Below are 82792 nucleotides of genomic sequence, written 5' to 3' on the forward strand. Positions count from 1 at the left end.
CTCTCATATTATGAATATGAGCTTTTGAAATAGCTCTAATTTAAAAGTATTAAGCGAATTGACTTCGCAAATGTTTTGCCTTAATCAATGATTAAGGACCCTGCACATTTGTGTTTGTCGAAACTTTGTTCAGTTTTCAAAGGTCTACCATGATCGCTGAAGCTTTAGTAGCAGCAGCATTTAATATATTATCAAGAATCAAAATCAATGTCAAGCACTTTTTTAATTTCTTGATGTTAATCACTTGCGATGACCGCACCGCCGTGACAACGATTATTAATATACAGACATAAGGGCGGGAAGTCAACTCCAGTTTTGGCTATGTCTTTCTCATTCTATAGCAAATGGCGAACTTAAATCACTGTTACCAGTATATAGTTCGTATCTATGGTGAGAACAAGCGAAAACAAACCACCACAGTTGACTCAGCTGTGGTGGTTCCGGACAAATATTTTATTTCACTTTTTTTGATTTTCTTTTTGAGTAATCATTTTCTGCAGATCATCACCGCTAAATTCGTACTTCTTGCCACAAAAACGACAAACAGCTTCGGCATGATGATCTTCATCATAAATAGTCTTTAACTGTTCGAGAGGAAGTCCCGCTAAAGCCTTAGCAAAACGTCCCCGGCTACAATCACAACGGTAGTTAACCGGCATCGTCTGTAAGAAATCGAGTTGCCCCTTACCAAAAATCTTGGTCAAAATCTCTTCTGGCGTCAAATGATCGCGCAGCATCTTCGACACAAGCGGTAAATCCTTAATCGACTTTTCCAGGTGTGCAATCGCATCATCCTTGGTTCCCGGCATCACTTGAATCAAAAAGCCTCCTGCAGCGGTTACTTCGTCATTAGTATCAACAAAAACGGATAAACCAACTGCCGATGGAATCTGTTCTGACTGTGCAAGGTAGTAAGTAAAGTCGTCACCCAACTCACCAGAAACTAACTGTACTTCCCCACTATAAGGCGCCTTGTCATCTGGGCTCATTTTCGTAACCGTTAAGGTGCCATGCTTGCCCACGGCCCCACTGACGTCAAGCTTGCCCTGAGAATTTGCTGGGAGGTTGACATGGGGCTCCTGCAAATACCCCTTCACATCCCCGTTAGCAGTTCCGTCACACACAATTGCCCCACAGGGACCATCACCCTGAATTTTTACCGTCATCGCCTGTGATTTATCAAGACCTGACGTTGACAAAAGCAAGGTCCCAATCAAAGAACGCCCAAAAGCTGCTGAAGCTGTACTCCATGTATCTTGAACGTGGTGCGCATGATTTACCAACTGCGTCGCATTAACCGCATAAGCCCGAAATTGGCCGTCTTTGGTCATGCTCTTTACTAAATAGTCTGTTGAATCCATTTCAGTTTGCCTCCTTAAAAAAAGCAGCGAGGCGCTAATGCCACACTGCTTTCCATCTCGTTAATCTTGATCATCGTGATCCTTTTGGTCGGACTGACCATCATCCGAAGTCGATTGACCATGGCGGTTTTCTTCTTCATTAGCGGTCTCATCGTGTCGAGCATTTTCCTTACGCTCCAGTTCACGCTTCGACTCTTCAAAGGTCGCCGCACGGTGTTCATCCTCCGCCGCAGCTTCATCTTCTGATGGCATCTTCCCGTCATTGTACAAGGAAAGAATTTGCTTTTCATCCAACGTCTCGTACTTCAGCAAAGCTTCAGCAATCAGCTTATGCTGATCACGGTGGGCTTGGATAATCTTGTAGGCCCGCATATGGCCTTCGTTCAAGATCCGCTTAACCTCCTCGTCGACAATAGCCTGGGTATGTTCAGAATACGGTTGTTGACCATAGGATTGTCCTGGGGTCATTCCACCGCTCGTTACCAACTCAACAGGACCGATCTTGTCGCTCATTCCGTACTGGGTAACCATTGCCCGCGCAATCTGAGTTGCCTGTTCAAAGTCGTTGGAAGCACCCGAAGACTGCGAGCCGAAAATGATTTCTTCGGCTGCACGACCACCCATTAAACCGGCAATCTGTTCTTCGGCGTTCTTCTTACTCATCAGCATCTGATCTTCACGCGGCAGCATGATAGCGTAACCACCCGCACGGCCACGCGGTACGATCGTCACCTTGTGAACCACCCGAGCATCATTTAAGACCAAACCAACAATTGTGTGTCCAGCTTCGTGGTAGGCCACGGTTTCCCGCTCCTGCGCGCTGACAACACGGTCATGCTTGGCCGGACCGGCAATAACGCGGTCTTCTGCTTCATCCAAGTCAGCCGCATCAATCTGGTCCTTGTTACGCCGTGCCGCGAGCAAGGCGGCTTCGTTCAAAAGGTTTGCCAAATCAGCCCCGACAAAGCCTGGGGTTTGTTTGGCAATTTCCTTCAAGTCGACATTTCCGGCCAGCGGCTTATTCTTGGCGTGAACCCGCAAGATAGCTTCACGTCCCTTAACATCGGGCCGGCCCACTAGAATCTTCCGGTCAAAACGGCCAGGACGCAGCAATGCTGGGTCAAGGACGTCTGAACGGTTAGTGGCAGCCATCACGATGACTCCTTCGTCACCGTTGAAGCCATCCATTTCAACCAGTAACTGGTTCAAGGTTTGTTCACGTTCATCATGGCCACCGCCAACGCCAGAACCACGACGCCGACCAACCGCGTCAATTTCATCAATGAAGATGATTGACGGTGCCGTCTTCTTCGCCTGCTCGAAGAGGTCACGAACCCGGCTGGCACCAACCCCGACAAACATTTCAACGAAGTCTGAACCAGAAATCGAGTAGAACGGCACGCCGGCTTCACCAGCAACAGCCTTGGCCAGCAAGGTCTTCCCAGTACCCGGAGGCCCCTCTAACAGAACACCAGATGGAATCCGGGCACCCAAACGGGAGAATTTCTTCGGATTCTTCAAAAATTCAACAACTTCAACCAGCTCTTGTTTCTCTTCTTCTTCACCCGCAACGTCGGAGAAGCGAACCTTGTTCTGCTTGGCGTTCGACGGCTTGACATGTGACTTGCCAAAGTTCATCACACCACCGCCGCGGCCGCCTTGACCGGCCTGGCCCATCATCATGTAGAAGAAGAAAATCATAATGACAAGCGGAATGACCGTCAAAATCAGGTTCATCCAGACACTATTGGACTCTTCGGCGCGCGTTGAAATCTTCACGTTATCGCGATTAGCATAACGTTGCAGCTGACCAACAGTCACATCACTCTGCAAAACAGAACTCTGGAACTGGGTCGTACTGCTCCCGCGGTTGCCGGCAAAGGAAATCCCCAAACTGGAACTATTGTTCATCGTCTGGGCCTTCCGATAAGTCCCTGTAATCTTATAAACTCCGCCGTTTGGTTGAACTTGGAAACTCTTAACTTTATTGTCTTTTAATTCGGTGATGAACTCGCTTTGGGAAACGGTCTTGGTCTGACCGGAATTATTATTGCCCCCGAAGAAGAAGTAGGCAATCCCCATGATGCACAAGAAAATCACTGAATAGAAAAGGACGTTATGAGTAAATCCGTTATTTCTGCGATTGTTGTTCATAACAACCTCCTATCAGCAAACGTCGTTCAATCAGTTGAACGCACATAATCATAGCATACCTGACCAACGTTGACCAATAATTTAACCAGCTATTCGGCGTAAACAGATGGCTTTAAAACCCCTACATATGGCAGGTTGCGGTAAAAGCCCTTGTAGTCGAGACCGTAGCCGACCAAAAATTCATTGGGAACGTTGAAGCCGACGTAATCAGCCTTGACGTCAACAACCCGTCCTTCCGGCTTATCGAGCATCGAACAAACCTTGATACTCTTGGCATCGCGGTCCTTTAACAAATCAATAAGGAATTTGAGTGTCCGCCCGGTGTCCACGATATCTTCGACCACTAAAACGTTTCGTCCCTTGATGTCATGCTTGAGGTCGTGGAGCAGCTTGACGTGGCCACTCGACTGGGTTCCACCGCCGTAGCTGGAAACATCAATAAAATCAAGCTGGGCGTAAATGTCCATCTTATCGAAAAGATCGACGGTAAAAAGGACGGCGCCCGTCAAGACCGAAACGATAAGTGGTTTCTTGTCACGGTACTCATCACTCAACTGTTGGGCCAGTTCGCTTTCCCGCTTCTGAATTGCCGCCGCGCTGTAAATGACGCGTTCAATGTCGTTATTCATTCTGTCTTTGATCCTCCCGTTGTGTTCGACCGTCTCACAAGGTAATAGTCATGACCAGCTTGGGGATGCTGCGGATAGTCATACCAAGCCGTTTTGCGCCCAATCACCCACAACACCCGATCATGGCGGTCCACCAAGACCTGCTGACTATGGCGGACATTTGCCGGTACGTGTTGATCGATTAAGATGCGGCTCACCCGCTGATGGTGGCCATTGCGCAGACGCAGACGGTCACCCCGCTGCCATTGACGGATGGACAGTGGCAACTGATCCGGACGCAGCCACATCTTCGCGACCAACTGACCATTAAGATCGGCAGGCCGGCATGACTGAACGGCAATCTGACCTTCCCTTGTGGAAAACCATTGGCCTAATTTTAACACAGCCCCCTCCCTTTGTTGGGCTCTTTTTTGCTCTTTTGCTGGTCTCGTCACGATGAGGTATGAATAGGTCTTCACCAGAAGATGATTCTGTGGCAGCGACATCTGTGCCTGCGGTTTTTGGGGGTTATCAATTAGTGCCAGCAGTTCCTGCAGCAAAGCTTTTTTCAGGTTGATCAGTCCCAACTGCTTCAGCCAGGCCACCAGCACGAGCTGTTGCGCATTAGAGCTCAGCCGTTGGTAAGCCGGGAGAATCAGCTTGCCGTCCTGCACACACTTTTTCATAAGTCGGTTGAGCTCCTCGTCACGAAAGCGCAGCAACGTCACTAATTGATTGTGAAATTCACTTAAGTGGTCAACAACCCGCGGATTTTCCCGTTTGAGGGCCGGCAGGATACGGTGGCGGTAACGATTACGCTGAATCGTTAAATCAGCGTTGGTCGCGTCTTCATACCAGCGAACATGGTTTTCGCGGGCGTACTGACGCAACTCTTTCTTCGTAAAGTCCAAGCAGGGGCGCAGCAAGTAACCACCAGCAAAAGACCGCCGTTTTTGCAAGCCGGCAATGGTGTCAATCTCACCACCCCGCGTCAGTTTCATTAAGATTGTTTCGGCCTGGTCATCCTGATGGTGTGCCGTCAGCAAGACACCAGCCCCGTATTGTTTCATCAATCGAGCAAAATAACGATAACGAAACCGCCGGCCGGCTTCTTCAATCCCGTGGTCAGGGTGTCGGTCACGATCCCAGTGAGCCACTGCCAAAGTCAAGCCGTGCTGTCGGCAATAACAACGCAAAAACTTCTCTTCCTCAATGCTTTGCGAGCGTAATTCGTGATTAACGTGGGCCACGACGATCCGCGGATGCGGAGATGGCAACTGCTGCATCATCGTTAGCAAAGTCATCGAATCCACGCCAGCCGAAACGGCAACGATAGCGACTGGCGTCGTAGCAAAAAAGCGGTCCCCCTGAAGGTCCCGCTTAAATCTATCTAGAATTGTTAACATTAACGACGCCGGCCACCACGACCGCCACGCTTGCCATCCGTCTGCCGCTTCAAAGTCGACAGCCGGGTCTCACTTTCCTTCATGTAATCGGCAAGCATGTCGTTAAAATCTTCATTTTGATGGTGGCGTTGCCGACCACCGAAGCCCCCGCGTGGTCCATGGTTATCATGGAAACGACCATGTGAATGATGGTCATGATCATGATGGAAATCATCACGCCGTTCGTGGTGAAAACCGTGCTCACGTCCGTGCCCATCGTGGTGCCGTTCTTCTTTTGGTAAAGCGGCCTTCATCGACAGGGCGATCTTACCGTCATCGCCGATGCGCATCACCTTTACCGTCACTGTATCCCCCACTGATAAAACATCGTGGATGTCCTTCACAAAACTGTCTGAAATCTGGCTAATGTGAACAAGGCCGGTTTGGTTATCATCTAAATCGACAAATGCCCCAAAATTAGTAATACCAGAAACCTTGCCACTAACTTTCTCGCCAACTTCTACTGCCATGAACTTCTAGGGTCCTCCTAATCATTTTGTTAATCCAAATGAGTTTATATTGAGTATAACATAACAATCAGTCGAAATGATAAGAAAAAGCGGCAGGGGAGCTTTCCCGCGCCGCTTTGTCTCAATTCCAATTAATTGCCCAGGTTGTACAGCGTCTCACCCTTTTTAGCGTAATTGTATTTGGAACGCAAAACTTGCTGTAAATAATCTGGATTATGCAGGGCTTTTACCTGCGACTTCAATTGGCGATTGGTGGTCCGTTTACGCTTCAGAACTTGCTGGGTCTGACTAATTTGACCATTGACCTCAGCTAAAGAATGTCGGGTGCTGATAATCTGTACCCCAAAAATCAGCGCCAAGACTAAGGTTGCCGCCACGATAATTCGCCGCCGCCGGGCATGAACCCGAGCAGCATAGCGAGCATTGACCGCTTGCTGGGCCTGCTTTTGTTGCGAATAAGGTGTATTGATTTGTGAAACGTGTCCCGAACGTGCCATCAGCCGCTCCCCCACTTCTAAAAAATTGCACTATTAGCAGTATAACAACCCGTCTGATCCTTTGTCTAGACCTGCTGAACAGGTATTACATAAATGTAATTTTTAGAAGGGATTGGAATAATCGTGCTCGTATTGCTCATCGACAATCGAGTACATATCTTCAGCCTCCGCCTTTTTTGTCGTTTCAACCACTTTGTTGATTTTCACCTTCTCGGTTTTGTTGCCAAACTTAATCGTCAGAACATCCCCCGCAGCCACACTGCTGCTGGATTTAGCTTGTTTATCATTGATCAAGATCCGCCCCTGATCAGCGATCGATTTAGCAACTGTCCGCCGCTTGATGATCCGGGAAACTTTCAAAAACTTATCTAAACGCATTTTTTAACCTCGCTTTTTTATCTTCCTTATCAACCAATGTCCACCGGGGATGACTTCCCACTCTGCGGACACCAGTATTTGCAATTTGACTAAGCCGATCACGGCCACCAAGGCCCCGACCGGGATGGCAATAGCTAAAACGACTATCATCATCTCCCGGCGACGGCCAAGCCAGCTTTCCAAGAACCGGGCTAAGACATTGACGACAAAACCCATTAGCAGTGCCAACCCCAACAAACGCCCCGAAAAATGATGGCAGTTCCAGTGACGCAACTTTCCTGGCAAAGAAAAATGGATGAGCACGGCAGTCACCAGCAAAGAACTAACCGTTCCCAAGCTAGCGCCCGTGATGCCTATTTGTGCGACCAGCGGATAATTAATGACCGCCTTGACCACCAGGCCCGCCGTGAGCGCCAGCAGCATCGCTCGAAAACGATTACTGCTCTGCAATGCACTGCAATCTAGGGCAATGATCGTCACCAGGGGAATGCTTAGCATCATCACCGCTAGCGCCCCGCTCCCGCGCCGTGATACAAACAACAATTCATTGATCTGCGGCATCAGGAAAACCAGGCCAGCGGTGGCAAAACTGGCAAGGACCAACGCCGCGTGAACAAGGACGCGATAGGTCGTAGCAAATCCTTTCATATCACCTTGCCGCCAGTGTTCGGCCAGGGCCGGGAGGAGCGTCGCTGAAAAAGACGTCGCCACGACGAGGCCGAGTTGGACTAAGGGTTGACCCCGATCAAAAATCCCCTTCTGTACATTGGCAAGGGCAGCCGGCATTCCAGCCGCCAATAATCCACGCTTAACCGTAAAAGAATCGACAAGCTGCAGGACCACCATAATCGAAGACAACCAACACAAGAGCAAGCCTTCCCGGACGATCCGCCGGGCCAACACCGACCAGCGAAGGCGCTTTTGCCCATCAAGCGGCACCGACTCAGGCCGCCAAATTTGCTGCCAGGTCGGGAGCAGAATCAAGAGAGCCACCAAAGCCGCAACCGGCGCACTGGCCATCGCCAGCATCCCCGTCCGGTACACACTCCAATGCTTTTGCACTGCCAGGACTGCCACTGTGATGATCATCGTTACCCTGACGATTTGCTCGCCAACCTGCGAATAGGCGGTCGGTTCCATCTTCAACTGTCCCTGGGCAAAGCCCCGGCCCACTGCCAACCACGGCATCAGCAGAAAGGCCGGGGCCAATCCACGAATAACACTAGCGAGGTGTCGGTCACCCATCCCCCTTGCAATCCATGGCGCGCCCCCAAATAGCAAGAGGGCAATGCCCAGTCCAAAAGCTAGCAGAAGCCACCAGCAACGCCGGGCCACAGCCCGTTGCTGATCAAGGTCATCTTGTTCGGCTACCAGACGAGAAATGAACACCGGCAAGCCGCTGAGGGCCAGGGTTACTTCCAGGCCATAAAAGGGATATACCTGTTGATAGGTATAGAAACCGACATCACCGACCAAGTTCTGAAATGGCACCCGGTAAACCGCACTGAGGATCTTGGTGATCAGGCCCGCTAAGGACAAAATCAGCGTTCCCGCTAAGACTTTAGGCAGGGCTTGTTGTTTTTTCATCGTTAGTACCTTGGGCTTTCTCGGCTAGACTGTCCACCAGTTGCTGGAGTTGGTCAAGCCAGTCCTTTTGTTTCATCTTGGGTTGGATCACCAGGCGAACCGTCAACTGGTCATCCTTACCCTGACTCAGGGTTGCCTTAAACTGGGTCTTGGCAACCGCTTGGATCGCGTCGCGCCCGTTAATTCGACTCGAAGCGTCCTTAGCAAAAAGGAGATAGATTTGGTCGCGCTGCCGGTTAATCCGTGTGATCAAGGCACTGTCAGCCGCATTTTTAATCTGTGAAATCTGCAGCAAGTTAGCAACTGCCGGTCCGTAATCACCAAAGCGATCCATCAGATCATCTTCAATATCCATCACCTCATCGTCACTTTGGGCCTTGCGAATTTGCTTATAGAGTTCGATCTTCTGCCGGGGATCGTTGACGTAGTCGTCCGGCAGGTAGGCTTCGACACCCAGCTCGATCTCGGCATTGGTGGTCTTTGCCACTTTTTGTCCCCACTTCTTGGCAACGGCCTCCGCGAGCATGTCGGAATAGAGATCGTAGCCAACTGTGTCAATGAAACCATGCTGTTGCTTCCCCAACAAGTTCCCGGCACCACGGATAGAAAGGTCCCGCATCGCGATCTTGAAACCACTGCCCAGTTCGGTAAAGTCCCGAATCGCTGCTAGTCGCTTCTCACCCTGTTCAGTCAGCACCTTGTTGCGTTGGTACATGAAGTAGGCGTAGGCCACCCGGTTAGACCGGCCGATTCGCCCCCGAATCTGGTAGAGCTGAGCTAGGCCCATCCGGTCCGCGTTTTCGACGAAGAGCGTATTAACGTTGGGAATATCAACTCCGGTTTCGATAATCGACGTGGTAACGAGAACGTCATAGCCGCCACGAATAAACTCGTAGAGCACCCCTTCCAGCTCCTGTTCGTTCATCTGACCGTGAATGTAGCCAATCCGGGCTTCGGGCACTAACTTTTTGAGATCGCTCACCGTCTTCTCAATGTCCTGCACGCGGTTGTGAAGATAGTAAACCTGACCACCGCGTTGCATTTCCCGCATGATGCCGTCACGGATTGCCCCCGCATTTTCTTCCATCACGTAGGTTTGAATCGGATAACGGCCGGTTGGCGGTGTTTCCAAAACAGACAAATCCCGTACCCCCAGCATCGACATATTAAGGGTCCGCGGAATCGGCGTCGCGGTAAGCGTTAGGACATCCACGTTCGCTTTGATCTGTTTCAGTCGCTCCTTATGTTTCACACCAAAACGTTGCTCCTCGTCAACAATCAGGAGCCCGAGGTCGTGAAAGTGAATATCCTTAGACAATAACCGGTGCGTCCCGACGACAATATCGATCGACCCGTCGGCCAAGCCCTTTTCGGTCTGTTGCATCTCTGAATTGGTCTTAAAGCGTGACATCAAAGCAATCTTGACCGGGAAGTCCGCAAAACGGGCACTCATGGTATCAAAGTGCTGCTGGGCCAAAATTGTCGTCGGCACCAAAAAGGCGACCTGCTTGCCTCCGGTAACCGCCTTAAAGGCTGCCCGCAATGCCACTTCCGTTTTGCCAAAGCCAACATCACCGACTAGCAAACGATCCATCGGCTGCGGCTTTTCCATGTCGGATTTAACTTCTTTAATGCTCCGCAACTGATCCCGTGTTTCTGAATACGGAAATTCGTTGTCAAACTTGTTCTGCAAGTAATCATCCTTGGGAAAGGCAAAACCTTTTGCTGTCTGCCGCTTGGCATATAAGTCCACTAACTCGCCGGCGATGTTCTCCAGTTTGGCGGACACCCGCCGCTTGGTTTTCGCCCATTCGTTGCCGCCCAGTTTGTTCAGCTGCGGGCGCCGGCCCTCGCTAGCAACGTACTTTTGCACCAGGTGTAACTGGGTCACCGGCACGTAAACCTGGGCGTTATTGCGGTAGTTAATAACGATGTAATCCTGGTGGACTCTGTCTACCTCCATCGTCTTGATCCCCGAAAAGAGGCCGATGCCATGGTTAACGTGCACGACATAGTCACCTGGCTTGAGGTCGGTATAGGACTTGATTCGTTCAGCATTAGCCAATTTTTGTTGGCGGGGATGCCGTTTTTGAACTTGCTTGAACATCTCGCCTTCTGTGATGACCACCAATTTGGCCGCCGGCATTTCAAAACCGTTGGCGAGATTAGCTGCTACGAGTTGGGTGACCCCATCCCGCAAATGATCGAGCGAAGTCTCAACTACCGGAATCTTAAAGTCAGTCAGGGTCTGGGCAATTTTGTTACGCCGTTCCTGACTGTTGGCCATCAGAACCACGGTCTGGCCCTGCTCGCGCCACTGTTTCAATTCTGTCTGCAGTAGTTTCATCTGGCCGAAGAAACGCTGCATAGTCCGGCTTGTCAGATCGACCAACTGGTCAAAACGCTGCTGACTCATTCCCTTTCTAAAGAGGGCCATGAACATTTGCGCCTGGGGGGCCTGGGACAATAGCGCGTTGACGTCGTTGCCAAGGCTCTTGCTTGAACTCAGCTGGTGATCCTCGACTTTAGCCGTCAGCCAGTCATGCTCATCACTATCGATGCGCTTCAGGGCTTCTCCGATCCGCTGCCAATTATTGATATAGAGCTGTCCTTGCGGGTTAAGGTAGTCAATCAGGGAATGATGGTGGGGATACAACAGATTTCCATAAGCCAATAACTCATTCGGCAGCTCATGCTTATCCACAGCGGCTATGAGATCAGCAAAATGTGACTTGAGATTGGCTGCCTGTTCTTCGTCCTTGGCAGCCAACTGGGGCAGGGTCTGTTCTTCCTCTTTTTTCAGCGCAGCAACGAGCGGCTGGACTTCCTTTTCCCCGAGCAGAAGATCAGTAGCCGGCAGGATCGTTACTTCGTCAACGTTATTGATGCTACGTTGACTGCTGACATCGAAATATTTCAGAGAGTCGACCTCCGTATCAAAAAGGTCGATCCGTACGGGATTATCGGTGTTCAGCGCGTAAATGTCGATAATTGAGCCCCGGATCGCAAAGTCCCCAGGACGCAAAACCATTTTCTGGCGCAGGTAACCCATCAGGGCCAGTTGCTTGCGCAATTGTTCTGGGTCAACTTCCCCACCTCGTTTAATGGTCATTGCGGCCCGGCCAAAAATCTCTGGAGCGACGAGGTTCCGTCGTAAGCCCGCTGCCGTGGCAACCACAATTGCCGGCCGGTCATGCAGCAAGGCATTTAAGGCCTGCACCCGCTGCAAACGGTAATTTGGCGAACTAGTGGCAATTTCCGTTGCCAGGTTTTCTTCCACCGGAAAGGGGTAGACAGCGTCTTCGGACAAGAGATTGGCCAAATCATGACTTAGCTCCTCCATGTGAAACATGCTATCGACAATCAATAACTGGCTGTGGTACAAATGCTGGTGCAGCGCCGTCAGCAGCAAGGTCTGGGCAGTGCCTTCACTGCCAGTGACCAAAAGGTGCTGCCCTTTTTTCAAGCCGCTTAGAATCTGTTGAAATTGTTCACTTCGTTCCAGAAAAGAAGTTAACTGCACCTCAATGCCCCCTTTAGTTATACTTATTCATCAGTTCCGCAAAGTTATCGCCGGCAATCCAATCCTCCAGCGCGTGTTCCGCAGTTTCAATGGCTACTTCCTGCTTTGGCTGTTCTTCTGGGGTGAAACGCCCCAGGACATGGCTAACAACCGTCCCCTGCTTAGGATGGTCGATGCCGAGCTTAATGCGGTTGAAGTCCTTTGTCCCCAAATAGTGGATGATACTCTTGAGTCCGTTATGACCGCCAGAAGCACCGTGCGTTTTCAGGCGGACCTTGCCCACTGGCATATCCAGGTCATCATTAACGATCACTAGGTCGTCGAGATCAACATGATAGTAATCGACCAGTGGCTTGACAGCCCGGCCCGAATCGTTCATAAAGGTCGTCGGTTTGACCAACATCACCTTCTGCCCGTCAACTAGGCCACTCACGGTCACGGCTTCTACCTTGGCATGGGTAAAGGCGCCCAGATGGTAATCACGGGCCAATTGTTCTACGACCATAAACCCCGTATTATGACGGGTACCGTCATAGCGCGTTCCCACATTACCGAGACCAACAATCATCTTCATTCTTCATTTCCCCCTTCTTCAGAAGACGCAAAAAGGCTGCACAGGTCTTCACCCCGTCCAGCAAACCGCATTAATTATACCTTAGATGCCCGCCAAACCCAACTTATTGGCCTTGACAAGCAGCTTAATAAATTTTCTAATCTAATTCTAACAATCTCCATTAAAAGTATGCTATCATTGTTGAGGTCAAAATTAGTAATGATAGTTATTGGGGATTAAAGAATGATTTTTAAAACTTTAATTAAGACAAAAGATGAACTGACAACTCTGCCGGAAAGCACCAGCCTGACGGAGGCGCTGGACGTCCTCGAACGAACCGGTTACCGTTGCATCCCGGTTCTCGACCCATCAGGTCAGATCTTCCGCGGCAACATCTACAAACTCCATATCTACCGTCATAAATCGCGCAACGGTAATATGAATCTGCCTGTCACCACGCTGCTGAAAAATGCCACCAAGTTTATTTCGATCAACGACGCCTTCTTCAAGGTCTTTTTTGCCATTAAGGACCTGCCCTACATTACCGTGTTGGATAACGACAACCACTTCTACGGTATCCTGACACACAACCGCTTGCTCAAGATGCTGGCGGAGGGCTGGAACGTCAAAAACGGCAGCTACGTTTTGAGCGTCACCGCGGAACACGATGAACGGGGCAATCTCGTCGCGGCCGCCAAAGAGATCACCCACTACTCATCAATTGCCAACGTTATTTCCCTCGATATTCCAGAACCGGGGCGCTCGTCCAAGGTAATGATGTTTACCCTGCCCGCCGGGGTCAACCAGGACCTCATTGCCCGCATCAAGAAGCGGCTAGCTAAAAAGAGTTTTAAGGTTCAAGAAGTCGAAGATCTGCACCCAACGAGTTTCAATTAACGAAAAAGAGGTCGGCGAAAACTGGATTTTCGCCGACCTCTTTTCGTTTACCAAAGTCATATCTTCATGGAACACTGGATTACTCTTTAATACCGAAATCCCTGGCCCTTCGTAATGTACTGGCGGTGCAAGCGCCGACTCATCCGTGTCATGACCTCATAGTTAATCGTCCCGGAGTAGTCCGCGATATCATTCGTGGTGATGGTCTGATCACCTGACCAGCCAAGAAAGACAGCCAGTGTACCCTCTGGCAACTTTTCCGGCAAACGAACCATCATCTCATCCATGCAGATGCGGCCCACAATCTCGCAGCGTTGGCCGTTAATCAAAACGTAAAAACCCTGCATGGCCCGCGAATAACCATCCGCGTATCCGATCGGCAGGGTGCCAATCCACTCATCCTGCTTAGCGGTGTAGGTCTTGCCATAACCGATCGACTGGCCGGCACGCAACTGCTTAACAAAGGTCAACCGCGCCGCCAAACTCATCACCGGCCGCAAAGCTAGTGTCGGTTGTAGTTCCCGTCCTGACGGGTTGCCACCGTACATTGACATCCCCATGCGAACGGTATTGCCGACAATCTCGTCGTGGTGCCACATTCCAACAGCCGAATTAGCAACGTGGCAATATTTCGGTTTGTCAGGCACCACCGCCATGAATTCTTGCCAGCGGGCAAATTGCTGATGGAAATAATCCTGATCAGCGCTGTCCGCCGTTGCAAAGTGGGTAAAGATGCCTTCAAAATCAAATTCGGGCGCCTCCACTAGTTTGACAGCTTCAGCGAATTCCTGGACGTCCGTAAAACCGATCCGTCCCATCCCCGTATCCAGCGCCAGATGGACCCGCAACGGCTGCTTAATGTGATATTTCTGTGCTAGCTCCTGGTATTCCTTCAACCACTGAACAGAGCCGACTGCCAGCGACACCCCATTTTCGGCGGCTCGCCGCGCAAATTTTACCGGAGTAATCCCCAGGACCAGGGCCAGGTCGTTAATCCCCTGGTTCCGTAAATCAAGAGCTTCATCTAAAATTGCGACGCAAAAACCGTCCACACCTGCGCGCAGAGCTGCATGGGCTACTTGATCCAGGCCGCAGCCATATGCATTGGCTTTTACGACCGCCAAAATATGACTATTTGCCGGCAACTGCGCTTTTTGAGCCCGAATGTTATGTTGTAGGGCCCCTAAATCGATCCGCAGGTGCGCATCACGTAAACTACCAACTGTCATTTTGTCTTCTCCTCTAGTATAACTTCAGTCATCACAATTTGATCCGTATGGCTGACGGAAACATGAACGCGTCCTGAAAATGGCGACTTAGTCACGAGCGGACGTCCGTTATCTTGGTCAATGATCTCGACGTCCTGAAAACCGACGGCAGCGCTGATTCCAGTTCCCATCGCCTTGCCAAAGGATTCCTTGAGTGACCAGCGACCACCGAGGTATTCAATTGCTCGGCGCTGGTGCAGCTCATGATACTGGCGCAACTCGCCCGGCGTTAAAACCCGCTCGGCAAATTGAGGGTGCTTAGCGACTGCTTCCCGAATCCGGGCCAGTTCCGTGACGTCAATTCCAATTCCAGCAATCAAGTTTCCATCCCCTTTTTCGAACCTTAAGCATAACCTCAAAAAAGCTGCCTGGCAAGGGCAGCTTTTTTTATTATTAAGCATGGTGATTATGGTGAATGCTGAAAGCATGACGCTTGGTATGACGATGCTCATTCTTGTCGTTATGATGATGACGCTTATTATGAAAGTCACGCTTGCCACGACCCCGGTAATCCCGTGGTGAATGGTGACGATAGCCGCTGTTACGGTGGTGATTACCATACCGCCGTCGCTTTGGCAATGGCTTCTCCGGCGTAATCTTAACCGGGACGGAACTCGCGTCGTCTTTGGTAATGGTGTTCAGCAGAGCGGCAACTAACTCAGTCGCGTCGTGTTTTTGTAAGAGCTTCTCGGCCGCTTCCTCATAGCGAGCGTTGTTATCGTCTTCCAACAACTCATTGATGTCATTGAAGGCGCTGGCCACTTGTCCCCGAAAGGCCTCTTCAGCTGTCGGCGGTTTCAGGGGCAGCATCCGCACGTGCGTCAGTTTTTCAATTTCGTGAAGATAGTCCATCTCATTCGGGGTTACGAAAGTCAAGGAAACCCCGTGGTGGCCGGCACGGCCCGTCCGCCCGATCCGGTGAACGTAGCTGTCAGGATCGGAAGGAATGTCATAGTTGTAGACGTGGGTCACCCCAGAGATGTCCAGGCCCCGCGCCGCAACGTCCGTAGCCACTAAAATATCCAGCTGGCCGTCTTTAAAGCGGCGCATAATCTTCGAACGGCGCTCCTGACTAAGATCGCCGTGGATGCCGGCCGCGTTGTATCCCCGGGCAATCAACCCTTTCGACAACTCATCAACCCGCCGTTTGGTGCGTCCAAAAACGATCGTTAATTCAGGATCTTGGACGTCAATCAGCCGGGTCATCATGTCGAACTTTTCGCTCTCCTTGGACCGTACGTAGTACTGGTCGACTAACTCAGTCGTCAACTCCTTCGCCTTGATCCGAACCGTGTGGGGATCCTTCATAAATTGAACCCCGATCTTGCGAATCGAATCAGGCATCGTTGCGCTGAAGAGCAAGGTTTGTCGATCATCCGGCGTCTTATTGATAATCGCTTCGATATCGTCGAGGAACCCCATGTCGAGCATGTCATCTGCTTCGTCTAAGACCAGTGTCTTCAGCTGGTCAATCTTCAGTGTGTGGCGCCGCAGATGATCACGCAACCGTCCTGGCGTCCCCACAATAATCTGGGGATCCTTCTTCAAGCTCCGGATTTGCCGTTTGATATCCGCCCCGCCGTAGAGCACTTGCACTTTGACGTGCTTATCGCGGCCTAGCCGGTATAACTCTTCCTGAGTTTGGATGGCCAACTCCCGCGTTGGGGAAATTACCAGCGCCTGAACAGCTGGATTTTGCTTATCAACATGTTCAATAATGGGCAAACCAAAAGCAGCGGTTTTCCCAGTTCCCGTCTGCGCTTGACCAATGACGTCTTCCCCGACTAAAACCATGGGAATCGTCTGTTCTTGAATCGGGGTGGCTTCTTCGTAACCACTGCGTTGAACCGCTTTTAACAGGCTTTTGGATAAGCCTAATTCACTAAACTTCAAAAAATCCTCCTTGGCGGCAGAAGACCGCCAGTATCTTTATTCTTCATTTTTGTCTTGTTGGGCCAGCTGGGCCAGGACTTTTTCCAAATGAATGCCATGACTGGCCTTGAGCAGGACGACATCATCTTGATTCAAGTCGGCCCCCAAATCAGTACTGAGCTGCGGCAATTGATCGGCCTGGTAGTAGTGCAGATCTTCATCAGGATAGCCATTCTTCAGCAGCTGATCACGCAGGGCCGCCATCTCGCTGCCTACTAGGTAAAGCTCGGCAAAGTTATCATGAGCCAAATAGTCGGCCAGACCCGCATGGAGCCGTGGTGAAGCCTTGCCCAGTTCAAGCATGTCACCCAGGACGGCAATCCGCCGCCCCTTGACAGGCCAAGATTGCATCGTCTGCAGAACGTCGCGCACCGCTGTTGGGTTGGAGTTGTAGACGTCGCTTAAAATGCGTTCGCCAGCCCGTCCCTGGACCCACTCAGCCCGATTTTCCGTCAACTGTGGATGTGCCAGGCCCGCCGCTAAGTGCTGGGGAGTGATGTGAAGGCGGCGACCCACTAGCATCGCCGCTAAGGCGTTGTCAACGTTGTATTCGCCGATAAGGGGTACCGTGAACTTCATGTCCGGCCACTGATTGACCGTGAATTCAAGATGGTCGTCACTCGTTTCAACATTAGTGGCGTAAAGGTCGTTAGCCAGTTGACGGCCAAAAGTTAGCCGATCCTGATCAATCTGCTCAACCCGCTGACGTAACAACGGTTCATCCCCGTTGTAAATAAGGGTTCCGTCTTCCTTTAGGCCGTGCGTGATTTCCATCTTCGCGTCAGCAATTTTGTCACGGGTGCCGAAGAACTCGATGTGGGCTTCACCGATCATCGTGATGACTGCCACGTCCGGGTTGACCAGTTTGCTCAACTTATCTAATTGGCCAAAGCGATCCATCCCCATCTCTACAACGACCGCCTCAGTGTTGGCATTCATGTTGAGAAGGGTGACCGGTACTCCGATTTCATTATTAAAATTAGCGTGCGTTTTGGTAACGTTGTACTGCGTGCTCAAGACGGAAGCCGTTAAATCCTTAGTGGTCGTCTTGCCATTGCTACCAGTAATGGCAACAACTAAAGGGTTAATCTTATGCAAATAGTATCGGCTCAGCTGCTGAAGAGCCGCCAAGGGATCATCAACAACTAAGACGGCTTTGTCAGACGGGACTGGATGGTGATCACTAGCCCACAAGGTTGCCACCGCTCCGTTGGCAAAAGCGCTATCAACATACTGGTGGCCGTCATGTGCCGCTTGTAGCGGAACAAAGAGGGCCCCGGCTCCCAGTTGGCGTGAGTCAAAAGCCACACTGGTGACCGTTTGATCAGCCCACGGGGTCACATCATTTTGCACGGAAATTGCCTTCGCAATTTCCCCAATCTTCATTTTCATGCTTTCCTCTTCTTAACCTTTTTTTAAGTTTTAACTTCCCTATTATATCACCACTATTACATTTCTTCGATCCGCTTAATCCGATCTTCTAGTGGCGGGTGAGTATCGAAAAGGTGAGCAAACCAGCGCTTGTGCTTCGCATTCTTTTCCGGATCCGTGATGTAGAGTGCCGAGCTGTTCGGGTCGGCCTGTTTCATCGGTTGGACGTTCTCCAGTTTCCGCAAAGCCGCGATCATCCCCTGGGGATTGCGCGTCAATTCCACGGAACCAGCGTCCGCCAGGTATTCCCGGTTGCGTGACAGAACCATCTGGGCGATGGAAGCGGCCAGTGGCGCCAGGATAACTAACAGGATCGAACCGAAGATCGCCAGAACACCAATTTCGGAGTCCTCATCATCGTCGCGACTGCGGCCACCGCCCAGCCACCAAAAGTTGCCGGCAAAGTTGACCAGCGCCGTAATGGCCGCCGAGAGGGCCAGGGCAATCGTCTGTAGGCGAATGTCATAATTCCGGACGTGACTCATCTCGTGACCCATGACCGCTTCCAACTCCTCCCGGTTCATCAGTTGGAGCAAGCCTGTCGTGGCCGCTACCGCCGCGTGTTGGGGGTCGTTGCCAGTCGCAAAGGCGTTCGGGCTCGGGTCATCGATGATGAAGACCCGCGGCATCGGCACGGAAGCCACCATCGCCATGTCTTCGACGACGTGCCACAGCTGGGGTGCTTCCGTAGCCGAATGAATCTCGCGAGCATGGTTCATATTCATCACGACCTCAGTCGACCGCCCAACCATTACCGAGATGTAAATCAACGCGATCACTGCTGCAATAAAAATCCCGAAAACGGCTGAACCATTAAACCAATAGCCCAGAGCCGCCCCGACCAACGCCACCAGGAGAAAGAAGGCCGCCATCACTAAGCTGGTCTTTCGTTTATTTCTCGCAATTTGTTGATATAGCATTTTACTTCACATCACTAAAGGAAACCTTTGGCGCCTGCTTGGCTGCTTCTGGTGCCTTCAAGAAGTCGATCTTCGTAAAGTGGCCCAGGCCCGCGATCAAGTTAGCCGGGAAGGTTTGGATCTTAGCGTTGTAGTTAGCAGCCGTGCTGTTGTATAACTGACGCGAATAAGAAATCTTATTTTCGGTGTTACTCAGTTCTTCCATCAGCTGGCTATACTCAGTGCTGGCCTTCAGGTCTGGATAATTCTCAGAAACCGCAATCAACGACTGGAGCGCCCCCGTCAATTGGTTGGCAACCGCCATCTTTTGCTGGTGGTCATCTGCCGGAACATGACTCAGTTCTGCCCGGAGCGACGTCACCTTGGACAAGGTATCGGCTTCGTGTTTGCTGTAACCCTTAACCGTCTCAACAAGGTTCGGGATCAAGTCGTTGCGCCGTTGCAACTGGACGTCAATCTGACTCCATGATTCTTGAACGTGAGTCCGCTGGTTGACGAGGTTGTTGTAAATCAGAATTCCCCACGCAATCAGCAAGACAATGACTACTAAAATAATAATCGTCGTCGTATTCAATTCGTTCACTCCTTTAATTTAGTACTCACAATTTTACCAGCTTTACCCGGCAAAAGATACTAATGTGATAGTAAACAATAAACGTTGATGGGCCAGAACTGACGCCCCCCTAAGCGCGGAAGTCACCAGCGTATAACTTCCCCGATCAAAGCAAACTCGTGTACAATAAGCTTATTAAGTCCAGAGGAGGATTTTTTATGAATATTCTATTTGTCTGCCTTGGTAATATCTGTCGCTCCGCGATGGCCGAAACCATGTTTAAGCAGATGGTGCAAGACGCTGGCCTGAGCGACCAGATTAGCGTCGATTCCGCTGGTACCAGCGATGAGGAGCATGGGCACCCAATGCACCCCGGTGCGCGGCGCGAGCTCAAAAAGCACGGCATGGACGGACGGGGTCATCACGCCCGGCAAATTAACCGCGAGGATTTCGCAACGGCAGATTTGATCGTTGGCATGGACGACATGAACATGCAAGACCTTAAGATGATGGCTCCTGCAGATTCCCACGCTAAGATTTACGCCATCTTTGACCTGCTGCCCGACCTGAAGGGCCAGGCAATTCCTGACCCGTGGTACACCCACCGTTTTGGCGACACTTACGAAAGCCTAGCGACGGCCCTCCCATCGTGGCTGGATAAGTGCAAAGAAGATTTAAATAATAAATAAATCACCTGTGTCCGATTTGTCTCCTACGGCAGACCGGGCTTTTAATTTTTAAGTGAAAATCAACACCAGCTAAGCAATCACAACTTTCAGCAACCAATAAGATAATTATCCACGTGCTTTTCTCAAAATGAGTTAATTATTAGAAAGCGATGATAGAATCATAATAATTTCTAACTAAGAGAGAAAGGGACGTGATCAAATATGGATATTGCAACTCTTACTAACGTCAAATCCGGCAAAATCCGTGATCTGATTCGAAATGGTCAAATAACAAGCCCGACCGCCGGAATGGCAACCGGATACGCACAAGCTAACCTGGTCATCCTGCCTCGCCGTTGGGCCTGTGACTTCATTTTGTGGGCACGGTTCAATTCTGCCGCCTGCCCTCTCTTAGAAGTGATCGCCGGCAAACCGTTTACCAAACAAATGGCGGCCGGTGCTAATATTTGCACGGACATCCCCAAATATCGCTTATACCGTTATGGCAAATACGTTGAAGAGGTCAGCGATGTCCAAAAGTACTGGACAAACGACTCCGTGGCTTTTTTGATTGGGTGTTCTTTTTCATTTGAAGAAGCTTTGATCAAAGCCGGTATCGAAGTTCGCCACATCACTGAGCATTGCAACGTTCCGATGTTTAAGACCAACCTGATGACCCACCCGGTTGGTCGCTTTCGGGGGCCAATGGTGGTTTCGATGCGGCCGATGACCCCAGCAAAAGCTCAGTTAGCCAAAAAAATTACGGCCGCCATGCCGAATGTCCATGGTGCACCCATTCAAATTGGCAATCCGCAGGCGATCGGCATTAACGACCTGATGCACCCCGATTATGGCGACGCAGTAACCATTAAAGCGGGGGAAATCCCGGTCTTCTGGCCTTGTGGTGTTACCCCACAAGCCGCAATTGGAAATGCCCAGTTACCACTCGTCATCACTCACGCTCCCGGTCATATGTTCATTACTGACATCAAGAACTCAGATCTCAATGCCTACCTCAACATTCACCGGCCAGCATTGCCAAAACTGGCATTCAGTTGACATCCTATTGGAAAAGCCCCCGAACTTAGCTGCGACAGCTAGGCTCTGGGGCCTGTTCGATCCACATATAAATAAATGGGACTGAAGATCTTACTCCAGCCCCGTTTTCATTTAACGTCCGTTCGTGTATTTACTGCTGAAGGCTTTCTGCGCCTTCTGCGGTGCCGAATTAAACGGCTCCGACTTCACAAACCGCCCGCGAATCAGCAATCGCCGGGCCCCCGTTGCGTCACAAGTGATCATCGTGATAATCGGCTGCTTAGTGTCATTGACCACGTTGACCTGGGTCGCCGCAATAAAGGTCCGTTTATAAATCTTGTACTCGTAAACCCGCTTCAAGTCCGTCAAATAAACCATCTGCCCAACCTTGGCATGGTAATACAGAGGAGAGAACAAAATTTTGCTCCCATGAGCCATGTTGTGACCGGCCAGCGCGTAGTTTCCCTGGCCCATCTTCATGCCAGGGCGCATCGTTCCGGCCGCCAGGGCCAAGGTTGTGTTATCAACCCCTTTGGCAATCGGAATCGTCATGTTAATGTCTGGTACTGAAACCTCACCGATCACGTGAATTTGCTGCCGATTTGCCCGGGCCTGGGCCGCCGACTGAAGGTTAAGGTCTTTGACGTCGCTGAAATTATAGGTTGCTTTTTTCTTGTTATTTTGCGCAATCGACTGCTTGCTTACCTTGGGTTGGTAGCTCGCCACCAGATGTTCTTTAATCGGCTGGTTAAAGATCAGGACAAGCCCCACCACCAGTAAAATTGCCATCAGGATCCAGCGGAGCCATGGTCGTCTTTTTTTCATCATTCTTCTCCTCAAATTGTTAATCAGCTATCAGTATACTCGCACCAAAAGAAAAAAGCGATGCCGAAGCACCGCTTGATTAGCCTTACTTGAGGCCGTATTTCTTGTTGAATTTGTCCACCGCACCATCGGCCTTGTTGAACTTTTGTTTGCCGGTGTAGAACGGGTGTGAGTCTGAGGTAACTTCAACCCGGATCAGCGGGTATTCGTTACCATCTTCCCACTTCGTCGTTTCCTTTGAAGTGGCGGTTGAACCGGAAATGAACTTGTAACCAGTAGCTGAATCTTCAAACACTACCAGGTGGTAATCTGGATGAATTCCTTGCTTCATAATTATTTCTCCTTTGCCATGAATCATTGCCTGAAACATAGTTCTTCTTCGTTTTGTCAACTTTTGCATAATAGCATAATTCCTGCCATCATGCAAGCACCTTAGTGCAGATCAACCTTCGCATCCTCATCGAGAATGGAAACGTCAGCATTTAACCGGTTGAGTTTCCACACGATCCGGTCGTAGCCTCGCAGGATGTTGCTGGCGTGATGAATCACCGTCGTGCCGTGAGCCATCAAAGCCGCAATCATCAGGGCAGCCCCCGCCCGAATTTCACCGGCCTCGACATCGGCCCCGTGAAGGTCCGGCGAATGGTCAATCGTGATAAGGCCATTATTGGCGCTGATCCGCACCCCCATCTTTTGCAACTGAGGGATGTGGCCGACCCGCTTAGGATAAATGGTATCTTGCACGGTACTGTGGCCCTCCGCCTTGGCCATCAGCGGTGTCAAGGGTTGCTGCAAGTCAGTCGCAAAGCCTGGATAAGGACTAGTCTTGACCTTTACCCCGTGCAACTGGTCCGACTTCGGTACGTAAATCTTATCACTGTCAATCTGAAGCTTGACCCCCATCTCAATCATCTTGCTGGTGTAAGCCTCAAGGTGTTCAGGAATCACGTTATTGAGCATCACCCCATCGCCCATGGCTGCTGCCAGCGAGAGGTAAGTCCCGGTTTCAATTCGGTCCGCAATCACAGTATGGGTATTCATCGACTGAAGAGTGTCGACCCCAGTAATCCGGATCTGCGTCGTCCCGGTTCCCCGAATTTCAGCTCCCATGTTGTTCAAAAAGGTCGCGAGGTCGATAATTTCTGGCTCCCGCGCGGCATTTTCGATAATCGTCGTTCCCTTTGCCCGAACGGCGGCCAAAATTGCGTTAATCGTCGCACCGACGGAAACTACATCTAAAAAGATATGGCTGCCGTGCAAGCCGTCAGGCGCTTCCAGGTGCACGGTTCCGTTATTTTCCGAAACCGTCGCGCCAAGACACTTAAAGGCTTTTAAATGCTGGTCAATTGGCCGTGGTCCGATGTTGTCCCCACCGGGAAAAGTCAGTGTTGCCCGGTGAAAACGTCCCAGTAAGGCCCCCATAAAGTAGTACGAAGCCCGCAAACTTTTAATCGCCTTACTTGGCAATTCCGCTTCCACGATCTGGGTCGGGTCAATATCCAAAACCCCGTGACTAAAAGATGATTTCACATTCATCGACTGTAGAATAATCATCAGGTTGTGGACGTCCAATATGTCAGGAACGGTGTCAAAACGAACCGGAGTATCTGCCAGGATTGCCGCCGGAATTAGCGCCACTGTCGAATTTTTAGCGCCCCCAATAGTTACTTCACCGCTTAAACGGTTTCCCCCTTTAATGATCATCTTTTTCATCGCTCAACGTCCTCGTTTCAAAATAATCTTTCACGTTACTGCGAAAAACAGTCAATAATTATGATAATTAACTTCAAAGCTAATTACAACCGTCTTCAGTAAATCGTTTCGCAAACTTTGATTACTTGCCCTGAGCCGCTGCTTTGACAAAGGCAGCAAACAGACCTTCGGGACGGTTAGGACGAGAAAGGAACTCTGGGTGGTACTGCGATGCGACGAAGAATTTCTTGTCAGGTAGTTCAACAACTTCGACAAGACGGTTGTCCGGCGAAGTCCCAGAGAAGACCATTCCGTGGTCCGCCATTTCTTCGCGGAACTTGTTGTTGAATTCGTAACGGTGACGATGCCGTTCACTGATTTGCTTCTGGTTGCCGTAAGCAGCAGCGGCAACCGTGCCCGGCTTCAGCTTGCACGGGTAAGCCCCCAGACGTTGGGTTCCACCCATGTCTTCAACATCTTCCTGATCCGCCATCAGGTCGATCACGTTGTGCTTAGTGTTCGGATTAAATTCGGTCGAATTGGCATCCTTGTAGCCGAGAACATCACGGGCAAATTCGATGCAAGCAGTCTGCATTCCCAGACAAATGCCGAGGTACGGCACGTCGTTTTCGCGGGCGTACTTGATTGCCGTAATCATCCCTTCAACCCCCCGGGAACCAAAGCCGCCAGGAACCAGAATTCCATCATACTGGCCCAGCTTTTCAGCGACGTTGTCTTCGTTAATCGTTTCGGAGTTGAAGTGGTCAATCTTCACATTGGCGTTGACCGGGTAGCCGGCGTGACGCAGGGCTTCGTTAACTGAAATGTAGGCGTCCTGCAGGTTGGTGTACTTGCCGACCATCGCAATTTTAACCGTCTTCGTCAGGTCATTTTCGATATGGTGAACCATTTCGGTCCATTCCCGCATGTCAGCTTCCGGCGCGTCGATCCCGAAGTGGTCGCAAACCAGTTGGTCAAGTCCCTGCTTCTGCAGGTTCAACGGAATTTCGTACAGGGTGTGAACGTCGAGTGATTCGATAACTGCCTTCGGGTCAACGTCACAGAAGAGGGCAATCTTACGCCGCATCTCTTCGGTGATCGGCTGTTCAGTCCGCACAACCAGGATGTTTGGCTGAATCCCCAGGCCACGCAATTCGCGAACACTGTGCTGCGTCGGCTTCGTCTTCATTTCACCCGCTGCCCGCAGGTAGGGAACCAGCGTTGCGTGGATGTAGAGTACGTTGTCAGCACCGGCTTCCTTCTTCATCTGCCGAATGGCTTCCATGAACGGCTGGGATTCGATGTCACCGACCGTCCCGCCGATTTCGGTAATCACCACTTCGGCGTCGGTACTTTCGCCGGCGCGCATAATCTTGTCCTTGATCGCGTTGGTGATGTGCGGAATCACCTGAACCGTGTGCCCCAGGTAGTCGCCACGGCGTTCCTTGCGCAGTACTTCAGAATAGATCTTCCCGGTAGTGACGTTACTGTACTTGTTCAGGTCATTATCGATAAACCGTTCATAGTGGCCAAGGTCCAAGTCCGTTTCGGTACCGTCATTAGTAACGAAAACTTCACCGTGTTGGTAAGGACTCATCGTACCGGGATCGACATTAATGTACGGGTCAAATTTTTGAATGGCCACCTTCAAGCCGCGGTTCTTCAGCAACCGGCCCAATGATGCGGCAACAATGCCCTTGCCGAGGGAAGAAACAACCCCACCGGTAACAAAAATATACTTGGTCATGTGCACTCTCCTTTGATACAAAAACGGTCTACAATCAACAAAAAACCCCATTTCTATCGAGAAACGGGGAACATTTTAACAAGGTCTAGGCCTGAGAAAACTCAGGCGCCCTTGGAAAATAGTACAAGCCGGAGGAGAATTAGTCAACCCCCTTCAGTACTTATCAATTTTTTTATTCTTCGTCACCATCACCAAGACTGTCATCGTCGGCATCATTATGCAACTCAGTCAGCTGGTCTTCCAGGTTGTCGTCACCCAGGTCGCTATCGTCGTCTGGATTGTCTTCGTCATAATCGTCGTCCGAATCAGAATCAGTGTCAGCGTCGTCCAGGTCGTCATCCTCAGGGTCGTCGTTGTCATAATCGATCACGTCGTCATCATCATCGGTCCCGGCCAGGAAGGCGTTAACCTTGCGCCGCTTCTTCTTTGGCCGTTCTTCGTCGTCCTCGTCGTTATCGCCGACAGTGGCTTCGTCAATTGATTCGTATGGGTACCATGAACGAAGGCCCCAGGTGTTGTCACCAAGGGAAATGAAGCTGCCGTCGATATTCAAGTCAGTGTAGAATTGTGACAAACGCTCACGAATTTCTTCGTCACTCTTGCCCAGGTATTGTTGAATTTCGTTTGTCAAGTCGACAAAAGCCATCGCCTTACCGTGCTCGTTGAGAATAGCATGAGCCACCTCGACCATTGACAGCTCTGACTTATCCTGGCCATCAAATACCTTCAAATCCAAACTGGTGCACATCCCTTCGAAAAAGTCTAAACTTTATAATACAATATCAAACATTGAATTGCAATCTCAACTGGTATTCACCAACCATCATCCCCTGCGAATGCAGCTGGTAGTGGATCTTAACTTGCCCAGAATGGTCCGCCCAATCGACTTCTTTTTGCAGTTCCTTCGTGACTACACGGAGGTCAATATCACCGTACTGGGTGTGATAGCGGCTCGCCGTCGCCTGCGTTTGGTCAAACAAAAAATCAGTCTCCGGCACGCCCTGGCGGCTGAGACGGACGGTATCGGTTAGCAACTTAAATTGAACCGGTGTGGCCACACCATGCTGGTGTTCTGTGTAGCGCAGATAATGCTGATGATCGTTAAAGGCAACCAGCTGACCGGCTTCGTCAAAGTGAAAACTTTGGGACTGACCATCCTGATTAATGGTCGTCGTCAAATGAACTTGAACTGGTGTAATTTCTTTCATAAGTTAATCCTCCGAACCCACATTATAGCGGCTCGCCAGCGAAAATGCAGTAACTTTGTCCCGAGCCGTCAGAATCATTATAATCCTTGCTATAATATAAGAAATTAGTCAGCAAAGTGAGGTTTACTATGAGTTTTTCAGATGAACGTCTCCAGCGTGAAAAGGTCTTTCGCGACCCAATCCACGGTACCATTACGGTTGACAACCAGATTATTCTCGACCTGATCGACACTCCTGAGTTTCAGCGCCTGCGTCGGGTCAAACAGCTCGGCACCACCTCACTTGTCTTTCATGGAGCCGAACACTCACGCTTCGGTCACTGTCTCGGCGTCTACGAAATTGCTAGGCGGATGTGCAACCACTTCCAGCGCAACTATCCGTCTCAGCAGCCGGGCGACGGCCGCTGGGACGATCGAGAACGGCCGATTGCCCTCTGCGCGGCCCTCTTGCATGACCTCGGCCATGGTCCTTTTTCGCACACCTTCGAGCACATTTTCAAGACAAATCATGAGGCAATCACCCGGCAGCTGATTACCAGTCCCCAAACCAACGTCAACCGTATTCTGCGCCGTTGCGGAGCCGACTTTCCGCAAAAGGTTGCCAGCGTGATCGACCACACCTATCCCAACCAGCAAGTCGTTCAGATGATTTCGAGCCAGGTGGACGCCGACCGGATGGACTATCTGCAACGTGACGCCTACTATACCGGAACCAATTACGGCAAGTTCGACCTGGACCGTGTCCTCCGGGTGATGCAACCGACAAAAGACGGAATCTCATTCTCCATGTCAGGAATGCACGCCGTCGAAGACTATATTATCTCCCGGCTGCAGATGTATCTGCAAGTCTACTTCCATCCCGTTACTCGCTCACTGGAGGTAATCCTTGACCATCTCTTGATGCGGGCTAAATACCTCTACCAGCACCCCCGAATGGCAGAACCTGAATTTACGCCCCGCTTACTGATGCCCTTTTTCAGCGGCCACTTCAGTCTCAACGACTACCTGGCACTCGACGACGGCAGCCTGACGACCTACTTCACCCACTGGAAAGGGGCCCACGATGATATCTTGCGTGATTTAGCCCACCGTTTCCTGGACCGGCGGCCCTTCAAGTCGGTAGAATACGATGCCCAGACCGCGAAACTACTGCCACGTTTGCGAGATCTCACCACCCGGGCGGGTTTTGACAGCAACTACTTCACTGCCGTCAACTCCAGTTACAAGCTCCCTTACGACACCTACCATCCCCAAGCCTCCGAGCCGCAAACCCAGATCGAGCTCCGCCAGCCCGATGGTTCGCAGGTTGAGCTCTCCCAAGTCAGTACCCTGGTTGCCAGTGTTTCCGGCAAAGAGGCTGGTGACCAGCGTTTCTTCTTCCCGCGCGAGATGTTGAGTCAGGAGGGTGATGAGCTCTTCCAACCACTCTATGATGAATTCCAATCTTATCTCAAAAATAATCACTTAGTCGACCCCCGAAAGGAAAAACATCATGACAATTAAAATGATCGCAATCGATATCGACGGCACCTTAAATAACGACAATCACCACATCACCCCGGCTGTCAAAAAAGCTATCCAGACTGCGGTCCAACAAGGGATTAAGATTGTCCTCTGTACTGGCCGCCCCATGCCTGGGGTCTGGCCCTACCTCCAGGACCTAAACCTGCAAGGCCGCGATGACCAATACGTAATCAGTTTTAACGGCGGTCTCGCTCAAACCACCAACGGCCAAATTGAAGCCCACTACACGATTGACTTTGATGACTACCTGGATTGGGAATTATTTGCCCGCCAAGCAAACGTCCACGCCCATATGGAAACTGCCGAGGATATTTACACAGCCAACCAGGACATCAGCCGCTATAGCATCGTTGAGACTTACCTCGCCAATATGCGGCTCCATTACCGTTCAATGGACCAGATCAATGCCATGCGGAATCATATTACCATCTGCAAGCTGATGATGCTGGGAGATAAAGAAGAATTGGACCGGGTCTATCAGCAGATTCCCGCCCGCATCCAGGAGAAGTTCCATATCCTCCGCAGTGAAGATTTCTACATCGAGTACATCAATAAGGCTGCCAGCAAGGGAAACGCACTCCGCAATCTAGGACAAAGGCTCGGGATCCAGCAAAATGAGATCATGGCCCTGGGCAACGGCGGTAACGATCTGTCGATGATCAAATACGCTGGCCTCGGCGTCGCGATGGGTAATTCAATTCCCCAGGTACTGGACCTGGCCGACGTCGTAACCGCGGACAATAATCACGACGGGGTTGCCGCCGCGATCAACAAATACGTTCTGAAATAGTGTCCGTTGCCAAAACAAAAGGGACTGGAGAAAATTCCAGCCCCTTTTTTGTATTATTAGGTGATCGTCGCAATAAGAAGCGCGCTTTGATCCCTTTTTTAGTCAATTTTGGTTACTGCGCCCGTCTTGCTGTTGTAGGAGTAAATTCCTACCATGTTAGCCACGGTGTTGTCGGCATTGTTGCGCCGCACTTCAAAGCGGAAGTTCTCGCCATTATCGGATTGGGTGATGATTTGGTAATCACTGCCGGTAAAGCCCATCTTAGTGGCAAAGTCCACGACCGACTGATCAACTGGCGTCTGGTCAGTTTGCGAACTGCTGGAACTAGCACTCGTAGCGCTCGATGAATTGGCCTGGGCCGCGGTTGAATTCTGCTTCTTAGTCGACACCTGGCCACCATTCGCCGCGCCGGCTGCCCGAGCCGATAGGTTATCCATTGCAGAGTTCAGGCGCTGATTGTTTGACTGGCGCTGACTGAGCGTTGACACGGTCTTTTGATAATCTTGCTTGTCGTAAGATTTCTGGGCCTGGACATATTTTTGCAAGTCCACCTTCAAAGCCTTGACTTGACTGGACGGGTTGTGCACGTCGTCGAGCCGGTCAATAGCCGTCTGGAAACGCCCCTCCTTAATCAGCTTTTGGGCTTCGCGGTAAGCTTTGGCTGACGGACTTTCGGCGGTTGCCTTACTACTGGTTGATGATGTAGAGCTGACCGCTGCTTGCTTGCCACAAGCCACGAGGGTCAGACTCGCGACGATTGCTAATCCCCCCGTCAACAAACGCCGGCTTAATTTCTTAGTCATTATTCTCACTCCCCTTGCTTAACTCACCCTTATTTTAGCATGGCGCTACCTTGCGAAGACATTTTTTAACTCCATCTTAATAAAGAAGTGACCAGTTGAACAGCAAACGCTCTGACACTAGTCACTTCTTTAAAATTATTAATTTTCGTCAGCCATCTGGGTGAAACGATTCTTAAAAAGCGGACTCACTGGCCGATTTTCGTTAATCCGCTTGATAGCTGAACCTAATAGTGGACCAACTGAAACTTGCTTGATCTTAGGCAGTTGCTTTTCTTTTGGCAACTGGATCGAGTCAGTTACAACGACTTCTTTCAACGGCGACTTAGCGAGCCGTTCGATGGCTGGTCCCGAGAAGACGGCGTGGGTAGCGGCCGCATAAACTTCACTGGCGCCTTGGTCAATCAATGCCTGGGCCCCTAACGTGATGGTTCCAGCCGTATCGATCATGTCGTCGAGCATGATACATTTCTTGCCCTTCACATCACCGATGATGTTCATAATCTGGGCAACATTAGCCTTTGGCCGCCGCTTATCGATAATCGCAATCGGAGCTTTCAAGAACTCGGCTAAGCGCCGGGCTCGCGTCACCCCACCGTGGTCTGGTGAAATGACCACCGCGTCCTTGGCAACACCCTGGTCAATAAAGTAATCAGCCAGTAACGGGGCCCCCATCAGGTGATCAACGGGGATATCAAAGAAACCTTGAATCTGAGCAGCGTGCAGGTCAAGGGCCAATACCCGGTCCGCGCCAGCGTTCTGGATCATATTTGCCACTAACTTGGCCGTAATTGGTTCCCGCGAGCGGGTCTTGCGGTCTTGACGGGCGTAGCCGTAGTATGGCATCACAACATTGATCGAATGAGCCGAAGCACGACGCAAAGCATCGATCATAATCAGCAATTCCATCAAGTTGTCATTGACCGGTGCTGAGGTCGATTGGATGACATAAACATTGTCACCACGAATACTCTCTTCGATGTTGATTTGAATTTCACCATCGCTAAAACGGTCAACCGAAACCTTACCAAGCTGAACCCCGACGGCATCGGCAATCTTTTGTGCCAAAGGACGATTGGAATTCAGAGCAAAAATCTTGAGACGGTCATCAAAATATCGTTGTTTCATCGGGTCCTCCAAAAAAATCATAAAGCCTACAGCTCTAATGATAGGGACAAATCAGGTAAAAAGTAACGCCTACCAAGGAAGTTTTTTGGCATAGTTAGGCTTATTGGTCTGCCGTTGACGCGCAATCGCCATATCAAAGCGTTCCGTCGAATCCGTAATCGTCGAACCGGCGGCAATAAACGAATCCGCCGCAATATTAACTGGAGCAACCAAATTGGAGTTGCTGCCAATGAAAGCGTGATCACCAACGTTGGTATGGTGCTTCTTAGAGCCATCGTAATTGACAAAGACAACCCCGCAACCAACGTTAATATTTTTGCCCAAGGTAGCGTTGCCGATATAGGTCAGATGCCCCACCTTGGTGCCGTCGCCGATGTAAGCTTTCTTTACTTCACAGAAGTTCCCAATGTGGACATTCTTGCCAATTTCGGCATTCGGCCGCAAGTGGCTGTTTGGACCAATGTCGCTACCGGTGTGCATCTCGGCTGATTCCAGGGTCGAAGAGGTGATCTTAACCCCATCATGGATCGTCGAACTAATGATCCGGGAACCAGAGCTGATGAAACAGTCACTGCCGATAGTCGTCCGACCCTTGATCACAACACCGCCTTCGATGACGGTATCGCGGCCGATCTTGACTCCCGCGTCGATATAAGTCGTGGCAGGGTCGATCATCGAGACACCTTGTGCCATCAACTGCTTATTGATCCGGGCCTGCATGATCTTGTTGGCCCGGGCCAGAGCAACCCGATCGTTAACCCCCATCGTTTCGTTGAAGTCATTGTCGCGGTAAGCCGTAACAACTTCGCCCTGCTGTTTCATGATGGCGATGACGTCGGTCAGGTAGTATTCGCCCTGAGCGTTGTCGTTATTGATCTTCTTCAGGGCTTGGAAGAGCTTGCGGTTATCAAAGCAGTACACCCCGGTATTGATTTCCTTGATTGCCTGCTCTTCTTTGCTAGCATCCTTTTGTTCGACAATCCGTTCGACAATTCCTACGTCATTGCGGATGATCCGCCCATAGCCCGTCGGGTCAGGAGCCACAGAGGTCAAAATCGTCGCTGCCGCGTGCCGTTGCTCGTGGTACTCAAAGAGGTGGTTGAAAGTTTCAGCAGTAAAAAGCGGGGTGTCCCCACTGACAACCAGCGTTTCGCCATCCGAACTGCCCAGCAGATCCTCAGTCTGCATTACCGCATGACCAGTCCCCAATTGCTGCTGTTGCAAGGCAAAACTCGTCCGCGATCCCAGCGTCTCTTTGACCGTGTCAGCACCGAAACCGACAACCGTCACAATATTATCAATGTGGGCCTTTCCTAACTGGTTGACAACGTGTTCCACCATCGTCCGTCCACAGACTTGGTGCAAGACCTTGTAGAGTTTCGACTTCATTCGCGTGCCTTTGCCGGCCGCTAACACAATTGCGTTTCTTTTAGCCATTTTTATGCTTCCTTCTCTTAATCATCAAAAACCGTTGTCATGTAACTACCTGGTTTTGCCACCAGTTTACTCCCGTTTTCCGCGGCCGTGTTAACTTTAATCAGCGATGTGCAATTTTCGACCAACCGCTGGCCGTCAAACTGCCCTTCAGCAAAAACGGTCATCCCGGCCAGGTGGGCTCCGAATTCCTTAATCAATGAGCACATCCCGTTGAGGGTGCCGCCACCCTTCATAAAGTCATCAACGACCACAACATGGGCACCAGCTGACAGCGTCCGCCGCGACAGCTCCATCTTTTTGATTCGCTGTGACGAACCAGAAACATAGTTGACGCTGACCGTCGAACCTTCCGTGATGTGGGAACTATTACGAACAATCACGAAGGGCCGATTGAGATACATGGCCACACTTTGGGCAATCGGAATCCCCTTGGTTTCGACCGTCATCACAACGTCCACGTCTGTATCAACATATTGAGTGGCAATCAATTGACCGACTGATCGCAGAATATCCGGCCGTCCCAGCAAATCAGAGAGGTAAACGTAACCACCCGGTAGCAAACGACTATCATCCGCAACCGCGTCCACCAACTGAGCAATCAGTTGTTCCGCATTTTCCTTTGAATACATCGGGGTGTAACGGGCCCCGCCGGAAGCACCCGGCAAAGTCTCCAAGCGGCCAATCCCATGATCGGCAAAGGTCTTGCGAATAATGCTTAAATCTTCACTAATCGACGACTTGGCAGAATCAAAACGTTCCCCGAAAAATTTCAGGGAAACGAGCTGCCGGGGATGTTCCATTAAGTAGTGGGTCATATCGACCAAACGATTACTACGTCGAACTTTCATCTTTCTACCTCTTTTTTCGTGTATCTGAACAATCACCGCCTAATAATAACACAAACGTTCGGATTTTACTAGAAAAATTGGTCCTTACCCAACCTTTTATTGCTTATCCCGCCAACGGTAGCCGAGTGCGCTAGCATAGATCAAAACCTCGATAGCGGCGATGAAAAAACTCACCGGCCAGTTAGTAAGGTAACCTAAATAGAGTCCCAGCCAAGTTCCCAATAGGGCAAAAAGAACTGCTAACAGCATCATCTTGGCCACCCCGTGGGTAAAATACTTGGCACTGGCTGCCGGCAAAGTCAGCAAAATAAAGATCAGCAGCGAACCGACGATCTGAGCGGCCACGCTGACCGACAACGCGATCAATAGCAGAAAGGCAATCGAAATCCCCAGACCGCTCACTCCATTTACCTGCGCCCCCACCGCGTCAAAGGAATCGAACTTCAGCCAACGATAAATCAGAGCGACGACTCCTAACACCAACAGTGAAAGAAGGGTTAACTGGTGCACTTCCCCACGGCTAATCCCGACGACACTGCCGAATAAAATGCTCGTCGCCGAGCTAGCGCTTTGGTTACTCAGCGAAAGGAAAAGAATCCCCAGGCCGATAAAAAGAGCCGAAACTGCACTGATGACTGACTCCCGTCGCGATTCATCACTGCTGAATTGCCCCACCAGAACCGAACTCAGCATCGTATACAAAAGCATCCCCAGCAATGGCGACCAGCCGACAAAAGTCGCGAAGGCGGCGCCCGCAAACCCAATTTCCGAAAGGGTGTGGGTCAAAAAAGACATGTTGCGAGCGACGACGAAAACACCGATCACCCCGCTGACAATCGCAATCATCGTACTGGCCACAAAGGCGTGGCGCATAAAACTCAAGGCAAACATCAGTCATCCTCCTCTAACTCACTGGGAAAGTCATTGATCGGCCCCTGGCTAAAACGGCCACCCGGTTCAAGATGCAAATAACGATTGCCATAACGCTTCGCCAATTCCCAGTCGTGGGTCACAAAGAGAACACTCAAGTTCTGTTGCTGAAACTTGGCGACCAGATCCAGCAGTTCGAATTTAATATCGTTGTCCAGGCTGGCCGTGGACTCATCCATAATCAACAACTGTGGCTGGTTCAAGAGGGCCTGCGCCAGGTAAGCGCGCTGTTTTTCACCGCCCGAGGCCAGTCCCAGCGGCCGGTCGGCGATGGCTGTCAGTGAGGTTGCCGCCAAAATCTGGCGCAGCTGTTGCCGCTCGGCTCGGTTCAACCAGGGGCGGATCGTTCGTGGCAAGTTGAGGGCCACAAAATCAGCGATGGATAAGGGGTATTCCGCGTCCAGGTTGCGGAATTGCGGCACGTAACCGATCCGTAATCCCGCTTGCCGATGCACTTCACCTGCGGCCGGCTTTTTAATCCCCAACAGGGCCTTGACGAGGGTAGTTTTCCCAACCCCATTTTCACCGATCAGAACCAAAAAGTCGCCCTCATTAATGGCAAAGCTCAGATCGCTCACAATAGTCCGCCGTCCGTAGCGCAATGTTAAATTGTTGACGTCAATGATTGAGATTGCTATTCTCCTCCGTTTGAATTTTAATCAGCTGACGGTACTGCCGCCGCATCCATTCGACATAATTTTCCTTATTCGGTTGGGCTTCGCTGACCCGTAAAATCGGCACCTTTTCCCTGCGGGCCAGTTTCGTCAAATTATTAATCATCCGGTCGCTTGTCTGTGAATTTTCCACCAAAAAGGCAATTTTGTGCTGGCGCAGATCGTCCTGGAGCCGTTTAATATCGGCTGGCGAGGGATCATTGCCATCTTCGACCGCTTTGGCAAAGTGACGGTCGTTGATCTGGTAACCCAAATTTTCAAGGGCATAGTCAAAGACCGGCTCCGTAACGTCAACTTGCTGCTGAGCCGAATGGGCGGCGTTGGCCTTGGCCCGGGCAATCTCCTTGTTGAGTTTCTCTTGCGATCGCCGGTAAACCACCGCTCGCGCCCGGTAGTAATCGGCATGTCGAGGGTCGAGTCGGGCGTAACGTTTTGCCAAGATGGTTGCCAGGTCAGGCATCGTCTTCGGACGATACCACACGTGCTCATTACTCCCCGCTTTTTTGCCGGCAACTTGACGAGCAACGTTAATGACCGTCTGGTGTTCGTCATTTCCGGCTACGAGCTGGCTCAGCCACTGGTCGTAGCCAAGTCCATTTTCAATGACGACATTGGCTCGAGCAACCTGCTCTGCTTGCGAGGTGGATGGTTGAAAGTCATGGGGATCAACAGCCGTCCCGTTGATAATCGACGTCACCTGGCCGTACTTGCCGGCCACCGCCCGTGCCGCTTCTCCGTAAAAATTCAGACTCGTTACGACCCGAATCGGTCGTGACCGCTGCTGGCGCGGTTGCCAACCGGTCAGTATCAGCACCAAGATGACTGCAAGAGCCGCTGTCAAACTGGCAACGCCGATAATAAAGTTGCGATTTTTCAAATTAAACTCCTCATTGAAAAAGCGCGAACGGCCCTTTACGGTAACCTCTTCGCACTCTATCAGTCTTATAGCAACATAATTCGGTAAACCTCCCGGCAAAAGCCCCGAAGACCATTTTCCAGGCGCTTAGCACGGGATTCATTGTGACATAGGGCAAACATCGTCGGCCCGGTCCCACTCATCTGAGCGGCATCCGCCCCCAGTTTGATCATCTGGCTCTTAATCCGCTTGATCTGCGGAAACTCAGCCGCTGTCAGCGGTTCCAAGACATTGCCCATGTATTGAAAGCTCGCCGGCCAGTCGCCCTGCCGAATAGCGGCCACCAAAGCATCGGTCTGCAAGTGTTCCAGCTTCTCGTAGTTGATCTGTCGCAAAATTCGTGGCGTCGACACACTGATTTTCTGCTTGGCAATCACTGCCCAATAATGGGGAAAAGCCGGCAATACCTCAACCTGCTCCCCGTGGCCAGTGACCCGAGCTGTCGTCCCGTAAACGCAGTAGGGAACGTCCGAATCGATCGACAGCGACAACTGGGCCAGTTCGCTTTGCCGCAAGCCGAGACGCCAAACCTTGTTAAGAGCGCGCAAAACAGCCGCCGCATCACTCGAGCCTCCGCCCAAACCGGCGGCGACGGGAATATGTTTGCGAATCCGGATCGTCACGCCCTCAGTAATATGAAAGCGGGATTTCAAGATGTGGGCCGCCTGAAAAGCCAGGTTGCGCTGATCATTGGGCAGATAGCAACTATCCGTATAGACCTTAATAGTCTGGGGGCGAGCATGGGTTTCGACCGTCACGTAGTCGGCCAGGTCGACCGACGCCATGACCATGTCCCATTTGGGCAGACCGTCTAAATAACGCATCGGCGTGTCCAAAGCCAGGTTGATCTTTGCCGGCGCTTTTTCGTGAATAATCATTAATCAGCCCCCCTCTCGTATTTTTTTATTAATTATACTAAGAGGACGCTCCTGCTTTCAACTGACCATCAAAATGTCATAGTCAAGACAACAATGGCCTCTAATATTCGTCAAAAGCCGAACACTAGAGGCCTCTTATTACTCACCGGGCGTGATTGCCCGCCAGAAATGCTTTCTCACGCCTATATTTAATAACTATCAGAGCCAACCCGCCTCAGCCAGCGCGTTGGTTAGGGCGCTAAACTGGGCAATGGTTAGCTGTTCCGGCCGCACCTGTGGATCAATACCCAAGTCGTTGAGCACCGGCAGAAAGTCACTCTTCTTTCCCAACAGGGCCCGCAAGTTATTGCGCAGACTCTTGCGCCGGTGGGCAAAACAGCCCCGCACCACCCGGAAAAATAAGCGATCCGATACCGGTTGGGGCTGTATTTCCCCCGATCGCGGTGTCAGAAGCACAATCGCTGAATCAACGTTGGGCTGGGGCACGAAGGCGTGCCGTGAGACCCCGAAGGCAAGCCGGGCTTGCATCCGGTATTGAACCGCGACGGTCAAGGTCCCATATGCTTTCGTACCAGGAACGGCCGTCAACCTGTCGGCAACTTCGCGCTGCATCATCACACAAATCACGTCCCAGTGCACTGGTGTCGACAAGAGATGAATGAGGATCGGACTGGTGATGTAATATGGGAGGTTGGCAACGACCTTGATGGGCTTGTTAGGATCCTTGAACTCGCTTTTGATCAGTGCTGGCAGGTCAGCTTTCATAACGTCCTGCTCCTTGATCGTCACGTTATGGTAAGCCGCCAAAAGATTCTGGAGAACTGGAATCAGCGTGCTGTCAATTTCCAAAGCGAGAACCTGCCCCGCTCGTTTGGCCAGCTGCTCTGTCAATGCACCAAGGCCGGGGCCAATTTCAATCACGTTATCGTCCTTCGTAATTTCTGCGGCATCAACAATGTGCTGGAGGACGTGAAGATCAGTCAAAAAATTCTGGCCGTAGCCCTTTTTAGCATGGAGGCCATACTTCTTCATGATTGCCCGCGTTCGACTGAGCTTACCGATCGATTCCGCCATCCTGATCCTCCTCATTAATGCTGTTCAGTGCCTGTGAAAAGTCCTGCCGGCTGATCTGAAACAGGTTCAACCGGTGCAGGAGCTGCTTGCCATTGCCGTAGCCGATTCCTAATTTCTGGCCCAATAATTCGCGACGCCGCCGTGCCGTTGGGGCGTTGACGAGATCAGCCTGGGCAAGATCACGATACGTAAATAACGGTGCTTTATCTGCCGGAGCTTCCGTATAGACGTTCGCTAGGGCCTGGCGAATCACTGCCGGGCTGGCGTGCTCAACCCCCAGGCTACCATGTGCGAGGGTCGGCACCCCTTGATCGCGCCGGATAAAGGCGTGTTTGGCACCTGGCACCGCTTGACTGATCATCTTGCGCAGGCGTTCCCCGTTAAAATCAGGATCGGTGAAAATGATTACCCCCCGCCGCGCTTGCAGCTTCTGCAGACGCTTCAGATCGGCAGCTGATAGGGCTGACCCCCGCGTTTCGTAGGTGTCAGCCTGGACAGCTTTTTCAATTTGTTTGGTGTCATCCTTACCTTCGACAACGATAACTTCTTTAATCTTCTTCATACTGCTCCCTCACCGGAAACAATTCCCGGGCATTGCGAAACGACGTAGCGGCCACTTCTTCTGACGAACATCCCTTGAGTTTGGCCACGCCCTCAACTACGTAGCGGCTATAAGCGGGCTCGTTACGCTGACCCCGGTAAGGCTCGGGGGTCAGATAGGGCGCATCCGTTTCAACGAGCAAACGGTCCAGGGGCGTTTCTTTGACCGCCGCTTGAACATCAGCAGCGTTATGGAAAGTCGCCACCCCGCTATAAGAGACCTGCATCCCCAGTTCGAGAAAACGATGCAGCCAAACAGTATCCCCGTTAAAACTGTGCATCACCCCGCCGAAATCTTCGACATGAGCTTGTTTTAACAAGCTGTATGTGTCAGCCAGGGCGTCCCGACAGTGAACCGAAATCGGCAGGTGCATCCTTCTGGCAATCGCTAGCTGATCGGCAAAAACCCGCTGCTGAACGTCACGGGGCGAACTATCCCAGTGGTAATCCAGGCCGATTTCTCCCAGGCTAACCACCTCGGGACGCTTGAGATCCTTGATCAACTGTTCGCGCTGCTGGGGACCAAAATTGCGGGAATCTTCGGGATGCCAACCGATAATGGCATGAAGCTGCGGATAGTCATGTGCCAGTCGCAGCGCCCGCTCGTTCAATTTCTCGTTTGATCCGACCATATTCATCTCGACGACGCCCAAGTGCTGCGCCCGGTTCAACCAAGCCGGCACATCATCATAAAAGTCGTCATCATTTAAGTGGGTGTGGGAATCATAAATCTTCATGACCGGCCGAACCGGGCTGATCGCCGCTTGATAATCAAAACCCTTACTCAACGTGGGACCCCGGAACAAGATTGTCGGGAACAGTTACCACTTGGATCTTTCCGTCGTGCTCAGCCGAGAGAAGCATCCCCTGGCTAACTTCACCACGCATCTTCCGCGGCTTCAAGTTGGCTACGATCAGGACCTTTTTGCCAACCAGCACGGACGGATCTGGATACCACTTAGCAATGCCAGACAGAATTTGCCGGCCAGTTGCCGACCCATCGTCCATGTGGAACTTCAGCAACTTGTCCGCGTTCTCGACATGGCTGGCTTCCGTAATGGTGGCAACCACCAGTTCAACCTTATCAAAAGCCTCGATCCGGATCTGCTTCTTATCGCCATTGGCTTCCGCCGCCTTATCGCGAGCGGCCTGCTTGGCTTCTTCCATCGCTTTGCGCCCTTTAACCTTGGTGTTCTTGCTCATCTTGCTCTTCAGGAAAGCCACTTCTTCCTTCGTATCGCGCCGTGGGAATAGTGGCGTTCCCTTCTTCACAACTGTCGCCGTAGCTGGGAAGTCATCGAACTGCAGGTCAGCGATTGACAGTGGTTCTGTGCTTAATCCCAGTTGACCCATGACACCGCCGTAGGTGTGAGTCATGATTGGTTGCAAGAGAGCAGCGATCACACGCAGGCTTTTGGCAAGGTTGGTTAAGACGTCGCTGAGTTCATCCTTCTTGCTTTCATCCTTGGCGAGTTTCCATGGTTCCGTCTCGTCGATGTACTTGTTGGCCCGGGAAACCAGTTCCCAAACAGCTGCCAAGGCGTCGGCGAAGCGTGTCTTGTCCATGTAGACGCGGTAATTTTGAATCGAATTGGTAGCCGTCTGCTTCAGATCGTCGTCGTAAGCGGTCTGGGCCTCCGGCTGACCAGCCAGTTTGCCGCCTTGGTACTTGTTAATCATGGCAACGGTCCGGTTCAGCAGGTTGCCGAGGTCATTGGCCAGGTCAAAGTTGACCTTGTCGACAAAGTCTTCGGGACTGAAGATCCCGTCATTGCCAAAAGGCATCGACTTGAGCAGGTAGTAACGGGTCGCGTCCAGACCATAGCGATCCACCAGGGTTTCGGGATAGATGACGTTGCCCTTGGACTTAGACATCTTACCGTCCTTCATCGTCAACCAGCCGTGACCGATAACGTGCTTCGGCAGCGGCAGGCCAAGAGCGTGAAGGATGATTGGCCAGTAGATGGTGTGGAAACGCACAATTTCCTTGCCGACCATTTGAATGTCAGCTGGCCAGTACTTCTTGAACAGGGAATCATCATCGCTGCCGTAACCCAACGCCGTGATATAGTTCGACAAAGCATCGATCCACACGTAGACCACGTGCTTCGGATCAGTCGGCACCTTAACTCCCCAGTTGAAAGAGGTCCGGGAAACGGAGAGGTCTTCCAGGCCGGGCTTCAGGAAGTTATTGATCATTTCATTCATTCGTGAACGCGGTTCGATGAAGTCAGGGTGTTCCTTGTAGTAGTTCATCAACCAGTCAGCATACTTGCTCATCTTGAAGAAATAGGATTCTTCTTTGACCAGCTTAACTTCATGGCCGGACGGGGCCTTCCCGCCGATGACGTTACCGTCCTTGTCGCGATACACTTCGGCCAGTTGACTGTCGGTAAAGTACTCTTCGTCGTCCACCGAGTACCAGCCGGTGTACTCCCCCTTATAGATGTCGCCCTGCTTCAGCAGTTTGTCAAAAATCTTTTGAACGGCCTTTTCGTGATAATCATCAGTCGTCCGGATGAACTTGTCATTGGAAATGTCCAATACCTTCCACAATTGCTTGATTTGGGCCGCCATCTTGTCAACGTATTCCTTGGGCTGCATCCCCAATTGTTCTGCTTTTTGTTCGATCTTCAGACCGTGTTCGTCGGTTCCCGTCAGGAAGAAAACATCAAACCCGCTCAGCCGCTTATAGCGTGCCATCGCGTCACAAGCAACGGTCGTGTAGGAATTCCCAATATGTAATTTACCAGATGGATAGTAAATTGGTGTCGTAATATAAAAAGTTGGTTTTTTTTCAGCCATTCGAGGCCCTTCTTTCATTAAAAACTCATAAATTATAATCTAGTATAACAAATCCCACCACTAATACATTCTTTTTTTGGCTGGACAGTTCACATTCTCAAAACAGACTGAGCTGCTTGGGTGGCCGTTTGTTCAAGCCCTCAAAATGCAAGCCCATGATCTTCTGCAACTGAAGGGCATTGGGTGCCGCATCACGCGCCGAATTATTGTTAAAGATAACTGTGATCTCTTCGGGCTGGGGCGTCAGATTTTGAATCAGCTTGGCCAAGCCCGTCAGCTCCTGCTTGGAGTAACGGTAAAGGGTCCGCCGCTGCCGCCACTCCTTGCCCGGATGGTTCCAGCCTGTTACATTGCGCCCGTGCAAGCGGATCATCGCAAGTGCTGGGCTGGTCGTCCGCAGGTAAAAGGGAATGCTGGTAGCCGTCGTATGCGGCTCGTCCGCCGCCACCAAGGTAAAGCCCATGTCACGACAAAACGCGGCGGTCGGCCCGGCCACCCCGTGAGCCAGCCAACTGGCGTGGCGAAATTCAACCGCGATCGGCAGCGAGCCCATTAGTCTGCGGACTGTCTGCAGGTAGTCAATATTGGCCGGCACTGCCGTGAAGTATGGCGGAAATTGGAAGAGAATGGTCTTCAGCTGTCCCGCTGCCGTCAGTGGCGCAATTGCTTCCCGGTACTGAGCAAAGACGTCCGCCAGCGGGGGTTGCTGATCGGCAAAGCCGTTGAGGTGCTTGGTCATCGCCCGGTTGGCCTTCATGATGAATTGGAAGTTTGCCGGCACCTCCGCCAGCCACTTGATCACAGTCGTCTGCCGGGGAATCGCGTAAAAAGAAGTGTCAACTTCCACCGTCGGCAAATATTGGGCATACTCGCTGAGTTTCACCGGCCGGTGTGCTCCATCGATCAAGGCCGGGTGCTCCGACCAGGTGGTCAACCCGAGACTTACTTTCATCACGTTCATCCCCTTCTTTGTTGTTTTCCATTTTACACCAGAAGCACAAAAACTCAGCACTGGTGCCATCAAGCACCATGCTGAGTTTTCGCCTTACTTATCATATTTTTGCAGATTAAATTTTTGGATCGCATTGATCAGCTTATTGGCGTAATCCGGATCCGTCGCATAGCCGTCCTGTTGCAGGTCCCGGGCAGCTTCTTTGTAATTCTTCGCCTTGGTAACGTTTTGGTAACGATGCGGATTGTCCGTCGTCCCAGCCAAAAGCAAGCGGGTGTGAGCATCGATCGAGTCCGCCCAACTGTCATAGGTAGCAAAGTAGACCTTCACGTGTTTTTTCTTACCGTTGAGGTATTCCGTCGTCATCAGTCTGACCCGGTGTTTCTTGTCCATGGCCTTCACCCCGAACAAGTTGTGATACTTCTGAGCCAGGGAGCTGCGTCCCCATTCGGATTCCAATCCCGCCTGGGCGATGATAATGCTGGCCGGAATCCCGGTCCTTTTTTGTTCCCGCTGAGCGGCTGGAGCAATTGTCTTAATGAAACGGGTCGCGGAGATCTGAGCGTTTTGCTGTTGGCGTTGCTGCTGCCGCTGCACGGCAACGTGGTGGGCATAGAAACCACCTGCGGCGACTACCAGCACTATGACAATGATCACGCCGGCGATTAGCCAGCCATGTCGCTTCTTTTTCATCTCGTTCTCCCCTCCCTTCGATCCAGTTGCTGATTCATTCTAGCAGTCATTTATGAATTTTTCTTAACTAAATGGTGACGATTATTGTCATCGACCCCTATGACGGGTCGTTTGGCACCTGTAACTGGTCGAAGAACTTAACCGCATCATCCTGAATCATCGTGAATTTAACCGGCAAATTCAGTTTTTGCTGGTTGATCGCTAGGATCTTAGCTTGCGGATTGGCATATTCCAGTAGACCGGCAAAAGGATAGACAACCATCGAAGTTCCGACAATCACAACCAGGTCTGCGGCCTGCATCGCCGCCAGTGACCGACTGATGCTGTCCTGCTTGATCCCCTCATCGTAGAGAACAATGTCCGGCCGCAAGGCGCCGCCACAACCTTGGTGAATCCGGTCCTTGAGGTAGTCGTGCCAGTCGACGTCTCGGCCGCATTTCTCGCAGTAAACATGGTAGAGATTGCCGTGAAAGTCGACCAAGTACTTGGTGTTGGCCCGCTCATAGAGGTTATCAATATTTTGAGTGATCACTGTTGCCCGGTCCTGGCGCGTCAAAGCCGCCTGTTTTTCATGGATGACGTTCGGTTTAGCGTCCGGAAAATAGAGGTTTTGCTTACAATACTGGTAAAAACCGTCGGGATCACTCTCAAAGTAGCGGTGACTCAAGTAGTACTCAGCGTTCTTGTTCTTCGTGTAGAGGCCGTTGGCAGACCGAAAGTCAGGAATCCCCGACGCTGTCGAAACGCCGGCCCCGGTCAGAAAAACAATCCGCTGGGCCTGGTCAAATAAACTTTGAATTGCTGCATCCATGCGATCACTCCCTAACGATAAATGGCACGTTCAAGTTTTTCAGCAACGTTTCTACTGATTCGTGGTAAAACTTCAGCATATCGTTGGATGAGTAATCACCCTTTGGTGCTGAAATGACAAAGGAATTCTGGTGGTCGCCCTTGGCTAAACCAACGTAGGCCTTCCGTCCGGTTTCCCGCGAATCCATCCCCGAGTGGTAAATATCATAGAGCTGGTCCACGTGCAAGCGTAGTTGCCGCTTGGAGAGAACCGGAGAAAGGGTCGTAAATTCGTTGTTGTTCAGCTTTGGCAGACCCCAATCCTGCATCTGCTCATCAAACAAACGGAACAATTTGACAACCATCCGCCGCATACCAAACGGTGAATCAACTGGCTTCTCCGTAATCTTTGCGTACAGTTTCTTCGCCGCTGTCAAGGCGAGTGGGTAGTGCTGTTTGAGTTGGTCTTCGTATTTTGGCAAGTGGTCGCCGTAAAAGACCAGGGCATCCAGGACCGTCAGAAGCCGAAGGGTCCGCTCATCATCAGCCTTCTCGCCTTCATCAGTCAGGGTGTGGAGAATTCCCTTCAAGTATTCCTGCTCAATTCGTTCGTTGATCAGGTTGTGCTTCCGCTGCTCGCTGACCACGACCCGGTGGGCCACCACGTTGTAGAGGTCCGTCGCCATAATCATCATCTGCTCGTCGAGCTCCTTCGTCCCCAGCGACAGTTCAAAGAAGATTTCGGGAAAGCCACGGAGAACCATCAAGAGGTGCAGCAGTTCGTGACTGGCCGTGTAGTTAGGTTCCGTCAAATCGGTCACCGTGATGAATAACCCACCTGGCAGGTTCATCTGTTCAGTCTGGTCATGACGAACGTAGCCGGATTTCTTGCCGTGGAATTGGACGAAAACGTTGGTCGGGTAGAGCCGGTTGACCTCGTCCAATAATTCCTGAGTGTCATCGTTTAGTTTGATTGGTTCTTCATCGCTCATTTGATCAATCCTTTCGTAATTTCAATAAAATATCTTTGGCCAGGGCCTTATCGGCGTGCTTAGCCTTGGCTAACTGGCGCGCTACTAATGGTGCTTCTTGTGCCGTCGCCCCGACGCTCAGTGCCAGGGAACGATACTGGAGTTTCATGTGCCCAGCCTGAATGCCATTGGTAGCAAGAGCTCGCAAGGCCGCCAGGTTCTGGGCCAAGCCGACGCTAGCCGCCACCTGGGCGAGCTGACGGGCCGTTTGAATGCCGCTGATCTGATAATTGAGGCGGGTTTGGGGATTGAGACCGATCGAACCACCGACGACCCCCGTCGGGAGCGGCAATGCCAGGTGGCCGATCAGTTCCGCATCTTGAATTTGCCAAGTGCTCAGCCCGCGGTATTGGCCATCACGGGCCGCATAGGCATGAGCCCCGCTTTCGATCGCCCGCCAGTCGTTACCGGCCGCGATCATCACCGCGTCAATGCCGTTCATAATCCCCTTGTTGTGAGTGGCCGCCCGGTAAGGATCGACCTGGGCCAATGCACTCAAGTCGGCAATCCCGCTAGCAGCTTCTTTACCACTAAAACCGTGACCGCCCAGATCAGCCAGGGCCACATGTGCCGTCACTTCCTGCACACTTTCCGTGGCAAGATTCGACAAAATCGCTGCCGTGACGTGCCACCCTTGCTGACGTACCAAGTCCGCAACGGCTTCCGCCATTGTATTGACGCAATTAGCCCCCATCGCTTCCTGGACGTCGATTTCGAGATCCAGACTCACAAAAGGCGGCTCTTGGCGAAGACGCAGGCCAACTGCACCTCCACCCCGCTTCTGCATCGACGGATGAGCCGCGTTCGCAGTAGCCAAAATGGTATCATGATGCGTCTTAACCCACTGCTGCAAGTCGGCAAAATCAGTAACGTCCTTGATAATAACTTGACCGATCATTAGTCGAGGGGCAGTGACCGCGTCAAAGCCGCCAGAACGGGCCACGCGCTGGGCACCATTGCTGGCCGCGGCGATCACCGAGGGCTCTTCAACCACCATCGGAACCGTATAGTGCCGGCCATTAACCAGCAAACCAACCGTGACCCCTTCCGGCAGCCGATAGTCGGTCAGATAATTTTCCACCAGCTGATTACCCAGCGGCGTCGCGTGTTCCTTCATTAATTGTTGCTGTGCAGGGCTTAGTCGCCGCTGCTCGCTGACAATGGCCTGACGGTCTGCAACCGATCGCCGGTAAAAACCGTGCTGCCAATTATTGTTCATGATGCTGCCTCATTTGGATGTATTCGGTGATGATTCCTTCCCGGACACCACTTTCCGAAAAAATCACCCGACCATCACGATTGCGCATCAGCAAGACTACCAACGGTAACATCCCGCCGATAATAATATCCGCCCGATCGGTCTCCAGGCCAAGCATGTTCTTGCGTTGCCGCAGGTTACGACTCAACAGCTCCCGGTAAGTAGCAAAGACCACCCGTGAGGTCAGCTTGTAACCATGGATAGAACGGTGGTGTAGCTGGCGGTGGGCCTGACTCATGCGTGCCAAAGTGCGGTTGGCACCGCCCAACAGGACGATCGGCACCCGGGTAGCATAGTGCAACCACGGAATCTTGTTGAAGCGCTGGCTAACCGAGGCTTCGGCCCGAAAGAGGTCGTGGGCCCGCACGTAGCCGCCGAGCTGGAATTGTTCGGATAAGTTAACGGCCCCGATCGGCACCGAAATCAGGTGGCTGGCCCGCCGGTGTTCAACGAGGATTAATTCACAACTAGCGCCGCCAACATCAAGAATCAAGCAGTGGTTAAGTTTGAGGGTCCGGATGACCCCCAAATAATCATAGTATGCTTCTTTTTTACCTGATAGAACGCGTAGTTCAATACCTGTCTCCTTTTTGACCCGGTTCAGGAATTCTTGACGGTTATGCGCTTGACGGACTGCTGCCGTCGTAATTGCCCGGACTTCGACTCCCGGATACTGCTCATAAATTTTTTTAAAGCGGTGAAGAGCGCTAATGACCCGGTCCATTGCTGCCGGTTGTAAGATTTTTTCGCGCCCCATCCCTTCTGACAGCCGTGCGTTTTCTTTGACGCGTTTGATCTCCCGGAAACGTCCGTCCGGTGATATTTCGTTGACTGCCATCCGTGCTGAATTCGATCCCAAGTCAACAATTGCGAGGTTTTTCATCACTAATGCCTCCGCTATATATGTTGATTTAAAAAAACTCACATTAATCTTACCATTTTTGCCACCGTTGCACACTGGATTAGACCACCATTCAAATATTTTTTTGAAAATGCCAGACGTTAAGCCGCCGAACAAGATTCTCCCTGCCTTCTGTGATACAATAGGTCAGCAATTTAGGGAGGGAAAAGACTTGGCAAACGATAAAGCAGAACTAATTCGCGAGCAGAAACGTGTCGATATTGTTTTAAAGACGATCAAGAAGCGAATCGAAAAGACCGAGCAGATGCTGGCTGATGCCCATCAGGAAACCCGGGCTGTCGAGAAGAACTACGGTGAAAACGCCTCAATCAACCGCTACGAAGTCGACGACATTGCCGAATCACGGGCAATGATTGAACAGCAACGCCGGCTGGTCAACCAGGCGGTCGAAAATGAAACAATTCTCAAACGGCAGCTAAAGACCCTTAAGCAGCTACAGGCTTCGCCATACTTCGGCCGGATCGATATCCAAGATCCCGGTGAAGATGAAGCAGAATCTCTTTACATCGGCACTGCCTCCTTGATGAACGAGGACGAAACCGACTTTTTGATCTATGACTGGCGGGCTCCTATCTCGGCCGTTTATTACAACGGCACCCTCGGCCCGTGCTCTTACCAAACCCCTTCTGGTCAGCGCCAAACCACCCTCGTCAAGAAACGCCAATTCACCATCCAGCACGGCAAAATTACCCATATGTTCGACACCAATGAACTGGTCGGCGACGAAATGCTCCAACAGGCCCTGAGTGAACACGATGATCGGCAGATGCACAACATCGTCGCAACCATCCAGCACGAGCAAAACGACATCATTCGCGATACCAAGAGTGACCTCCTGCTCGTTCAAGGGGTTGCGGGTTCGGGAAAAACATCAGCTATCCTGCAGCGGATCGCCTACCTCCTCTATCACTCACGTGAATCACTCAACGCCGATCAAATCGTTCTCTTCAGCCCCAACCTGCTCTTTTCGCGCTACATTGCGGATGTTCTACCGAGCCTGGGCGAACGCAACATGCGGCAAGTAACCCTCGCCGGCTTCTTGAGCAAACGGTTCGAAGGCTTGACGGTTGAATCACTCTTCGACCGTTATGAAAAACGCCGCACCAGCCACGCCGAGCACCCGGTTGCCGACTGGCTGGAACAACCGGCAATGATGAAGGCCGTCCGTGATTACCTGCAAGAACTGCACGCTGGCCAGCACCAACTCTGCTTCACTGCACTCAATTTCAACGGCAGTGAATTCTTCTCGGCCCAGCACATCAAAGACATCTTTGCTCAACAGCCAACGGCGATGAGCATTGTCAATCGCCTAGTTCGCACCAAGAACGTCTTAATCCGGGAACTTCAGCACCGGGTAACCGTCGAAGCCCGCAGCAAATGGATCGCTGCTGAAATGGATGATCTGACCACTCTCCAACTCCACCGCTTGTATGGCAAGCACAGCCCCCAAGATTTCGAGGACGAAAAAGCCGCCCAGCGCTACCTCGCCCGTCGCTATACCAAAAATCGTTTGCGGCCGGTTGCCGAGGCCATTTACAATAACTATTTTCTCGATATGTATGAACAGTATCACAACCTGCTCAGCCACATCACCGTCCCCGCCAAGATCAGTCAACGCGAATGGACATCGATGATCCTCCAGTACAGCCAACAACTTGAATACCACCAGCTCGCTCTGATGCACGCTGCTCCCCTGCTCTACCTTCGGGACCTGATTACCGGAGGCGGCCAAAACCGGGCCCTCCAGTACGTCTTCATCGACGAGATGCAGGACTACTCACCAGCAATGCTGATCTATTTACACCATGCTTTCCCGATGGCTCGCTTTACGATTCTCGGTGACAGTGAACAGGCCCTCTTCAATCCCCTGGAACTGCCGGAAACTCTGCTCCAAAATCTTGGCAACGCACTGGGAGCCGAACACTCCAATCTAATCGTTTTGCGGCGGGCCTACCGCTCCACAACAGAGATCACCGACTTTGCCAAAGCCCTGCTTCCGGACGGGCAGCGCGTGATTTCCTTTACCCGCCACGGCACCAAACCACGACTGCTGACTAGTGACGGTGACCAGCAGAGCCGTGCGCTCTTGGCAAACGAGGTTCGGCGCCTGGCTAACGGCCAACAAACCGTCGCCGTCCTGACCATTGATGACAAACAAGCCCACACCATCACCCGTCTGCTTCACCAAGCTGGCATTGATGCCAAGAGACTCTCCACTCAGGACAGCGAACTGCCATCTGAAGTCGCCGTTCTCCCCATCTACCTCGCCAAGGGGCTGGAATTCGATGCGGTGCTGATTCCGGATGTCTCCGCAACCGCGATGCCAGACCAGAGCTTCACCGGGATTCTTTACACGATGGCTAGTCGGGCCATGCACGAACTGACGATGATCAGCAACGGCCCCGTAACACCGTTGATTAACGATGCCGTCTGTCAACATCTCAAGATTGAAGCCCAGATTAGCCCGCGGGACTGAGGACGAGCCGCGACAGTGCCCCCTATTCTTACGATTTTTTAATTAATTTCTAATAATATATTGTCAAACAATGGCGGGCCGCGTATGATGTTGGTAGAAGGTGAAATTAATGAACACGAATGATAATCAATTGAATTTATTTTATTGGTGGCTGACGACAATGATCCGTTAGTCGCCTTTCGTGTGGTTGCCGGATAGTCCATCCGGGAGCATTTCACCACCAAAATTGCAATCCACCCGGGTGCTGACGATTAACTCAGTGACCCGTTTTTTTGTTAGCCCTTATTTGAGAAAGGAAGTCCTTTTTATGCCAAAAGCTAAGCCTTCAGTTGCTGCCCGCTTCAACCAAAATATTAAAACTGTCCAACCGACCGGCATTCGTGAATTTGATGCCCAGTGCAGCGCCATCCCCGACATCATCAAATTAACGATTGGTGAACCCGACTTCAACGTCCCGGATGCCATGAAACAAGCGGCCATCGACGCGATCAACAACAATGATTCTCATTACGCTCCTGCCGTCGGTTCCGAAAAGATGCGGCTGGCCGCTAGTCATTTCCTGAAGGACCGTTACGGCTTGGACTACGATCCGGACAGTGAAATTGCCATCACAATCGGCGCTTCCGAAGGTATTTTTACCGCACTCGGCGGTTACACCAACCCCGGCGATGTCGTCTTGATCCCAACACCAACTTTCCCAATGTACATGGCTATCACCCAGTTCTTCGGCGGCCAGGCGGTGGAACTGGACACCAGTGCTGACGACTTTATTCTGACACCGGCCAAATTGCAGGCTGCCCTGGACCAGTATGGTGACCGCGTCAAGGCTCTGGTCCTCAACTACCCATCCAACCCGACCGGGGTCAGCTATTCTGCTGAACAAATCAAAGCCCTGGCTGATGTCTTGAAGGGAACCGACGTCCTTGTCATTGCCGACGAAATCTACTCTGAACTGGTTTATGACGGCAAGCACACCTCCATCGCCAAATACATCCCTGAACAAACAATCGTCTTGAACGGGGTTTCCAAGTCCAGTGCCATGACCGGTTACCGAATCGGTGTGCTGGCTGGTCCAGCCCAACTGGTCAAGCCGGTCTTCCTTGCCCACAGTCTCGACGTCACCGCAGCTGCCGACCCGTCGATGGCTGCTGCGGCTGCCGGAATGGACACTCCGGCCGGACGCGAGGCCACTGCCAAGATGCGCGATGAATACAAGCGCCGCCGCGATTTCCTCGCCCCGGCCCTCCAGAAATTGGGCTTCGGCCTCACCAAGCCGGTCGGTGCCTTCTACATTTTCGCCAAAATCCCGGCAAACCAAAACCAAGACGACGTCGCTTTTGCAACTGCCCTGGCAAAGGAAGCACACGTAGCCACGACGCCAGGTTCCTTCTTCGGTGCCGGCGGCAAGGGCTACCTGCGGATTAGCTACGCCGCTAGCATGGCGAACATCAAAGAAAGCGTTCAGCGGATCACAGCCTTTTTGCAAAAATAAGGAGAAATCATCATGACAAGCATTTTAATGACCAGTGTTCGTGATGATGAACAAGCCGCGATTCAAGACTACGCTGCCAAGCATCACATCACGATCCAGACAACCCCCAAATTAATTAACGATGCTCTCGATCTCGTTCCCGGCAACGACGGGGTCATCATTCAACAACGGGGCGCCGTCAGTGAGGACGTTTACGGTGTCTTAGAAGCCAACGGGATCAAACAGTTGACGACGCGAACCGCAGGGGTCGACACCATTGACCTTCATCTTGCTCACCAGCACAGCCTCGTGGTGACCAACGTTCCCGCTTATTCTCCACGGAGCGTGGCTGAATTTGCTCTGATGCAGATCTTCCGAATGCTGCGCCATACTTACGCTTTTGACCACCAAGTAGCCGCCAATGACTTCAGCTGGCACGGCTTGCAATCCAAAGAAATTCACTCGGCAACGATTGGCATCATCGGTGTGGGCCGCATCGGTGGCACCCTCGCCAAGCTCCTGCACGCTCTCAACGCAACCGTCCTGGGGTATGATACAAAACCGCGGACTGATCTCGACGGGATTGTCCGTTTCGTATCAAAAAAGGAGCTCCTGCAGCAGTCTGACGTCGTAACGCTCCACGTCAACCTCAACCCGACCGCCGAAGGGCTGATCGCTGCTGAAGACTTCAAACTGATGAAGCCGACAGCCGCACTGGTTAACGCCAGCCGGGGGCCTGTTGTTGTGACTAAGGACCTCGTCACCGCCCTTCAAACCCATCAGATTCAGGCAGCCGCTCTCGATACGGTTGAGGGCGAAGCCGCGATCTTTGCCCAGGATCACTCCCAAACCGGCATCGCCAAGCAGCTGCCGCTAGTCGATGAGCTCAATAAGATGGACAATGTCATCCTGACACCCCACATTGCTTTCTACACCAACGTAGCCGTCCAAAACATGGTCGACATCGCCCTCGACGATGTTTTAAGTATCATCAACGGACAAGCGCCACAAAACGAAGTTCGGTAAACAAACCTCCGCCAAAAAGGAACGGGTCCGGCAGTTCATCACTGTCGGGCCCGTTTTGGCGATTCACAGGAAATTTCTTTCCATTTTTTCTGCAAACTCAAAGCCATCTAGCGGGCTTGAACCGCCGACCTCATCCTTACCATGGATGTGCTCTACCTAACTGAGCTAAGATGGCAAGTATATTTTATTACTAGTCATCCCCAGAAGTCTACTATCTTTTGGTAATAAAAAAACCGGCCCCCGACTTACCGCAATAAGCCAAGAACCGGTTTTCTAGCCAATAGTAACAAGCTACTCGTTCGCAGTTGTTACATTATCATTTTATCTGATTTAAAATAACTTGCAAGATATTTTACATCAATTTTTATCCAACAAGAAAAGGGCTACGACTGGGAAAATCGCAACCCTTCAGAATGGTGCTATTGCATACCCACCCACTGGGGGACGGATGGGCATGCATTCGCCATCTTTAATTCGAACTCCCCTAGCGTGCCTAACGGCATCTCAATTAACAATATTATAACACAGCTACTATCATTTAAAAAGAGATAAACCAGACTATTTAAGCACTGAGCCATCACCAAACCAAGCTCAACACTTACCGATCCTCCCTTCGAACGGCTGACAACCAGAAGTTGCGAACATCGAGCGATTATCATCCAATAAAAAAGGGCCCGTCCAGAATTACTACACGGGTCCTAGGGAAAAAGTTAACAGGCAATTTTGCTATTGGGGGGACAAAACTCTAACTGCTAACTTTGATCATAACAGCTCATAAGAAGCTGCTACTAATCATTCCTACAATTTTTATCTTAGCACACATTAAGCTAAAGATAAATGTTTTTTCGCGATTTGTTTCTGATTTCTTAAAAGTTATTTTGTAATATTAAAGTATCTAATAAAGCATCTTTCGCTTACTTAGAGCAAAAAAAGGACGGGCAAAATTGATTTTGTCCGTTCTTTTTAGTTAGATAAATCCATTCAATCAAGCATCTCTAAACAGCGATTTATTAATCAAATGATTATTGAATCCTTAGTTGTGCCGCCGTTTGCTGGTTCCCAGCATCATTGCCAGTCCAGTCATTGCCAAGCCTGCAAGGCCCAACACAGCTGCCTGATCATTGCCTGTCTGCGGCAGTTTTTGTGTCTGGCTGTTAGATTGAGCTGTGCCCTGTACTGGCGCTACCGTAGTCTTCGTCATTGCTGTCTGCGTTGACGTTGCGCTCGGAACATTATCTTGTTGCAGCTGTGTTTGTTTGCCCTGGTCGCTTGGTTTGTTTGGTGTCGTTGGTGTTGTCTTGCCGCCATTATCGCTCGGTTGATTTGGCTGCGTCTTGCCGCCGTTATCACTCGGCTTGTTCGGTTCAACCGCATCAGCCACGTAGTAGACATCGACCGTCGAACTGGCCGTATCAGCCGTGACGTTGTTTTCTGCTGCCACTTCAGTAACGGTCTGCCCGTTCAGGGTTGCATGATAGCCGTTCAGTACTGGGATTGTGTAGGCAGCAAAACCATCGTTGCCGTCAGTCGTCCAGTTACCATAAGTCGTCTGCCCATTGGTCGTCGTATTAGTCCGGTTAAAGTGAACCGTCTGAATCGTCGGTACAACTCCGCCATCTGGTTCATGGAGATTAATCGTCCGGGTGACGGCACGGGTTTCCGTCGTTTCTGTCGTGTCGCTTGGCTTATTAGCATCAGCCGTGTAGTAAACATCAACCGTCACATTGTTGCTGTTGTGGTTGACCGTCAGGAAAGGAACTTCAGTAACGGTTTGGCCATCGATGGTGGCATGGTAACCACTGATTGTTGGAATCTCGTAAGCCGTCAGCGTCTGGTTGCCCGATGGGGTCCAGTTGTCGTAGACAGTACTGTCAATTCGGGAAACAGTATGACTGAATGCCGCATTCTGGCTTTGCCGCGTGGTCGTCCCGTCTGGGTTGTGGAAAACGATTGTCCGGGTGACGTTCTTTGTTTCAGAAGAAATCACATCAAATTTAGGAACCACGTGAACCACAGAGTCCACTGAAACTGTTTCGCCATCAGCTAGTTTCAGGTTCAGGGTAATTGGGTAGTCGCCTTCAGTGTTCACGTCAACCCTGCCTGTGTAGCTCAAGTCACTCTCTTTGGCAGCTACTTCACGAGCCCCGTTCAATTGCTTAACCAGGGCAACGTTATCCAAGAAGTTCCACTTTTGACCAATGCCAGTGCCACTAGTCCGGTTGCCGATCTTGGTAACCCGGCCGCCGTATTCAACTGTTACTTCCTGGCCGGCCAAAAGACGGTGAACTTCAAGGTACATGGCCGGTGAAATCTTGATGCCAGCTTGTTGACCCTGGTGGAAGATCTGCAGATTAGAATTTACAGCTACCTTGCCGCCAAAATTATTGTAGGAGTAAAAATCCATAACCCCACTATTATCGGCTTTCAGGTTAAAGCTGTAGCCGTACTTGGACATCACCTTTTGCATTGCTGGCAGATCAATGTAGTACACTGACCCGGTCCACATCTCAGGATCGCTGGTATGGTCAGTCGTCTTTGCCAGGGCGTGCATCTGGTTGTTGTCCATCCGGGCCGGGTGGTAGTTGAGATAGCTAACGTTATTATTGCTGATCTTCATCGTGTCGGCATCGCTGCTGTTCTTAAGCATTTGGTAAATCGAAATCGGCAAGGTGGAGTAAGTGCCATTGGCGTTCCGGTAAGTGAGCAGGAAGTATTCGCCAAGGTGATCATTTAGGTTATAGGCTGGTGCGCCCACCCGCAACTGCAAGTCAGTGGAGTGGACAAAGTGTGCGCTGACCAGGAATAGGCTCTCCCCGACGTGGAAACGGTTGGCCCAGTAGTTATTCGTCCCGTAGACAATGCTGCCGTTCAGCTTACTCTCATCGATCTTCAGCGGAATGACAACGTTCATACTCTAGCCCGCCGCCAGATCAGCATCAACTTTGACATAGATCACCTTTGACCAGTCAAAATCATTCGGCAGTTGGTTAATGTTCTTGTAGACCCCATTGCCCAGCGAATAGGAAATCATAACGTTAGTGCCGCCATTAACCGTCAGACCCTTGCGAGGATCAAAGCGGGAACTATCGAGGGTGATGTCCTTATAAACTTCTGACATCGATTCGTGGTTCCGTTCCAGTGGCAGGAAGTAAACAGCATCCACATGCTTCGTTTCATTAGAATTGTTGACGATTACACCATGGGCATCCATCGTGCTACTTTTCGCCGGGTTGACAATCGCCTGTTCAGTTTGTCCAGAATTGTTGGTGCCGCTAAAAGGCGTCCGAACTGATGAATCAGGAGTCGAAACATAAGCGCCATGGGCAATTCCTTCATCGGTAACTGTCGGGGTTGTCGACTGGTTATCGTAGGCCGGATTGCTGATAATTGCCGGTGCAGCTTGGCTCGCTTGAGCTTGTTTCGAAGTCCCAGCGTTGTTGCCGGTCGTGGCTGGTTTAATCGTTTGATTATTATTTGTGCTTTGTGTCGTGGCTGTATTGGCAGCATTATTATTGCTAGTAGTATTCTCACTAGTATTAGTTGCTACTACTGGTTTAGCGGCCACCGGAATCGTGGTCGAATTGCTATCAGCGTGAGCTGTATTATCAGCATTGGCAAGACCAATCATGGTCAGACCAATCATCACGGACGCAGCCCCAACACCCAGCTTGCGCAATTTTTGATTAGATAATTGTTTGCTGTTCTGCATCATGATTAATTACTCTTCCATAAATTCTATGATATCTACTTTTTGGCTTTATCTATATAATGATAACTTTCCTTACATTTCTAATCATAACACTTTTTAGACCACTTTCAACCCTATCTCCATACCACCATCGCCCAGTTAATCTACGATAGTTCACCACTTGTTTTCTCAATCATGCTTGCCTTCTAGTCCGCTTTAAGCCCTATACTGGTCTCAGCAATCAAATATTAGGAGGACTGCTTTCAATGGCTAATAAAATTTTAGTTGCTTATTATTCCCAATCTGGTAACACCAAGCGGTTAGCCCAGGCAATTGCCACAAACTACCACGCCGACCTGCATGAAATCAACGAAGTCGCAGGCACTTTTCCTGACGATATGTACGCGACTGACGACGTCTTCAAGCAACAATTGAATGACCACCAGCTACCGGCTCTAGCAAGTCAGCTGACCAATGCTAGTCAATATGACCTGATTTTGGTCGGCGGTCCGGTCTGGGACGCCACCGTCTCATCACCAGTCCGCACCTTCATCAATCAATTAGCAGGTTTTACCGGGCAAGTCGCCGACTTTTCGAGTGCCTTCAGCCAAACTGGCGCTTATGAACAGGACTTTGGCAAACTAGCCCGGCAAGCCGGATTGACCACCATCAGTAATGGTTTACACGTTAACGGCTCGCGGGTCAGCACCGGCCAGCTGCAAAAGTGGCGCCGTGAACTAGACCGCTATACCGATCTTTAGTTGACAGATATTCTTCAAGCAAGTAACATTAACTCTCGAAACGACATCCTTTAACAAAGTCCAGTGAGGCTTTCAAGGCACGGCAAAATCAAATATCCTCGTGAGAATGAATTGACAACCTTGGGTCCGCGGACTACAAGGTTGTTTTTTTATGAAGGAGGAAAATGATGGCACACCGTGATAACGTCGTCTTAGACGTCAACGAGAGGCCTAAACCGGGACAATGGTTTGGCCTTTCCTTACAACATATGTTTTCCATGTTCGGCTCAACCGTCCTTGTGCCAATCCTGGTAGGGTTAAACCCCGGGATTGCCCTATTCAGTTCGGGGGTTGGGACGCTCATGTACCTTTTGATTACCAGGCACAAAATCCCCGCTTACATGGGCTCTAGTTTTTCGTTTGTCGTGCCGATGATGGCTTTGATGAAATCCACCGGTTATCCGGGAATCGCCCAAGGGACTGTCGCCGTGGGTTGCGTCTACTTAATTGTTTCGTTAATTGTTTCCATGGTCGGTTCCGACTGGATTGACAAGGTCCTGCCGCCGATCATCGTCGGGCCAGTGGTCGTCGTCATTGGTCTCTCCCTGGCCAGCACGGCCGCCAAGGACGCCACGATTAATTCCGTGACCGGCAAGTACGACTTGAAGTTCTTCGCCGTCGCGATGATAACGATGCTGCTGACGATCATCTTCAACATGTACTTCAAGGGCTTTTTAGGCCTGATTCCGATTCTGATGGGTATCGTCTTCGGTTACGGCGTTGCCTGCCTCTTTGGCATTGTCAATTTTGCCCCCGTCGCCCGGGCCCACTGGTTCAGCCTGCCAGCTTTCCAGATCCCCTTCATCCAGTACCATCCCCAATTTTACTGGGGTGCGATCCTGAGCATGGCGCCGATCGCCTTCGTCACTATGACCGAACACCTCGGCCACATCATGGTGCTCAATGAACTGACGGAACGCAACTTCTTCAAGGATCCTGGCCTTAACCACACTCTTGCCGGTGACGGGACGGCTTCAATCATTGCCGGTTTCGTTGGGGGCCCGCCGGTCACCAGCTATGGTGAAAACATCGGAGTGATCGCGATCACCAAGGTGCAATCCGTTTACGTGATCGCCGGAGCGGCGCTGTTTGCCATCTTCTTCAGCTTTGTTGGCAAGCTCAGTGCCCTGATCGAAACCATCCCGATGCCCGTTATCGGGGGGATTTCCTTCCTGCTCTTCGGGGTGATTGCTTCTAGCGGGCTGCGGGTAATGATCGAAAATCACCTGGACTTCAACAAGAAGCGGAATTTAATGATCGCTTCAGTCATCTTGGTTATCGGGATCGGGAACGCCTACCTCAAGCTCGGTCAGTACCAGTTCTCAGGTCTGGCCGTTGCGGCGATCCTGGGAATCATCCTGAACCTGGTCCTGCCGCAAGAAGCGCGCAGCGAACGCGAAATGGCGGCCAAGAATCAACAAAAAGATGTGGCTGCTAAGTAAGTCGCAGAAAATAAAAAAGAGACTGGTTGATGCGTACCCCAAAGTTTGAAATCGACTTTGGGGTATTTTTTTACCAGTCTCTTTTCTTTATATCATCAGCACCGCGGTGCTTGTGCTTAATCTCCATAATGGTATGTTCCGGCTGAATCAGCCCGGTTCTGATAACGATCATCATGATGTAATGGCCGGATTACCCTGGCCGGATTTCCGGCAGCAATCACGTTAGCCGGAATGTCGTTGACGACGATACTGCCAGCACCGATGATACTGTTGTCGCCAATCGTGACTCCACCGACAACGGTAACAGCCGCCCCAAACCAAACGTTGTCGCCCACCGTAATCGGTCGGGCCTTGACGTAGCCAAGCCGCCGGCCGACCGGATCTTCAACGTGGTCGGAAGTATAGAAGCCGCACTTAGGACCAATCTTGACGTCATCGCCAAACTTAATCGGTGCACAATCCATAAAGAAGCCATCGTAATTGGCAAAGAAATTGCGCCCCAGATAAATATTGCGCCCAAATTCGACGTGAACATCCGGAAGAACCGTGAAGTTGTCACCAGACGTTTGGGCAAAAAGCTGCCGCAAAAGTCCTTGATCCGCCTTACCGCTTTGTTTGTAAGCCCAATTGTAACGCCGGCAGCATTCCAGGGCCCAATTCCGGACCGCCGTCAAAGTCGGATTCATATCATCGTAAGGATGGCCGGTATTCACCCGGGCCAAAACCTTACTGATTAGTTGTTCGTCCATGTCTTTGTCTCCCTTGCTAACTTATTTATTCCACAAGAACTTGATCAATGCCCGGTCGACTTGGGGATTCGAGTGCAGTTTGCTGTGCTGGGCCAGCGGACCGGTCATCTTCTTTTCCTGATAAGACTTAGCGCGACCATTGATCAGGTAGCGCAGGGTTTTGGACGAATTGTTTGGCACGGTGCCGTCAGTCTGGCCGCCCTTGTCACCGTAGATATTGAGCACCCGGGCGGTCTTCGCATAAGTCTGGCGCAGAACCAGCAACGGTTTGAAGCCCCGGTCCTCTTCTTCTGGCTTCCCATTGGCAGCAACTTTGATCGAACCATCAAAGCCGTTCCAGTGGCCAGCAATGTCGACGACCCGGTTAAGACGTGGCCGCTGACTACTGTTGGCATTGGCTGCCAGGTAGTAGGCAATATCCATGTTCCCCATCGAGTGGCCCACCAGGTTCATCTGCTTGAAGCGGTAGCGATTTTGGACCGCAGTGATGACGTTGGCGGCCCACTGCCCATCCTGCTTGAAGTTGGGGTTGCGGTTATTAGTGTATTGAACCTGAATGATCGGGTTCTTCGTCCCCGCCGGAATCGTTCCCCGCAGGCGAACGTGACCATCTAGTCCAACGGTTGCCCGGATCACGGTCTTGGTCACCCCGGCACGTTTGGCGGCGTCAGTCATATGCTGTTCCGCGTGCGCACTGCTCCCGTAGCCGTGGAAGAAGAAGGTTGGGGTGCCGATCTGCGGGCGGTTAGCGACCGGCTTATATTGAGTTGCCATGTATCCCCGCACCTGACCGATCCCGAAGAGGGCCACCAGGACGACAATGATCGCCAACCAAACTTTGCTGTGTTTTCGCATCATTAAAACCTCTTTTCTTTCCACTAAAATACTCTTCTTTGCAGCCCACAACAAGATTTTCTCCTTTTTTCCATTCCTGGTCTTGCCTTGAAGTTCACTCCAAGGTATAGAATCAGTTCAATCAAATGATTGAAGGGAGTCCTTTTTCATGAAAAAACTAATGAAGTTCATCCTCGCTGCAGTCGCAGCCTTCGGAATTTTTGCGCTGGCCAGTCAACCGGCTAACGCCGCCACGAACAAAGACGGCAAGAACAAGGTCCTCATCGTGTACTTTTCCCGGACAAAAGAGGTCTACAATGGTCCCCTCAAGGTCGGAAACACGAAACGGATTGCCGACGACATTCAAAAACGGACTGGCGGCACCGAATACGAAATCGTCCCCAAGAAGCCTTACCCCAACAGCTACAACAAAACCACTCAGGTAGCGCGTCGTGAACAGCAAAATAATGCCCGGCCAGCGATCAAAAACAAGCTGCCCAACGTCAAGAAGTACTCAACTGTCTTCATCGGCTCCCCAATTTGGTGGAGTCAGTACCCGATGATCATCCGGACCTTTATGGACAAGGAACCAGCCCTAAACTCCAGTTCTAAGACCATCATTCCGTTCACTACGGCTGAAGGTTCTGGCCTGGGCAACACGGCTTCAACCATCAAGAAAGCCTTCCCAAAGGCTAAGACCCAGAAGGGCTTCACGGTTCGTGGCAGTCAAGCCGCCAGTGCTCAGGGCAAGGTTAACCGCTGGCTGAAGAGCCTTGGTTACTAATCATCGGTAAAGGAAGTGGCGCTTTTGCGGCAACGAAGCAAGTGGCAAAGCAGCATCATCTGGTTGTTTGTGATCATCATTTTGCCCATCCCGCTATTACTGTTGTTGAATCAGCAGCTAGTGGATACGGCCTCACACCTGCGAGCAGCCGATACCGGCGTCCTCGCCTATAGCTGGTGGCTAGGTGCCACGATCCTGGCCGCCCGGCCGCACTGGCTCGTCGGTCGACTCAATCTTAAGGCCGTCTACACAGTCCACGGGCTCCTCGGTCTGCTCGCCCTGGTCGCAGCGACTGTCCACCGTCAAAGCGAATTTTCCTTTCAGCCCTCGATTAAGCTGACAGGTAACATTGCCTGGTGGCTGTCCTTAGCAGGAATGATCGTGGCGATCATCTTCCTTTCCGGCTGGTTGATAGATTTTTGGCCAACGCTCGCCCGCGCCAAGTCCTGGCTGTTGCGACACGGTCTGCGCCACCAGCTAGTCATGTGGCTACACCGTCTCAACTTAGTCTGTATCGCCCTGATTTGGCTGCACGTAAACCTGATCCCCCAAGTTAGTTCCTTGCGCGCTTTCATGACCGGCTTTAATCTTTCCACACTCATCACGGCCCTGATCTATGGCGCTAGCAAGGTCCTTCCCAACAGACGCAGTCAACGTGCCGTCGTTAAAGTCAACCAAGCATTGAACAGTGCGACACGGCGGCTAGTGGTGAATCTCAACCGTTCGTGCTCGATCCAGCCCGGAACCACTTTCTTCCTCCGCTTTCCTGGAGTCCACGGCCTTCGGGAAGCCCACCCTTTCTCGCTGGTTCAAGCCAGCAGCAGTGGGCAAGCTCAGGAATTAGAATTTATCATTCGGCAAAATGGCGATGACACCAAGCGACTGAGCCAGATCAAACCCGGCGCTCCCGTTGCAATCGAGGGACCCTTCGGTGACTTTGCTCGGCTCGTGGCTGAGGCCTTGCAGCAAGATCATCCCGTCGTTCTCTACGGAATGGGGACCGGGATTGCGCCCCTCCACAACCTCAGTCAGCATTTCGCCGGCCAGGGCCAATTGCACGTCATTTGGTCCTATTCGCGCGAAGCCGATCGCTTCCCAGCAATCGACCAGCAGTTGCGGACATTGGCGGCCACCGGCCACTTCAGTTACACCCCCGTCAAGGGCCGGATGACCACCGCGCGTTGGCAGCAGCTGTTGACGCCGCAAGAAATCGCTACGGGAGACTTGATCATCGTGCCGGCCCGGCCGTGCTCCACGTTGAGGCCCAGCTGCAAAAACTTGGCCTCAAGCGCCAGCAACTGCATGATGAACGCTTAACCATGTAAGTTGTCGCATTTGTACCAAAATAATAGCTCGCTATGCCTCTTCTCGATGAGTATGGCGGGCTTTTTTGAATCATTCCAAGCTAAATCGCTTCCGCCGCTGGTCAAAATTATGCTATATTGGTCCTGTAGACAAGTAATCAGAAGGGGGCATTTTTTATGTCTGTTGATCCAAGTAAAGCACAAGATGTCTGGAAAGACGCCGGGAAAGAAGTCCAGTTTACCGTTTTAGAGCTCAAACGCCAGGACCACGACAAAGAGCTGGCGGCCGTCAAGGAATTCGTTGATCGTTTCCAAGCGATCACCCGTTCTCTGCGCATCCGGGCCCAGGAAAGCAACCTTCACGTGGCGCTAGGTTTTAGCAATGCTGCCTGGGATTATCTCTTTCCGAACACCGACAAGCCGAAGGAACTGGAGACCTATCAGACGATCAAGGGCGACAAATACGAGATGCCAGCCACCAAGGGCGACATCTTTATGCACGTCCGGGCCAACGACCGGGCAACTGTCTACGAGTTCATGCGGCAGATCATGATGTTCATCGGAGATGTCACGACTACCCTCGATGAAACCCACGGCTTCCGCTATTTCGAAGGCCGGGCCATCATCGGTTTTATCGACGGAACCGAAAATCCGGAAATCGACGAAGCCAAGGACTACGCGATTATCGGTGATGAAGATCCAGAATTCGAAAACGGTTCTTACGCCTTTGCCCAAAAGTGGCACCATGACATGGACGTCTGGGACGCCCTGTCGACCGAAACCCAGGAAAAGGCCGTTGGGCGTAAGAAGTTCTCCGACCTCGAACTGATGGACAAGGATAAGCTGAAGAATTCCCACAACGTGGCTTCACAAGCCAAGATCAACGGCGTCACCCAGAACATCGTCCGGATGAACGTGCCGTTCTCGGAGCCGGCAGAAAAGACGACCGGGACTTACTTTATCGGTTATGCCCGGCACTGGAACATTACCAAAACCATGCTCACCAACATGGTCGAAAAGCATGACTACCTGCTGAGCTTCTCCAAGATCTTGACTGGCCAACTCTTCTTCATCCCGTCCAAGACGGTTCTGGCCAAGATTACCGACGGCGACTTCGATTAATATTTGACATCTGCAGCCGCCATTGTTAAGCTATTAGCAGTTTTTATCGGGAGGGATCAAGCATTGAAGTTTTAATCTGCCACATTTTTAGCGTTGTCAATTCACGTGGGGACGTGAACTGGCTTGCGCAGGGTAGGATTAAAACTGATAGCTGATCTTCAATCACCAGGTCACTTTGGCAGTGACCACTATTAGGCCTGTCCTAGCCGGGGCGGGCCTTTTTTGTGTTCCCCGCCAAGAAAGAAAGGTGATTCACCAATGTCGACAATCTCCGTCAAGCAACTCAGCTTTGCCTACCCGGGACAAAAACCACTGTTTACCAACTGCCACTTCGACATCAGCAGTGACTGGAAACTCGGCTTGCTAGGGCGCAATGGCCGGGGCAAAACAACCATGATGAAAATTTTGCTGGGGCAGCTCGATTACCGGGGGACCGTGGAAAGTCAGCTCAACTTTGCCTACTTTCCCCTGACAATTACCGATCCTCATCAGCTGGCTGGCAGCGCCCTGCTCGCGGCCAGTAATAATCCTAATCTGGAGCAGTGGCAAATCGAGCGGGAACTCAACCTCATGAAAACTGATCCCGGAATCCTCTGGCAAGCTTATGCCACCCTCAGCGGCGGTGAACAAACCAAGGCGCAACTTGCCGTCCTCCTGGCTCAGGAGAACAAGTTTTTTCTCCTGGACGAGCCCACCAACCATCTCGACCTCACTGGCTGACAGTTGGTCGCCGCTTACCTAAAAGCCAAGCGACAGGGTTTAATAATTACAAGTCACGACCAAGATTTTTTAAATCAGGTCATCGACCACACCCTCGTCATTGAACGTCAGCAGCTGGTTCTCGAGCAGGGCAATTACGCTACTTACTCTGCTCAAAAAAAGCGTCGCGACAAAGCGGCCATCCACTCCAACCAGCAGTTACGCTCCACCATCAAAAATCTCAAAAAAACTCGCCAGCAACGTCTTTCATGGGCCCAGCGGGCAGAAAGCGAAAAGAAACACAATTCCCACGCTGACAAGGGGTTTATCGGGGCAAAATCCGCCCGGATGATGAAAAAGACAATTACCACCACAAACCGGCTCAGTCAAACCATCGAACAACGCAAGGGTCTGTTGACTGAAGTGGAAGAAATCGAGCCGCTCAGTATCAACTACGTACCTGACCACCACCAGACCTTGCTGACCGCGAAAAATTTGTGTCTCAGCTTGGACGGGCAGCCGCTTTTTCAACCCCTCAGTTTTGCCTTAACCGTTTCCCAACAGCTGTCCCTGATTGGCCCGAACGGTGCGGGCAAAACGAGCCTCATCCAAGCCCTGCGGGGACAATTTGCCGGACGGGTCACCGGCCAGCTTCAACTAGCGGCCGGCTTGACGGTCAGCTACGTTCGCCAAAATTTCAGCAGCAACCACGGCTCGCTGCAGACTTTTGCGGCCGCCAACCACCTTCCCGCCGAATTATTGCTGACGATTTTGCGCAAGCTGGGGATGGAACGGACGAGTTTCTCCGTCCCGATCGAGAAGATGAGTATGGGTCAGCAAAAGAAGATTGAATTAGCCCGCTCGCTTTCCCAAAAAGCCAATCTCTACATCTGGGACGAGCCGCTGAACTACCTCGACACTTACAACCAAGAGCAGTTAAGTCAGTTGATCCGGCAGTTCCGCCCGCCACTCCTCTTTGTGGAACACGACCAGCACTTTATCAATGCGGTTGCTAGCCAGCAAGTCCGCATCCAGCCGCTAGCTCAGCGCTAAATTGACGACGCGTTTCAATGACCGGCATGTTATGATAATCATTATGCTAAAGCTCAATTTAAAGGAGATTTTCGATCAATGAGTGACCGACGTATTCGTCAAGCTCTGATTATCATGGTGCTTGGCGCTTTTTTTGGCATCCTCAGTTCAACCGTCATGAACGTGGCCCTGCCTGTCTTAATGCGTGACTTCGGAATCGGGGCCGCCCGCGTCCAGTGGGTCAGCAACGGCTATATCCTCGTCAACGCCCTGATGATTCCAGTCAGTGCCTACTTCATCAAAAAATATTCTTTCCGCCGCCTCTTCCTAATCTTTCAGGGGATTTTCATTATTGGGACCTTCATCGGGGCCCTGGCCCCCACTTTTCCAACCCTTGTCGCCGGCCGGATGGTCCAGGCCATCGGTTCGGGGATGATGATGCCGCTGGTGAACGTGATTGCGATGAACTATGCCCCCAAGGGCCATCAGGGGCAGATCAACGGCTGGATTGGCCTTGCCTTCAACTGCTCGCCGATCGCCGGACCGGTCATCTCTGGATTGATGCTGAAATATCTTTCCTGGCGCTACCTCTTCATCATGATGATTCCCTTCATCCTGCTGATCTTCGCCTTTGCCTGGAAGAAATTGCCTGAGATCAAACACCGGCAGACCCCACGTTTCAACCTCGCCGGTCTGATCACTGTCACTATCGGGCTTTTCACCTTGATGAACGGACTTTCCGACATCTCTACCCACCGCTTTCTCTCCTGGAACGTCCTCGGCTGCATCGTGATCGGGGTCATTTTCTTGACGATCTTCGTGCTTACGCAGCGGCATTCTTCTCACCCACTGCTCAACCTCAGTGTTTTTAAATACCGGCAGTTCACAATTCCAACGGCAATCAATATGCTGATCGTGGCCACGATGTATGGCAACTCCATTTTGATCCCCCTCCTGGTCCAAACCGTCCAGAAGCAAAGCCCTCTCATCAGTGGGTTGGCGATCTTCCCGGGTGCTTGTCTGACCGGCCTGCTCTCGACCACCAGCGGCCGCTTTTATGATAAATACTCGATCCGCACCCTGGTGACCTGCGGCCTGCTCATCGATATGACCGGGACCGCTTGTCAGGCCTTGATCGGTGCCCGGACTTCCACCGCCATGGTGACCGTCTTCCAAACCGTCCGGCAGCTCGGCCTCGTCACCATGCTGATCCCCCTGCAAACCCAAGCTGAGGTGATGGTTCCGGTAAGGGTCTTGCCCGATGCCGTCGCATGTTTCAACACCTTACGGCAAATTGCGGCATCACTGGGAATGGCGGTAATTGTTGCCACCATCGGCATCGTCGACCAGCTTAGCGGCCACGGCACCACCTCCCACCTGGGCATCCAGGGTGGTTTCGGAGTTGCCTTCTTGCTCCTCTGCATCGCCCTGGCCCTGACCCCGTTTTTGAAACACCGCGGTGTACAAGACCTCGCCAGTTAAACACGCCACAACCACTCGTCAGGCAAGTGGTTTGTATCTGAAATCAAAAAGCCACGCGACCCTGTCCATTACAGGATTGTGTGGCTTAATTCATTTTTGAGAGAAGTAACATTATCTAGTTCCGGTACTTGCGCCGGTCGAGGTAGATAACCAAGCCTCCAAGCAGGACTAAGATCACTACAAGAATGACATCGAGCGTGTAGAGCCGCTTGCGCCATGGCAGCGTCATTGACTTCTGCTGGTTGGCCTTGTCATAAGCATTGCTGTTGACCGTCGTGTAGAGAATATCATGACTAGCTTGCCGCATCTGCCGAACCACGGCCGGGTTCTTCAGGCCGCTTGCTTGCGCCCCGTTCAGCCCGTTGGTGGACAACATGATGTCGCCGCCATTCTTCAGCGCTTGGTTGGAGTTCATGAACCCGCCGATGAAGTAGTCGGTCTCGACCAGCCCGTGGAAGCCCCATTCCTTGCGCAGCACATTCTGCAGCAAGTTCTTGTTGGCTCCGGCCCAGCGATTGCCGATGAAGTTGTATGAACTCATCACTGCGGTTGCACCGCCGTCTTTAACGGCCATTTCAAATGGTTTCAGGTAGTTCTCCCGAATGGACTGTTCGTTGGCCCATTCATTAATGGCCCCCATCCGGTTGGTTTCCTGTTCATTCATGGCAAAGTGCTTCATGTAACCGTAGACGCCGTACTTCTTAGCACCGCTCAGTTCGTTAGCAGCCATCGTCCCTGATAGTTGCGGATCTTCGGAGTAGTACTCGAAGTCCCGGCCGCCAAAGGCACTCCGGTGCAGGTCCATTGACGGACCATACCAGCCGGAAATACCAGCCTGCCGGCCTTCACTGCCGACTTGTTGACCCTTGTCGTTAGCCAGGTTGGAATTCCAAGTGGCCGCAATCATGTCGCCAGTTGGGAAGGTAGAAGTGTTGAGACCTTTGACCATAAAGCTCTGCAGACCTGCAGGCCCGTCAAAGTCGTAAGTGTGGCGCTTGCCAATCGAGTTGATATTCATCGTCTGGTAACCACCGTAAGCGATCAACTTCCGCATCTGCTTTGGCGTTAACTCATCAAGCAGCTTGTTCCACTTGGCATCATTGTAAGACTTGCCCCGCAACTGGTTCAGTTTGACGTTGTTGTGGGCACCCGTCGTCGGCATCTTGCCAGTGTCCTTTGGCAGCTTGTAGTTATTCGGCATCGTTGCCGTCTTTATTGTGTGCTGGGAAGCCTTGACATCGTGCGGCTTAGCCAGGGCCTGCTTAGCATTGGCAAAGTTGTTAGCCCGGCTCAGGTAAGTGACCTTGCCCTTAGCATATTGGAATTCATTCTTTGGTGCTTGGCGATCACCTGGCCGCTTGTTACTACTGTTGTAGATAATCCGGTTGTTCAAACTAAAGTTCCGACTAGCAACAACATCGTGAGAGTTGTTCTTCAACTGAATCTGGTAACGACCTGGATCCAAGACGTAGCGGCCGCCGTGGTTGCTGTCCCACGAAGCCATTTCAGCTCGGTTGACCGTGAAGCGGAGCGTCTGTGACTGATCCGGCTTCAAGTTGCGAGTCTTGGCAAAGCGTAACAGGTTCGTCGAAGCCTTTTCGATCCCGCCATTGGTGTAAGGAGCGGTGTAGTAAGTTTGCACGACGTCCTTGCCAGCCCGCCGACCCGTGTTGCGAACCGTAACGGAGTAAGAAATCTTCCCGTCGCGGCCTTGACGCAACTGACTCATCAATTGACGGAAGCGGGTGTAAGACAGCCCATAGCCGAACGGATACTGAACGATCCGGTTGTATTGATTGTTGTTAGAACCATAACGGGTTTCAAAGTACTTGTAACCGACATAGATTCCTTCGTTGTAGTTGACGTAGGACATCCGCGGATCGTTAGCGTACTTGAAATCGCCAAAGTTGTTAAATGATGGTTGATCCTTCAGGTTGTACAGGTAAGTGTCAACTGTCCGCCCAGATGGGTCGATCGACCCCTTCAGGATCTTGCCGAGGGAGTTAAAGCCACGTTGTCCTGGTCCGGACATCCACAGCACACTCTTGACGTGGCTGTAGTTGTTAAGAGCACCGAGCTGCATTGGGTTCCCGGTGTTGATCAGGACGATCACGTTCTTAAAGTTCTTATTGACCATCTTCAACATGTTCTTTTCAGTCTGTGATGGTTCAAGGTAAGACTGACCATTCTTGAAGTCACCTTTGTTGCCATGGTATACCGCGGTCTTCGGAAGCTTACCCATGTTTTCCGGCAGATCAGCCCCTTCACCACCGTTCCGGGCGAGGACTACCACTGCCGTATCAGAGTACTTTTTGGCGTGATTGATCATCTTACCGGAATATTGAGAAGTCTTTGGTTCTGGCAGGGTCCAATCCTGCTTCCACAAACCAACAGCTGGCCGCGTCTTGCGGTAGCCACAGTAGAAGTTGTACAGCTGCATGTTCGGCTTAAAGCCCGCGTGCTGCAAGCCCTGGTAGAGGGTTACTGGTGCCACATCCCCAGCAGCACCAGAACCAGTTCCCCCGTAAATCGGGTTCGTAGAAGCCCAGCCAAAGACGTTGATCTTGCCCGCCTTCATCGGCAGATTGTTGCCGCTGTTCTTCAGCAGGACCGTCCCTTCACCGGCGATGTCCTGACTGACTTGGTTAGAGGTTTGGACCGTCGGCCGGTTGACCTTGGCGATCTGAGCCTGACTGACATTCATCAGGGCGACCATCGGCCCCGTCAAAATGACGTTGACAGTCAGAATTGCCACCCCGATAAAGGCAAGCAGCGATTCCCACTTAAACCAGAAGTTAAATCGTTCACTGCAATTCCAAAATGCGATCAAACCGATAATGATCAAAACCAGCAGGACAATCAGTGGAATCAAGTACTTGATGATCACTGAAGCGGTACTGGTAATATCCTGCGCTGAAACGACCCCAGCCTTAATCAGCGATTGAACGGCAAAGTAACCACCGATAATGACAATCGCGATCAAAGCAAGGATAATGCCCAGCGTGATGAACAAACTGCGAAGTCTCTTCTGACGCATTGTTCGATACCCCTTTCTCAACAAAACAAACTGAATGAACTTGCTTAATGATTGCAACCTTCTTAACGGTTCCTATGTTAGCGTTTACACCTAATAAAAGGCTTTCATTTGAATAAGTTGCCACTTTGTGAGCATAACTAGTCATAATAACTTACATTAGTAATTATCAATGCTTAAAATGAATTACTAGCAATAAAAACACGGCATAAGAAAAGCCACAATTGCGGGTACCGTGGCCCTCAATTGCGGTTGGCTAGTGATAAAAGCAAAAATCCCCCGCCATCAACAGTCTAAGCCATCGATAGCGAAGGATTAGCATTCAGTTTGTAAGGGTGTAGCCGTCAATTAGTCACGGTACTTGCGCCGGTCGAGGTAAACGACCAGGCATTCCAGCAGTACCAGGATGATGACGAGGACCACATCAATCGTGTACAACCGCTTCTTCCACGGCAGGGTGACGGCGTTTGCCGTCTTCACGGCATCCTTGCTGTAAGCGTTGCTGTTAACAACGGTGTAGAGGATGTGGTGGGAAGCTGTCCGCATCTGCCGAACGACAGTTGGGTTGTTGAGGCCTTGTGGCTTAGCACCCATTGCCCCGTTAGTTGACAGCATCAGGTCGGTGCCGTTAGCCAACGCGGAGTTCGAGTTCATGAAACCACCGGCAAAGTAGTCGGTTTCAACTAAGCCTTTGTAGCCCCATTCACCACGGAGCACGTTGTTCATCAGATTGTTGTTAGCACCACACCAACGGTCGCCGATGAAGTTGAAGGCGTTCATCGTGGCCATGGCGTGACCATCTTCAACCGCCATTCGGAATGGTTTCAGGTAGGTTTCCCGGATTGATTGTTCGTTGGCCCACTCGTTGATACCACTCATCCGGTTGGTTTCCTGGTTGTTCATGGCGAAGTGCTTCATGTAGGAGTAAACGCCATACTTCTTGGCACCCTTGATTTCATTGGCTGCCATTGTCCCAGCCAGTTGCGGGTCTTCAGAGTAGTATTCAAAGGTCCGGCCGCCGAATGGGTTCCGGTGAATGTTCATCGCTGGACCGTACCAGCCAGAGATTCCGGCAGCTTGGCCTTCCTTCCCAACTTGTTGGCCCTTGTCATTTGCCATTTGGGCGTTCCAAGTAGCAGCCGTCAAGTCGGCAGCCGGGAAGGTCGTCGTCTTCAGATTCTTGACGATAAAGCTGGACAAGCCCGAAGGACCATCAAAGTCGTAAGTCTGGTTCTTGCTGATGGACTTGATCGCCGGTGTCTGGTAACCACCGTAGGTAACCAGCTTCTGCATATCCTTGACACTCATCTGATCGAGCAGCTTGTTCCACATTGGGTTGTCGTAAGATTTACCGCGCAGTTGAGCCAGCTTAAGGTTGTTGTGTGCCTTGGTCGTTGGCATCTTGCCAGTGGCCTTTGGCATCTTTTCGTTCTTCGGCACGGTCGTGTTCTTGGCAACACTAGCCGGTGCCTTCGTGTTCTTGCTTGGCGCTGCCAAAGCCTTCTTGGCGTTGGCAAAGTTATTGGCCCGACTCAGGTAAGTAATCCCATGGCCCTGAGCTTCCTTGAATTCATTCTTGGTGGCTTTCTTATCGCCCGGCAACTTGTTGTAAGCAATCCGGTTGGCCAGGTTGAACTGGCGCGTCGTTACTACATCGTGAGCGTTATTCTTCAATTGAATCTGGTAGTTCCCAGAATCGAGGACGTATTTACCAGTCTTCTGGTCAAATGAGGCCATGTCCGAACGGTTGACCGTAAAGTGAATCGTCTGGGATTGACCCGGTTTCAGGTTGCGAGTCTTCGCAAAACGCAGCAGGTTCGTTGAAGCCTTTTCGATGCCGCCGTTGGTGTAAGGAGCTGTGTAGTAAGTCTGAACAACATCCTTGCCGGCCCGCCGGCCTGTGTTCCGCACCGTGACGGAGTAGGAAATCTTGCCGTTGCGACCCTGGTGTAACTGACTCATCGTCTGACGGAAGCGGGTGTAAGACAGCCCGTAGCCGAATGGATATTGGACGATCCGCCGGTACTGACCGTTGTTGGAACCGTAACGGGTTTCAAAGTACTTGTAACCAACATAAATGCCTTCAGTGTAGTTTGCAAAGGCTAAGCCCTTGTTGCCACTGTTGTAAATCCGCTTACCATTGCTGTACTGGAAGTCACCAAAGTTATTGTTCGATGGTGAGTTCTTGTCGTTGTACAGGTAAGTGTCGACTAACCGCCCGGATGGGTCCGTCTTCCCCCGAATGATGTTACCGAGGGCGTTGAAGCCTTGTTGACCCGGACCTGGCATCCAGATTGCACCCTTGACGTGGCTGTAATCGTTGAGGAAGCCCAGCTGCATCGGGTTAGCAGAGTTGATCACGACAACAACGTTCTTAAAGTTCTTGTTGACCTTGGTCAGCATTTGACGTTCGGTCTTGTCAATCTGCAGGTAAGATTGGCCTTTCTTGAAGTCACCCTTGTTGCCGTAGTATACCGCACCCTTTGGCAGATTGGTCATGTCCTTCGGCAAGTCGGCGCCTTCACCACCAGAACGACTGATGACAACAACTGCATTGTCAGAGTAGTTCTTGGCGTGGTTCATCATCTTAGTTGAATAAGTGCTTGCTTTCGGTTCAGGCAGAGTCCAATCTTGGGTATTCATTTGAACCTGTGGCCGATCCTTACGGTAATGACGGTAGAAGTTGTAAAGCTGCATGTTTGGCTTGAAGCCGGCGTTTTCCATTCCCTGGTAAAGGTTGGTCTGCTTGATAGCACCAACACCACCGGAACCAGTCCCGCCGTACAGCGGGTTCGTCGAAGCCCAGCCGAAGATGTTCACGTTCTTCTGCCCATCAAATGGTAAGACATTGTCCTGGTTCTTCAGCAGAACCGCCCCTTCACCGGCAATGTCTTCATCGGTGGCAGCAGACTTCTTCAAGGTCTTCGAACTGACCGTCCCTAACTGCGCCTGCTGAACACTCAGCAAAGCAGCCATCGGGCCGACCATCACGATGTTTACCGTTAAAACGAGGACCCCGATAAAAGCTAACAGCGATTCCCACTTAAACCAGAAATTAAAGCGGTCGCTGCGGTTATGAAAGACAATAATACCAATAATGATCAGCAACAGTAAGATTCCCAGCGGGATAAAGTATTTCCCGGCCAGGTTAACGGTGGACATGATGTCCATCATCGTCACAACCCCTTGCTTGATCAAAGCGCTGATTGCGATGTAGGCCACCAGTGCAATAACGACAATTAAGCCGATAATGATGCCCAGCGAAATCCACATGCTGCGAAGTTTGCTTTTCTTACGCATGTCCCTGCTCCTCTCAAAAAAATGAATAATGATTAATACGGTTTCAGTATAGCGCTTTCACAATTAGAAACGGTGAAATGGCATAAGTTGTTAATGTAAGCGCATAAGTCGCACAAAACACCAAAAAAAAGCGGCCGGTGAAAGCTTTCATCGACCGCTTATTAACTTATTTCATAATTACAAACTTCATCATCGGCCAGTTAATCGCCACTTGGACCACAATGTTGACGATATTGGCAACCGTCGGGGCCCAACCACCAATGGCCGGTTTGGTCAAACCGATAATGTATGGTGGCAGCCATACCGAGATGATCCCGGCGACGGTCACGGTCAAAATGTACCAGACAATCACCCGCCGAATCTCAACGTGGGATCCGAAGACCACCTTCCGTTGGACGAAGAAGTTAACAATTTGGGAACAAACGTAGGCAAGAAGGAAGGCAATGAAGCCGCCCAAACCGCCCTGGTCTGTTGAGTAATGGAAAATCCACCAGCTAAAGGCCGCATTCACGTTCTTCAGCGCCGCGTCGCTGATCCACAGCACGACGAAGTTCGTGATCGTCGCTACGTTGGAAAAGATGTTAAACATGATAAACTGCCAGACGTTCGGATACTTATCCTTGAAACGTTTGATGGCGCCAACCAGGCCGTGATAGTTTTCCGTTGATTTTGCTTGTTCCGCCATGATTAGTCCTCCTTAAATTGTGTCTTCTTTTGTAATGAACGATTGCTAAAGTAGTCGCCGATGAGGTGACCCAGGCCGCCCCAGAAATGACCGTTGACGGCGTCCAGCATGTCATCCACCATCTTGATGCTGACAGCACCTTCTGTCATCTTGGCCATGGCCCGGAATGGCATGTTGTACAGGAAGAGGATGTTGAGGTCGGGCTTGCCTGCCTGCTCGCTCTTCTCCAGCCGGTTCTTCAAAATATTGCCGATCCGCCGGCCCAGCCAGCCGCGAGCAAAACGCAGTTCAGACAGGGTGTTGTTCCGTTGCAATTTCTGGCCAGCTTGGAAGTCGTTGCTTGGCATCTCCTCTCCATAAAGAGCGGCAAAGGTCGCATCCGTGACACCATCGAGCTTGCACTGGTAGTAGGCATCCAGTTGATGATTAATTTCAGTTTGCACCGTACCCTGCTGGTCGATCGAACCCGTCAGTTTGATGTCGGCCACACTGGCGCCAACCATGATCTGATAAGTGCCACCTTCGACCTGCCAGGCATTCGTTTTGACGTCCCAGAAGCGGAAGGTCTTGTCGTCAAAAGCAATCTTGACGTGCTTGCTCTCACCTGGCTCCAAGGCAACTTTGGCAAAGCCCTTCAGTTCCCGCAGCGGCCGGATAATATTGCTGTTCGGCTTGCCAACGTAAAGCTGGGCAATCTCTTCTCCAGCCACCTTGCCGGTGTTAGTGAGGTCAAACTCAACCCCTTGCTTTGTCACTTTCAGATGGTCATATTGAAAACTCGTGTAGGATAGGCCAAAGCCGAACGGGAAGCGGACCGGCACCTTGGCCGTCTGGTAGTAGCGGTAACCGACGAACAAACCTTCTTTATAGTAGGAATTCCGTTGGGCTTGCGGATAGGCGTCCCCAAAAGGAACGTCAGCATACCGCAGCGGATAAGTTTCGGCCAGTTTGCCCGACGGGTTGACCTTGCCCGTCAGCACATCCAGCATCGCTCCGGCACCAGCCTCGCCACCGAGGTAACCATCGACGACCGCCGAAGCAGCATCCAGCCACGGCATCGTGACGCTGGAGCCAGCAGACAGGCAAACGACGACCGGCTTGCCAAGCTTAGCCAGTTCTTCAATCAAAGAAACTTGGTTGGCTGGCATATCCAGACTTGGCCGGTCGAGCCCTTCTGATTCAGCGATTTCATCGAGGCCACCGAAGAAGAGGACGACATCCGCTTTTTCCGCCAACTGCTTGGCTTCTGCTACCAAAGCGGAATCAGCATCGCTGTTTCGTTTGTAGCCCCGGGCATAGCCAACGGAATTCAGACCGCTCTCTGGCAATAAGTCGACGATCGACTCGAGCTGCTTCGTGTTGACCAGTGATGAACCAGCCCCCTGGTAACGCGGTGTCTTGGCAAAGTCGCCGACGATTGCCACCTTTTCCTTGGAATTCAGCGGCAGGACGTCATCGTGGTTCTTCAACAGGACGATCGCCTTGGTAGCCGCCTGCCGCGCCACTTCGTGCTGGTGGTCCCAGTCGATCTTCGGCTGATCATCTGCCTGCATCGCCGTTGATGACTTGACCGCGGAGAGCAGTTCATCAACCCGCGCGTCCAGGTCTTCCTCGGCTAAGCGGCCATCCTGAACCGCCTTAACCAGTTCCAGCGGGCCGTTGACTCCTTGACCCGGCATCGCCAGGTCGGAACCATGTTGAACACCTTTCACGTGGTCGTTATCGCCGCCCCAGTCGGTCACAACATAACCGTCAAAGCCCCATTCCTTGCGGAGAATATCCTGCAACAGGTGGGCATTTTCGTTGGCGTAGGTGCCGTTAATTTCGTTATAGGAAGTCATGATCGCGCCCGGCTTACCTTCCCGGACCGCAATTTCAAAATTGGTCGTGTACAACTCACGAAAAGTCCGTTCGTCGACCACTGAATTGGAAGCCATCCGCCGCAATTCCTGGTTATTGGCCGCGAAGTGCTTCGGACAAGCCTTCGTACCATTTTCCTGAATACCGCGGATCATCCCCGCACCCATCTTGCCGGCCAGGTAGGGGTCCTCGCTGATGTATTCGAAGTTCCGCCCGCAGCGGGGATTGCGCTTGATGTTGAGCCCCGGGCCGAGGACAACTTGCACCTGATGGGCCTTGGCTTCGTCACCGATGGCTTCACCAACCATCTGGGTTACTTTCGGATCCCAACTGTTCGCGAGTCCAGCCGGGGACGGGAAGCAGGTAGCCGGTACACTGCCGTTAAGTCCCAGGTGATCGCCCGCCCCTTCTTGTTTCCGCAAGCCAAGCGGGCCGTCTGACATAAACATGGCTGGCACCTTGCCCTTGATCGCAAAGGTCTGCCACTCATTGGCTCCAGACATCAACGCCGCCTTCTGCTCGAGCGTTAACTGATCGATCAGTTTTTGATTTTTTAGCATCTGTCAAAGCCTCATTTCTTCATTTTGCTTATTTAATGGAACAGGATCAATATAGCCCAAATGAAAACGCTTTATATCAAAACTGACACAGTTGGTCGTTTCACAACCATAACTTGTTATTCCCGTGCTACAATTACATTTAACAGCTAAGGAGGAATATTATCATGCGGATTGCCATCGTTGAAGACGACAAGGATGCCAGCCAAAAGCTCAGCGGATATATCCGTCGCTACGCAAAAGAGCACCATTTAGGTGTCGACATACTAACATTTAATGATGGCGTGCAGATCACCAGCAATTATCCGGCCAACCTGGACGTCATCTACTTTGATGTACAGATGCCAGTGATGGACGGGATGACCGCCGCCAAAAAGGTTCGCCAGCATGACAAAAAGGTTCAAATTGTTTTCTTGACCAATTACGTTCAGTACGCGATCGACGGTTACGAAGTCCAGGCGGCAGATTTCCTGTTAAAGCCGATCACCTATTTCAGTTTCAGCACCCACTTTGCCAAAATGACTGCCCGGCTCCAAAATAATACCGGTGACCAGTACATCACCGTTAGTCATGGCGATGAAATGCACCGCGTTCCTTTAAAGGAACTCTACTACGTCGAAAGTGCCGGCCACTATCTCCGCTTCCACCTCCATGATAAGGAATACAGCATGATCGGCAGCCTCAAGAATACCGAGCAGGAGCTGGCGGACAAAAACTTCTTCCGCTGCAACTATGGCTACCTGGTCAATCTCGCCCTCGTCACCGGCGTCAGCAACAACGAGGTCCACGTCGGCCCCTTCGTCCTGCAGATCAGCCGCTCGCGCAAAAAGGATTTCCTGCAACACCTGACTGACTACCTGGGAACGGAGGAATTATGATGAATCTGACAACGACTATCTGGCCCAACATCCCCCGCCTCTTTACCGCTGTCGCGGAGTGGCTGGCCTGCATCCAAGTCATCATGATGTTGTCTCACCACCATTGGAAAAAAATGAACGCCCTTGCGCTCGTGGCCTGTCTATTGGGACAGGTCTTTTTGCAAATCTGGTGCGGTTCCTGGCCGATTCAGCTCTGGCTGGTCGGCATCATCGCTAACATCGCCTGGATGCTATTCACCATCTTCGTCATCGCCCCCAAAGCCGGATGGCGTCGGCTCTTCTACGGCTTGTGCCGGGCCTTTGTTTTGGCGGAAACCTTTGCGTCCGTCTCCTGGCAGCTCGTTTGCATGGTACTGTTGCCGCTGCACGTCAGCAACAGCGTTGTTTTCTTCTGGATTCTCGTTGACTTTTTAGCCCTCTTTGCCTTCTTTTATTTCACCCAGCGCCGTTTCACCATCGACGAGATTTCCTTTCGGGAAGACGCGGTCGCTGCCCTGACCGCCATGATCGTCTTTGCCATCTCCAACGTCGGCTTCATTAGCAACAACGCCGCGGCTTTCTTCGGCGGATCAGCCGTCATCTTCACCATCCGGTCCTTCGTCGATATCTGTGGTGTGCTGATGCTGACGCTGGAGGACCGGCAGCGCATGGTGACCCGCTTGCGCACCGACCTCAACACCATCAACCGCATGATGGAGTCGCAGTACCAGCAATATCAAGAATACAAGCAGAGCAGCGAGTTAGTGAACCAGCACTTCCACGATCTCAAACACCAACTGACCGTCCTGGCGATGGAAGATGACAGCAAAAAACGCCAGCAGTACCTCAACGAAATATCCCAAGATATCCACCTCTACAACGTCGGCGTCAAAACCGGCAATAAGATTGCTGATGTCATCCTGACGCGGAAGAACGCCTACTTTAAACAGCACCACATTATCTTCACCTGCATTGCCAACGGCTCGTTGCTCAACATGATCAACACGATGGACCTCTGCAGTCTGCTCGGCAATTCCCTGGATAACGCCACCGAAAGTGTCGAACAGGTGCACGATCCCGAAAAACGAATGATCAACCTGCGCATCGTCAACAAGGGCAACTTCATCATCTACCAGGTCGAAAACTACACGACCGCGCAGCAGAACTTCACCGACCTGCCCCAAACGACCAAGCAGGACAAAAAGCGCCACGGTTACGGGCTCAAGAGTATTCGCCGGATTGCCCACAAATATAACGGTACGATGACCGTTGGGATTAAGAATCACTGGTTCCGCCTGACAGTGATGTTCAACCAGCCGCAAAGCAAGGAAGCTAAGGAGGAGGCAGAGCAATGATCGATTATTACCTGCTTGAAGAGCTCGTCACTTTTGCTGACAATAAAACCCTGGCCAAAACCGCCGAAAAATTGATGGTCACCCAACCGACCATCACCAGGGGGATGCAAAAGCTGGAAGAGGAATTGGGGGTCACCCTCTTTTACCGGCAGCCCAACAAAATCACCCTGACTAAAACGGGTGAGGAAGCCGTCCGCAACGCCCGCCAACTACTGGCCGCCAACCGTGAATTCGTCACGAAAATTCAAAATTACGACCAGAGTCACCAGAAAGTGCGGATCAGCGCCGTCGCTCCAGGACCCCTTTACGTGGCCGATCTTCTCACTGACCAAAAAGGTCCCGCCATCGAGGTCCAGCACAACGGCTTCGTTCCTGCAAAGCAGGTGGCAGACCAGTTACTCCAAAACCAAACCACCCTCATCATCAATAACGAAGAAGTGCAGACGGACCAGGTCGAATCCCTGTATCTCGGCCAGGAACAGCTCTACGTCAACTTGGACCAGTTCATGTACCTGGCCAGCCAACAATCGATTACCTTTAGCGAATTAAAGGGACTCAGTTTCGTCGTCTATAACGACATCGGCCCTTGGAAAGCCATCATCCAGGACAACATCCCCGATGCCAAATTCCTCTACCAGGCCCAGCGAGACGCTCTCGCCGAGATCACCCGCTACTCGAATTTTCCCTTCTTCAGTTCCAGCATCACTTCCTTGCACGGCAGTGAGCAGTTCCAGCTTCAGCAAGAGGACCGAGTGACCCTGCCGATCACGGACGAAGCGGCAACGATGACCTTTTATGCCACCTACTTGAAGAGCAATAAAAAAATTCTGCGCCCCGTCATCAAAGAACTGGCACAGAATTGGCCGAAACTGAAGTTATAACTCCACAAAAACAAGCGCCTCCCCTACCTGATCAGTATGGAGAGACGCTTATTTTATTATTTATTCAAAACCATATAATTTTTCAGCCATCCGGTAAGTCCCGACCGTCATCTTCCGGCCAACCTTGCCTGGCAGGTTGACGGCCACCCCAAAGGAACTATGCCGGAAGTGGCGGTAGAGCTTGCGGTCGAGGTCTTTGATTTCGTGCCACAAGTCCTTTTTGGCGGCTAAACTTGCCGGCGTGTTCTGTTCGATCAGCAAGACCGAGGTGATGGTCGTGATAATCTGCAGATACTTGCTCAAGTAAGCCTTGAGGTGCTTCCCCACTTCCGGATGCGCCACATAGAAATGCAGCATGATCCGGTTAACCTTCAGCTGCTGGTCTGCCCGGGAAATCATCACCGCGTCGTTGACGGACTGATCATCGCGGCCCAGGAAGTAGTGGTACAGATTGATGTTCAGGTAGTAGATCTTGTGGACGTAGATCAGCGGCTCAAACACATAAATGTTGTCGACATAAAAGGTATGCTTTGGCAGTTGTAATTGTGCTTCATCCCTGACCATGCTGGTCCGGTAAATGACGGAGTGCATCAAGAGATACTTACCAAAGGGAAAGTGGACTTCTTCCCAGTTAAAGACCCGGTCTGTTGGCAACTGAGGGTAAGACATCACTTTCTTGTGATTGGACCCCTGCTTGTCGAAGACGAAGTTGGCAATTACCATGTCCATCACGTTATCTTGTTCCACCGTCTTATTTAAAAAAGCCATTATCTGGTCGAGGGCCGCGTGGTCTAACCAGTCATCACTGTCGACCACCTTCAAATAGACGCCACTGGCATGGGCCAGTCCGGTATTGATTGCCTGGCCATGGCCACCGTTGGGCTGGTGGAGAGCCCGGACCTTTTTGGGAAATTTAGCTTGGTATTGGTCAACTAATTGCGGGGTGGCATCAGTTGAACCATCATCGACCAGTAAAAGCTCGACATTGTGATCCCCCGCCAGCAGCGATTCAACGCAACGATCGAGGTAATCCGCTGAATTGTAGCACGGCACGATAATGCTGAGTAATGGTTGATCCAAAACGATTTCGCTCCTTTTTTCGGTTCTAAACACATTGCCCTTATTATATCGGCCCCGGCCGTAAAATGCACGCCCCGCGCGCAACTTGTCCGGATCCGTGCATAATCAGCGAAAGCGCTACCGATTGTATAGTAGCCGGACACTGCGGGCATCTTCATGCGTGATCCCCGTACGCACATTACGTGGCACCATCACACTGTGCTGGTATTCCTGGGCGTGAGCCAAGCCGAGAGCGTGCCCCAGTTCGTGTTCAGCAACCTCCGTCCGGTATGCCAGGCTGGTCCCGTTCAGCGTCCCCGAATCGAGGATCGACGTTGCCCGCAACATGGCGTGAGTTTGCGGATCGTAAGACGTTTCCGTCGTCCCGAGTTGGCGGGTAGTGGTCCCTGCCGTGTTCTGGTTGGCCGTCGCTGTCAAGTCACCGTCCGTGGCGATCACCTGGGCTTTGGATCGGTGCTTTGTCCAGATAAAATGAATCGCTCCGGTAGCATTCCAGCCGCGGACAGCGTGCCGAAAACCGGCGCGAATCTCCGGATTGCCACTTGCCAAGTAGATTTTAATTTTTCGCATTTTCCAACGGTAGCCTTCCAAAGGGATCGGTGTTTCTTGAGGAATTGTCAACGGCCGCACTGGTTCGTTATGGTCATCAGCAGGGTTGTCCGTCCCCGTGGAAGTGCCAGAATTAAAATATTGCTGATCACCATTGTTGATGACAGTGGCCGCTTGAGCCACGGAACTGAGACCGATGGACATGCCAGCAAGCGCAATGAGCAAGAGCAGTCTTTTCACAATCACTTTCCTCCTTATATCACCAATTATTCTACCGTCCGCCCTCGCTAATGCAAAGTCAAAGGGCTTGCCGGTGCCCGACAAGCTCGCACTGCGCTAGGCGGCCGCGATATAATATAAGCATTGTTTTAAAGGGAGGTTTTCACGTTGCTTAACCTTGGTCACCGTCGCCTTTCTTTTCCGACGGTATTGACAGTTAGTTTTCTGCTGATGATTCTGATCGGCAGCAGTCTCTTGATGTTGCCCATTGCAGGAGCACATGGCCAGGCGACAGATTTTATCGACGCCCTGTTCGTTTCAACGTCCGCGGTCTGTGTTACTGGCCTGACGACGGTCACCACCGCCACTCACTGGTCGTTCTTTGGTAAAGTCGTGCTGGCGATCTTAGTGGAAGTCGGTGGGCTGGGCTTCATGACCTTTGCTGTCATGCTAGCCAACTTGATGCGTCACCGGCTAAGCTTCGGTGCCCGCATGTTGACGGAAGAATCATTAAATCTCGACCATCCTTCTCAATTGCGGGTCATCCGGCTGATCATCCGGCTATCCCTGCTGATTCAGCTAGGTGGTGCCGCCCTATTGTTCTGTGACTTTGGACCGCGCTTCGGTTGGGCCAAAGGTTTATGGTACAGTGTTTTTCATGCCGTCACCGCTTACTGCAATGCCGGTTTTGACCTTTTTGGCCCCTCCCTGGTCGGGCTCAACCATGATCCCTTCGTCTTGATGGTCATCGCTCTGTTGATCTGCGCAGGCTCGTTTGGTTTCCTGGTGTGGCGCGACATCCTCACCTATCATCGACGGCACCGCATTACCCTTCACACACGCCTGGCCCTGGTGAGCGGCGGTTTAATCCTGGGACTGTCGATCATCGCTTTTCTGATCAGCGAGCACAACCTCAGCCAGTTCAGTGACCGCCTCAATGCCGGGCAACGGCTGGCCAACACCATTTTCCTAGCCGTCACCCCACGGACTGCCGGCTTTTTCTCGGTCCCTTATCCCCAACTCAGCACGGCAGGATTGATCATTACGATTGTCCTGATGTTTATCGGTGGGACACCCGGCTCGACCGCTGGCGGGATTAAGACGAACACCGTTGCGGTCCTTTTCTTGCAGTGCATTGCGACCTTCCGCGGACAGGAAGCATCCTTTCACCACCGGCGTTTTGCCCGCGAAGACGTCACCCGGGCGCTGACCCTTTTCGTGTCGGCGATCGGTTTGCTGCTACTGGCAGTGCTGATTCTGGCAATGACCCAGCCCTTGCCGACTCACGACGGCGTCACAGCGGTCATTTTTGAAGCGGTCTCGGCCTTCGGAACCGTCGGCTTAACCCTCGGTCTGACACCCCACCTCACCATCCTTGGTAAATTAATCATTATCCTCTTGATGTTTATCGGCCGGGTCGGGCTCTATACCTTCATGTTTTCTATTTTCCACAATCATTCGACAACCCACACATACTGTTATCCAAAGGAGCGAATTATCATTGGCTAATCGAGAAAGTTTTGCCATCCTCGGCTTAGGCAAGTTTGGGATGGCCCTGACCATGGAGTTGGTCAAAGCAAAGCAAGACGTTTTAGTGGTCGACGCAAACGAGAGCGTCATTGATGACATCTCCCATTTCGTCACCCGGGCGGTAATTGCGGACGCCACCGATGAAGAAGAACTAAAGGACCTGCAAATCGGCACCTTTGACCACGTCTACGTCACCCTGGGCGAACACGTCGCCGCCAGTATCATGGCAACAATGATTGCTAAAGAACTGGGAGCTCCCGATGTCTCCGCTCGGGCCAACAGCGAGAATCACGGCAAAGTCCTTCGTAAGATCGGTGCCGACCACGTCATTGCCCCGGAGCGCGACCTAGCCCGCCAGCTGGTCTTCCGTCACCTCCACCCGAACGTCGTCAACTACGTTCACATCACTTCCCAGATTACCCTGGCCGAATTGACGGTTGACAACCCGGCCTACTTTAACAAGACCCTGGGTGATCTCAATTTCCGCCGCCGCTTCCACGTCAACGTCATCGCGATCGCGGACGACAAGGATCATCTCAACCAAGTGCCTCAGGCCAACGACATCATCGGGCCCCATACCCGCATTACCGTGATCGGGCAAAGTGCTGACATTCAAAAAGTTAATAACATTCTCAGTCCCAAAAATTAAAGCAAAAAAGGGGGCTGTGACATAAGTCCCTAAAATGATAAAGCTCATTCGGAATTTGGCAAAAATTCTGAATGGACTTTTTTTAATTGATGGGATGTTTTGAAAAATGGATGGCCTATCGGCCATCTTTTTCATATTTAATGCCATTAAGGCAATTCCAACTTGCCCTTTGGCTTTCTCAAGGCCACGTACCGTGAATCTCTTGAAACTCAAATAAGCCTTCAAATTTCCGAACACTGTTTCAACGTCGTATTTACGGCGTGAATAACTATCGGAATTTGAAAGCGATCTGCGTGCTTTTGCCTTAAAATACTCCCATTGTGGATTGACCATAATGTATTTGGTGTAACCATGTGGAGTTAATGCTTTAGGATTAATCTGATGATTTTCATCGTACTTTTCTGCCTGATATACTTTGAAATCACGATGAAATCCATACTTGTCATTACGATAAGCATAACGTTTAAAATTGAAACGAACACCAGCTGGGTTTACATAATAATCGTCTTCGGGATGATATTGCC

At 51.4% G+C, this 82792-nt stretch carries 71 protein-coding genes, 1 tRNA gene and 1 pseudogene; 21 read left to right on the top strand and 52 right to left on the bottom strand.

Translation table 11 applies throughout. The features are described from left to right. Positions 1-458 precede the first annotated feature (458 nt). The 10 genes from hslO to pth form a co-directional block, all read right to left on the bottom strand. Positions 459-1361 carry an Hsp33 family molecular chaperone HslO gene (hslO, locus tag QOR82_RS00460; RefSeq protein ID WP_283582804.1) on the bottom strand — a complete coding sequence of 301 codons (903 nt, stop codon included), beginning with the start codon at positions 1359-1361 and terminating at the stop codon, positions 459-461. Positions 1362-1421: 60 nt separating this feature from the next. Then, positions 1422-3515 carry an ATP-dependent zinc metalloprotease FtsH gene (gene ftsH / locus QOR82_RS00465; RefSeq protein WP_326521477.1) on the bottom strand — a complete coding sequence of 698 codons (2094 nt, stop codon included), beginning with the start codon at positions 3513-3515 and terminating at the stop codon, positions 1422-1424. A gap of 89 nt (positions 3516-3604) precedes the next feature. Then, entirely contained in the window at positions 3605-4144 is a 540-nt protein-coding gene (gene hpt, locus QOR82_RS00470) for a hypoxanthine phosphoribosyltransferase (RefSeq protein WP_283582805.1), read from the bottom strand. Beyond that, complete coding sequence (gene tilS / locus QOR82_RS00475) at positions 4141-5529, bottom strand: tRNA lysidine(34) synthetase TilS (RefSeq protein ID WP_283582806.1); 1389 nt, start codon at positions 5527-5529, stop codon at positions 4141-4143. Before tilS ends, hpt begins: the two co-directional genes overlap by 4 nt. Then, on the bottom strand, positions 5529-6038 hold the full coding sequence (locus QOR82_RS00480; protein ID WP_283582807.1) for a S1 domain-containing RNA-binding protein: 510 nt from the start codon (positions 6036-6038) through the stop codon (positions 5529-5531). Before QOR82_RS00480 ends, tilS begins: the two co-directional genes overlap by 1 nt. A 131-nt stretch (positions 6039-6169) precedes the next feature. Then, entirely contained in the window at positions 6170-6535 is a 366-nt protein-coding gene (locus QOR82_RS00485) for an FtsB family cell division protein (RefSeq protein WP_283582808.1), read from the bottom strand. Between the two features lie 102 nt (positions 6536-6637). Further along, positions 6638-6913: an RNA-binding S4 domain-containing protein gene (locus QOR82_RS00490; RefSeq protein ID WP_283582809.1), complete on the bottom strand. Its 276-nt coding sequence runs from the start codon at positions 6911-6913 to the stop codon at positions 6638-6640. Between the two features lie 3 nt (positions 6914-6916). Next, complete coding sequence (locus tag QOR82_RS00495; protein ID WP_283582810.1) at positions 6917-8500, bottom strand: putative polysaccharide biosynthesis protein; 1584 nt, start codon at positions 8498-8500, stop codon at positions 6917-6919. Then, on the bottom strand, positions 8475-12023 hold the full coding sequence (gene mfd / locus QOR82_RS00500; protein WP_283582811.1) for a transcription-repair coupling factor: 3549 nt from the start codon (positions 12021-12023) through the stop codon (positions 8475-8477). Before mfd ends, QOR82_RS00495 begins: the two co-directional genes overlap by 26 nt. 13 nt (positions 12024-12036) lie before the next feature. Further along, positions 12037-12597, bottom strand: a complete 561-nt coding sequence (gene pth / locus QOR82_RS00505; protein ID WP_283582812.1) for an aminoacyl-tRNA hydrolase — start codon at positions 12595-12597, stop codon at positions 12037-12039. 222 nt (positions 12598-12819) lie between these two features. Between pth and cbpA the strand changes: the two genes are divergently transcribed. After that, positions 12820-13473 carry a cyclic di-AMP binding protein CbpA gene (gene cbpA / locus QOR82_RS00510; protein WP_283582813.1) on the top strand — a complete coding sequence of 218 codons (654 nt, stop codon included), beginning with the start codon at positions 12820-12822 and terminating at the stop codon, positions 13471-13473. An 86-nt stretch (positions 13474-13559) separates the two neighbouring features. Here cbpA and alr read toward each other — a convergent pair whose 3' ends face one another. From alr to QOR82_RS00540, 6 genes are all read right to left on the bottom strand, one after another. After that, on the bottom strand, positions 13560-14702 hold the full coding sequence (alr, locus tag QOR82_RS00515) for an alanine racemase (RefSeq protein ID WP_283582814.1): 1143 nt from the start codon (positions 14700-14702) through the stop codon (positions 13560-13562). After that, positions 14699-15061 (bottom strand): holo-ACP synthase, encoded by a 363-nt coding sequence (gene acpS / locus QOR82_RS00520; protein WP_283582815.1) that lies wholly within the window; start codon positions 15059-15061, stop codon positions 14699-14701. Before acpS ends, alr begins: the two co-directional genes overlap by 4 nt. A gap of 73 nt (positions 15062-15134) precedes the next feature. After that, a complete protein-coding gene (locus QOR82_RS00525) occupies positions 15135-16634 on the bottom strand; it encodes a DEAD/DEAH box helicase (RefSeq protein ID WP_283582816.1) in 1500 nt (499 codons plus the stop codon). 36 nt (positions 16635-16670) lie between these two features. Further along, positions 16671-18065: a UDP-N-acetylmuramoyl-tripeptide--D-alanyl-D-alanine ligase gene (locus QOR82_RS00530; RefSeq protein WP_283582817.1), complete on the bottom strand. Its 1395-nt coding sequence runs from the start codon at positions 18063-18065 to the stop codon at positions 16671-16673. Between the two features lie 56 nt (positions 18066-18121). Continuing rightward, on the bottom strand, positions 18122-19024 hold the full coding sequence (gene htpX, locus QOR82_RS00535; protein ID WP_283582818.1) for a zinc metalloprotease HtpX: 903 nt from the start codon (positions 19022-19024) through the stop codon (positions 18122-18124). Between the two features lies 1 nt (position 19025). Further along, a complete protein-coding gene (locus QOR82_RS00540) occupies positions 19026-19598 on the bottom strand; it encodes a LemA family protein (RefSeq protein WP_283582819.1) in 573 nt (190 codons plus the stop codon). A 197-nt stretch (positions 19599-19795) separates the two neighbouring features. Here QOR82_RS00540 and QOR82_RS00545 point away from each other — a divergent pair, with 197 nt between their 5' ends. Further along, positions 19796-20266 carry a low molecular weight protein-tyrosine-phosphatase gene (locus QOR82_RS00545; RefSeq protein ID WP_283582820.1) on the top strand — a complete coding sequence of 157 codons (471 nt, stop codon included), beginning with the start codon at positions 19796-19798 and terminating at the stop codon, positions 20264-20266. A 201-nt stretch (positions 20267-20467) separates the two neighbouring features. After that, positions 20468-21304: a putative hydro-lyase gene (locus QOR82_RS00550; protein WP_283582821.1), complete on the top strand. Its 837-nt coding sequence runs from the start codon at positions 20468-20470 to the stop codon at positions 21302-21304. Positions 21305-21415: 111 nt separating this feature from the next. Here the strand turns inward: QOR82_RS00550 and QOR82_RS00555 are convergent, their stop codons facing one another. From QOR82_RS00555 to QOR82_RS00580, 6 genes are all read right to left on the bottom strand, one after another. Then, complete coding sequence (locus QOR82_RS00555; RefSeq protein WP_283582822.1) at positions 21416-22111, bottom strand: class A sortase; 696 nt, start codon at positions 22109-22111, stop codon at positions 21416-21418. 82 nt (positions 22112-22193) lie between these two features. Beyond that, entirely contained in the window at positions 22194-22439 is a 246-nt protein-coding gene (locus tag QOR82_RS00560) for a type B 50S ribosomal protein L31 (RefSeq protein WP_283582823.1), read from the bottom strand. 101 nt (positions 22440-22540) lie between these two features. Next, positions 22541-23821, bottom strand: a complete 1281-nt coding sequence (locus QOR82_RS00565; RefSeq protein WP_283582824.1) for a UDP-N-acetylglucosamine 1-carboxyvinyltransferase — start codon at positions 23819-23821, stop codon at positions 22541-22543. Positions 23822-23942: 121 nt separating this feature from the next. Further along, a complete protein-coding gene (locus QOR82_RS00570; RefSeq protein WP_283582825.1) occupies positions 23943-25547 on the bottom strand; it encodes a CTP synthase in 1605 nt (534 codons plus the stop codon). A 172-nt stretch (positions 25548-25719) separates the two neighbouring features. Beyond that, on the bottom strand, positions 25720-26283 hold the full coding sequence (rpoE, locus tag QOR82_RS00575; RefSeq protein ID WP_283582826.1) for a DNA-directed RNA polymerase subunit delta: 564 nt from the start codon (positions 26281-26283) through the stop codon (positions 25720-25722). Between the two features lie 46 nt (positions 26284-26329). Then, complete coding sequence (locus QOR82_RS00580) at positions 26330-26755, bottom strand: DUF1934 domain-containing protein (RefSeq protein ID WP_283582827.1); 426 nt, start codon at positions 26753-26755, stop codon at positions 26330-26332. Positions 26756-26883: 128 nt separating this feature from the next. Between QOR82_RS00580 and QOR82_RS00585 the strand changes: the two genes are divergently transcribed. After that, a complete protein-coding gene (locus QOR82_RS00585; RefSeq protein WP_283582828.1) occupies positions 26884-28257 on the top strand; it encodes an HD domain-containing protein in 1374 nt (457 codons plus the stop codon). Next, positions 28247-29068, top strand: coding sequence for a sugar-phosphatase (gene yidA / locus QOR82_RS00590; protein ID WP_283582829.1), 822 nt, complete (start codon positions 28247-28249; stop codon positions 29066-29068). The genes QOR82_RS00585 and yidA overlap by 11 nt, the downstream gene beginning before the upstream one ends. Positions 29069-29166: 98 nt before the next feature. On the opposite strand, the gene QOR82_RS00595 is transcribed toward yidA, so the two are convergent. The 18 genes from QOR82_RS00595 to QOR82_RS00680 all read right to left on the bottom strand — a co-directional run bounded on the left by QOR82_RS00595 (position 29167) and on the right by QOR82_RS00680 (position 46764). Further along, positions 29167-29871 carry a hypothetical protein gene (locus tag QOR82_RS00595; protein ID WP_283582830.1) on the bottom strand — a complete coding sequence of 235 codons (705 nt, stop codon included), beginning with the start codon at positions 29869-29871 and terminating at the stop codon, positions 29167-29169. Positions 29872-30009: 138 nt separating this feature from the next. Then, positions 30010-30996, bottom strand: coding sequence for a ribose-phosphate diphosphokinase (locus tag QOR82_RS00600; RefSeq protein ID WP_283582831.1), 987 nt, complete (start codon positions 30994-30996; stop codon positions 30010-30012). A gap of 69 nt (positions 30997-31065) precedes the next feature. Next, positions 31066-32433 carry a bifunctional UDP-N-acetylglucosamine diphosphorylase/glucosamine-1-phosphate N-acetyltransferase GlmU gene (gene glmU / locus QOR82_RS00605; protein WP_283582832.1) on the bottom strand — a complete coding sequence of 456 codons (1368 nt, stop codon included), beginning with the start codon at positions 32431-32433 and terminating at the stop codon, positions 31066-31068. Positions 32434-32450: 17 nt separating this feature from the next. Continuing rightward, on the bottom strand, positions 32451-33281 hold the full coding sequence (purR, locus tag QOR82_RS00610) for a pur operon repressor (protein ID WP_283582833.1): 831 nt from the start codon (positions 33279-33281) through the stop codon (positions 32451-32453). 96 nt (positions 33282-33377) lie between these two features. Next, a complete protein-coding gene (locus tag QOR82_RS00615; protein ID WP_283582834.1) occupies positions 33378-34172 on the bottom strand; it encodes a metal ABC transporter permease in 795 nt (264 codons plus the stop codon). Continuing rightward, positions 34172-34843 (bottom strand): metal ABC transporter ATP-binding protein, encoded by a 672-nt coding sequence (locus QOR82_RS00620; RefSeq protein WP_283582869.1) that lies wholly within the window; start codon positions 34841-34843, stop codon positions 34172-34174. Before QOR82_RS00620 ends, QOR82_RS00615 begins: the two co-directional genes overlap by 1 nt. Next, on the bottom strand, positions 34830-35762 hold the full coding sequence (locus QOR82_RS00625; RefSeq protein WP_283582835.1) for a metal ABC transporter solute-binding protein, Zn/Mn family: 933 nt from the start codon (positions 35760-35762) through the stop codon (positions 34830-34832). Before QOR82_RS00625 ends, QOR82_RS00620 begins: the two co-directional genes overlap by 14 nt. A 65-nt stretch (positions 35763-35827) precedes the next feature. Further along, positions 35828-36679, bottom strand: a complete 852-nt coding sequence (ispE, locus tag QOR82_RS00630) for a 4-(cytidine 5'-diphospho)-2-C-methyl-D-erythritol kinase (protein ID WP_283582836.1) — start codon at positions 36677-36679, stop codon at positions 35828-35830. A gap of 198 nt (positions 36680-36877) precedes the next feature. Further along, positions 36878-37759, bottom strand: coding sequence for a 16S rRNA (adenine(1518)-N(6)/adenine(1519)-N(6))-dimethyltransferase RsmA (gene rsmA / locus QOR82_RS00635; RefSeq protein WP_408612893.1), 882 nt, complete (start codon positions 37757-37759; stop codon positions 36878-36880). Continuing rightward, positions 37734-38315 (bottom strand): ribonuclease M5, encoded by a 582-nt coding sequence (gene rnmV / locus QOR82_RS00640; protein ID WP_283582838.1) that lies wholly within the window; start codon positions 38313-38315, stop codon positions 37734-37736. Before rnmV ends, rsmA begins: the two co-directional genes overlap by 26 nt. Then, on the bottom strand, positions 38302-39090 hold the full coding sequence (locus QOR82_RS00645; RefSeq protein ID WP_283582870.1) for a TatD family hydrolase: 789 nt from the start codon (positions 39088-39090) through the stop codon (positions 38302-38304). Before QOR82_RS00645 ends, rnmV begins: the two co-directional genes overlap by 14 nt. Positions 39091-39133: 43 nt before the next feature. After that, positions 39134-41158 (bottom strand): methionine--tRNA ligase, encoded by a 2025-nt coding sequence (gene metG / locus QOR82_RS00650; protein ID WP_283582839.1) that lies wholly within the window; start codon positions 41156-41158, stop codon positions 39134-39136. Positions 41159-41255: 97 nt separating this feature from the next. Then, positions 41256-42110: a DUF72 domain-containing protein gene (locus tag QOR82_RS00655; RefSeq protein ID WP_283582871.1), complete on the bottom strand. Its 855-nt coding sequence runs from the start codon at positions 42108-42110 to the stop codon at positions 41256-41258. Between the two features lie 93 nt (positions 42111-42203). Further along, positions 42204-42803, bottom strand: coding sequence for a glycoside hydrolase family 73 protein (locus tag QOR82_RS00660; protein ID WP_283582840.1), 600 nt, complete (start codon positions 42801-42803; stop codon positions 42204-42206). Between the two features lie 97 nt (positions 42804-42900). After that, positions 42901-43614: an NAD-dependent protein deacylase gene (locus tag QOR82_RS00665; RefSeq protein WP_283582841.1), complete on the bottom strand. Its 714-nt coding sequence runs from the start codon at positions 43612-43614 to the stop codon at positions 42901-42903. 4 nt (positions 43615-43618) lie between these two features. Next, on the bottom strand, positions 43619-44584 hold the full coding sequence (locus tag QOR82_RS00670; protein WP_283582842.1) for an IpaB/EvcA family protein: 966 nt from the start codon (positions 44582-44584) through the stop codon (positions 43619-43621). A gap of 4 nt (positions 44585-44588) precedes the next feature. Continuing rightward, positions 44589-45842 carry a hydroxymethylglutaryl-CoA reductase, degradative gene (locus QOR82_RS00675; protein WP_283582843.1) on the bottom strand — a complete coding sequence of 418 codons (1254 nt, stop codon included), beginning with the start codon at positions 45840-45842 and terminating at the stop codon, positions 44589-44591. After that, positions 45832-46764: a Ppx/GppA family phosphatase gene (locus QOR82_RS00680; protein WP_283582844.1), complete on the bottom strand. Its 933-nt coding sequence runs from the start codon at positions 46762-46764 to the stop codon at positions 45832-45834. Before QOR82_RS00680 ends, QOR82_RS00675 begins: the two co-directional genes overlap by 11 nt. Positions 46765-46954: 190 nt before the next feature. On the opposite strand from QOR82_RS00680, the gene helD reads away from it, so the two are divergent. The 3 genes from helD (at position 46955) to QOR82_RS00695 (ending at position 51776) form a co-directional block, all read left to right on the top strand. Next, positions 46955-49279: an RNA polymerase recycling motor HelD gene (helD, locus tag QOR82_RS00685; protein WP_283582845.1), complete on the top strand. Its 2325-nt coding sequence runs from the start codon at positions 46955-46957 to the stop codon at positions 49277-49279. 307 nt (positions 49280-49586) lie between these two features. Further along, entirely contained in the window at positions 49587-50771 is a 1185-nt protein-coding gene (locus QOR82_RS00690; RefSeq protein WP_283582846.1) for an aminotransferase class I/II-fold pyridoxal phosphate-dependent enzyme, read from the top strand. Positions 50772-50783: 12 nt separating this feature from the next. Then, entirely contained in the window at positions 50784-51776 is a 993-nt protein-coding gene (locus tag QOR82_RS00695; protein WP_283582847.1) for an NAD(P)-dependent oxidoreductase, read from the top strand. Positions 51777-51877: 101 nt separating this feature from the next. Here QOR82_RS00695 and QOR82_RS00700 read toward each other — a convergent pair. The 3 genes from QOR82_RS00700 to QOR82_RS00710 form a co-directional block, all read right to left on the bottom strand. Beyond that, positions 51878-51951: transfer RNA gene (locus QOR82_RS00700), tRNA-Thr, on the bottom strand. An 858-nt stretch (positions 51952-52809) separates the two neighbouring features. Beyond that, complete coding sequence (locus QOR82_RS00705) at positions 52810-54687, bottom strand: mucin-binding protein (RefSeq protein ID WP_283582848.1); 1878 nt, start codon at positions 54685-54687, stop codon at positions 52810-52812. A gap of 3 nt (positions 54688-54690) precedes the next feature. Further along, positions 54691-55488: a YSIRK-type signal peptide-containing protein gene (locus QOR82_RS00710; protein WP_283582849.1), complete on the bottom strand. Its 798-nt coding sequence runs from the start codon at positions 55486-55488 to the stop codon at positions 54691-54693. Between the two features lie 242 nt (positions 55489-55730). Here QOR82_RS00710 and QOR82_RS00715 point away from each other — a divergent pair, with 242 nt between their 5' ends. Together QOR82_RS00715 and QOR82_RS00720 are read left to right on the top strand one after the other, a co-directional pair. Continuing rightward, positions 55731-56225 (top strand): flavodoxin, encoded by a 495-nt coding sequence (locus QOR82_RS00715; RefSeq protein ID WP_283582850.1) that lies wholly within the window; start codon positions 55731-55733, stop codon positions 56223-56225. 167 nt (positions 56226-56392) lie between these two features. Then, a complete protein-coding gene (locus tag QOR82_RS00720; RefSeq protein ID WP_283582851.1) occupies positions 56393-57706 on the top strand; it encodes a solute carrier family 23 protein in 1314 nt (437 codons plus the stop codon). A 116-nt stretch (positions 57707-57822) separates the two neighbouring features. Here QOR82_RS00720 and QOR82_RS00725 read toward each other — a convergent pair whose 3' ends face one another. Together QOR82_RS00725 and QOR82_RS00730 are read right to left on the bottom strand one after the other, a co-directional pair. Continuing rightward, positions 57823-58455: a sugar O-acetyltransferase gene (locus tag QOR82_RS00725; RefSeq protein WP_283582852.1), complete on the bottom strand. Its 633-nt coding sequence runs from the start codon at positions 58453-58455 to the stop codon at positions 57823-57825. A gap of 21 nt (positions 58456-58476) precedes the next feature. After that, positions 58477-59310, bottom strand: a complete 834-nt coding sequence (locus tag QOR82_RS00730) for an alpha/beta hydrolase (protein WP_408612894.1) — start codon at positions 59308-59310, stop codon at positions 58477-58479. A gap of 148 nt (positions 59311-59458) precedes the next feature. Between QOR82_RS00730 and QOR82_RS00735 the strand changes: the two genes are divergently transcribed. The 6 genes from QOR82_RS00735 to QOR82_RS00755 all read left to right on the top strand — a co-directional run bounded on the left by QOR82_RS00735 (position 59459) and on the right by QOR82_RS00755 (position 65712). Further along, complete coding sequence (locus QOR82_RS00735; protein WP_283582854.1) at positions 59459-60073, top strand: flavodoxin; 615 nt, start codon at positions 59459-59461, stop codon at positions 60071-60073. 24 nt (positions 60074-60097) lie between these two features. Further along, positions 60098-61390, top strand: a complete 1293-nt coding sequence (locus QOR82_RS00740) for an FAD-binding oxidoreductase (RefSeq protein WP_283582855.1) — start codon at positions 60098-60100, stop codon at positions 61388-61390. 164 nt (positions 61391-61554) lie between these two features. Beyond that, a complete protein-coding gene (locus tag QOR82_RS00745) occupies positions 61555-62499 on the top strand; it encodes a Dyp-type peroxidase (RefSeq protein WP_283582856.1) in 945 nt (314 codons plus the stop codon). 258 nt (positions 62500-62757) lie between these two features. Then, positions 62758-63219 carry an ATP-binding cassette domain-containing protein gene (locus tag QOR82_RS09380; RefSeq protein ID WP_326521478.1) on the top strand — a complete coding sequence of 154 codons (462 nt, stop codon included), beginning with the start codon at positions 62758-62760 and terminating at the stop codon, positions 63217-63219. 3 nt (positions 63220-63222) lie between these two features. Next, positions 63223-64251: an ATP-binding cassette domain-containing protein gene (locus QOR82_RS00750; protein ID WP_326521479.1), complete on the top strand. Its 1029-nt coding sequence runs from the start codon at positions 63223-63225 to the stop codon at positions 64249-64251. A gap of 78 nt (positions 64252-64329) precedes the next feature. Beyond that, entirely contained in the window at positions 64330-65712 is a 1383-nt protein-coding gene (locus QOR82_RS00755; RefSeq protein ID WP_283582857.1) for a DHA2 family efflux MFS transporter permease subunit, read from the top strand. A gap of 115 nt (positions 65713-65827) precedes the next feature. Here the strand turns inward: QOR82_RS00755 and QOR82_RS00760 are convergent, their stop codons facing one another. The 4 genes from QOR82_RS00760 to QOR82_RS00775 form a co-directional block, all read right to left on the bottom strand. After that, the gene (locus QOR82_RS00760) at positions 65828-68749 is read right to left on the bottom strand and encodes a glycoside hydrolase family 3 N-terminal domain-containing protein (protein ID WP_283582858.1); all 2922 of its coding nucleotides are present in this window, start codon (positions 68747-68749) and stop codon (positions 65828-65830) included. A gap of 345 nt (positions 68750-69094) precedes the next feature. Then, the gene (locus QOR82_RS00765; RefSeq protein ID WP_283582859.1) at positions 69095-72046 is read right to left on the bottom strand and encodes a glycoside hydrolase family 3 N-terminal domain-containing protein; all 2952 of its coding nucleotides are present in this window, start codon (positions 72044-72046) and stop codon (positions 69095-69097) included. 166 nt (positions 72047-72212) lie between these two features. Beyond that, the gene (locus QOR82_RS00770; protein ID WP_283582860.1) at positions 72213-72731 is read right to left on the bottom strand and encodes a GtrA family protein; all 519 of its coding nucleotides are present in this window, start codon (positions 72729-72731) and stop codon (positions 72213-72215) included. 2 nt (positions 72732-72733) lie between these two features. Continuing rightward, on the bottom strand, positions 72734-75151 hold the full coding sequence (locus QOR82_RS00775) for a glycoside hydrolase family 3 C-terminal domain-containing protein (protein ID WP_283582861.1): 2418 nt from the start codon (positions 75149-75151) through the stop codon (positions 72734-72736). A gap of 164 nt (positions 75152-75315) precedes the next feature. On the opposite strand from QOR82_RS00775, the gene QOR82_RS00780 reads away from it, so the two are divergent. From QOR82_RS00780 to QOR82_RS00790, 3 genes are read left to right on the top strand one after another with little or no spacing between them, the layout of a single operon-like run. Continuing rightward, a complete protein-coding gene (locus tag QOR82_RS00780; protein ID WP_283582862.1) occupies positions 75316-76026 on the top strand; it encodes a LytR/AlgR family response regulator transcription factor in 711 nt (236 codons plus the stop codon). Continuing rightward, on the top strand, positions 76023-77360 hold the full coding sequence (locus QOR82_RS00785) for an ATP-binding protein (RefSeq protein WP_283582863.1): 1338 nt from the start codon (positions 76023-76025) through the stop codon (positions 77358-77360). Before QOR82_RS00780 ends, QOR82_RS00785 begins: the two co-directional genes overlap by 4 nt. Beyond that, positions 77357-78241 (top strand): LysR family transcriptional regulator, encoded by an 885-nt coding sequence (locus QOR82_RS00790; RefSeq protein WP_283582864.1) that lies wholly within the window; start codon positions 77357-77359, stop codon positions 78239-78241. The genes QOR82_RS00785 and QOR82_RS00790 overlap by 4 nt, the downstream gene beginning before the upstream one ends. 60 nt (positions 78242-78301) lie before the next feature. Here QOR82_RS00790 and QOR82_RS00795 read toward each other — a convergent pair whose 3' ends face one another. Both QOR82_RS00795 and QOR82_RS00800 read right to left on the bottom strand, forming a co-directional pair. Beyond that, positions 78302-79321 (bottom strand): glycosyltransferase family 2 protein, encoded by a 1020-nt coding sequence (locus QOR82_RS00795; protein WP_283582865.1) that lies wholly within the window; start codon positions 79319-79321, stop codon positions 78302-78304. A gap of 117 nt (positions 79322-79438) precedes the next feature. Beyond that, complete coding sequence (locus QOR82_RS00800; protein ID WP_283582866.1) at positions 79439-80110, bottom strand: matrixin family metalloprotease; 672 nt, start codon at positions 80108-80110, stop codon at positions 79439-79441. A 147-nt stretch (positions 80111-80257) separates the two neighbouring features. Between QOR82_RS00800 and QOR82_RS00805 the strand changes: the two genes are divergently transcribed. Both QOR82_RS00805 and QOR82_RS00810 read left to right on the top strand, forming a co-directional pair. After that, positions 80258-81598 carry a TrkH family potassium uptake protein gene (locus tag QOR82_RS00805; RefSeq protein ID WP_283582867.1) on the top strand — a complete coding sequence of 447 codons (1341 nt, stop codon included), beginning with the start codon at positions 80258-80260 and terminating at the stop codon, positions 81596-81598. After that, positions 81591-82268: a potassium channel family protein gene (locus QOR82_RS00810; protein ID WP_283582868.1), complete on the top strand. Its 678-nt coding sequence runs from the start codon at positions 81591-81593 to the stop codon at positions 82266-82268. Before QOR82_RS00805 ends, QOR82_RS00810 begins: the two co-directional genes overlap by 8 nt. A 132-nt stretch (positions 82269-82400) precedes the next feature. On the opposite strand, the pseudogene QOR82_RS09455 reads toward QOR82_RS00810, so the two are convergent. Further along, positions 82401-82601 (bottom strand): annotated as a pseudogene (locus tag QOR82_RS09455) (transposase); the annotation flags it as partial. Between the last annotated feature and the right edge of the window lie 191 nt (positions 82602-82792).

The sequence above is a fragment of the Limosilactobacillus difficilis genome, assembly GCF_947387495.1.
Classification (GTDB): Bacteria; Bacillota; Bacilli; order Lactobacillales; family Lactobacillaceae; genus Limosilactobacillus; species Limosilactobacillus difficilis.

Coding starts and splice junctions, on each gene's coding strand:
- QOR82_RS00645 (WP_283582870.1), bottom strand. CDS start 39,090: ATGAAGATTTATGATTCCCACACCCACTTAAATGATGACGACTTTTAT.
- hslO (WP_283582804.1), bottom strand. CDS start 1,361: ATGGATTCAACAGACTATTTAGTAAAGAGCATGACCAAAGACGGCCAA.
- QOR82_RS00705 (WP_283582848.1), bottom strand. CDS start 54,687: ATGAACGTTGTCATTCCGCTGAAGATCGATGAGAGTAAGCTGAACGGC.
- QOR82_RS00600 (WP_283582831.1), bottom strand. CDS start 30,996: ATGAAACAACGATATTTTGATGACCGTCTCAAGATTTTTGCTCTGAAT.
- QOR82_RS00695 (WP_283582847.1), top strand. CDS start 50,784: ATGACAAGCATTTTAATGACCAGTGTTCGTGATGATGAACAAGCCGCG.
- QOR82_RS00680 (WP_283582844.1), bottom strand. CDS start 46,764: ATGAAAAACCTCGCAATTGTTGACTTGGGATCGAATTCAGCACGGATG.
- ispE (WP_283582836.1), bottom strand. CDS start 36,679: ATGATTATTCACGAAAAAGCGCCGGCAAAGATCAACCTGGCTTTGGAC.
- QOR82_RS00675 (WP_283582843.1), bottom strand. CDS start 45,842: ATGAACAATAATTGGCAGCACGGTTTTTACCGGCGATCGGTTGCAGAC.
- QOR82_RS00720 (WP_283582851.1), top strand. CDS start 56,393: ATGGCACACCGTGATAACGTCGTCTTAGACGTCAACGAGAGGCCTAAA.
- QOR82_RS00670 (WP_283582842.1), bottom strand. CDS start 44,584: ATGAGCGATGAAGAACCAATCAAACTAAACGATGACACTCAGGAATTA.
- QOR82_RS00745 (WP_283582856.1), top strand. CDS start 61,555: ATGTCTGTTGATCCAAGTAAAGCACAAGATGTCTGGAAAGACGCCGGG.
- QOR82_RS00480 (WP_283582807.1), bottom strand. CDS start 6,038: ATGGCAGTAGAAGTTGGCGAGAAAGTTAGTGGCAAGGTTTCTGGTATT.
- QOR82_RS09380 (WP_326521478.1), top strand. CDS start 62,758: ATGTCGACAATCTCCGTCAAGCAACTCAGCTTTGCCTACCCGGGACAA.
- rnmV (WP_283582838.1), bottom strand. CDS start 38,315: ATGAAGAAGATTAAAGAAGTTATCGTTGTCGAAGGTAAGGATGACACC.
- QOR82_RS00730 (WP_408612894.1), bottom strand. CDS start 59,310: ATGCGAAAACACAGCAAAGTTTGGTTGGCGATCATTGTCGTCCTGGTG.
- QOR82_RS00585 (WP_283582828.1), top strand. CDS start 26,884: ATGAGTTTTTCAGATGAACGTCTCCAGCGTGAAAAGGTCTTTCGCGAC.
- QOR82_RS00760 (WP_283582858.1), bottom strand. CDS start 68,749: ATGCGTCAGAAGAGACTTCGCAGTTTGTTCATCACGCTGGGCATTATC.
- ftsH (WP_326521477.1), bottom strand. CDS start 3,515: ATGAACAACAATCGCAGAAATAACGGATTTACTCATAACGTCCTTTTC.
- QOR82_RS00765 (WP_283582859.1), bottom strand. CDS start 72,046: ATGCGTAAGAAAAGCAAACTTCGCAGCATGTGGATTTCGCTGGGCATC.
- QOR82_RS00545 (WP_283582820.1), top strand. CDS start 19,796: ATGAATATTCTATTTGTCTGCCTTGGTAATATCTGTCGCTCCGCGATG.
- QOR82_RS00785 (WP_283582863.1), top strand. CDS start 76,023: ATGATGAATCTGACAACGACTATCTGGCCCAACATCCCCCGCCTCTTT.
- QOR82_RS00550 (WP_283582821.1), top strand. CDS start 20,468: ATGGATATTGCAACTCTTACTAACGTCAAATCCGGCAAAATCCGTGAT.
- alr (WP_283582814.1), bottom strand. CDS start 14,702: ATGACAGTTGGTAGTTTACGTGATGCGCACCTGCGGATCGATTTAGGG.
- QOR82_RS00555 (WP_283582822.1), bottom strand. CDS start 22,111: ATGATGAAAAAAAGACGACCATGGCTCCGCTGGATCCTGATGGCAATT.
- QOR82_RS00560 (WP_283582823.1), bottom strand. CDS start 22,439: ATGAAGCAAGGAATTCATCCAGATTACCACCTGGTAGTGTTTGAAGAT.
- QOR82_RS00710 (WP_283582849.1), bottom strand. CDS start 55,488: ATGATGCAGAACAGCAAACAATTATCTAATCAAAAATTGCGCAAGCTG.
- QOR82_RS00615 (WP_283582834.1), bottom strand. CDS start 34,172: ATGTTTGCCTTGAGTTTTATGCGCCACGCCTTTGTGGCCAGTACGATG.
- QOR82_RS00530 (WP_283582817.1), bottom strand. CDS start 18,065: ATGAAAATGAAGATTGGGGAAATTGCGAAGGCAATTTCCGTGCAAAAT.
- htpX (WP_283582818.1), bottom strand. CDS start 19,024: ATGCTATATCAACAAATTGCGAGAAATAAACGAAAGACCAGCTTAGTG.
- glmU (WP_283582832.1), bottom strand. CDS start 32,433: ATGGCTAAAAGAAACGCAATTGTGTTAGCGGCCGGCAAAGGCACGCGA.
- QOR82_RS00725 (WP_283582852.1), bottom strand. CDS start 58,455: ATGGACGAACAACTAATCAGTAAGGTTTTGGCCCGGGTGAATACCGGC.
- QOR82_RS00755 (WP_283582857.1), top strand. CDS start 64,330: ATGAGTGACCGACGTATTCGTCAAGCTCTGATTATCATGGTGCTTGGC.
- tilS (WP_283582806.1), bottom strand. CDS start 5,529: ATGTTAACAATTCTAGATAGATTTAAGCGGGACCTTCAGGGGGACCGC.
- QOR82_RS00780 (WP_283582862.1), top strand. CDS start 75,316: ATGCGGATTGCCATCGTTGAAGACGACAAGGATGCCAGCCAAAAGCTC.
- pth (WP_283582812.1), bottom strand. CDS start 12,597: ATGAAGATGATTGTTGGTCTCGGTAATGTGGGAACGCGCTATGACGGT.
- QOR82_RS00715 (WP_283582850.1), top strand. CDS start 55,731: ATGGCTAATAAAATTTTAGTTGCTTATTATTCCCAATCTGGTAACACC.
- QOR82_RS00775 (WP_283582861.1), bottom strand. CDS start 75,151: ATGCTAAAAAATCAAAAACTGATCGATCAGTTAACGCTCGAGCAGAAG.
- QOR82_RS00655 (WP_283582871.1), bottom strand. CDS start 42,110: ATGAAAGTAAGTCTCGGGTTGACCACCTGGTCGGAGCACCCGGCCTTG.
- yidA (WP_283582829.1), top strand. CDS start 28,247: ATGACAATTAAAATGATCGCAATCGATATCGACGGCACCTTAAATAAC.
- QOR82_RS00790 (WP_283582864.1), top strand. CDS start 77,357: ATGATCGATTATTACCTGCTTGAAGAGCTCGTCACTTTTGCTGACAAT.
- QOR82_RS00485 (WP_283582808.1), bottom strand. CDS start 6,535: ATGGCACGTTCGGGACACGTTTCACAAATCAATACACCTTATTCGCAA.
- hpt (WP_283582805.1), bottom strand. CDS start 4,144: ATGAATAACGACATTGAACGCGTCATTTACAGCGCGGCGGCAATTCAG.
- QOR82_RS00660 (WP_283582840.1), bottom strand. CDS start 42,803: ATGAAAAAGAAGCGACATGGCTGGCTAATCGCCGGCGTGATCATTGTC.
- QOR82_RS00495 (WP_283582810.1), bottom strand. CDS start 8,500: ATGAAAAAACAACAAGCCCTGCCTAAAGTCTTAGCGGGAACGCTGATT.
- QOR82_RS00570 (WP_283582825.1), bottom strand. CDS start 25,547: ATGACCAAGTATATTTTTGTTACCGGTGGGGTTGTTTCTTCCCTCGGC.
- QOR82_RS00665 (WP_283582841.1), bottom strand. CDS start 43,614: ATGGATGCAGCAATTCAAAGTTTATTTGACCAGGCCCAGCGGATTGTT.
- QOR82_RS00580 (WP_283582827.1), bottom strand. CDS start 26,755: ATGAAAGAAATTACACCAGTTCAAGTTCATTTGACGACGACCATTAAT.
- QOR82_RS00595 (WP_283582830.1), bottom strand. CDS start 29,871: ATGACTAAGAAATTAAGCCGGCGTTTGTTGACGGGGGGATTAGCAATC.
- QOR82_RS00735 (WP_283582854.1), top strand. CDS start 59,459: ATGAAAAAACTAATGAAGTTCATCCTCGCTGCAGTCGCAGCCTTCGGA.
- QOR82_RS00770 (WP_283582860.1), bottom strand. CDS start 72,731: ATGGCGGAACAAGCAAAATCAACGGAAAACTATCACGGCCTGGTTGGC.
- metG (WP_283582839.1), bottom strand. CDS start 41,158: ATGGCTGAAAAAAAACCAACTTTTTATATTACGACACCAATTTACTAT.
- QOR82_RS00565 (WP_283582824.1), bottom strand. CDS start 23,821: ATGAAAAAGATGATCATTAAAGGGGGAAACCGTTTAAGCGGTGAAGTA.
- cbpA (WP_283582813.1), top strand. CDS start 12,820: ATGATTTTTAAAACTTTAATTAAGACAAAAGATGAACTGACAACTCTG.
- QOR82_RS00690 (WP_283582846.1), top strand. CDS start 49,587: ATGCCAAAAGCTAAGCCTTCAGTTGCTGCCCGCTTCAACCAAAATATT.
- purR (WP_283582833.1), bottom strand. CDS start 33,281: ATGAAAGTTCGACGTAGTAATCGTTTGGTCGATATGACCCACTACTTA.
- QOR82_RS00490 (WP_283582809.1), bottom strand. CDS start 6,913: ATGCGTTTAGATAAGTTTTTGAAAGTTTCCCGGATCATCAAGCGGCGG.